The sequence below is a fragment of the Streptomyces sp. bgisy159 genome (assembly GCF_057707805.1).
This window is the reverse complement of the sequence record NZ_JBYIQX010000007.1, coordinates 112,629-223,591: the sequence shown is the minus strand read 5'-3', so window position 1 is coordinate 223,591 and position 110,963 is coordinate 112,629. Positions and strand designations below refer to the sequence as shown.

The following is a 110,963-nucleotide window of genomic DNA, read 5'->3' as shown; positions in this document are numbered from 1 at the left end:
GACGCCAGGATCCACCTGCTGGAACCGGTGGCCGAGGTGAGCGTGCTGGTCGGCGACGAGTACGTGGGCGCCGTGATGAGCGATCTGTCCGGCCGCCGCGGCCGGGTCCTGGGCACCGAGCAGACCAGCGGCGGGCGCACCGTGGTGCGCGCCGAGGTGCCCGAGATCGAGATCGGCCGCTACTCCCTCGACCTGCGCTCGCTGTCCCACGGCACCGCCCGCTTCGACCGCGCCTACGCCCGGCACGAACCGATGCCGCAGCAAGTGGCCGACAAGCTCCGCGAACAGGAGAAGAGCGGCTAGGCGTTGACACACGGCCGCACGGAAGCGACGCGTGCGGCAGGAGAGTTCCCGATCCGGCGGACGGCTTCGGCCGTCCGCCGACGCGTGTCGGTGCCGGCCGATACCCTGATGACCTGATCAACAGGTGTGCCGAGCACCGAAGTCGGGAAGGCCGCAGGAGCGAGCATGACGGCGTTGGGGGGCGGGAATGACCGTTGACGGCGGTTACGCGGACTTCTTCGGACCACAGGTCCCGCGGACGGGCGACGAGGGACAGACACCCACCTTCGCCCTGGCCTCGGCGGCCTACCGGGACAACCCGCTGGAGGACATCAAGAAGGCGGACAACGAGTGGCACCAGTCCGCCGTCAACACCGGCCGCCCATGGGCGAAGATCTTCCGCCCCAACCTCGGCGAGGCGTTCTCCCAGGCGGTCGTCGACCGCATGCTCGGCGTCGGCCGCAAACCCCTCATCCAGTCGTTCGGCACCCAGCCGCAGGTCGTGGTCGAGCACTGCCTCGCGGCCAACCGGATCCGCCGCGAACGGGACAAGAAGCTCACCGCCATCATGCTGCTGTGCGGCGTGCTCTTCCTGCCGGGTCTGCTGGTCTGGCTGCTGGTCTTCCAGATCCGGGCCACCCTGGGCAAGCTCGACAACAAGCGGTTCTCCGGCGCGGCCACCGCCCTCCTCGTCGGCGTGGGCGCGCTCGCCGTGCTGTTCCTGGTCCGGATGCCGTTCGCCGGCTTCTGGGGCTGGTACGCGCGCGGCGCGGTCGTCGCGCCCGTCGCGGGCTGGTTCCTCGCCCGCCGGGTCTGCGAGAGCACCGCGAAGGACCTGCGCGCCCGCTGGGACAGCCTGCTGTCCGGCAGCAGCATCGGCGCCAAGGTTCCCGAGGCCGTCCCCACCAGCCCCAACCAGACGGCCGCCGAGCAGCTGCGCCAGTCCCTGGCCCGGCTCAGCGCCGAACAGCAGTCCAACACCCTCTTCTACGCGGGTCCCAAGGGCATCCTCGGCATGGGCACCCGGTGGGGCGCCTGGCAGCTGGCGGAGGAACTGGTCCCGGCCGACCCGCAGCTCGGCATCCACGAGTTCCGCAGCTGGACCGTCGCCCGCGCCATCCACGACGAGCTGAAACTCCTGCCCCGCCAGCGCCTGAAGACCGGCGGCTTCCCCACCCCGACCGTGAAGGACTGGATCGTCACCGCGGTCGGCAGGGACGCCAAGGCCGTCTCCCGCCCCGAGGGACCGGACGTCGAGGCCTACCAGGTCAAGCCCAAGGCCATGGAGACGATCTGCAACGAGAAGCAGTTCGACAGCGGCGACCGGCACTACCTGGGCGTGCAGTGGTCCCTGTGGGACGGCCAGCTGATCATCACCATGATGGTCACCGTGACCGTCCTCAAGGAGACCCTGCGCATCGAGGTCACCGGCCACGCCCTCGGCCCGGTCAACGGCCTGTTCCTGAGCAAGCCCGAGGCACCGACCAAAGAGGTCGCCAAGACCGTGCGGTTCTGGGAGACCCGCAAGGTCAGCCTGCCGCTGGTCACCCCGGACGAGGTGGTGCGCCTCGCCGCGCGCGCCACGCTCAGCTGGTACCCGCCGCTGCTGAACTGGCTCGGCGGCTCGCTGGGCCTGCCCGAGCCGTTCGGCCTGCGCCACGCCTGGGCCGGGCAGCCCTGGGACAACCGCTTCATGAGCGACGACGTGCTGCGTGCCGCCACGCCGGTGCTGCGCCGGGTGCACCACGCCGCGCTCCGGGTGCTGGAGGAGCACCGCGTCGACATAGAGAAGTTCAGCTCACGGTCGTCCGCGCTGAGCGGGTCGGTCCAGGACGTCTCCCCGAAGAAGGCCGACCTGTACGACGCGTGACCCTCACACCGGCCAGGCGTCCGCCAGCATGGCGCGGGTGTCGGCGAGGAGCTGCGGCAGGACCTTGGTGTGGCCGACGACCGGCATGAAGTTGGTGTCGCCGCCCCAGCGCGGGACGACGTGCTGGTGCAGGTGGGCGGCGATGCCGGCGCCGGCCACCGTGCCCTGGTTCATGCCGATGTTGAACCCGTGCGCCCCGGACGCCGTGCGCAGCGCGGTCATCGCCTGCTTGGTCAGCTCCGCCAGCTCGGCGGTCTCCGGGCCGGTGAGGTCGGTGTAGTCGGCGACATGGCGGTAGGGCACGGTCATCAGGTGGCCGCCGTTGTACGGGTAGAGGTTCAGCACCGCGTACACGTGCTCTCCGCGGTGGATGATCAGCCCGTCCTCGTCGGACTTGGCCGGGATCGAGCAGAACGGGCAGCCGTCGTCGGCCCCGGGGCCGGTCGGCTTGTTCTCGCCCTGGATGTACGCCATCCGGTGGGGCGTCCACAGGCGCTGGAACGCGTCCCGCGTCCCGACTCCGATCTGCTGCTCCGGCTCACTCGTCATGCGTGCAGCATATGGCGTCCGGGTGACGGACACGGCGAGGCCCCCGATGCGGGTGACGGCATCGGGGGCCTCGGCCGTACGGTCCGGTCAGACCTGCGCCCGCTCCTCGACGGCCTGCGCGATCTTCGCGATGGCCTCGGCGAAGGGGATGCCGTTCTCCTGGGAGCCGTCGCGGTAGCGGAAGGACACGGTGTCGTGGCCCATGTCCTCGTCACCGGCGATGACCATGAAGGGCACCTTCTGCTTCTGGGCGTTCCTGATCTTCTTCTGCATCCGGTCGGAGGACGAGTCGACCTCGACCCGCAGCCCCTTCTCGCGCGCCGCCGCGGCCCACTTCCCCAGGTACTCGACGTGCGCGTCGCCGATCGGGATGCCGACCGCCTGGACCGGGGCCAGCCACGCCGGGAACGCCCCGGCGTAGTGCTCCAGCAGCACGCCGAAGAACCGCTCGATGGAGCCGAACAGCGCGCGGTGGATCATCACCGGCTGCTGCCGGGAGCCGTCGGCGGCCGTGTACTCCAGGCCGAACCGCTTGGGCTGGTTGAAGTCGACCTGGATGGTCGACATCTGCCAGGAGCGGCCGATGGCGTCCTTGACCTGGACGGAGATCTTGGGGCCGTAGTAGGCGGCGCCGCCCGGGTCGGGCACCAGCGGCAGGCCCTGCTTCTCGGCGGCCTGGCGGAGCGCCTCGGTGGCCTCCGTCCAGTCCTCGTCGGAGCCGATGAACTTGTCGGAGTCGTCCCGGGTGGACAGCTCCAGTTCGAACTCGGTCAGGCCGTAGTCCCGCAGCAGGTCGAGCACGAAGGTCAGCAGCTCGTCGAGCTCCTGCGGCATCTGCTCCTTGGTGCAGTAGATGTGCGCGTCGTCCTGGGTGAAGCCGCGCGAGCGGGTCAGGCCGTGCACGACACCCGACTTCTCGTACCGGTACACGGTGCCGAACTCGAAGAGGCGCATGGGCAGTTCGCGGTAGGAACGGCCGCGCGACTTGAAGATCAGGTTGTGCATCGGGCAGTTCATCGCCTTGAGGCGGTAGTTCTGCTCGTCGAACTCGATCGGCGGGAACATGCCCTCCGCGTAGTGCGGCAGGTGGCCGGAGATCTCGAACAGCCGCTCCTTGGAGAGGTGCGGGGTGTTCACGAACTCGTAGCCGGCGACCTCGTGGCGCTTGCGCGAGTAGGTCTCCATCTCCTTGCGGATCACGCCGCCCTTGGGGTGGAAGACCGCGAGGCCGGGGCCCAGCTCCTCCGGGAAGGAGAACAGGTCCAGCTCGGCGCCCAGCTTGCGGTGGTCGCGCTTCTCGGCCTCGATGAGGAAGTCGAGGTAGGCCTTGAGTTCGTCCTTGGACGGCCAGGCGGTGCCGTAGATGCGCTGGAGCTGCGGGTTCTTCTCACTGCCGCGCCAGTAGGCGGCGGCGGAGCGCATCAGCTTGAACGCCGGGATGGCCCGGGTGGACGGCAGGTGCGGGCCGCGGCACAGGTCCTTCCAGCACAGCTCGCCGGTCTTGGCGTCCAGGTTGTCGTAGATGGTCAGCTCGCCGCCGCCGACCTCGGCGTCCGCGCCCTCGGCGGCCTGCGCGGCGTTGCCCTTGAGGCCGATCAGCTCCAGCTTGTACGGCTCGGCCGCCAGCTCCTCGCGGGCGGCGTCGTCCGTGGTGACGCGGCGCGCGAACCGCTGGCCCCGCTTCTGGATCTCCTGCATCTTCTTCTCGATGCGCTTGAGGTCCTCGGGGGTGAACGGTTCGGCGACGTCGAAGTCGTAGTAGAAGCCGTCCCGGACGGGCGGGCCGATGCCCAGCTTGGCCTCGGGGAAGAGCTCCTGGACCGCCTGGGCCATCACGTGCGCGGTGGAGTGGCGCAGGATGCCCAGGCCGTCCTCGGAGGAGATCTCCACACCTTCGACCTCGTCGCCGTCGGCGACGGTGTAGGCCAGGTCCTTGAGTTCTCCGCCCACGCGTGCGGCGATGATCGAGCGCTCGCCGGTGAAGAGGTCGGCGGCCGTGGTGCCCGTCGTCACCGTGCGCTCTTCCCTCTCGGAATCGCGTTGGATGATCACACGGACGTCTGACACCGGTCTCTCCTGACTGCAGGTGGGGTGCGGCGCCATACCGGGAGCGCGCGCAGGAGGGAATCGTACCGACCCGCACCCACCGACCGCGAAATCAGTCCCCTCCGCAGGCCTCCCCGAAGGAGTCCAGGTTCTCCTGGAGGGACTTCATCAGGCGGTCCCGCTCGGCGTCGTCGACCTGTACGGGGACGACGCCACCGGCCCCGGTGAGCCTGCGGAAGCCGCCTCTGCTCTCCAGCCGGCCCTGGACGCGCACCGGCAGTCCGACCAGGTGGGCCTGGCCGGCGATGCGGTAGTCCTCCTCGTCGAGGGTGAGCCGGACGTGCGGGACCTCGGCCCCGGCGAGCACCCGCAGCCGTACGCCGCCCTCGCCGCGCGGCGCCGATCTGCGCATCCGGACGACCGTGCCGGTGATCCGCACGGCGACGGAGGGTTCGGCGTGCAGATAGCGGGCGCCCGCCTCGCGCAGGGCCGGCAGGTCCCCGGGCGAGAACTCCACGGGTCCGGCGTTCGCGGCGCAGTCGTCGGGGACTCCGGCGGCGGGCGCCCAGACGACGGCGACGCGGGCTCCCTCGGTGCCGCGGACGAGGGCGACGAGCGCCTCGGTGAGTTCGCGGCTGACGCCGGCCTGGACGGCACCGTCGAAGGCGTCCATGCCGCCGGTGGCGCGCCGGTAGTCGATGGCCTCACGGGTGGCGTGCAGGGCCTGGTGGAGGCGTACGGCCAGGGGGCGGACCGGTTCGACGGGCAGCAGCGCGGTGAGCCGGCGGCCGCCGGTGGCGGAGCCGACGAGGACGTGGCCGAGCGTCGCGGCGGCGGTACGGCGGTGCCGGGAGCCGTGGTAGCCGGCGCGGGCGTGGGTGGCGAGGGCGCCGGCCAGCAGGGTCTGGCGGGCGGCGGCGCGCAGCCGCTCCTCGGCGGTCCAGGGCGCGGCTCCGGCGGTCCAGGGCGCGGCTCCGGCGGGGCCGGTGGGTGCGTCGCGCCACCAGTGGATCTCGTCGCTGGGCACGGCGAGGGCGACGAGCACCTCGCGTGCGGAGGGGGTGGTGCTGCGGGCGAGGGCGTCGAGGGCTTCGCCGAGGAGGTCGTCGCTGTCGGGGAAGGCCCGGCTCTCGGGGACGAGCAGGCTGGTGGTGCCGGCGGCCGGTCCGGGCGGGGTCCAGCGTCCGTAGCGGCCGGGGGCGCCGCCACGCCGCTGCCAGCCGTGGCGGGCGAGCAGGGCGCCGAGGACGGCGGGGTCGACCTCGCCGGGCCGGGGGGCACGGTTCCAGGGTGGCTCGGCGGGGTGGGGCCGGGCCGGGCCGGGGCGTGGGGGGTGCGGGTGGTGGGTCATGGTCGTCCTCCCGTCCCGACGCGCGTCATGATCTCGCAGAGCGCCCGGTCGTCGAAGATGCGTGAGGTCGGGATACGCACGGTGGTGCGCCGCCGCCCGGTGACGGGGTGGCCGGCGAGGTTGGTCCAGTAGCAGCAGTGCCGCAGGTCGAGCCGGTCGTGACCGGCCCGCAGCCACTGGTCCTGGGAGCGCGGCACGATCATCACGACGAGGATCTTGTGCACGGAGACCGGGGTGCGGGCGAGCTTCGCCAGGTGGTCGTTGTCGAGGGTGAAGGCGAAGGTGCGGCCGGGCGGGTGGGCGGCGAGCTGGTAGGTCGCCTTGAGCTGGACCTTGATGGTCACCTCGTCGTCGACGGTGTGGCCGGGGGCGCTGTGGCTGACGTGCCAGTCGATGCCGTTGTCCGGGAACGGCTGGGACAGCGAGCATCCCGCCGCCGCGGCGACGGCGTGCAGGTAGGCGACCTGCAGGGTCTCCATGCAGGCGGTGGTGGCGAGTGTGCCGCGGCGGGGGCCCGGACGGTCGGGCAGCAGCCCGCCCCGCTCGGGCTGCGCTATCGCCATGTGGAACAGCCTTCCAAACCAGGTGAGATGCCCGGAACCGGGCCGGCGAGCCCCGCGTCGCATCGCTGAACTGCGGTGACTCGTACTCCTGTTGTGTCCGTCCGGCGTACGGCGCAAACGGGGCGGGTATCACCAGACCGGGCAGCGGGCGGTGCGTCAGCTGCCGTGGTTGAACGAGGGGTTGTGTTGGTATGGCGTGCTGGTACGAGGGCGCCTTGGCGGCGTTCGACACGGAGACGACTGGAGTGGACGTCGAGAGCGACCGGATCGTGTCGGCCGCGCTCGTCGTCCAGGACGCGGCCGGCGGCCGGCCGCGGGTGACCCGGTGGCTGGTGAACCCGGGTGTGCCGGTGCCCGAGGCGGCGACGGCGGTGCACGGGCTGACGGAGGATCACCTGCAGCGCAACGGCAGGTGGCCGGCCCCGGTGATGTACGAGATAGCCGAGCTGCTGGCCGAACAGGCCGCCGCGGGGCGGCCGTTGGTGGTGATGAACGCACCGTTCGACCTGACGTTGCTCGATCGCGAGCTGCGCCGGCACCGCGCGTCGCCGCTGGGCCGCTGGCTGGAGTCGTCGCCGCTGACAGTGCTGGACCCGCGAGTGCTGGACAAGCATCTGGACCGGTACCGCAAGGGACGGCGCACGCTGACGGACCTGTGCGAGCAGTACGGGGTGGCGTTGTCCGACGCGCACGACGCGGCGGCGGACGCGCTGGCCGCGCTGGAGGTGGTCCGCGCTCTGGGGCGCCGTTTCGCGGCCCGGCTGGAGCGGCTGTCGCCGGCGGAGCTGCACACCCTGCAGACGGGCTGGCACGCGGCGCAGGCGCGCGGGTTGCAGGCGTGGTTCGCGCGCAGCGGTCAGGAGGAGACGGTGGATCCGGCGTGGCCGGTGCGGCCGGAGCTGCCGGCGGCGGCGTGAGGGGCCGGGGAAACGAAAAGGCCGGCCCGCTGGTGCGGACCGGCTTTTCCCGGTGGGCGATACTGGGTTCGAACCAGTGACCTCTTCGGTGTGAACGAAGCGCTCTCCCACTGAGCTAATCGCCCGGGAACGAACTGAACGATACAGGTCCTGGCGGGGTTCGTTCAAACCGCTGGGCGGTGCCCGGTCAGCGGGCGGCGAGGTGGGCGGTCAGTCCGCGTCGGCCGGCCCGCATCATCAGCCGGTGGTTGGCGCGGAAGAGCGGCCGGCCGGGCACGGCGAGCCGCCTGAGCAGGGGCTTGTGCACGTCGACGACCTGCTCGTAGCGGGCGAGCGTGCCGGTGGCCCGAGGAGTGACGGTCCAGCGGGCCCAGCCGTCGATGTCGCCGCTCAGGGCGACCTCCAGCACTCCCGCGGCGGGGTCCCGGCGGGTCCGGCGGGCGGTGAAGGTGAGGTCGTAGGGCAGCAGGGAGCGGATGCGGAGGATGCCGGCGGTGTCGTCGAGGCGGCTGACCTCCCGCACCTGGGGCCACCACCGCGGGTAGTCCTCGGCCCGTTCCAGGGCGCTGTAGACGGTGGCGGCGGGGGCGGGCAGGGACCAGCGGCTGAGGAAGCGGTAGTGGGTCCAGTCCATGGGCAGAGTGTGCCCGCGCGCGGCGATCCGTGACGGGATCCGAGTAGGCGGTGAGTACGCGTACTCATGGCGGGCGCCGTGGCGCGGGCCACACTCCGAAGCATGACAACCTTTCCGCCCCCGGCCGAGGAGCTGCGGCTCCTCGATGCCGAGCTGCGGCAACTGGACGCGCGGCGCGGCCAGTTGCTGGCCCGACGCGCCCAGCTGGTCGCGGCTCTGTACGCGGTGGCCCCGCGGCCCCTGGCCGGGCCGGCACCGTCGGCGCCGCCGCGCCCCGAGGCGTCGGCACCCCGGGTGCAGAACGTGCTGCTGGTCCTCGGCGGCGTACTGCTGACGGTCGCCGCGGCGGCGTTCACCCTGCTCAGCTGGGGTGACCTGGGGATCGCCGGGCGGGCGACGGTGCTCGGTGCGGTGACGGCGGCGGTGCTGGCCGCGCCGCTGTTCCTGCTGCGCCGGGGGCTGCGTTCGACGGCGGAGTCGGTGGCCGGTCTGGGGCTGGCGCTGACGGTGCTGGACGCCTACGCGCTGCACGAGGCGGCGCTCGGCGGGACGGACGGCACGGCGTACGCGGCGGTCTCGGCGGCGGTGCTCGCGACGCTGTGGACGGGGTACGGGGCGGTGTCGGCCGACCTGCGGCTGCCGCGCCCGGCGGCCCTGACCGCCGCTCAGTTCCCGCTGCTGCTCGGGGCGTTGGCGGTGGACGCGGAGGCGTACGGGATCTCCGCCGTGCTGCTGGTGACAGCCGCGGCGGACGCCGTGGTGGCGGTGCGCGAGCGCTCCGGGTCCGCGGTGTCGTTCGGGGCACCGCGGATCGTGGCGGTGGCGGGCGCGGGCCTGCTGGGCGGCGGGGGTGCCCTGATCGCGCTCCGGCTGTCGTGGACGGCGGACGGTCCGGGGGCGGCTGCCGGTGCGGCGGCGCTGCTGGGCTTCGCGTCGATGGTCGCGGTGGGTGCCGCCCACCGCACGGCGCGCGGTTCGGAGCGGCTGAAGGGTGCGGCGGGTGCGCCGTCCTCCGCGGGGGCCGTCCCACCGGGGACCGTCCCACCGCGGGCCGTCCCGCCGGGGATGTCCGGCCCCTCCCCCGCGTTCCGTGTGGCCGCCGGTACGGCTCTGTCCGGCGGTCTCCTCCTGGTCGTGGCGCTGGGCGGGCTGCTGCGGGTGTCGCTGCCCGGAGGCTGGGCGGTGCCGGCACATCTGGTGTGCGCGGTCGCCCTGGCGGGTGGGGCCGCTCTGACGGGCGTGGCCCGGGTGTGGTTGCCGGAGGCGGTGCGGCGGGGGCTGGTGGGTGCCGGCGCGGCCGTGCAGGCGCTGTCGCTGCTGTGGGCGCTGCCGCTGGTCCTGGTGGTGGTGACAGGTCCGCTCGGGTGGGCGCAGCGGCCGTGGTCGGGCGGGCCGGGGGACGCGCGCGAGGCGGTGACGGTGCTCACGCCGTGGCCGCCGTACGCGCCGCAGGCGCTGGTCGTGCTGGTGGTCCTCGCGGGTGTCGCGGCGCTGTCGGCGCGCCGGGCGGGGGAACGGTCCTGGGCGTCGACCGGTGCGGTGGTGCTGGGCTGGACGGCGGTGCTCGGTCTCCCGGCGGTCCTGGCGCTCCCGTACCCGGCCGGCCTGGCGCTGCTCGGTGCGGCGACGGCGGCGCTGCTCGCCCTGGAGGGTCGTCTGCCGCATCCGCGGGCCGGTACGGTCCTGGCGCTGATCACCTCCGTCGACCTGGCGTTCCTGGCCCTGGCCGACCGTACGGCGACGTTGGCGGTGCTGTCCGCCCTGGCCGTGCTGTGCGCGGTGGCGTCGGGGTCGGTGCGCCGTTCCCCGCTCACCGCTCCGGCCGCCGTGGTGTACGCGACGGCCCTGGCCTGTGCCACGGGTGCCGCCGCGGGCTGGTCCGCGCCGCACACGGCCCTGCTGGTGCTGGCCGTACCGGCGGCGTGCGCGCCGCTCGCGGCGCGGGCCGGCGCAGTGACCGGGCTCGGGGTCGAGAGCGCGGGCGCCGCGGCCGGGGCCGTCGCGGTCGGTCTGGCGGTGACCGACGCGCCGGTGCTGGCGCTGGTCCTGTCGCTGCTCGGGGTGGTGGCGGCGGGGACGGCGGCCCGCCCGGACCGCCGTCAGGCCGGTTACGCGGCGGCCGTGCTGTTCCTGCTGGCGTCCTGGGTCCGGCTGGCGGCGTGGGACGTGGGCACGCCGGAGGCGTACACACTGCCGGTGACCGTGCCGGCGCTGCTGGTCGGCGTCCGGCGCAGGCGGCGGGAGCCGCGACTCGGGTCGTGGCCGGCGTACGGCCCCGGGCTGGCCGTCACGCTGGTGCCGAGCCTCGGAGCCGCCTGGACCGACGCGGGGTGGACCCGTCCCCTGCTGCTGGGTAGCGCGGCGCTGGCGGTCACCCTGCTCGGCGCCCGGCACCGGCTGCGTGCGCCGCTGGTGCTCGGCGGTGCGGTGCTGGTGCTGGACGCGCTGCACGAGCTGGCGCCCTATCTGGTCCAGGTCGCCGACGGGCTGCCCCGCTGGGTGCCGCCCGCCCTCGCCGGGCTGCTACTGCTCGCCGCCGGTGCGACGTACGAGCAGCGCATCCGGGACGTCCGGCGGGTGCGGGAGGCGCTGGGGAGGATGAACTGACGGGCTACGACGGCATCTTGTCGCCCAGCATCGCCAGGTTCTCGATGGCGGCGAGGCCGTAGAGGGCGGTGGCGTTGGTGCTGATCCAGGGCACCTCGCTGCCGCCCACGAGGGCGGTGGGGCCGTCGACCTTCACCGTCCTCCAGTCGTTGGACTCCTTGTAGTCCCAGGTGTCCCGGCTGTTGTAGAACTGCCGCCACGCGCGCTCGGCGAGCGTGGCGTCGCCGGTCTGCACGGCGGCGTACGCGTCGAGCCGCGAGTGGCCCTGGAACAGGAGCAGGGTGCCGAAGTTCTTGCCGTAGCGGGCGGCCTGCTCCGCCTTGCTCGCGTTGTAGTAGCGGCAGTAGTCGAGGTAGGCCTCCTTGAACTTCGGCATGTCGACCAGGTGGATCAGCTCGGCGCACAGCTCACCGAGGCCGAAGACGGCCGACAGGTGTGAGACGTTGACCTCGGGTGTCCCGGCGACGGCGAACCGGCCGGTGTCCAGGTCGTAGAGGCCGCTGCCCTGCACGAAGCCGTTGGGCTGGGCGGCGATGGTCTCCATGGTGGACAGCACGCGCGCCCTGGCCTTCTCCCACTTGGGGCCCTTGCGCTCCCACTCGGTGAGCCAGGCGGAGACCAGGCCGCTCCAGTCGGTGCCGAAGCCGATCGACAGGGCGTGCCGGTCGGGGGTGTAGGGCTCGGTGCGGATCTTGCGGATGGGATCGAGGACGAGGAAGGTCTCGTCGGAGTCGACGTTGGCGTGCATGAGGTCGCCGACGCGTTCGTCGGCGGTGAGGAAGTAGTAGTAGCGGCGGTAGGTGGTGTTGGCGATGCGCTGCTGCTTGGCGCTGTCGGCGTAGTGCTGCACGCCGTGCCGGGTGCCGAGGCCGGCCCACTTGCCGAGGTGGTAGACGTCGACCTCCCCGGTGTGCCGGGTCATGGCCTCGGCGAAGCGGAACAGGTCGGAGCGGCCGGAGCGCAGGTAGGCGAACCAGAGCCAGAGGTCGGGCGAGAGTTCGGAGTTGTCCCACGCGTAGCCGCCGACGTCGTAGCGCCACTGGTGCCGTGCCTCGTCGTACGAGTGCATGATGTCGCCGTAGTCCCAGAAGCCGTACCAGCGGCGCTGCTCCACCTGGTCCTTGTAGTAGGTGAAGAGGAAGTCGAGGTGGTCCTCGATCTTCGCCTTGGCGGGCGTGGAGCGGTCCGGCTCGGAGTAGAGGCCGGGGCCGAAGACCTGGGCCTTGATCAGCTGCCGGGGTGGTGCGGCGAGCTGGGGCAGCACCCGGACGGCCTCGGCCTGTTCGGCGAGCTTCTCGGGGGCGGGGGTGGACTCGTTGGCCCAGAAGAGGAGTTCGGAGGTGCGGGCGATGCCGTAGGGGGTGCCGAAGCCGGGCTCGTAGTCCTCGTAGGTGATGTTGAGCCCTTCGAGCTGCTCGGGGTAGGTGTCCTGGCCCATCCCGTCGTGGTAGAAGCGCAGGTCCATGGGCTGGGCCTCGGGCGACCAGAGCCAGAGGGTGACGTGGGCCTCGTCGGTCTGGGCGTCGCGGATGTCGAGCTGGGCGGGGAACTTCTCCCAGAAGTCCCTGAGACCGAAGGAGAGTCCGCCGCTCGCACCGCCGACGTAGCCGAAGCCGGAGGCGCGCCTGCCGCCGCCGGCGGCGATCCAGCCGTGGCCCTTCTTGGTGCGCTTGCGCACGGTGAAGCCGTCGGCGGACAGCTGGGACAGGGTGTAGTCGCCCCACTCGGGGATGTACTGCAGCCGGCTGGTGACCCGCTGGTCCCAGGTGGCCGGGTCGGGCAGTTTCTCGCCCTTGAACTGGGCGGCCTGGACGGCCGCGCCCGGGTCGCGGCGCAGGCCGGTGATGCCCTTGACGGCCTCGCGCAGCAGGCCGGTGCCCTCGCCGCCGATGCGGATGTGGCGGTCGTAGGCCTCGTCGCGCAGCGGGACGGTGAAGCGGACGCCGAGGCCTCGGACGAAGTCGCCACTGGCCTTGCCGGGCTCCTGCTTCCCGTCGTAGGTGATGGTGTGGACCATGCGGAAGGAGTCGGCGCCGGCGTAGAAGTACAGGCGGATGGAGAACGGCAGCCAGCTCCGGTTGCCCTTGCGGTGCTTGCCGTCGACGCGGACGACGGCGCGGACCGGGCCCTCCTGTTCCACGGTGACCTCGTCGATGGCGCCGTCGAAGCGCTCGGTCTTCACGGTGCCCTGATCGCCGTCCTCGATCTCGGGCTGGCGGACGAGGACGAGCCGGCCGTTCCTGGCGATCTCGGTGGAGCCGCGGGTGACGGACTTGACGATCCCGGCGCCGTTCTTGCCGATCCTGACGGTGATGACGCCGGTGGAGACGTCGATGGTGCCGCCCCGTTGGTCGACGGTGACCTCGTTGGCGGGGGCCGCGGGGGTGCCGGTGGTCAGGGTGAGCTTGCCGGAGCCGGAACTGACGGCGTGGGCGGACCACTTCAGGGAGCCGTCGGGCCAGTAGGCGATCGGCCAGGACTGCACGGGAACGGCCTTGCCGTCGGCGTCCGTGAGAGCGAAGGCCTGGTCCGGCTGGTGGGCGCCCATCGGCCAGGGCACGCCGAGCGTGGAGCCGGGGGCGGCGCCGAGGCCGCCGTCCTCCAGCCAGTCGAGGGTGACCGGGTCCTGGTCGGCGGATCCGGCGCTCGGCGCGGCCTGCGCGGGGTTGTTCCCCAGCGCCCAGCTGAACTGGGCGGCGGCGCCGGTGACCGCGGCGGCCTTGAGCAGGGACCTGCGGGGCATGGGAGTCATGGAAGGTCTGCCTTTCCTTTCCGTGCGGGAGGGGTGCGTGCGGGGCACGACCTGGAACTGCTGGTCAGGGGCATGACAGGGGAAGGCGCGGCGCGCGGGGCGCCGGCCCGGTCCGGTAAGGGGCGGCCGGTCAGCGGTGCCGGTACCGCTCCTCCACGGCGACGGCGGCCGCCGCGACTGCCCCCAGGACGGGGACCGCCAGCGGCGCGGCGAACCAGGTGGAGACGGCGACGACGGCCAGGCCGCCGACGATCAGGAAGGACCCGGCCGGGTCGAGGACGGTCCGGCGGCCCGCGTCCGCGAGCAGGGCACGCCAGCGGGCGTCCGGGGTCCAGACGGCGGCCGCACGCAACCCGGCCACCAGCGCGCCGATCAGCGCGACCACGCCGACCGCCCCGACCAGCGGACCGCCGGGCAGACCGGCCTCCACGGCCTGGACGTCCACCCGGACCGCGGCCAGCGCCGCCCAGCCGGCCGCCCCGACCAGCCAGCCGCCGCGCACGGCGGTCCGGAAGTCGGCGGCGAACTCCCGCCAACCGCCGTTCTGATGGCCGGTACGGCGGCGCAGGTGCCGGGCGCCGGCGGCGAAGGCGGCCGGGTAGGTCACCACGCCCAGCGAGGCGATGGCGATCCACACACCGGTCAGCAGTGCCTCGGCGAAGACGGCGAACCGCTCGGCGAACCGCTCGGCGAACGGTGACTCCTCGTGTGCTCTCACCCGGGCCCGGCCCATGCGGCGGCTCACCTCAGCCCTTCAGCCCGGAGGTGGCCATGCCGTCGATGAGATAGCGCTGGAAGGCCAGGAAGAAGGCGAGCACCGGCAGCAGGGCGACCAGCGACATGGCGATCATCCCGCCGTAGTTGGCCACGCCCTCCTGGTCCACGAACATCTTCAGCCCCAGGGAGACGGTGTACTTGTCGGGCTCGTTGAGGTAGATCAGCGGTCCCATGAAGTCGTTCCAGGCGTTGATGAAGGTGAAGATCGCGCTGGTGATCAGCGCCGGGCGGCACAGCGGCAGCACGATCGACCAGTAGATCCGCAGGTGCCCGCAGCCGTCGAGGCGGGCGGCCTCGTCGAGTTCCTTGGGCAGGTTGCGCATGAACTGCACCATCAGGAAGACGAAGAACGCCTCCGTGGCCAGGTACTTGCCGAGCAGCAGCGGGGTGTACGTGTTGATCAGGCCCATGTTGCGGAAGAGCACGTACTGCGGGATGAGCAGGACGTGGTACGGCAGCAACAGCGTGCCGATCATGAGCGTGAACAGCAGGTTGCGGCCCGCGAACCGGATCTTCGCGAAGGCGTAGGCCGTCAGGGAGCAGGAGATCAGGATCCCGGCCACCGAGCCGACCGCCAGGAAGATCGAGTTCAGGAAGAACGTGGAGATCGAGATGTCCGCGATGCCGTCGGCGAGGCTGGTGTAGTTGGTGGTGATCGGGTCGCTCGGGAAGAGGTCGAGGCTGCCGACGACGTCCTCGCTCTTCTTGAAGGACCCGCCGACGACCCAGATCACCGGGTAGAGGATCACGGCGAGGATCGCCAGCGACCCGAGGTGCCAGGCGAGGGAGCCGGACAGCTTCCGGCGCAGCCCGGCGGCCCGGGCGGGGGCAGGCGCCCTCCCGGTGGCCGGTGGGGGGACCCGCGGGTCCAGCGGGGTCGAGAGATCGGGGGAGCTCATCGGGCGCCCTCCTCGTAGTGGACCCAGCGCTTCTGGGACCAGAACAGCACCGCCGTCACCAGGGCGACCGCGACCAGGAGCATCCAGGCCATGGCGGAGGCCAGGCCCATCCGGCTGTTCTCGAAGCCCTGAACGTAGAGGTAGCAGGTATAGACCATCGAACCGTCGGCGGGACCGCAGGCGTTGCCTCCGGCACCGCCGCCGACGATGTACGCCGAGCTGAAGATCTGGAAGGAGTGGATGGTCTCCAGCAGGACGTTGAAGAACAGCACGGGGGAGATCATCGGCAGGGTGATGTTCCAGAACCGCCTCAGCCGGCCCGCCCCGTCGACCTCGGCCGCCTCGTACAGCTCGCGCGGGACCTGCTTGAGGCCGGCCAGGAAGATGACCATGGGGGCGCCGAACTGCCAGACGGTCAGTGCCACCAGGCTGTAGAGGATGAGGTCCGGGTCGCCGGTCCAGCCGCCGGCGTCGATGCCGAAGACCTGCTGCGCGCGGTCGACGACCGCGTCGTCTGAGAAGATCGCCTTCCAGACGATGGCGACCGAGACGCTCGCGCCGATCAGCGACGGCGCGTAGAAGGCAGCCCGGTAGAAGGCCTGTCCGCGCCGCTTCTGCGCCAGCAGCAGCGCCACGCCGAGCGCCAGCAGCAGCTTCAGCGGCGTCCCGACGGCGACGTACCACAGCGTCACCCGCACCGAGTGGCGCCAGCGCGGGTCCCCGAACATCTCGGAGAAGTTGTCCAGGCCGATCCACCGGGGGCTGTCGAACAGGTTGTAGTCGGTGAACGCGAAGTAGAGGGAGGCGACCATCGGGCCCGCTGTGAGCAGCAGGAAGCCGGCGATCCAGGGGGACATGAACAGATAGCCGGCCAGGGTCTCCCGACGGCCCCGCCGCTTGGCGTCGGCGGGGCGCGCGGACGTCACCGGACCGTGCCGCGGCTCGGAGCGCCGGGTCGGGCTCTCCGTGGCAGGGGCGTGCGTCACGGTGGATCCCATCAGTTGCCGAGAGCCGTCTTCGACTCGCTGAAGAACTGCTTGACGGCGTCGTCCACCGAGCGGCTGCCCAGCCCCACTTCCTCACCGATGCGCAGGAACGCGGCCTCGCAGATGTCCGCGCCGTTCGGGTGCGGGGTGATGGGCTCCAGGACACCGGCCTCGACCAGGGACTGCTCGTACTCGGCGATCGCCTTGTTCACCGGGTCGGTGGGCTGGAACGCGTCGTACTGGGCCTGGGTGGCGGGCACCCCGCGGTCGTACCCCATGATCCTGGCGACCTCGGGATCGTGGACCATGAAGCTGATGAACTGGGCGACCTCCTTGGGGTGTTTGGTGCGCTTGGAGGCGCTCAGCATCAGCGAGCCGAGGTACTGGCCGGTCTTCTTGCCGTCCGTGGTCGGGATGGGGGCCAGGCCGTACTCGCTCTTGCCCTCGGAGGTGTAGCGGACGGTGAAGTTGTCCCAGGTGAACTCGCCGCCGGCGAGGCCGGCCGCGACCGCCGACTTGGGCTTGATCTGGGCAACCTTCTTCTGGTCGGCGTACAGGCCCTGCTTGACGCCCGCCTCGGCCTTCGTCCACCAGTCCGTCAGATCCGGTTCGGCGAAGCCCAGTCCGTCCTCGGTGAAGAACGCCTTGCCGTTCTGGCGCAGGTAGAGGTCGTAGAGGTACATGATGTTGTACGGGCCGGTGTCGCCGGCGCGGCCCGACTTGTCGCGGATCTTCGCCATCGCCGCGTGGTAGTCGTCCCAGGTCCAGCCCTGCTCCGGGGTGACGCCGGCCCTGGTGTAGACGGGCTTGTCGATGACCAGGGCCATGGAGTTGGAGCCGACCGGGACACCGAGCAGCTTGCCGTCGATCTCGCCGAACTTCTCCAGACCCGCGCGGAAACCGTCCATGGAGAGGTTGCCCGCCTTCACCTGCTCACCGAGGTCCAGGAGCACATTCTTCGCGTCGTATTTGCGCAGGAATCCAATGGCATTCTGAAAGACGTCCGGCGGATTCCCCCCGGAGGCCTGGGTGTTGAACTTCTTCCAGAAATCCGTGTACGGCTGGAAGTCGGTCTTGACCTTGATCTTCGGGTACTTCTTCTCGAAGAGCGCGATGGTCTTGTTGATGCGCTGGGCACGGTCCTCCGCACCCCACCATGCGTAACGGATCGTCACCGTCCCGTCGGACGACGTGTCACCGTCCCCACCGCAGCCGGCCGTGGCGGCCAGCCCCAGCGTGGCCACGGACGCCCCGGCCGCCTTCAGGATCGTCCGCCTCTCAACACTCCTGCTGGTTCCCACGGTCGGGCCCCTCCCCGCAGCGTCCTCGCTGCATGAATCGTTTCAAGAAAGCGCTTGCTGGCACAAGGTACGTAGGGGTGGGGAGAGCGTCAATGATTCGGACAGGAATTTCTCGCGGGCCCGGGCGGCGAGGGGCGAGCGCCGGGGCGGCGGGGCCGGTCGACCGGGACGGAGAACGTGCAGGTGAGCGATGCGTGGTCGAAGTACCGAACGCGCTCGTCGAGTTGAGGCGCCGGCGGAAAACCGAGGAAGAGGGGGCGGCGCCGGGCAACGCGAGGGCTCGGGGCGCCGGTGAGGTCCCGGGGGGTCGGGAGGAGGTCCCCGGGGGGGCCGGGAGGAGGTCCCCGGGGGCGGAAGTGGACGGCGGAACTGCCAGGTGAGCGGCCGTTGTGGGCGAGGCATGACGCCGGGGTTTCCACGCTGACTCGGGCGGGACGGGGCGGCCCCTGGCCTGGGGAAGACGGGTGCGCTGCGGGCCGGAAGCACCGACGCATGGCGTTCCGCGCGGTCGGCCGCCCATGCGGCCCTCGTCCGCCCTCCCGGCGACCACAGCCCGCGATCGAGGGAGGCTCCGGCGGGCGCGGGTCCAAGGGATTTTCCGGCGCGCGTCCAAGCCGCCGGCGTCGCCTACGCCTACGGCGCCGAACGCGAGCCCCCACGCCCGAAGAGCGGGGAGAAACGCCGTCGGCCCGCCTGCCGAGGGGCAGACGGGCCGACGGTCCGGGTGGGCGATACTGGGTTCGAACCAGTGACCTCTTCGGTGTGAACGAAGCGCTCTCCCACTGAGCTAATCGCCCGGGCGCAGGAAGAACATTACCCCATGTCACGGGGTGCCTGTGACCAGGGGCGGGCGGGCGGGGCGTCCGCCGGGCTCACTGGTTCTCGATCTTCCACGGCATGACGAACCCGAACTTCCACACGTAGACGCCGGTGATCACGCCCACGATGACGAGGCCGAGCGCGGTCAGGATCAGGTTGCGGCGGCGCACCTTGGGGTCGAGGGCACGCTGGGCCGCCTCGGTCACCTTGCGTTTGGTCCAGCGCAGCACGAGCTGGGCCCAGACGAACTCGGTCGCCCAGATCGCCATGCCACCGAAGATCACGACCCACCCGGGTCCGGGCAGCGGCAGCATGATGACGCCGGCGCCCACCACCGCCAGGCCGACGACGAACACGCCGACCTGCCAGCTGAGGTGGAGCACCCGGCGCGCCTTGACGAACTCCGGCGCCCGGGAGCCGAGCCCCTCGGTCTCTTCCCGCTCCTCCGTCGCGCTGCCCGCCTTCACGTCGTCCACGGTCATGGCACCCTCGCCGAACCGGTCACTCCCCGTATTCATACGACCAAACCCTACCCGAGAGAAACTGCTCACCGGAATGGTCGTACCCGGAGAACGCACCCTCCGCCGGACGAGGTACGTAAAGACACGCAAAACACTCAGAGGGGTTTACAACGGCACCGTAGGTGGCATGTCGATTTCGCCGACGTGCGAATCCCCGAGCGCACACTGAGCGAAAGGCCCTGGCGCTTATGAACACCACGGTCAGCTGCGAGCTGCACCTGCGCCTCGTTGTGTCGAGCGAGTCCTCCCTGCCTGTCCCCGCAGGCCTGCGGTACGACACGGCCGACCCCTACGCCGTGCACGCCACCTTCCACACCGGAGCCGAGGAGACCGTCGAGTGGGTGTTCGCCCGCGACCTCCTCGCCGAGGGCCTGCACCGGCCCACCGGCACCGGCGACGTCCGCGTCTGGCCGTCGCGCAGTCACGGCCAGGGCGTCGTCTGCATCGCCCTGAGCTCCCCGGAGGGCGAGGCCCTGCTCGAAGCCCCGGCGCGGGCACTGGAGTCCTTCCTGAAGCGCACCGACGCCGCCGTGCCCCCCGGCACGGAGCACCGGCACTTCGATCTGGATCAGGAGTTGTCGCACATTCTGGCGGAGAGCTAGAGCACGGTCCCCAGCGCACCGCCCGGCACCGTCCACTCGGGGAGACGGTCCGCGGCGGTACGGCCCCCTACGCCAGTCGCCGACGCCGCACCACCGATCCGTACGATCGGTGGTGCGGCGTCGGCGTGTGCGGTCGCCGCGATCCGCGGCCGGGATCCGGTGGCTCCGCTCGCCGGTACGGCTACCATCGGCCAGCATCGGCGGGCACCCGCCCGTCCTCAGGCCAGGGAGCGAATCGTGTTGATCACCCACGACACCCGGTGTGCCCTCGATGCCGTGGTGGATCTGGTGAACACCGCACCGGAGGACGAGACGACCCCCGACGGGCTGGCGGACCTCGGCGCCCTCGCGGAGTTCGTGCGCGGTCATGCGATCAGTGATGTCGGTGTGCTGTCCGAGCTCGACCTCTCGGCGGTGCGCAAGATCCGCGGGCGGTTCGCCCGGATCTTCGCTGCCCCCGACGCCCGTACCGCTGCGGGGCTGATCAACGAGCTGGTCGCCGCGGCCGGAACCACTCCGAGGCTCACCGACCACGACGGCTACGACTGGCATGTGCACTACTTCGCGCCAGGTGCCTCCGTCGCGGACCATCTGGCGGCCGACTGCGGCATGGCGCTGGCGTTCTTCGTGGTGGCCGGGGAACAGGAGCGACTGCGCCGCTGCGAGGCGCCCGACTGCCGACGCGCCTTCGTCGACCTCTCCCGCAACCGTTCGCGCCGCTACTGCGACAGTCGTACCTGCGGTAACCGCCTCCATGTCGCCGCCTACCGGGCTCGGCGGAAAGAAGCGGCGGGCTGAGAGTCGCTCCCGACGGCGCGGCGCCGGGCGGGTGCGGCCCGTGCGGGCCGCCCGGGTGTCGACGCGGTCCCCCGGCGGGTGGCGCCGGGGGACCGCGGGTACGGCTCAGAGCAGCAGCAGGTCGTGCAGCGCGGCCATGAGCAGCAGACACCCGATCACCGCAAGGAAGATCATCAGCGGTGGCTGGGAGAGGGCGAAGAGGCATCCGCGCGGCTCGTCCTGCGGCGGCGCGGCCTCGCTCTGTTTCGTGTCCAGCATCTCGCGGTGATGATGGCGCAGCCGACCGCCCCGGCGCGATCAGCGCCCGGAGCGTGAACAGGAGGGCGCCGATTTGGCGATCTCCTTTTCACACGGTGATCACTTCCGTGCGCCCGCGCGCCCGTCTGTGTCGTTTCGCGCCGCGGGCGGCAGCGGGCGCCCGGCGCTCATATGCCGTGCTTCTTGAGGATGGCCTCGATGTCGCTGAAGTCGTCGGAGGCGTCCGAGCGGGGCGCGGCGGCGGGCTTGGCCGTCGGCCGGGCCGCGGAGCCCAGGGAGGGCGCCGAGGCCGCGGGCGCGACCGCCTCCGTCCGGCCGGCGCGGGCCGCTCTGCGCTCCTGGCGGGCGCCGCCGCCCCGGCGACGCTCCACCGCACGGGTGAGCGCGAACAGTCCCCACGCGACGCCGAGCACGCCGAATCCGGCCCACGCCGTCGGGCTGAAGGCGGTGTCGGCGACCCAGTCGACGACGCCGGTCATCACCAGCCCCAGCGGCACCAGCGCGTAGGCGGCGATGCGGGTGGCTGCGAGGAAACGCTTGCGGTAGGCCGTGACCGCCGCGATGCCCAGGCCGGCCGCGGCGACGGCGGAACAGACGGTCTCGGCAATCATCCGGTCCTCCAGAAACAGGAGACGTGGCGGGTCGGGCCGGGGAGGCCGGCCTCATCCGGTCCCTTCCATCGTGCACCTCACCGGGTCCCGCGGGCCATGTTCCCGGCGGACATCAGGGACATCTCCGGGTCGCCTCCTCCCCAGGTGCCGCTCGGGCGGTCGTCACCGGGGACGGCCGGACGCCGGTCGTCGTGGTCCGGATTGGGGAGCGGGAGGGCCGGCTGGGAGACTGGGGTCATGAACGACTCCTCCCCCGCCGCTCCCGCCTCGCCGCCCGTCGCCGCCGTCGACCCCGTCGTCCTCGACGTGTGGTGCGAACTGCAGTGCGCGGACTGCCGCAGCGCCCTCACCGATCTGCGTGCCCTGCGCGAGCGCTACGGGGACCGGCTGGAGCTGCGGCTGCGGCATTTCCCGCTGGAGAAGCACAAGTACGCCTTCGCCGCCGCGCAGGCCGCCGAGGAGGCCGCCGAGCAGGGGCGGGGCTGGGCGTACGTGGAGGCCGTACTGGACCGGGTCGAGGAACTGGACCGTCGGGGCGAGCCCTTCCTGGTCGAGGTGGCGGACGAACTCGGCCTGGACTCGGAGGAGTTCGACACCGCTCTGATCGACGGCCGGCACATCCTGATCGTGGACGCCGACCAGGCCGAGGGCAAGGCGATCGGCGTGACCGGCACTCCCACGTACGTCATCGGCGGGGAACGTCTCGACGGCGGCAAGAGCCAGTCGGGCCTGCGCGAGCGCGTCGAGGAGATCACCGACCGGCTGCTCGGCCAGGACGACGCCTGACAGTGAGGATGTGTGACGTGGTGACAATGTCGTCAGGTCTGCCCTCTGGCCTGACCGGCGTCCACTGAGCCGCCGAAAGCAGCCGCGGATCGACGCCGGCCTCCGCTACACGTACCCGGAGCCACCGCGGCGCCGTGCGCGCACCTCACTCCGGCGCCGTGCGCGGAGAAACCCGCCGCAGCGTCGGCCACGGCCTCACAGCAGCGCCTTGTACAGGGTGTACTGCCGGGTCTGGTAGCCGAGGGATTCGTAGAGCCGCTCGGCGGGGGTGTTGCCCGCGAAGACGTTGAGTCCGATGACCCGCCGTCCGGCGGCGATCGCCTGGGCCTCGGCCAGCAGCATGAGGGTGCGGCCGTGGCCCCGGCCGCGGTGGGCGGTGTCGGTCTTGACGTCGTAGACGTAGGCCTGGTCCTCGCGCGGGCCGACCCACAGGGTGCCGACCGGTGTGCCCGCGTGCTCCAGGACGCTGAGCCACACGTCCGGTGTGCGCGGGCCGTCCGGCAGCAGTGTCGCGTGGTCCCGCTCCGACTTGGCCCGGGCCTCGCTCTCGGGCACACCCCGGTCGACGAGGCTGCGGACGTACTCCTCCCGGCTCTCGGCCAGCCAGGGGCCGTACTCCGCCTCGGTCATCGATCGGGCCCGGCTGTCCGGGGGCAACGCGGGCGGGGTGTCGCCGAGCGCCTTGTCCATGAGGCGGTTGCGGACGACGTAGCCGAGGGCGTGGACCAGCCGCAGCGCCGCCCCGGCGGTGGCCGGGACCGTCGTCTCGATGCGCCGGCATCCCCAGCCGCGCGCCACCTCCTCCGCGGCGAGGGCGGCCACGGTGGCGCGGCCGCGCCGGCGGTCGGGCTCCTCGATCCGCAGGTCCACGATGCGGGCGACGGTGTCGCCGAGCAGGGGGTGGGTGTCGAGGTGGAGGGCACCGACGGGACGGCCGTTCACGCACACCTGGTAGTGGCGTGAACGCGTTCCGTCGGCGTTGCGCTGAAGCGGCTCGATCGGCCGCAGGGTCGTGGTCATCACGGGTGTTCTACCCGGTGGCGGAGCCGCAGTCAGCCCGTTTTCCCGGGCTGTTCCCCGGCTCCCGCCGTCGCCTCAGGGGTCGAGGTCGGCGCCGGCCCGCTCGTCGAAGGTCCGCATGGCCTTGGCGGTCACCGGCCCCGGCGCACCCGGGAGTTGGCGCTCGTCGACGCGGTGGACGGCCTGGACGTCGCGCAGGGTGGAGGTCAGGAAGACCTCCTCCGCCCGCTCCAGCACCTCCAGCGGCAGGTCGGTCTCCCTGGCGCCGGTCCACTCCACCGTCAGCGCGCGGGTGATGCCGGCGAGGCAGCCGGAGGCGAGCGGCGGGGTGTGGATCTCGCCGTCGAGCACCACGAAGACGTTCGACCCCGTGCCCTCGCACAGCTGCCCGACCGTGTTGCCGAACAGCGCCTCGGAGGCGTCTCGTTCGCGGGCGCGGGCGAGGGCGACCACGTTCTCGGCGTACGACGTGGTCTTCAGGCCGGCGAGCGCGCCGCGCTCGTTGCGGGTCCACGGGACGGTGATCGCGGCGGTGGAGTCGGGCCGGCGGGTGGTCGCGCCGAGGGCGACCACCAAGGTGGGGCCGTGCTCACCGCGGTCGGAGCCGAGGGGGCCGTGCCCGCCGGTGTAGGTGATGCGCAGCCGGCCGAGCGGCACCGGGTTGGCGTCCAGCACGGCGGCGCAGGCGCGGCGGACCTCGTCGAGGTCCGGGTCGGGCAGGCCGAGGCCGCGCGCCGAGCGGGTGAGCCGGTCGAGGTGGCGGCTGAGCGCGAAGGGCCTGCCGTCCACCGCCTTGACCGTCTCGAAGATGCCGTCGCCCACGGTCAGTCCGTGGTCGAAGACGGAGACACGGGCGGACTCGGTGTCCTGCAACCCGCCGTCGAGCCAGATCTTCACTTCTCCAGGTCCTCTCCGCTCACCTCGTACGCCCCCGACGCTACCGCGAGCAGCCGGGACGCCTTCAGTTCGGTCTCTCGCCACTCCCCCTCGGGGTCCGATCCCCAGGTGATACCGGCGCCGGTGCCGAAACGCAGGACGGCCGCGCCGTCGGCGGCGCGGTCGATCCAGAAGGTGCGGATACCGACGGCCAGCCCGCCGGTCCCGCGGTCCGCGTCGACCCAGCCGATGCCGCCGCAGTAGGGGCCGCGCGGCGCGGTCTCCAGGGCGTCGATGATCCGCAGCGCGCTGGACTTGGGCGCGCCGGTGACCGAGCCGGGCGGGAAGGCCGCGGCCAGCAGCTCGGGCCAGCCGGCCCCGGCGCGCAGCTCGCCGCGGACCGTGGACACCAGGTGGACCAGGCCGGGGTGCTTCTCCACCGCGCACAGGTCGGGGACCGTGACGCTGCCGGTGGCGCAGACGCGGCCCATGTCGTTGCGGACCAGGTCCACGATCATCACGTTCTCCGCGTAGTCCTTGTCCAGCAGGTCCGCCTCGGTGCGGCCGGTGCCCTTGATGGGGCCGGACTCGACGGTCCGGCCGTCGCGGCGCAGGAAGAGCTCGGGGGACGCGGTCGCGATCTCGACGCCGTGAGCGGGCAGGCGGATCGTTCCGGCGTACGGTGCCGGGTTGCCGCGGGCCAGCAGCGCGGTCAGGGCGTCCACGTCCGCGTCGGGGCCGACGGGCGCCGACAGCACCCGGCAGAGGTTGGCCTGGTAGACCTCGCCGGTCGCTATGTGTTCGCGGATGCGGCGCACGCCGGCGGTGTAGGCGGCGTGGTCGAGGGACGAGGTCCAGTCGCCGGCCGCCGGTCCCCGCCAGGCCCCGGGCACGGGCGCCGGCACGGGGGCGTGGCGCACGTCCGCGAAGCGGGCGCAGGTCAGCCGCCCCTCGTAGTCCGCGGCGACGGCCCAGAAGCCGGTGGAGTCCAGGGCGGCCGGGTCGCCGGTGACGTCGAGGAGGCCGGTGGCGACGCGGTCGCCGAAGCGGGCGAGAGGAGGCAGGTGGAGCACGCTGTCGAGTCTAGGACGGCCGTCCGGGGGCGGCCCCGGCACCGGCCGTGGGAGCGTGACCAGGTGCGGGACGGGGTGCGGCGCAGCACGCTGCACAAACGCGTTTTTGTGCTGGCCCGGGAATCCGCTAGAGTTCAACACGTCGCCGGGACGCGGAAGCGGACCGAAACGACAGGCGGACGTAGCTCAGTTGGTAGAGCGCAACCTTGCCAAGGTTGAGGTCGCGAGTTCGAGCCTCGTCGTCCGCTCGAAGGAAGTAGGGGTCTTCCCGATCCCTTACACTCCTGGTGGAGTGGCCGAGAGGCGAGGCAACGGCCTGCAAAGCCGTCTACACGGGTTCAAATCCCGTCTCCACCTCCAAGGACGATTAGCTCAGCGGGAGAGCGCTTCCCTGACACGGAAGAGGTCACTGGTTCAATCCCAGTATCGTCCACTGGGTCCTCGGATCCTGGATCTTCTCGAAGATCCCACCCGCGCGATTAGCTCAGCGGGAGAGCGCTTCCCTGACACGGAAGAGGTCACTGGTTCAATCCCAGTATCGCGCACGCTCTGTGACCCGTCGGTCACAGTGAGGACGATTAGCTCAGCGGGAGAGCGCTTCCCTGACACGGAAGAGGTCACTGGTTCAATCCCAGTATCGTCCACACTCCACGAAGCCCCCGGTCCGGTGACCGGGGGCTTCTTCGCGCTCCGGGGAGGTCAGCTGGAGAACAGCATGTGGCCGAAGCTCTTGTGACGCTTGTGACCGTAGTGACCGCCGTGGTGGCCGCCGTGCTGGGGAGCACCCCAGGCCGGTGCGGGCGGGGCCGCCGGGTACGCCTGCGGGGCGGCGGGCGGGGGCGGGGCCTGCTGGGCCCACTGGGACTCCAGACGGGTCAGCGTCTCCAGCTCGCCGTAGTCGAGGAAGATCCCCCGGCAGTTGCTGCACTGCTCGATCTGGACGCCGTTGCGGTTGTAGGTGTGCATCGGCGCATGGCACTTCGGACACTGCATGGTTCGGCTCAACTCCTCGCCGGTCGGTCCTGCTTCGCGTATCGCCAGGACAGACTCCGTCCGGCGGCGGCTGGTTGCAGCCTACGGGGTCGCGGGGACCGTGAGTGGCGGCGGGAGGCTTCCCATCCGGGCACAGGCGTCCACCAGGGACCGCTCGACCTCGTCGAGGGGTCGTCCGGCGGCCGCCGCCTTCGTCACGGCGCGAGCGGCGCTCTGGACGGTGAGGGCGCGGGCCGGGACGTCGAGGGCGGGCCACGGGTCGCCGTGCCCGCCGGGGGCGTCCGGGGGCACGGCGGGGCCGTCGGCGGCGCGGTAGGCGGTGAGGAAGCGGAGCCAGTCCTCGGGAGGGAGGAGACCGCAGGCGTACCAGGCGGCCGGGCGGGCGAGGTCCCAGGCGGGGACGCCGGTGCCGAGGTCGTCCACGTCGATCAGGCGCCAGGGGCCGTCGGGGGCGGGGTGGCGGACCAGCTGACCGAGGTGCAGGTCGCCGTGGCACAGGGCGGGGGCGCCCGGCGCGGGGGCCTCGGCACGGGCCCAGGCGGGGAGGGTGGTCCAGGCGGTGAGCACCGGTCCGGTGGCCGGATGGCGGAGCGCGGCGGCACGCAGCACCGCGACGGCGCGGGCGGCCTTCTCGGGGCCGCGCATCGGGGGGACGGTGCCCCAGGAGGCGACGGGGGTGCGGTGCAGGCGCGCGAGGAGGGTTCCGGCCGCTTCCCACGGGGCGGCCTCCGGGTCGTCCGGGTCCACCGGTGTGCCGTACGGCCAGGAGGTGACCAAGCGGCCGTGGAGCGGGGCCGGGGTGGGCCCGAGGGGCGGCAGGAGCAGTCCGGGTAGCCGCGCGGCGACGGCGAGACGGGCGGTGAGGTCAGCCGGGTCCGTGCCCGGGGCGTGCGCCTTGGCGACCGTGTCCCCGTGCCGGACGACGGTGGCGTCCGGGCGGTCGGTGAGGGTCGCGGAGCCGCACGCGCAGCTGCCGGCCGGGCGGGACGGGTGAGCGACGGTACGGGCGCGGGCGGTCAGGTCCGGGAGCAAGGGGGCGTTCGGCATGAGGCTCCCTGGGAGGGGCGGGGTTCTCGGAGAGGGTACGCGGCTGGGGGCGCCGGCCCGACGCCCGTGCGGGACGGCCGCGGCCGGGCCCCGGGCGTGGGAAGGACGGGGCGCGAGGCGGGCGGGGCAAGGTCCGGCACTGCTCGGGCCGCGGACGGGGGTGATGCGCGGCCCGGTCCGTCCGTTCGCCTGGGACGGGGCCGGTCTGGTCCGCTGCCGCGGGATGCCGCGGGGCGGGAGAGGCCGGGCGACCCGCTCCGGCTGCTCCCGTCGACCGAGGCGGGCATGCAGTCCGCTGCCGCGAGAGTGCCGCGAGGCGAGGAAGGCCGGGCGACCCGCTCCGGCTGCTGCCGTCGACCGAAGCGGGCATGCAGTCCGCCGCCGCGAGAGTGCCGCGCGGCAAGGAAGGCCGGGCGACCCGCTCCGGCTGCTGCCGTCGACCGGGGCGGGCATGCAGTCCGGTGCGGCGGAGGGTCGGTGTGCCGGAGGGTGGTGCAGTAGGCCGGGGCCGGGGTGGCGGGATGCCGGCCCGGGCACCGGCCGGCGTCAGGGCAGAGAGCAATGCCGGCGCAGCTCCCCAGCTGCGCCGGCATCTGTGCCGTCCGCCGCACCCCCGTCCCCACGGGGTTTCATGGGTGGATGTCCCCGCCCGGACCGCTCTTCCGGGCCTGGGGTCGCCGCTCAGCGCCCCAGCATCACGCCCACGGACGACGCCTGTGTGGCCACCGTCTCCCAGCCGTCGAAGACGACGAGGAGCAGGGCCGCCAGGGGAAGGGCCATCAGCGTCGCCACCAGCGGGTGGCGGCGGCCCTGGCGGCGGGGGCGGAACGCGGCGTCGTACGCCTCGACCGCCTCCTCGCGGACCGGCGTCCGCGGTGCCGTCCGGGCCATGGTCCCTCTCCTGACCGTCTCGGTTGTCGCTCTCGGTGTGGTGGGCAGCGGCGGGTGTCTGACCTCGGGGGACGAGTGCTGCACCCGCCGCTTGACCTCAAATCTAGGCTCGCGGGGGCCGGCGGGCGTCATGCCGTCGTACCGATTGCCGGGCCTCCCGGAGGATGAGCCGTGACCTGCGGTGTACTCCCCTGGTTGGAGACGCGGCCCCCGGTCTCGGGGTCTTCCCGGAGGGGGTGCCCGTCCTGCCCGGTTCCTCCGCCGTCGGCCGGGCGCGGGCAGGGTGCGTGCGGCGATGGCGGCGCGTGCGCCGCCGCGACGGCGCGGGGACCGTCGACGGGTGACATCGCTCACTTCCGGCGGGCTTGTGGCCCCCGCCGCCGCCGGTCGCCGGCCTGCCCCGCCGCGCGCCGCCCCGGGTGTCCGTGCCGCTTCCGCGGGGTTCACGGCCCGCTCCGGGCAGAGCCGCCGCTGATCTTCAACCTGCCTCGCGGGACCGGCGGTTGAGATCGTGCCCGGACCAAGGGCCGCCTGCGGTCAGGTGCCCTGACCGCTCCTCAGGTCCGGCGCCGGGGACGGACAATCGATCGGGGCGAGAGGGCGCGGCCTCTGCGCGCGAGCCGCCGTGGAAACGTAAGCTGTGCCACGTCACACGGACCGGGCAGCGGGGATGAACATGGCGATGATGCGCCTGAGGCGCGAGGACCCGCGCGTCGTCGGCTCGTTCAGGCTTCACCGACGGCTCGGCGCGGGCGGGATGGGAGTCGTCTATCTGGGCTCCGACAAGAAGGGCCAGCGCGTCGCACTGAAGGTGATCCGGCCCGATCTGGCGGAGGACCAGGAGTTCCGGTCGCGGTTCGCGCGCGAGGTGTCGGCCGCGCGCAGGATCCGGGGCGGCTGCACCGCCCGGCTGGTGGCCGCGGACCTGGACGCCGAACGGCCGTGGTTCGCCACCCAGTACGTTCCCGGGCCCTCGCTGCACGACAAGGTCGTCGACGAGGGCCCGCTGGGCGCGGCCGACGTCGCCGCGATCGGGGCCGCGCTGTCCGAGGGGCTGGTCGCCGTCCACGAGGCCGGTGTCGTGCACCGGGACCTGAAGCCGTCGAACATCCTGCTGTCCCCGAAGGGGCCCCGGATCATCGACTTCGGTATCGCGTGGGCGACGGGCGCCTCCACGCTCACGCACGTCGGGACCGCTGTCGGCTCCCCGGGCTTCCTCGCTCCCGAGCAGGTGCGCGGGGCGGCGGTCACCCCGGCCACCGACGTGTTCGCGCTGGGCGCCACACTCGCCTACGCCTCCATGGCCGACTCCCCCTTCGGGCACGGCAGTTCCGAGGTGATGCTGTACCGGGTGGTGCACGAGGAGCCGCAGCTGCACGGGGTGCCGGACGCACTCGGCCCCCTGGTGCGCGCCTGCCTGGCCAAGGATCCCGAGGAGCGGCCCAGCACGCTGGACCTGTCGCTGCGGCTGAAGGAGATCGCCGCCCGCGAGGCGCAGGGGCTCGGGGACTCCCGGCCGCCGGTGCCGCGCGCCGGTGAGGCCGAGCGGCCCACGGGACGGCTGACCGACACCGGCTACCCGCGGCACGGGCAGCGCAGACCGGCGGGCGGGCCGGGCACGCCGTTGCCGAGGGGCGGGGTTTCCTCCTCCCGCGGTTCGGGGGCGCCGGACCGGAACGGGGTGCCTTCGCGGGGCGGCGGCGGGCGTGGCTCGGTCCCGTCGTCCCGGGGCACCGGCCCCAGGCCCAGCCCGGCGGCCCGCAACACGCCCGCCGGTCGGGCCACGCCCACCGGCCGCAACACCCGGCCCGGTACGGGCGGTCGGCCCGCGCCCCGCGGTGGTGCCGACCGCAGGACTCCCCGGCCGACCGGGACCGGGCGGCGCCCCGCCAATCCCCGGCTGCTGCGTCAGCGGCTGTTCGTCTTCGTGGTCGTGACCTTGCTCGTCGCGCTCGGCATCGCCGTCGTCCAGGGCTGCCAAGGACCCGCGCGTGGGCTCGGCGGCCACTCCGGCGTCGTACGGCAGGAACGGCCGTCCGCGCCGGACGGCGGGGTGGTGGCCCTGACGGCCGGACAGGGCCACCGGTAGGCGCGGCCGGCCGCCACGTCGCAGGGTACTGGGCCTGCCGGGGCGGCCCGGTCGGTCCCGGCCGGAGAGCTGCGGTCGGCCCCAGGGGGTGGTGGTGGGCCCGGCCCGTGCCGTCGGGTCCGTCAGGTCGGCAGGCTCCGGCCGGGGGCCGGGCGGCCCGTGGCGACGGCGTAGAAGGCGACCGCCGCGGCGGCACCCACGTTCAGGGAGTCGACGCCGTGGGACATCGGGATGCGGACCCATTCGTCGGCGGCGACCAGGGCCTGGGTGGACAGGCCGTCACCCTCGGCGCCGAGCATCAGGGCGACCCGGTCCATCGTGTGCGGAGCCGCCTCGTCGAGGGACCGCGCCTTCTCGTCGGGGGTGAGGGCGAGCAGGGTGAACCCGGCCTCGCGGACCGACTCCAGCCCCTTGGGCCAGGTGTCGAGACGGGCGTAGGGGACGGAGAAGACCGCGCCCATCGAGACCTTCACGCTGCGCCGGTACAGCGGGTCGGCGCAGTCCGGGGAGAGCAGCACCGCATCCATGCCGAGGGCGGCGGCGGAGCGGAAGATCGCGCCGATGTTGGTGTGGTCGTTGACCGACTCCATGACGACGACCCGGCGGGCGGAGCCGAGGAGTTCGGCGGCCGTGGGCAGGGGTTTGCGCTGCATGGAGGCGAGGGCACCGCGGTGGACGTGGTACCCGGTGACGCGTTCGGCGAGGTCCGGGCTGACCGCGTAGACGGGGGCGGGGAGTTCGTCGATGACGTCGCGCATGACGTCGACCCACTTGGCTGACAGCAGCATCGAACGCATCTCGTACCCGGCGTCCTTGGCGCGTCTGATGACCTTCTCGCCCTCCGCGATGAACAGGCCTTCCGCCGGCTCGCGTCTGCGGCGCAGCTCGACGTCGGTCAGACCGGTGTAGTCGCGCAGGCGCGGGTCGTCGGGGTCGTCAACGGTGATGAGATCGGCCACAGGGTGATACTGCCTTGTCCTGGGTGCGGTGCCAACGGCCCGGCACGCGTTCTGTTACCAGCGGTTACGTCGAGGTCGTGCGGCGGTCATGCGGCCCGGTCCGGCCCCACGCCGACGACCGCGCCGATGACGATCACCGCCGGGGGTTTCACGTCCTGGGCGACGACCGTCTCGGCGACCGTGGCCAGGGTCGCGTCCACGCGGCGCTGGGCGGCCGTGGTGCCCTCCTGGACCAGCGCGACCGGGGTGTCCGGGGACTTCCCGTGGGCGACCAGCGTCGCGGCGATCTTCCCTATCTTGTCGACGCCCATGAGGACCACCAGGGTGCCGGTGAGGCGGGCCAGGGCGGCCCAGTCGACCAGAGAGCGCTCGTCGTCGGGGGCCACATGGCCGCTGACCACGGTGAACTCGTGGGCCACCCCGCGGTGGGTGACCGGGATGCCGGCCGCGCCGGGCACGGAGATCGAGCTGGAGATGCCGGGCACCACCGTGCAGGGGATGCCGGCCTCGGCGAGGGCCTGCAACTCCTCCATGCCCCGGCCGAAGACGTACGGGTCGCCGCCCTTGAGGCGGACCACCGACTTGCCCTGCTGGGCGTGCTCGATCAGCGCGTTGTTGATGGCCTCCTGGGCCATGTAGCGGCCGTACGGGATCTTCGCCGCGTCGATCACCTCGACGTGCGGCGGCAGTTCGGCCAGCAGGTCGCGCGGGCCGAGACGGTCGGCGATGACGACGTCCGCCTCGGCGAGCAGGCGGCGTCCGCGCACCGTGATCAGGTCCGGGTCGCCGGGACCGCCGCCGACCAGGGCGACGCCCGGGGTGCGGGTGCGGTGGTGGGGGGCGACCAGGGTTCCGTCGCGCAGGCCCTCGACGACCGCGTCACGGACCGCCGCGGTGTGGCGGGGGTCGCGGCCGCGGGCGTGCGTGGTGAGCACGGCGACCGTGACGCCCTCGCTGTGTCCGGTGGCCGGGGTCCAGGCGGTGGCCGCGTCGGCGTCGTCGGAGCGGACGCACCACACGCGGTGCCGTTCCGCCTCGGCGGAGGCCGTGGTGTTGGCCTCCGGGTCGCTGGTGGCGATCAGCGCGTACCAGGCGCCGGCGAGGTCGCCCTCGGCGTACCGGCGCCGCTCCCAGGTGATCTCCCCGGCGTCCGCCATCGCCTCCACGGACGGGGTGGCCTCGGGCGAGACGAGCACCACGTCGGCGCCCGCCGCGATCAGGGCCGGCAGCCGGCGCTGGGCGACCTGGCCGCCGCCGAGCACGACGACCCTGCGTCCGGTGAGGCGGAGGCCTACGGGGTAGGCGGGGTGTTCGGCCATGGGGCGCGACTCCTCGTGCAGCTGAGGGACGGGGGCGCGCTGCACCTTCGGAGCGGCCCTGACGTGCGGATTTTAGCTGTGGACAGGGCGGACGGCACGGGTGGTCCGGAAGCTGGGCACCGGACCACCCGGGCGCGGGTGCCTACTTCTCGGTGACGCCCGCCGAGTCGAACGTCGCCACCTCGTGCATCGCCCTGGCGGTGCTCTGCACCAGCGGCAGGGCGAGCAGCGCGCCCGTGCCCTCGCCGAGGCGCAGGTCGAGGTCGACGAGCGGGCGCAGGCCCAGCTTGTTGAGGGCGGCCACATGGCCGGGCTCGGCGCTGCGGTGGCCGGCGATGCACGCGGCGAGGACCTCGGGGGCGATGGCCCGGGCCACCAGGGCGGCGGCGCCGGCGCTGACCCCGTCCAGGATCACCGGGGTGCGCAGGGAGGCGCCGCCCAGCAGCAGGCCGACCATCGCGGCGTGTTCGAGACCGCCGATCGCCGATAGGACACCGATCGGGTCGGCCGGGTCCGGCTGGTGGAGCTCCAGCGCCCGGCGCACCACCTCGGTCTTGCGGGCGAGCGTCTCGTCGTTGATGCCGGTGCCGCGGCCGGTGACCTCGGAGGGGTCGGCGCCGGTGTAGACGGAGATCAGGGCGGCCGAGGCGGTGGTGTTGGCGATGCCCATCTCGCCGGTGAGCAGCGCCTTGTTGCCGGCCGCGACGAGGTCGCGGGCCGTCTCGATGCCCACTTCGATGGCCTGCCGGCACTCCTCGCGGGTCATCGCGGGGCCGGTGGTCATGTCGGACGTCCCGGCGCGCACCTTGCGCGGCAGCAGGCCGGGGGTGGCGGGCAGGTCGGCGGCGACACCGACGTCCACGATGCAGACCTCGGCCCCCACCTGGTGGGCGAAGGCGTTGCAGACCGCTCCTCCGCCGAGGAAGTTGGCCACCATCTGGGCGGTGACCTCCTGCGGCCAGGGGGTGACGCCCTGGGCGTGCACACCGTGGTCGCCGGCGAAGATCGCGACGGCGGCGGGCTCCGGGATCGGCGGCGGGCACTGCCTCGACAGGCCGGACAGCTGGGCGGAGATGATCTCCAGCATGCCGAGCGCGCCGGCCGGCTTGGTCATGCGCTTCTGCCGCTCCCAGGCCTCGCCGAGCGCCTTGGCGTCCAGCGGGCGGATCTGGGCCACGGTCTCGGCGAGCAGGTCGTGCGGTTCCTCGCCGGGCAGGGCGCGGCGGCCGTACGTCTCCTCGTGGACGACCCAGGACAGCGGGCGGCGCTTGGACCAGCCCGCCTGCAGCAGCTCGGGCTCGTCCGGGAACTCGTCGACGTACCCGACGCACAGGTAGGCGATGACCTCCAGGTGCTCGGGCAGGCCGAGGCAGCGGACCATCTCCCGCTCGTCGAAGAAGCTGACCCAGCCGACGCCGAGCCCCTCGGCGCGGGCCGCGAGCCACAGGTTCTCCACCGCGAGGGCGGCGGAGTACGGGGCCATCTGCGGCTGGGTGTGGCGGCCGAGAGTGTGGCGGCCGCCCCGGGTGGGATCGGCGGTGACGACGATGTTCACCGGGGTGTCGAGGATGGCCTCGATCTTCAGTTCCTTGAACTGCTTGGCCCGGCCCTTGGGCAGCGACTTGGCGTACGCCTCGCGCTGGCGCATCGCCAGTTCGTGCATGGTGCGGCGGGTGTCGGCGGACCGGATGACGACGAAGTCCCACGGCTGGGAGTGGCCGACGGACGGTGCCGTGTGGGCCGCTTCGAGAACCCTGAGCAGCACCTCGTGGGGGATCGGGTCGCTGCGGAAGCCGTTGCGGATGTCCCGCCGCTCGCGCATGACCTTCAGTACGGCGGCGCGCTCGGCCTCGTCGTAGGCGGGTGCGGCGGGGCCGGTGGACTCCCGGACTTCTTCCACGGCGGCCCTGCTCTCTTCCTCCTGGTCCGCGGCCCTGGTCTCCAGGTCGTCCGGACTCTGTGCGATCTCGGGGTCGGGCTCCGCTTCCGGGGTCGCCGGGGCGGAGGCCGCTTCGCCGCCGCGGGGGGCGGGGACCGGGGCGGTGGCCGCGTGCGGCGCCTGCGGGACGTCCGTGAGACCGGCCACCGGCCCGGGCGTCGCCGGGGCGAGGTGCGGGGTGGTGGGCACCGTGCCCTCGACGGGGACGAACCGGCCGAGCGACTGGTCCGGGTGGCCGTCCGCCGGTCCCCCGGACACCGCAACGCCCTGGGGCGCGCCGTCGGCGGGCAGGTACACGGGGCCCGTCGGAGGCTGGGCGGGCGGCTCGCCGGCGTCGGCGGGAGCGGTGGGCGCCGCCGGGTGGGGTACGGGGACCGCCTGATGTGCTGGGGCCGCGTGCCGCCCCTGGGGGTGCTGCGGCTCGGCGGCCGTCCGCGGCGGGGCGGCGGGTGCCGGGGCGGACACGGTGTCCGGGGTGGGGGGCGCCGGGTCCGTGGTCCGGTCGGCAGCCGGCTCCGCCACGTCCACCGCTGCCGGGTGCGGCTGCGGAGGGGCGGCGTCCGGCAGGGGGTCGGTGGCTACGACGGTGTCGTCGGCCGGCGCGGACGCGACCACGCCGGGTTCCGCGGCGTCGGCCGCGGGCGGGTCGGCGGCGTCGCCGGGCCGGGGGGCGCCGGGCGCGGTTCCCTGGTCGGCGGGGGCACCCTCGGGGTGCCGGGCGTTCTGCGTGTCCCCGGGGGACTGCATGGCCTGGGGGCTCTGGCCGGCGTTCGCGGTCGATGCGGTCGACGCGGTGGGCGGCGCCGTTGCGTCCGTGGGGCCGGTGGCGGTGGGCGCGGTGGCCTCGGCGGTCGGAACGGCAGCGGTCGGAACGGCAGCGGTGGCTTCCGGCGCGCCGGTCACCTCGGCCTGACCGGTGTCAGCGGCCCCGCTCGCGGTGTCGGCGCCGGCGGTGGCGTCGGGAGCGCCCGGGGCTTCGGCCCGGACAGCATCGGCGGCAGCCGCGGCCCCGGCTGCGCCGACGGCGGCTTCCGGTGCGCCGGCCGGCTCGGCCTGGGCGGCGTCGGCCATCGCTCCTCCCTCAGCGGCGGGAACGGCAGCGGGGGCGGACACGGGTACGTCGGTCCCGCCTGCCGGGACACCCTCCCCGGCCACCGGGGCTTCGGGGTGGGCGGGAGCGGCAGGCGCGTCAGCGGGCTCGGCTGCGGTGGCGGGCCGAGCGCCGGCATCGTCGGGGGCGCCGGAAACGGCTGGTGCGACTCCCGGCGTGCCGGCCACCTCGCCCTCGGCGGTTCCGGCGGCGGGGGCTTCGGGCTCGGCAGCCGCCGCGGGGGGTGGCTCGACGGCCGCGTCGGACGGCACGGAGGCAGGCGGGGTGGCCGCCGCCGGGTCGGTGGCGTGGGCGTCGGCGGTCACCGGCGCGGCGGGCGCCGCCTCGGATGTCGCGGTCTCGGGGACCGGCGCGGCCTCGGATGCCGCAGCCGCGGGGACCGGCGCCGCCTCGGGTGTCGCTGCGCCAGGGGCCTGCGCGGCCCCGGTCAGCTGGGCCCCGGCCGCTTCGGCAGCGGTGTCCCCGGGTGCGGAAGCCGCGTCAGCCTCGGGCGCCGGCGACCCGTCGGGGCCCGCGTCACGCGGAGCCTGTGCGTCCTCGGCGGGCACTGCCTGCACGGCAGCGGCCTCCTCGCCGCCCTGGGTGGCCGGTTCACCGCCGGGCGTGGCCGCCCCGGCGACCGCCTGCGGGGGCTCGACAGCGTCCGCCGCAGCGGCCTGCGCCATCGGCGCGTCACCGGCCGGCGCGCCCTCCGTCGCCGCCTCCTGGGCGTCACCGGCCGGCGCGAGTGCCGAGCCGGCCTGTCCGTCCGGCGTGCCAGGCTGTCCGTCCGGCGAGCCGTCAGCCGTCATCGACTCGGTGACCTGAGCGCTCTGCGCGCCCTGAGCGTCCTGAACCGTCGGGGCGGCCTGCGAGTCCTGTCCCGCCCCCGGCGCATCCGCCTGCGGAGCCTCGGTCGAAAGGCCGTCGGCGCCCTGCGCGTTCTCGGCCGCGACCACCCCGGCGGCCCGGTCCGAGTCCCCGGTCTCAGCCTGGGGAGCTTGGTCGGCGAGCGCCTGGTCGGCGGCGGCCGACCGCTCGGCGGGGGCCGGGTCCGCGGCAGGAGGCCGCTCGGCGACAGCGGCCGGTGCGCCCTCGGCGGGAACCGCGGCGTCCGTCGCGACCGCCCCGGGCTGGGCAGTGCCCGCACCGCCCCGTTCCTGACCCTGCTCGCCCGGCGAGGCCGCGTCGGCCTGGCCGGGAACGTCTGTCGGTTCCGGTGCGGTACCCGCCGCCCCGGCCGGTCCGCTCGGCTGCGCGGTCTCGGCGACCGGCCGGCCGGGAGCGCCGGCGGCGGGGACGCCCGGCTCCGGCGCCTGCTCCCCGGCCTGCGCGGGCCCCTCTGCCGGAACGGCGGCGGTACCGGACTCCGGCACCCCGTCCGCGACCTGTCCGGCCGGCTCACCCGGCACGGCGACGGTGGCCGTCGGCACGTCCCCGGCCTGAGCCGGCTCCTCGCCCGGCACGGCGGCGGCCCCGGACGGCGGCGCGCCTTCCGCGCTCCGCCCGCCTCCCTGAGCCGGCGCCTCCTCGGCGCCGGTCCCGGGCTCCTCGCCCACGGTCTCGGCGGCCTCCGCGGTTCCCTCGGCCGGAGGAGCGGTGGCGGTCGTCGGGGGAACCTCACCCCGGGGAGCGGTCGCGGCGACGGCCTCGGTGGCGACACGGGCCACCAGGGCCTGGGCGGCGCCGGCCGGCTCGGGGCGCGGTGCGCCCGGGTCAACCGTTTCGGCAGCCGTCCCCACGGGAGCGGCCTGTCCCGGAGCGACCGCCCCGGGAACCGCCGTGGCCTGGGGGCCCCAGGGCGCGCCGCCGGGGACGTCGAGGTACTCGGTACCGGCCGCCGGACTGCCCGGCTGGCGTACCGGCACGTCGGCGGGGCCGCGGTCGGCGAGGGAGCGCACGGGGCTCGCGGAGGCGTTGGGGATCGGCGGGCCGAGGTGCCGCGGGCGGCGCGGCGTGGTCGGCGGGATCGGCACGGTCGGGGCCGTGGGCGGGGTGGCGGAGGCCGGTCCGGGCAGCCGGACGGCGCTGAGGTCGACGGAGCCGCTGTCGCGCCCGGACATCTCGTGCGGGCCGGGCTCGTGGACGGGCCGGTGCACGGCCTCGACGACCGGCTCGGGGGCCGGCGGTGGCACCTCGTTGCCCCAGGCGCCGCCGGAGCCGGGCAACAGCAGGTCCTCGTCCTCGGAGGTGGTCTCGGAGAGGTAGGCGTACGCACCGGGCGCCTGGACACCCGGCTGCTCCACCGCGCCTGCGTTCTCCGGCAGCCCCTCGCCCGGAACCTGGCCGGTGTCGGTCATGCGTACCCCTCGCCCATCGGTTAGTGCTTCTACGACCAGCTCGCCCGGAACGGCGCACCGACCGCCCCGTAGTGAAGAACGAGCGTCCGTGCCCAGCGGCACGAACGACCCGCCGTAAAAGACGACAAAGCCATTCAGTGGCATTGTCGCGGCCGTTCCGCCGTCGCGACAGCATGATCCGCGACGCTCCGCTGTGGACTGCGCCACGTTGCGCGTCCTCCGGTTCTGCCGTACCACACACCCCCCAAAACAGATGTGTTTTCCGGACATTGACCGACGAGGTGCCGGGTGCCCGAAAGCGGTACGACGATCGGCCAGCCTACCGCGCGCGATACGACAACAGGATCACGGGGCGCGATCCGGCAGAACCCCGCTGAGCAGGAACGCGACGCTCCGCTCCGTCTCCGTCCAGGCCCGCGTGTCGAGTTCGACGGACTGCAGCAGGGCGCACTCCACGCGGTAGCCGCGCTCGTCCAGATCGCGGCCGACGCGTTCGGCGGCGTCGCGGGACATGGCGTGGGTGACGATGCGCTGCGGGCGGCGGTCGGCGACCGCGGAGACGACGGCCGCTCCGCCACCGCCGACCCGGACGACATCCGGTTCGGGCAGGTTCTCCAGCACGTGCGGGGCGGTGCCGTGGACGACCTGGAGCTGCACGCCGAGGTGGCGGGCGGCGGCGTCGGTGCGGGAGCAGGCTGCCGGGTCACGGTCGACGGCGAGCACGGCGGCGCCGGCCCGCGCGGCCTCGGCGGCGAACGCGCCGCTGCCGCAGCCGATGTCCCAGACGAGGTCGCCGACGCGTGGGCCGAGGCGGGCGAGTTGGGCGGCGCGCAGCCGCTCGGTCTCGCCCTCGCCGAGGCCACCGCCGTAGGTGTGGTCGGGCAGGGTCCAGCCGCGCGGTCCGGCGGCCGGGTCGCGGCCGGCGATCCACTCGCCGCCGTCGCGGGAGGTGACGGGGCCGCCGATGACGATGACGACGTTGGGGTCGCGCCAGGTGTGGTCGGCGGCCTTGTCGGAGGTGACGACGCTGACCTGTTCGCGGGTGGTGCCGAGTTCCTCGCAGACGACGAAGGTGCGGTGGACGCCTTCGAGCAGCAGTCCGAGTTCGGCGGGGCCGGCGCCCGGGGAGGTGAGGACGGCCACCTTGGGGTGGGCGCGGCACACGTTCACCGCGCGGCGCAGCGTGCGGCGGTGGGCGACGACCACCTGGGCGTCGTCCCAGGGCATCCCGGCGCGGGCGAACGCGGCGGCCACCGAGGACACGGCGGGGACGACCTCGACCTCCAGGCCGAACTCGGGGGCGCGCAGAGTCCGTACGACGCCGAAGAAGCCGGGGTCGCCGTCGGCGAGGACGACGGCGGTGCCGCGGTGGGCGGCGACGCGCCGGGCGGCGAGGGCGACACTGCCGAGCCGGATGCGTTCGGCGGCGGCGGGCACCTCGGGCAGTGCCAGGTGGTGGGCGGCACCGGCCACCAGGGTGGCGGCGCCGAGGGCGGAGCGTGCCGCGGCGGTCAGCGGTGAGCCGTCCCAGCCGATCACCGTGACGCGGTCGGCCATCGTCGTCAGTCTCCAGGGATGTCGCGCGGGTCGTCGGGGCGGGCTTGGTGAGGGTACCCCGGCCGGGCGGGCGGGGCGCGGCGGCCCGGGACCTGACCCGAAGGTCAGTTCCAGTCGGTGTAGGAGGCGTACCCGCCGCTCTCGGCGAGCTGCTCGGCCGTGCCCTCCAGGTCCTCCGGGAGCAGGCTCCACACGATGTAGTCGGTGCGCACCTCGCTCCAGGTGCCGTTCTCGGCTCTGACCCGGGCTATGCAGGCGTTGCGCAGCACGCCCTCGCTGATGCAGCCGATCTTCTGGGCGACCTGCTGGGAGGCGGTGTTGTCGGCCGCGGTGCGCAGCTCGATCCGTTCGAGCTTCTGGTCGGTGAACAGCCACTGAGCGGTGGCGAGGGCGGCTTCGCAGGCGTAGCCCTCGCCGCGGGCCCAGGGGGCGACGATGTACGACAGCTCGGTGGAGCGGACGTGCCAGTCGGTGCGGCCCAGTTGGATGAGCCCGACCAGACGCTGGGTCAGGAACTCGGTGACGGCGAGGTGCAGGCCGCGGCCGGCGGTGCGTTCGGTGGGCGCCCGGTCGGTGATCCAGTCGCGGGCCGTTTCCTCGGTGAACGGCTGGGGCGCGCCGGTCCAGGCACCGACCTGTTCGTCGTTCATCATCGCGGCCAGCGCGGGCACGTCGTCCTCGTCGAGGGGACGCAGCACCAACCGCTCCGTGCTGATGGAGATGGTGGGGAAGGTGCTCGTCATGCGCCGCTCCGTAACCTTCGGAAAGCCTTCAGGGCCTGCTGAACTGCCCAGCATGCAGCATGAAAGCACTGAACCGCACCACGGGGTCCGCCCGTTGTGAACGAGCGGACCCCAGGTGGGGTGACACCGGGTCAGAAGGCCGCGACGACCGCACCGTCGTACTTGTCCTGGATGAACTTCTTCACCTCGGGGGAGGTGAGGAGTTCGGCCAGCTTCCGGACGGCCTCGTCGTTCTCGTGGCCCTTCTTGACGGCGAGGAAGTTGCCGTAGGGGTTGCCCTCGGGGGACTCGGCGGCGAGGGCGTTCCTCGCGGGGCTGAGGTCGGCCTCCAGGGCGTAGTTGCCGTTGATCACCGCGGCGTCGACGTCGCCGAGCGAGCGCGGCAGCAGGGCCGCCTCCAGTTCCTCGAACTTCAGGCCCTTGGGGTTGGCGGTGACGTCCTTGGGGGTGGCGGCGTAGCCGACGCCGGACTTCAGCCGGATCAGGCCGCGCGCCTCCAGCAGTTTCAGCGCCCGGGCCTCGTTGGTGGTGTCGTTCGGCAGGGCGACCGTGGCGCCCTGTTCGAGGTCCGTGAGCTTCTTGAGCGTCTTGGAGTAGACGCCGAGCGGCTCCAGGTGCACGGTGGCGCCGGGCACGGCCACGATGTCGGTGCCGTTCTTCTGGTTGAAGTCGTCCAGGTAGGGCTGGTGCTGGAAGTAGTTGGCGTCCACCTCGCCCTGCTGCACGGCGGTGTTGGGGGTGACGTAGTCGGTGAACTCCTTCACCTCCAGCTCGAGGCCCGCCTTCTTCGCCAGGTTGTCCTTGACGTAGGTGAGGATCTCGCCCTGGGGGGTGGGGGTGGCGGCGACGGTCAGCGTGTCGTCGGCGGCGGCGTCGGAGCCGGAGCCGCAGGCGGTGAGCCCGAAGGTGAGGGCTCCGGCGAGGACGGCGGTGGTGATCTTGGCGGTGTTACGCACGAAAAGTGCCTTTCCTTGGGTGGTGCGGCCCCGTCGTGGGTGGACGGGGAGTTCTGGGGGGCGGCCTTGCCGGGGTGGGCTCAGACGGCCTTGCCGGGTGCGGGCTCGGCCGGCTCGCCCGGCGTGGCGGCCTTGAGCGGGAGGTGGCCCGGTGCGGGCCGGAAACCGCCGCCGCGCCGGTGCAGGGAGCGGGCCGCGTAGTCGCCGGCGAACTGGATGGCGGAGATGGCGACGGCGAGGATCGCGACGGTGATCCACATCAGGCCGGTCTCGAAGCGCTGGTAGCCGTAGCGGATGGCGATGTCGCCGAGGCCGCCGGCGCCGACCGTGCCGGCCATCGCCGAGTAGCCGATGAGCGCGACGACCGTGGTCGTGGTGGCGGAGACGAGGGAGGGCAGGGCCTCGGGAACGAGGACCTTGCGCACCACCGTCCAGGTGTTGCCGCCCATCGACTGCACCGCCTCGACCAGCCCGCCGTCCACTTCGCGGACGGCCGTCTCGACCAGCCGGGCGAAGAACGGGACGGCCCCCACGGCCAGCGGGACGATCGCGGCGTCCCGGCCGATGGTGGTACCGGTGACCCAGCGGGTGAAGGACATCAGTGCGACCATCAGGATGATGAACGGCAGGGAGCGGGCGACGTTCACGATCTGCCCGGTCACCTTGTTGGCGACGGCGTTCTGCAGCAGTCCGCCCTTGTCGGTGAGGACCAGCAGGATGCCGAGCGGGAGGCCGCCGACGACGGCGACGAGCGTGGCCCAGCCGACCATGTAGAGGGTGTCCCCGCACGCCTCGCCGAGCAGGGGCTGCATCTCGGACCAGGTCACAGTCGGGCGCCTTCCGTCAGCGGGGCCGCCTCACGGCCGGGGATGTCGATCTGCAGGCCCTGCTCGCGCAGGAAGCCGATGGGGACGACGTTGTCCTCGTAGCGGCCGGGCAGCGCGAGGCGCATCCGGCCTATCTGGAGGCCGCCGACGGTGTCGACGGCGGCTCCGAGGATCGATATGTCGATGTTGTAGGTGCGCGAGAGCCGGGAGACGACCGGCTGGGTCGCCGCCTCGCCGTGGAAGGTGACGTCCACGACGGTGCGGTCGGCGCCGGTGGCCTCGCCGCCGACGGGGAAGAGCGCCGAGGCGAGCCGTGAGCCGGGGGTGGCGAGCAGTTCGCCGACCGTCCCGGACTCGACGACGCGGCCCTTCTCCATCAGCGCGGCCGAGTCGCAGACCGATTTCACGACGTCCATCTCGTGGGTGATGAGCAGGACGGTGAGACCGAGCTGCCGATTCAGGTCGCGCAGCAGCTGGAGGATCTGGCGGGTGGTGTCCGGGTCGAGGGCGCTGGTGGCCTCGTCGGACAGGAGCACCTCGGGGTCGCCGGCGAGGGCCCGGGCGATACCGACGCGCTGCTTCTGGCCGCCGGACAACTGGGCCGGGTAGGCCCGGGCCTTGTCGGCGAGGCCGACCAGGTCGAGGAGCTCCAGCGCCTTGGCGGAACGTTCCCTCCTCGACTTGCCGAGGATTTCCAGGGGGAGTTCGACGTTGTCCTGCACGGTTCGCGAGGACAGCAGGTTGAAGTGCTGGAAGACCATGCCGATCCGGCTGCGCGCCCGCCGCAGTTCCCTGCCGGCCCGCGGGCCGCGCCCGGCCAGGGCGGTGAGGTCCTGGCCGGCGACGGTGACCGTGCCGGAGGTGGGGCGTTCGAGCAGGTTCACGCAGCGGATCAGCGAGGACTTGCCGGCGCCGGACTGGCCGATGACGCCGTACACCTCGCCCTTCCGGACGTGCAGGTCGACGCCGTCGAGGGCGACGACCTCGGGGCCGCGGCCGCGGTGAGCCCGGTAGATCTTGGTCAGGCCCGATGTGGTGATCACTGGGTTTCCGTCACTGTCGAGTGCGCGGGCGTGGGTGTGCCCGGGCGCACGGGTGCATACGGTCGGGACGCGACACGTTTCCCCGGCGTGCCGAACCGGGGGGAGAGTGTGCGGGGCGGACGGGCCGTACGGCTCAGGGCGTACGGGAGCGCCGCGGCGCTCGCTTCGGGGCGCGAGCTGGGATGGTGCGGGGGCCCTCTAGAAGGCGCGCATTCGGCACGGGGGACACAGACAACGAGCACCGGGCGGCATGGTCGCCCCGGTCGCGCAGATGCGGTGGCTCGTCGTGGTCATGCGAGCAGTAAAGCAGACGTACGGTCCTGACCCGGCACGCGTTGTCCGCATACTGGACGGTCATGGACAGGGGCAGGGTGGGACGCAGAGCGCGATTGCGACGTCCGCGCCCAGTGCCGACAAGGCCGACAAGCGGTCGGCCGGCGGGGCGGGACCGTCTCGCGGACGACGCCGGACTGTGGCCGACGCCACGGCGACCGGCCCGGGCGCGGGGTGTCCGCCGCGCCGTAATAGGGTCGCTGCATGTTCGATGCCCTGACGCTGGTGACCGGTGTCGCCGCGCTGATCCTCGCCGCGTGGTGCGGCTGGGCGGCCTACCGCGACCAGCCGACGAAGGACTGGCACTTCGCCGGGATGGCCGTGGTCTCGGTGCTGGCGCTGGTGCAGCTGGTGGCCGGGATCGTGCTGCTGGCGCGGGGCGAGAAGCCGGGGCAGGGCACGACGATCTTCGTGGCGTACCTGCTGGGCGCCGTGGCGTGCGTGCCGGCGGCCGGCTTCATGTCGCTGGCCGAGCGGACGCGGTGGGGGTCGGTGACGGTCGCCGCGTCCGGAGTGGTGCTGGCCGTGCTGGAGGTCCGCCTCTATGACATCTGGGGAGGCTGAGGTGACGGCGACGCGGGAGCGGCCGGCGCGGCGACGGCTGATCAGCGGGCCGGGGATGCTGCTGGTGTGGCTCTACGGGGTGATGGTCGTCGGAGCCGTGTCGCGCTCGGTGTACCAGATCGCCACCGAGTTCGACCGGGCGCCGCTCGCGTACTCGCTGTCGGCGGTGGCGGGTGTGGTGTACGGGTTCATCACCTACACCTTGGTGCGCGGCGGGGAGACGGCACGCCGGGTGGCCTCGCTGTGCTGTGCGGCCGAGCTGGCCGGGGTGCTGATCGTCGGTACGTGGACCGTCGTGGATCCGTCGGCGTTCCCCGACGCGACCGTGTGGTCGAAGTACGGCATGGGGTACGTGTTCATCCCGGTGCTGCTGCCGGTCTCCGCCCTGTACTGGCTGCGCAGGGCGCGGGAGCGGCAGGGGGCCTGAAGCGACCTGCGGGGGCGCCGGTGCCGCGCGTCGTGGTCGCCCGCACGGCGTCCCGCGCCCCCGGTGAGAGCTCGTCAGGCCGTCGCCGCGAAAGCCCCCGCCTGCTTCTCCAGGACGATCATCCGTACGCCGTCGGCGCCCTCGGCCGTGCCGACGGTCTCGTACCCCACGCGGCGGTAGAGACGGAGGTTGCCCTCGCTGCGGTGGCCGGTGTGGAGGCGGAACTTCTTGGCGCCGCGCTCCTCGACGAGGGCCGACTCGGCGGCGCGCAGCAGGCGGGCGCCGATGCCGTGGCCCTGGAGGCGGGGGTGGACGCAGAGCTTGCCGATGGCGGCGGCACCGTCCTCGGTGACCTTGCCGCGGACCGAGCCGACCACCTCGTCGCCCAGCCGGGCCACGAAGACGCAGTCGGTGGCGAGTTCCTCGCGGACCGAGTCCAGGGTCTGGACGAGCGGGTCGATGCGGTAGTTGCCGTACAGCGCGGCCTCGCTCTGGAAGCACAGGTACTGCAGCCTGAAGATCTGCTCGGCGTCCCGGTCGGTCGCTGCCGAGATGGTCACGCTCATGCCCATGTGTGCATGCCTCCCGCTCACCTGATCACCTGTTGTACCTCACTCCTATCCCCGCGCTCCGCCCGCCGCAACCTCCGGTGTGAGCAGACGACGCAGACATCCCAGACATCTGGAACGTTCCGGCCCCAGAGAGCCCTGTGAGATACCCAACTCCCCCGCGATCTCCCGGTAGGTGAGGTCTCTCGGCGAGAGCAGTGCCTCGATCAGCCGGGGGCAGCGGCCGGGCAGCCGGCGCACCGCCTCGCGCAGGGCACGGCGGCCGGCGGCCGAGAGAACCAGGTGCTCGGGGTCGCGCCCGCGGTCGTCGGCCGGGTCGATGGCGCTCGGGTGTTCGCGGCGGGCCGTACGGCGGGTGCGGCGGGACTCGGCGCGCACGGTCCGGCGCAGCCAGCGGGGGAGGTCCAGCGGCGGCCCGTCGACGGCGAGCCGTTCCAGGAAGCGGAGCCAGACCGCCTGTTCCAGATCGCCGGGCTCGGTCCCCGTCGCGTGGGCCTCGGCGCCGGCCTCGGCGGCGAGCAGGGGGGTGAGGTCGGCCAGCAGGGCGTGGGCAGGTGCGGTGGGGGGTGGGGTGGGAGTCACACCGGGCACGACGCCGGCGCCCGGGCCGCGGGTTGCCCGGGCGGGCCGGCGTCACCCCAATGGGGGGCGTCAGGCGCGCCGGTGCTCCTCGCGGGCCAGCAGGCCGGTGTCGGGCTGGTCGGTGAAGACGCCGTCGATGCCGGTGGCGAAGTAGGTGCGGTAGGCGCCGAAGACATCGCCGTAGGCGTCCGGGGCGGTGCCCTCGCGGAAGTCCGCGGGCAGGAACGGGTTCTCGTTGCGCATCGTCCAGGGGTGCAGGACCAGGCCGACCGCGTGGGCGTCCCGCACCAGGGTGGTCGGCTCGGTGAGGCGGCCGTCCGCGTCCTTGGGGATGACCAGGTCGAGCGTGGGGCCGATGCCCTGGGCGTAGGAGGCGATCTCGCGCAGGCCCCTGCGGGTGACCAGGTCGGCGACGGTGCGCGGGTCGCCCGCCTCGACGAAGTCCCAGGGGCGGGAGGCGGGGCCGGACAGCAGCACCACGAGCGGGTTGTCGACCAGCCTGTTCAGGCGCTGGATGCTGCTGGGTTCGAAGGACTGCACGATGACCGGGGAGTCACGCCGGTCCTTGCGGTGCCTGCGCAGCAGCTTGGCGACCCGCTCCTCCAGGCCGAGGCCGAGCCGGCGGAAGTAGGTGGGGTGCTTGGTCTCGGGGTAGATCCAGACCTGCCTGCCGCGCTTGCGGGTCTGCTCGTCCTGCCACCTGAGGACCTCCTCGAAGGTGGGGATCTCCCAGCGGCCGTCGTAGAGGGTGTTGTGGGGGCGGTTGGCCGGGATGCGCTCGACCGCGCGCAGCGTCTTGAGCTCGGCGAGCGTGAAGTCCTCGGTGAACCAGCCGGTGACGGAGGTCCCGTCGAGTGTCTTCGTCGTCCTGCGGTCGGCGAACTCGGGATGGTCGGCCACGTCCGTGGTGCCGCCGATCTCCGGTTCGTGACGGCAGACGAGGTGCCCGTCCCTGGTGGGCACCAGGTCGCCCGCCTCGACGATGTCGGCGCCCAGGTCGAGAGCCAGTTCATAGGAGCCGAAGGTGTGTTCGGGACGGTACCCGCTGGCGCCGCGATGGCCGATGATCGTCGGTACCGGAAGGTTCTTCATCCCTCCGCCGTGCCGGGCCCCGGCCGCCCGCGCCGTCCCGGGCAGTCCGAGGACCGCTCCCCCGGTGCCGAGGACGGCCGCGCCCAGCAGGGCCCGCCGTCCGGTCCTGGCCGCTGCCTGCTCGTTCGACTCCTGTGCTGCCATGGGGCCTCCTGCCGTCGGCTCGGGTCGGTGCGCGCCGATCGTAGGGGCGTGGACATGACGCAAGGGAAGCGCCGGGTGGAACGGACGGGTGACGGTGCGTGTCGTTCCAGCCATGTGACGGACCGTGTGACGTGGCGTTTCCTCGACGGTGGTGAAGGCAAGACCGCGTCAATAGTTCGTAAGGCCTCGGTGAACCCCCGGGTACCCGATGTGCGTCACCCCGGGCACCGCGAGTATCGTCCTCACCTGCACAGAGTCATACCGCAATCCCTTGACGTCGGAGGACCCGTTGTCCCGCTTCGCGCTCATCAAGGCAGTGCTCGGACCGGTCATGCGCCTGATGTTCCGCCCACGGGTCGAGGGCGTGGAGAACATTCCCGGCGACGGGCCGGTCATCCTGGCCGGCAACCACCTGACGTTCATCGACTCGATGATCCTGCCCCTGGTCTGCGACCGTCAGGTGTTCTTCATCGGCAAGGACGAGTACGTCACCGGCAAGGGCCTCAAGGGCCGTCTGATGGCCTGGTTCTTCACCGGGGTCGGCATGATCCCCGTCGACCGCGACGGCGGCAAGGGCGGCGTCGCCGCGCTGATGACCGGGCGGCGGATCCTGGACGAGGGCAAGGTGTTCGGCATCTACCCCGAGGGGACGCGCTCGCCCGACGGGCGGCTGTACCGGGGGCGCACCGGGATCGCGCGGCTGACGCTGATGACCGGTGCGCCGGTGGTCCCCTTCGCGATGATCGGGACGGACCGCATCCAGCCGGGCGGGGCCGGGATCCCGCGGCCGTGCCGGGTGACCGTTCGCTTCGGTGAGGCGCTGGAGTTCTCCCGGTACGAGGGGATGGACCGGGACCGCTACGTGCTGCGGGCGGTGACCGACTCGGTGATGACCGAGGTCATGCGGCTGTCCGGGCAGGAGTACGTGGACATGTACGCGACCAAGGCGAAGGCGGCCTAAGGAGCCGTTGCCGGGGCGGCACCAGTGGCGCCGCCCCGCTTCGCTACGGCCGGCTCTCCAGCCGGGCGTCTCGCAGCATGAACCACGCCGCCACCGACGCCGCCAGCAGGACCGTCGCGCCCGCGGCGGCCGCTGTCGTCAAGCCGTCGACGAAGGAGTCGCGGGCCGACGACAGCAGCGCCCGGGCCGTGTCCGGCGGCAGGGCCCGCGCCGTCTCCACCGCGTTGCCGAGGGACTCGTGGGCCTCCGCCGGGGTGCCTGCGGGAGCCGGGAAGCCGCGGTAGACGCCGGTCACGATGGAGCCGAGGACCGCGATGCCGAGGGCCGCGCCGAGTTCGTACGCCGTCTCGGAGACGGCGGAGGCGGCGCCGGCCTTCTCCTTCGAGACCGTGGACAGGATGACGTCGGCGGTCACCGTGAAGGAGAACCCGGCGCCGACGCCGACCACCAGCAGGGCCGCGCCGAGCAGGGGATAGCCGGTCGAGGCGTCCACGGTGGCCAGCGCGGCCAGCGCCAGGCCGACCGCCGCGAGGCCGCCGGAGACCACCGAGCGCACCGAGAACCGGCGAGCCGCGCGGCCGGCCACCAGGCCCGCCGCCACGGCGCCGACGGCCGCCGGGAGCTCGGCCAGGCCCGCCTCGAACGGAGGCCTGCCCTGTACGAGTTGCAGGTACTGGGAGAGGAAGAACACCAGCCCGGACAGGCCCAGGATGGTCAGCAGGTCGGCGAGGACCGCGCCGCTGAAGCCGCGGTCGGTGAACAGCCGCATGTCCAGCAGGGGGTCGGGCAGGGTCAGCTGGCGGCGCACGAAGGCGTACAGCGCGCCCGCGCCCAGCAGGCCCGCGGCCAGGGTGGGCCAGGTGACGCCGTGCGCGGCCGCCTCCTTGACGGCGTACACCAGGCCGATCATGCCGACCAGCGACAGCAGGACACTGGCCGGGTCCCAGGGGCCGGGGTGCGGGTCGCGGGACTCGGGCAGCAGCCGGATGCCGACCACGACGAGGACCGCCATCACGGGCAGGTTGACGAGGAAGACCGAGCCCCACCAGAAGTGCTCCAGCAGGAACCCGCCCGCGATCGGGCCGACCGCCGTGCCCGCGGAGGCCGTGGCGCCCCAGATGCCCACGGCCAGACTGCGTTCGCGCGGGTCGTGGAAGAGGTTGCGGATCAGCGCGAGGGTGGCCGGCATCAGGGTCGCGCCGGCGACTCCGAGCAGCGCACGGGCCGCGATCATCGCCTCGGGGGTGGTGGCGTAGGCGTTCAGCACGGACATCGCGCCGAACGCGGTGGCGCCGCCCAGCAGGATCCGCTTGCGGCCGATGCGGTCGCCGAGACTGCCCATGGAGACCAGCAGACCGGCGATGACGAAGGAGTAGACGTCGCCGATCCACAGCAGCTGCGTGCCGGAGGGCTTCAGGTCCTCACTGATGTACGGGGTGGCCAGGCCGAGGACGGTGGCGTCCACGGCCACCAGCAGCACGGCGAGGACGAGGACGCAGAGCGCGAGCCAGCGGCCCGGGCGCCCCTCCGTCTCCGCCGTGACCGCCGGCCGCAGGGTGCTGGTCATGATTCCTCTCTTCGCAGTGCGCCGCCGAGCAGCAGCTCGGTGGTCATGTGGTGGAAGTCCTTGGGGGCGCCCTTGCCGCTCTGCACGACCCAGGCGCCGGAGGCGAGCAGTCCGAACAGCGCCTCGGTGAGCCACGCCGGCGTCAGGTCGATGCGGAACTCGCCGTCCAGCTGGCCGCGCCGGAACAGGGCGGAGATCCGGTCGTCCATCCGGGACCAGCCCGCGTCGACCTCCTCCCCCTCGAACAGCTGGTTCTCGGTGTAGAGGAAGGCGAGCAGCCCGGCGGCGGGCTCCAGTGCGCGGACCAGGCGCCGTACCGCGTCGGCCGCGGGGCCGTCGTCGATGCGGGCCGCGTCCAGGGCGGCCTCGCACTCGGCGATGCCGAGCGACTCCAGCGCCCGGACGAGCGCGTCCCGCCCGGCGAAGTGCCGGTGCAGGGTGGCCCGGCTGATCCCGGCGGCCTTGGCGACCTCGTCCATGGTCGCGGTGGATCTCCGGGTCAGCAGGGCGGCGGCGCTGCGGAGCACCTGGTCACGATCGACAGCCATGAGACAACCATAACCCATGTGAGACAGTCACGTCTCACAATAGGCGTGCGTGGCTCAGGCTGGGTGGGATGGACGTCCGGTCTTCGGGCGGGACCCGGGGCAGGTGCCGTCAGTGCCAGGGCAGGTACCCGCGCCGCTCCCAGTAGGCGCCGGGCTCCTCCACCAGGGCGGCGAGCCGGGACGCCTGGTCCTCGTCGAGGTCGACGGCCGGGGCGTGCAGGTTCGAGGCGAGCTGGAGCGTGGTGGCGGCGCCGGAGAGGACGACCCCGGCCCACGGCCGGCGCAGGATCACCGCGAGGGCGACCGCGTCGCAGCCCAGGCCGGTCTCCCGCGCCACCGCCTTCAGCGCGTCGGGCGCGTTCGGCTCGGCGAGCCGCCCGTTGGCCATGCCCTCCTTGACGATCACCGTGAGCCCGGCGTCGTACGCTTCGGCGAGCGCGGGGCCGGCCGAGGTCTCCAGGGCGTTGTAGGTCGACTGGACGGTACGGAAGAGGGGTTCGCCGTCGACCGTGACGGCGAGCGCGGCGCGGACGGCGGCGGCCTGGTCGGGGCCACTGGTGGAGAAGCCGACGGTGAGGCCCTCGGCGGCGGCCTCGGCGAGCCGGGCGTGGAGTTCCTTGTCCGTGAGCGCGGGGCTGTCGGGGGTCACGGAGTGGATCTGGTAGAGGTCGAGGCGGTCGCCGAGCAGGGCCCGGCTCTCGGCGCGCTGCCGCTCGTACGTCGCGAGGCCGTGGTCCTTCACCTCGTGCACCTCGGCCTCGGTGGACCAGTCGGCGGTGTAGGAGTAGCCCCACTTGCTGCCGATGACGACGTCGTCGACGTCGGGGCGGGCGCGCAGCCAGTCGGCGAGGAACTCCTCGGAACGGCCGTAGGAGCGGGCGACGTCGAAGTAGCGCACGCCCTGCGCGTAGGCGGCGTCGAGGAGTTCGTGGGTGCGCTCGCGCAGCGCGTCGACGGTGCGGTCCTCGGGCAGGTCGCGGTCCCGGCCCAGATTGATGTAGCCCGGGCGGCCGACGGCGGCCAGCCCCAGGCCGATGTGGCAGGTGGGGGTCGTCGCAGAGGCCAGGCGGGCGAAGGGCATCGCGGGCTCCGTTCGGTCGGTTCCTTGACGCTGCCCGACCAACGTAACCCGCGATGCCCTCACCTCACTTCCTGGCGGTCGCCCACTCGTGCTGGGCCGCGACGTCCGCCTTCACCTCGGCCAGCTGGACGGCGACCGCGCTGGGCGCCGTACCGCCGCGTCCGTCACGGGAGGCCAGGGCGCCGGGGACGTCGAGGACCGTGCGGACCTCGGGGGTGAGGTGGGAGGAGATCTTCGCGAACTGCTCGTCGGTCAGGTCGCCCAGCTCCTTGCCCTCGGCCTCGGCGACCTTCACGCACTCCCCGGCCACCTCGTGCGCCACCCGGAACGGCACGCCCTGCCTGACCAGCCACTCGGCGATGTCGGTGGCCAGCGAGAAGCCGGCCGGCGCCAGTTCCTCCATGCGCTCGCGGTGCACGGTGAGGGTGGCCATCATGCCGGTGAAGGCGGGCAGCAGGACCTCCAGCTGGTCGCAGGAGTCGAACACCGGCTCCTTGTCCTCCTGAAGGTCGCGGTTGTACGCGAGCGGGAGGGCCTTGAGGGTGGCGAGCAGGCCGGTCAGATTGCCGATGAGCCGGCCGCTCTTGCCGCGCGCCAGCTCCGCGATGTCCGGGTTCTTCTTCTGCGGCATGATCGACGAGCCGGTGGAGAAGGCATCGTGCAGGGTCACGAAGGAGAACTCCTTCGTGTTCCAGATGATGATCTCCTCGGCGATCCGGGAGAGGTCGACCCCGATCATCGCGGTGATGAAGGCGAATTCGGCGACGAAGTCGCGCGAGGCCGTGCCGTCGATGGAGTTGGCCGCCGAGCCGTGCTCGAAACCGAGGTCCTGGGCGACCGCCTCCGGGTCCAGGCCCAGGGAGGAGCCGGCGAGCGCGCCCGAGCCGTAGGGCGAGACCGCCGTACGCGCGTCCCACTGGCGCAGCCGCTCGGCGTCCCGGGACAGCGACTGGACGTGCGCGAGGACGTGGTGGGCGAAGAGCACCGGCTGGGCGTGCTGAAGGTGGGTGCGGCCGGGCATCGCCACGTCCGGGTGAGCCTCGGCCAGGCCGATCAGCGCGTCCTGGAGGTCGGCGATCAGACCGCCGATGATCCGGGCGTGGTCGCGCAGGTACATCCGGAAGAGGGTGGCCACCTGGTCGTTGCGGGACCGGCCGGCCCGGAGCTTGCCGCCCAGGTCGGGGCCGAGCCGCTCCAGCAGGCCGCGTTCCAGGGCGGTGTGCACGTCCTCGTCGGCGACGGTGCCGACGAAGGAGCCGTCCGCCACGTCGGCTTCGAGCCGGTCCAGCCCGGCGGTCATCCGGGCCAGCTCGTCCTCGGTGAGCAGCCCCGCCCGGTGCAGCACGCGCGCGTGGGCACGCGAACCGGCGATGTCGTAGGGCGCGAGCCGCCAGTCGAAGTGGACGGACGCGGACAGCTTGGCCAGGGCCTCGGCGGGACCGTCGGCGAAACGGCCGCCCCAGAGCCGGACGTCTCCGCTGTTGCTGCTCACTTGCGCTGCTCCTCGGTGTGTCGACGGACGAACCGCACTTCTGCATGATTATGCAGAGCACTGCATGATTCGTCAATTCCTGCCGGATCCCGCGCCTCTTTGAACGCGGGAAACCGCTTGCTCGTACCTCTCGCCGAACGCAGGCGCCGCGATTCGACCGACGAACCCTCCGACCCGTAGTGAGGCATCCGCATGTCCAGGGCTCTTCCGAAGTACAACAAGCGTCGCGTGGCGTTCATCGGCGGCGCCGCCGCCGTGGTGCTCTCCGGCGCCGTCATCGCCGGTTCCGCCCTCGCCGGGGAGACGTCCGAGAAGAAGGACACCACCGCCGCCCGGACCCTCGCGTCGCCGGGGACGATCAGCTGCCCGGACGTGGCCTCGCGGCTGCCGGACGTGCCGGCCTCCGCACGGGCCGAGGTGGACCGCAACCTCGCCCTTCTCCAGAAGCAGATCCAGGAGGCCAACACGCGCCTGGTCAACACCGTCGGACAGGGCGGCCCCAACTTCGTCGACAACGCCATCCTCGGCCCGCTGCAGGGCAAGCGCGCGTCCACCATCGAGCGGATCGCCATCTCCATCGGGCGCACGGCTGCCAAGCCGCAGGGGCTCGAATCGCTCGCCGGGTGTGTGCTGAACGCCGGGGGCGGGGCGGGGAACGCCGGGGACGGAGCGGGGAACGCCGAGAACAACGGAAACGCGGGCGACAACAACGCCGGCGACATGGGGAACGCGGGGAACAACGGCAACGGCAACGGGAACGCCGGCGGCGGTGCCGGGAACGCGGCCGTCGGCACCATCACCTGCCCGGACGTGGCCTCCCGGCTGCCCGACGTGCCGGCCTCCGCGCAGGCCGAGGTGGACCGCAACCTCGCCCTCCTCCAGAAGCAGATCCAGGAGGCCAACACGCGCCTGGTCAACACCGTCGGACAGGGCGGCCCCAACTTCGTCGACAACGCCATCCTCGGCCCGCTGCAGAGCAAGCGCGTCGCGACGATCAACCGCATCGCCACGGCCATCGGCCGCACGGCGGACCGCCCGCAGGGCCTCGACGCCCTGGCCGGCTGCGCCCTGAACAAGTGATCTGACCGACCCGAGGCCGCCCCGGTGCGTCATACCGCCGGGGCGGCGCTCCGGGGCCGGGCACCGGTGCCCGGGGGCCCGCGTCCGGGGTCCGCGCCCGAGCGAGGGGGGCAAACTCCTTAGACAGATGAAAGATCTTGCCGGATACTCGTCGCTCATGGGAAAGACCCACGAACGCATCGACGGCAGGCTCCGGTCCTTCATCGAGTCGCAGCCGGTCTTCTTCACCGCGACCGCGCCCCTGTCCGGCGACGGCACGGTCAACCTCTCCCCCAAGGGCCTCAAGGGCTCCTTCGCGGTGCTCGACGAGCACACCGTGGCCTATCTGGACTTCGCGGGATCGAACGCGGAGACCGTCGCCCACCTCCGCGAGAACGGGCGGATCACACTGATGTGGTGCGCCTTCCAGGGGCCGCCGAACATCGTGCGGGTGCACGGGCGCGGTGAGCCGGTCTTCCGCGACGACCCCCGCTTCCCCGGGCTCCTCGCCCGCTTCCCGGACATCGACCCCCGCCCGCACGGGCTGCGCGCGATCATCGTCGTCCGCGCCGAACTCGTCCGCGACACCTGCGGCTACGCGGTGCCCTTCATGACCTACGACGCCGACCGCGACCTGCACCGACGGCGCTTCGAACGGGAGGACGACGCCTCGCTCGACGCCTACTTCGGCACGAAGGAGCACATCGCCGTCAGCATGGACGGACTGCCCGGCCTGCCGCTGCCGCTGCCCCCGTCGGTGACCTGAAGCCCGGCCCCCGGCTCCCCGGTCAGGACGCCGACGTGGCCCGGAGCCGTACGGTGAACGTCGTCGACCCCGGCTCGCTGTCCAGCCGCACGCTCCCGTCGTGGGCCGCGACCACCGCCGACACGATCGACAGGCCCAGGCCCGCTCCTCCGCCGGAGGCGTCCACGCGGCGGCGATCGGCACGGGTGAAGCGTTCGAAGACGGTGGGCCGGATCTCGGCGGGGACGCCCGGCCCGTCGTCGTGCACGGTGAGGACCGCCTCCGCGTCCGCCACCCGCAGGGCCACCGTCACCTTGGTGCCCCGGGGCGTGTGCAGACGCGCGTTGGCCAGCAGGTTGGCCACCACCTGGTGCAGACGGTGGGCGTCGCCCTCGACGGTCACCGGCTCCTCGGGCAGCTCCAGTTCCCAGCGGTGGCCGGGACCGGCGGCGCGCGCGTCCGTGACGGCGTCCAGCACCAGGCGGGTCAGATCCACCGGGCGGCGCTCCAGCGGCCGGCCGGCGTCCAGCCGGGCCAGCAGCAGCATCTCGTCGACCATCTCCCCCATCCGGGCCGACTCCGCCGCGATCCGCTCCAGCGCCCGCGTCACCTCCGGGGTCACCGGTCCCGGATGGAGCAGCGCCAGCTCGGCGTGGCCGCGCACCGAGGCCACCGGGGTGCGCAGCTCGTGGCTGGCGTCGGCGGCGAACCGGCGCAGCCGCTCCTCGCTCGCGTGGCGCTTGGTCAGCGCGCCCTCCACATGCCCCAGCATCCGGTTGAAGGCGGCCGCCAGGCGGCCCACCTCGGTGCGCGGATCGGCGTCCGGCACCCGCGGCGGCAGGGCCACCTCGCCGCTGGCCAGCGGCAGTTCGCTGACCCGGGTGGCGGTCGCCGCGACCCGGCTGAGCGGGCGCAGCGACCAGCGCACCCACAGTGCCCCGGCCACGCCGGTGGCGGTGAGCACGATGCCGAAGACGACGCCGGACACCAGCATCAGCCGGTGTCCGGCGGCTTCCACCGGCTCCAGCGGCAACCCGGTGATCATGACATCGCCGTCGAGTCCCCGGACCGCCCTGACCCGGTACTCGTCGAGGCCGGAGAGGCGGATCGTGTGGCCGTGCCCGTCGACGGGCACGGCGGCGAGCCTGCGCTCGTCCCCGGGGGTGAGGCCGGCGTCGAGGTCCGCCGCAGCGTCGCCCGAGCGGATCACCGCCGCGTGCGTCACCTCGCCGTCCACCAGCCGGGCGCCGAAGGTGCCGGTGGCCTGGTGCCGGGTGTCGCCGAGTTCGTCGCCGTCGTGGTCGTCGCGGCCGTCCGGCACTCCGCCGCGCTCCAGGCTCGCGGGGAAGCGGGGGCCGGCCTCGGCGAGCTGCTGGTCGACCCGGCCGGTCAGGAAGCGCTCCAGCTCGACCACGGCCGCCACCCCCACCGCGGCGCTGCCGACGGCCAGCAGCACCACCAGTCCGACGGTCAGCCGGGTCCGCAGCGTGCGCGGCCAGGACGGTGACCAGGACCACCGCGGGGCCCTCACCGCGTCGCCGGCTTCAGCACGTACCCCGCCCCGCGCACGGTGTGGATCAGCGGCTCGCGGCCGGCGTCCACCTTCTTGCGCAGGTAGGAGATGTACAGCTCCACCACGTGGGCGCGGCCGCCGAAGTCGTAGGACCACACCCGGTCGAGGATCTGCGCCTTGCTCAGCACCCGGCGCGGATTGCGCATCAGGAAACGCAGCAGCTCGAACTCGGTCGGTGACAGTTCGATCAGCTCGCCTCCCCGGGTCACCTCGCGGGCCTCCTCGTCCATGACCAGGTCGCCGACGGTCAGCCGGGGTCCCTCCTCGGCCTGGCGGGCCATCCCGGCGCGGCGCAGCAGGCCGCGCAGCCGGGCGACGACCTCCTCCAGGCTGAACGGCTTGGTGACGTAGTCGTCGCCGCCCGCGGTGATCCCGGCGATCCGGTCCTCGACCGCGTCCCGGGCGGTGAGGAACAGCACGCACACGTCCGGACGCACGCCGTGCAGCGCGCGCAGGACGGCGAAGCCGTCGGTGTCGGGGAGCATCACGTCCAGGACGACGGCGTCGGGCAGCAGCTCGCGGGCGGCGGTCAGCGCGCAGGCGCCGTCGCCGGCGGTGCGGACCTGCCAGCCCTCGTAGCGCAGCGCCCCGGAGAGCACCTCGGCGAGGTCGGGGTCGTCGTCGACGACGAGGACGCGCAGCGGGGTGCCGTCGGGGCGGGTCAGGGCGGGGCGCCCGGAGCGAGTGGTGTTCATGGCTGCCTCCAGCATCGCCCCTGGCGGGACCGGTGTGCCTCTGCGGCGGCTCTGAGTTTCCTCTGAGTCCGCCGCGCGGGGTCCCGTTGAGAGGTCCTTCAAAGGTTGGGCCCGCACAGTGGGCGCGACAGGCGAAAGGACCCGATCCATGAGCACCCTCCAGCCGCCGCGCACGGCACCCCCCGTGGCACCGCCCGCCCGGCCCTCCCCCGCCGGACCGCTCCTGGCCGCCCTGTGGGCGGGGGCGGCCGCCGTCGTCGCCCTGTGGTGGCACGACACCGGCTCCGTGGTCGGCGCGGCCGGCTGGCTGACCGGCGCCGGGCGGATCGCGGGCCTGCTGAGCGGGTACGCCTGCGCGGTGCTCGTCGGCCTGATGGCACGGGTGCCGCTGCTGGAGCGGCGGATCGGCTCCGACCGGGTGGCGCGCTGGCACGCGATGGCCGGCCGCTACACGATCTGCCTGCTGGTGGCGCACGTGGTGCTGATCCTCGCCGGGTACGCCGCCCAGGACGGCCAGTCACTGCTGCGCGAGACGCTGACCGTGGTCACGGACTACCCGGAGATGCTGCGGACCACCCTCGGCACGGTGATCCTCCTCGCGGTCGGTGTGACGTCGATGCGTGCCGTGCGCCGCCGTACCAGCCACGAGTTCTGGTACTACGTGCATCTGCTGACCTACGCGGCCGTGTTCCTGGCGTTCAGCCACCAGCTCGTCCTGGGGAACGACTTCAACGGACACCCGGTGGCCACCGCCGCCTGGTACGCGCTGTACCTGGGGGTGGCCGGTCTGGTCCTGTGGTTCCGGGTGCTGGTGCCCGTACGGCTGAACCTGCGCCACCGGCTGCGGGTGGAGTCGGTGCAGCCGGAGGCGCCCGGTGTGTACTCGGTCGTGGTGCGCGGGCGGCGGCTGGGCGAGCTGGACGCGCGGGCCGGGCAGTTCTTCCGGTGGCGGTTCCTGACCCGGGAGCTGGCCTGGACCTCGTCGCCGTACTCGCTGTCGGCGCCGCCCCGCGGGGACCTGATGCGGATCACGGTGAAGGCGCTGGGCACGCACAGCGCGGGCGTGGCCCTGCTGCGTCCCGGCACCCGCGTGTGGGCGGAGGGACCGTACGGCGCGCTGACCGCCGACCGGCGGACCTCGCCCCGGTCGCTGCTGATCGCGGCCGGCGTCGGCATCACCCCGCTGCGCGCGCTGTTCGAGACGCTGCCGGGCGAGGTCACCCTGCTGTACCGGGCGCACGGCGCGGAGGACCTGGCGCTGGGCGGGGAACTGGAGGCCGTGGCGGCCTGGCGCGGGGCGCGGGTGCTGTACGCCCTCAACGGCCCGCACGGCGAGCGTCCCCGGCTGGACGCCGAGTCGCTGCGGTCGGCCGTGCCCGGTCTGCACGCGCACGACGTCTACCTGTGCGGCCCGCCCGGCTTCGCCCGGGACGTGTACGCGGCGCTGCGCGCCGCCGGGGTTCCGGACCGCCGTATCCACCACGAGTCGTTCGAGCTGTGAGGTCCGTGACGTGCACGCGCTGAAGAAGACCCGTCCGCTGCGCCGGATCGTGCTGGCGGGTGCCGCCACCGTCTCCGGGTTCGTCCTGCTGCTGTCGCTGAAGCCGCACACCGCGCCCGAGGCGGCGGCGCCCCCGCCGTCCGCCGCGTCGAGCGCGCCGAGCGCGTCGGGCGGCTCCAGCGGCACGAGCGGGGTCGACACGACGGTCACCGGCGACTCCGTGGACACCCGCTGGGGCCCTGTCCAGGTCCGGATCACCGTACGGGACGGGAAGATCACGGACGTGACGGCCGTGGAGTACCCGCAGGACAACCCGCGCGACGAACAGATCAACGCCTATGCCCTGCCGCGGCTGCGCAGCGAGGCGCTGGCGGCCCAGAGCGCGGAGATCGACACCGTCTCGGGGGCGACGTACACCAGTGACGGTTACCGGGAGTCACTCCAGTCCGCGCTCGACTCGGCCGGACTCTGAACGGGCGGCGCGGCACTGAACACTCGGCCGTCGTGGCACGTATCTGTGGGCCAAGGGTCAAGTCCCCACGGAGGAACCGTGACCACCACGATCGCAGGCGGGCGTGCCGCCCGCCGCCAGACGATGCGCCGCATCCGTCCGCGCCGCTCCCCGGCCGTCCCGCTGCTCGTCGCCGTTTGGGCGGGCGCGGCGGGAGTGCTGGGGCTGTGGTGGGCCAACACGCCGGCCGTCGCCGACGACACCGGCTGGATCCTCAACGCCGGCCGGATCACCGGACTGCTGGCCGGCTACCTGATGGCGCTGGTGGTGCTGCAGATGGCCCGGGTGCCCGCGCTGGAGCGCCGGGTGGGCTCCGACCGGGTGGCGCGCTGGCACGCGATGAGCGGCCGTTACACGCTCAGCCTGGTGGTGGCGCACGTCTTCCTCACCATGTGGGGGTACGCGCTGCAGGCCGGCAAGTCGCTGGGCGACATCGTCGGGCAGACCGTCGACTCCGTCAACCAGCTGCCGGACATGGGCAAGGCCGCCATCGGCACGGGCCTGCTGTTCGTCATCGGGCTGGTGTCCGTCGGCGGGGTGCGGCGCCGGCTGCCGTACGACACCTGGTACCACGTCCACCTGCTGACCTACGCGGCGGTGTTCCTGACGTTCTGGCACCAGATCACCACCGGCAACGACTTCGCCGTCGAACCGGCGGCGAAGACCGCCTGGTACGCGCTGTACGGCACGGTCACCGCCCTGGTGGTCTGGTACCGGATCCTCACCCCGCTCCGGCTGAACCTGCGCCACCGCATGAGGGTGGAGGCGGTCATCGAGGAGACGCCGGGCATCGTGTCGGTGCTCATCGGCGGACACAGACTGCACCGGATGGGTGCGGAGGCCGGGCAGTTCTTCCGGTGGCGGTTCCTGGCGCCGGGGATGCGGTTCAGCTCCCACCCGTACTCGCTGTCGGCCGCCCCGCGCCCCGACCTGCTGCGGATCACGGTCAAGGCGATCGGCGACCACAGCGCGGCGCTGCGCGGGCTGACGCCGGGAACCCGGGTGTGGGCCGAGGGCCCGTACGGCGCCCTGACGGCGTCCCGGCGCAGCCGGGGCAAGGTGCTGCTGGTGGCCGGCGGGGTGGGCATCACCCCGATGCGGGCCCTGTTCGAGACGCTGCCCGGCGCGGCCGGCGACATCACGCTGCTGTACCGGGCCAACAGCACCCAGGACCTGGCGCTGTGGGACGAGCTGGCGCGGATCGCCGACGAGCGCGGGGCGCGGCTGATGTACGCGGTGAACAGCCCGGACGGTGAGCGGCCCGACATCTCGGCCGACTCGCTGCGGCGCAAGATCCCCGACATCGAGGAGCACGACGTCTTCATGTGCGGCCCGACCGGGTTCGCCCGGGCGGTGTACGAGGCGCTGCGCGGCGCCGGGGTGCCGGCCCGCCGTATCCACCACGAGTCCTTCGAGATGTGAGCGGTCGTCGGGACCCTGCGGGCCTCGCGAGATCAGGAGCTTGGAACAGATGAGGAAGAGCCACCCCGTCCGGCGTGTCGTGCTCGCCACCGCGGCGACCGTGTCCGGCATCGTGCTGCTGCTGTCGATGAAGCCGGCGTCGGACCCGGCCGCCGCCTCGGCGGCGGGCTCGCCGCCCGGCTCGTCGGCGGTGAACCAGGAGTCCGCCCAGGGCGGGGCGGGAGCCCCGGCGGCCGGCACCGTCATGGGGGACGCGGCGCAGACCCAGTACGGGGCCGTGCAGGTCCGGCTGACCGTGAGCAACGGCAGGATCACGCAGGCGGAGGCGGTGCAGGCGCCCAAGGGCGGGCGCAGCGACCAGATCACCGCGGACGCGGTGCCGAAGCTCAACCAGGCGGCGGTCGCGGCGCAGAGCGCGCAGATCGACATGGTGTCCGGGGCGACGTACACCAGCACCGGCTACCGGCAGTCGTTGCAGTCGGCGATCGACAAGGCGAACGCCGGGGGCGGCGGGGCCGCCGAGGGGTCCGGGAAGGGGGCCGGGGAGTCCGGCGCCGCGCAGGCCTCCGGGACGTTCACCGGGTCGGTGGCGCAGACGCAGTACGGGCCGGTGCAGGTGCGGATCACCGTCAGCGCCGGGAAGATCACCGCCGCCGAGGCGGTGCAGGCGCCCAAGGGCGGGCGCAGCGACCAGATCACCGCGGACGCGGTGCCGAAGCTCAACCAGGCGGCGGTCGCGGCGCAGAGCGCGCAGATCGACACGGTGTCCGGGGCGACGTACACCAGCACCGGGTACCAGCAGTCACTGCAGTCCGCGCTGGACCAGGCCGGTGGCTGAGACGACTCCCGCCGCGGTGCGGCACGCGGAGGAGGTCATGGGGACGGTCTTCTCCTTCGACGTCCGCGGCGGGGAACCCGGTGCGGTCCGGTCGGCGCTGGAAACGGCGGTGGCCGGGCTGCACCGGATCGACGAGGTGTTCAGCACCTACCGTGAGGACAGCGACGTCTCGCGGCTGGCTCGCGGGGAGCTGACCGTCGGCGAGTGCGACCCGATGGTCGCCGAGGTGCTGGAGCTGGGCGGCCGGGCCCAGTCGCTGAGCGAGGGCTGGTTCAGCATGCGCTACGAGGGGCGGCTGGACCCGACCGGAATCGTCAAGGGGTGGGCCGTGGAGCGGGTGGCGCGCGGCCTGGCGGAGGTGCGCGGGGTGAGCGGGGTCAGCGTGAACGGCGGCGGGGACGTGCAGTTGCTGGGCGCGCCGGCGCCGGAGCGGCCCTGGCGGGTCGGGGTCTCGGATCCGCTGCGGCCGGGCGGCCTGGCCGCGGTGGTGTCGGCGGCCGGGGTCGGCGAGCTGGCCGTGGCGACCTCGGGGACGGCGGAGCGGGGCGCGCACATCGTGGATCCGCGCACCGCCCGGTCGGCGGTGACGGACCTGGTCGCCGTGACGGTCGTCGCCCCTCGGCTGACGTGGGCGGACTGCTGGGCCACCGCCGCCTTCGCGATGGGCTCCCGGGCCGGGCTGGCCTGGCTGGAGACCCTTCCCGACGTCGAGGCCCTCCTCATCACGGCCGGCGACGAGGTCCGCTGCACGGGTGGCCTGGCGGCCCGCCTGGGCTGACCGGGCGCGCCGGGCACGGGAAACCACGCGCCCGGCGGGCCGCCCGTCCGGCCCCTACGAAGTCCGCGGCCCGCCCCGCAACGCCCGCCCCGGGCGCACTCTCAGGGGCGCGGGGAACTGCGCGACACACCACCGCACCCCCACCCCCGAAACGCCACCCCGGCCCGCCCCTCAGTGACCGTTCTGCGCCAGCCGCAGCAGGTGGTCGGCGAGGGCCTGCCCGCCGCTGGGCTCCCTGCTGATCAGCAGCAGGGTGTCGTCGCCGGCGATCGTCCCGAGGATGTCGTGCAGTTCGGCCTGGTCGATGGCCGACGCCAGGAACTGGGCCGCACCGGGTGGCGTCCGGAGCACGACGAGGTTGGCCGAGGCCTCCGCGGAGATCAGCAGTTCCGAGGAGAGCCGCCGCATCCGCTCCTCCTTGGCCGACTCCCCCAGCGGCGCGCGCGGGGTGCGGAAGCCGCCCTCGCTGGGCACCGCGTAGATGAGGTCCCCGTCGGTGTTGCGGATCTTCACGGCGTTGAGCTCGTCGAGGTCCCGGGAGAGCGTCGCCTGTGTGACGCTCAGCCCGTCGTCGGCGAGCAGCTTCGCCAGCTGGCTCTGCGAGCGCACCGGCTGCCGGTTGAGGATGTCCACGATCCGCCGGTGCCGTGCGGTGCGGGTCTGCGGCACGGCGGGCCCGGCCCCGTGCTGATCGTGGTCCTGCGCCTGGCTCATGGTCGTCTCATTCTCCGGCTCGTCGGTCCCCACCCACTGCGTCGAGGATGCCGGGCAGGGCCCGCACCAGCGCCTCCACGTCGTCATCGCCGAGATTCAGCGGCGGCATCAGCCGAATGACGTCGGGGGCGGGCGCGTTCACCAGGAACCCGGCTTCCTGAGCCGCCTGCTGCGCCTGGGGCGCGAGGGGCTCGGTGAGCACGATACCCAGGAGCAGGCCCGCGCCCCGGACATGGTCGATCAACGGGTGGTTCAGCGACTCGACACCGTCCCGCAACCGCTCGCCCTGCCGCTTGACGTTCTCCAGCAGCCCGTCGGCGGCGATGGTGTCGAGCACGGCCAGCCCGGCCGCGCAGGCGACGGGGTTGCCGCCGAACGTCGTTCCGTGCTGGCCCGGCCCCAGCAGGTCGGCCGCGCGCCCGAAGGCGACCGTCGCGCCGAGCGGCAGGCCGCCGCCGAGCTGCTTGGCCAGGGTGACCACGTCGGGCAGCACCCCTTCGTGGGCCTGGTAGGCGAACCAGTGCCCGGTGCGGCCGACGCCGGTCTGCACCTCGTCGAGCACGAGCAGCGCGCCGGTGGCCGCGGTGATCGCCCGGGCCGCCTTCAGATAGCCGGGCGGGGGGACCACGACCCCGTTCTCCCCCTGGATCGGCTCGATGATCACCAGGGCGGTGTCCTCGGTGACGGCGGCGGCCAGCGCCTGGGCGTCGCCGTACGGGACGTGGGTGACCTCGCCGGGCAGCGGCAGGAACGGCTCCCGCTTGCCGGGCTGGCCGGTGAGCGCGAGGGCGCCCATGGTCCGGCCGTGGAAGCCGCCGTCGGTGGCTACGACGTGGGTCCGGCCGGTCAGCCGGCCCATCTTGAAGACGGCCTCGTTGGCCTCGGCGCCGGAGTTGCAGAAGAACACCCGGCCGTCGCGGCCGAACAGCTCCAGCAGCCGCTCGGCGAGCGCGACCGTCGGCTCGGCCAGGAACAGGTTGGAGATGTGGCCGAGGGAGCCGATCTGCCGGCTCACCGCCTCCACGATCGCCGGGTGGGCGTGGCCGAGCGCGTTGGTGGCGATGCCGCCGACGAAGTCCAGGTACTCCCGGCCGTCGGCGTCCCACACCTTCACCCCGGCGCCGCGCGCCAGGGCCAGGCGGGGGGTGCCGTAGTTGTTCATGAGCGCGCCCTGCCAGCGCGTGGTCAGCTCCTCGTTGGTCACGACTCCCCCTCGGTGTCCGCGTCGGGCACGACCATCGTGCCGATGCCCTCGTCGGTGAAGATCTCCAGCAGGATCGAGTGCTGGACCCGGCCGTCGATGACGCGCGCGGTGTTCACCCCGCCCCGGACGGCGTGCAGACAGCCCTCCATCTTCGGGACCATGCCGGAGGACAGCTCCGGCAGCAGCTTCTCCAGCTGGGACGCGGTGAGGCGGCTGATCACCTCGTCGGAGTTCGGCCAGTCCTCGTAGAGGCCCTCGACGTCGGTGAGGACCATGAGGGTCTCGGCGCCCAGTGCCGCAGCGAGTGCCGCAGCCGCCGTATCAGCATTGACGTTGTAGACATGCCCGTCGTCCTTGCTGCGGGCGATCGAGGAGACGACCGGGATGCGGCCGTCGGCGAGCAGCGCCTCGATCGCGCCGGTGTCGATGTCGGTGATCTCGCCGACCCGCCCGATGTCCACCGGCTCGCCGTCGATCTCGGGCTGGTGCTTGGTGGCGGTGATGGTGTGCGCGTCCTCACCGGTGAGGCCGACGGCGAGGGGGCCGTGCCGGTTGAGCAGCCCGACCAGTTCGCGCTGGACCTGGCCGGCCAGCACCATCCGTACGACGTCCATGGCGTCCTCGGTGGTGACGCGCAGGCCGGCCTTGAACTCGCTGACGATGCCGTGCCGGTCGAGGGCGGCGCTGATCTGCGGGCCGCCGCCGTGCACGACGACGGGTTTGAGGCCGGCGTGGTGCAGGAAGACGACGTCCTGGGCGAAGGCGGCCTTCAGGTCCTCGTCGACCATGGCGTTGCCGCCGAACTTGATGACGACGGTCTTGCCGTTGTGCCGCACCAGCCAGGGCAGTGCCTCGATGAGGATCTGGGCCTTGGGCAGGGCGGTGTGCTTGCGCGCGGGTGTGTTGGTCATGACGAGTAGGCGCTGTTCTCGTGGACGTAGTCGGCGGTGAGGTCGTTGGTCCAGATCGTGGCGGTCTCGGCGCCGGCCGCGAGGTCGGCGACGATGTGCACCTCGCGGTAGCGCATGTCGACCTTCTCGCGGTCCTCGCCGACCGAGCCGTTCTTGCAGACCCAGACACCGTTGATGGCGACGTTGAGCCGGTCGGGCTCGAAGGCGGCCGTCGTCGTGCCGATGGCGGAGAGCACCCGGCCCCAGTTGGGGTCCTCGCCGTGGAGGGCGCACTTCAGGAGGTTGTTGCGGGCGATGGAGCGGCCCACCTCGACGGCGTCGGCCTCGGTGGCCGCGTTGACGACCTCGACCTTGATGTCCTTGCTCGCGCCCTCGGCGTCGCGGATCAGCTGCCGGCCGAGGTCGTCGCAGACCTGGCGGACGGCCTCCGCGAACTCCGCGGGGTCCGGGGCGGTGCCGGAGGAGCCGGAGGAGAGCAGCAGCACCGTGTCGTTGGTGGACATGCAGCCGTCGGAGTCGACGCGGTCGAAGGTGACGCGGGTGGCGGCCCGCAGGGCCGAGTCCAGCGTCTCCTGGTCGACGTCCGCGTCGGTGGTGAGGACGACGAGCATGGTGGCGAGGCCGGGGGCGAGCATGCCGGCGCCCTTGGCCATCCCGCCGACGGTCCAGCCGTCGCGGGCCGCGACGGAGGTCTTGTGGACGCTGTCGGTGGTCTTGATGGCGATGGCGGCCTTCTCGCCGCCGTGCTCGGACAACTGGGCGGCGGCGGTCTCGATGCCGGGCAGCAGCTTGTCCATGGGGAGCAGGACGCCGATGAGGCCGGTGGAGCAGACGGCGACCTCGATGGCGCCGCGGCCCAGGACCTCGGCCACCTTCTCGGCGGTGGCGTGGGTGTCCTGGAAGCCCTTCGGGCCCGTGCAGGCGTTGGCTCCGCCGGAGTTGAGGACGACGGCGGACACCTGACCGCTCTGCACGACCCGCTCGGACCACAGCACCGGAGCGGCCTTGACGCGGTTGGCGGTGAAGACGCCCGCGGCGGCGCGGCGGGGCCCGTGGTTGACCACGAGGGCCAGGTCCGGGTTGCCGTTCTCCTTGATCCCGGCGGCGATGCCCGCCGCCGTGAATCCCTTGGCTGCCGTCACGCTCACGGCGCAACTCCGATCGTAGTCAGTCCGGTGGTCTCGTCGAGTCCCAGGGCGAGGTTCATGCTCTGGACGGCACCGCCCGCGGTGCCTTTGGTGAGGTTGTCGAGGGCGCTGATCGCGATGATCCGGCCGGCCGCCGCGTCGTACGCGACCTGGATCTGGACGGCGTTCGAGCCGTACACGGACGCGGTGGCGGGCCACTGCCCCTCGGGGAGCAGGCCGACGAACGGCTCGTCGGCGTAGGCCTTGTCGTAGGCGGCGCGGACCGCCTGAGCCGTCACCCCGTCGACGGCCTTCGCGCTGCACGTGGCGAGGATGCCGCGGGGCATCGGCGCGAGGGTCGGTGTGAAGGAGACGGAGACCCGCTCGCCGGCCGCCCCGCTGAGGTTCTGGATCATCTCGGGGGTGTGCCGGTGGCCGCCGCCGACGCCGTACGGCGTCATGGAGCCCATGACCTCGCTGCCCAGCAGGTGGGCCTTCGGGGCCTTGCCCGCGCCGGAGGTGCCGGAGGCGGCGACGATCACCGCCTCCGGCTCGGCGAGGCCCGCCGCGTACGCCGGGAAGAGGGCGAGGGTCGCGGCGGTGGGGTAGCAACCGGGCACCGCGACGCGCTTGGACCCCTCCAGCGCGGCGCGGGCGCCCGGAAGTTCGGGGAGGCCGTAGGGCCAGGTGCCGGCGTGCGGGGAGCCGTAGAAGGCCTCCCAGTCGGCGGCGTCCCTCAGACGGAAGTCGGCGCCCATGTCGATCACGAGGACATCGGGGCCGAGCTGTTCGGCGACGGCGGCGGACTGGCCGTGCGGCAGCGCCAGGAAGACGACGTCGTGCCCGGCGAGCGTCTCGGCGGTGGTCTCGCTCAGCACCCGGTCGGCCAGCGGCCACAGGTGCGGCTGGAGCGCGCCCAGCCGCTGCCCGGCGTTGGAGTTCCCGGTCAGGGCGCCGATCTCGACCTCGGGGTGGGCCAGCAGCAGCCGCAGAACCTCGCCGCCCGCGTATCCGCTCGCTCCGGCCACTGCCGCACGTACTGCCATGGACTCCTCCTCCTGGATGGCATGACTATACGTTTCGCTGCACGTTTATGCAATTGGGTGAGTGCCGGGCGCACCCGCTCACCCCGGTCCGCGCCACGCTGCGCCGGATCGCGCCCACGGTGACCCTGGACGAGCGCTCCAAGGGGCTGCCGCCGTGCGGCGAAGGGGGACCGCCTCGACCGGAGGACCCCCGGCTCGGGTGGCTGCGCCGCGACGGCCGCTGACGTTCCCCCCGCGAGCGCACTCCAGGCTCTAGGGTCGTGTTCATGACCGACCGAGAGCCCGACACGAGCGGGAGCACCACGCGCGCGGAGCGCTTCGCCCGGGGACTGGACGTGCTGCGGAGCGTCGACGGCGAGGCCGGGGAGCGGGTCGTGGACTCGCTCGCCGACATCAGCCCGGAGCTGGCCCACCAGATCGTCGCCTGGGGGTTCGGCGAGATCTACGCGCGGCCCGGCCTCGTGCCGCGCGACCGCCAGCTGGTGACGCTGGGCGCGCTCACCGCGCTCGGCGGCTGCGAGGCCCAGTTGGAGGTGCACGTCAACGCCGCGCTGAACGTGGGTCTCACGCCCGGACAGATCGTCGAGGCGCTGCTGCACTCCGCCGGGTACTGCGGGTTCCCGCGGGCGCTCAACGCGACGCTGGTGGCGAAGAAGGTCTTCGCCGAGCGCGGGCTGCTGCCGGTCGGGCAGCAGCCCGCGGACGGGACACCGGGTTCGCCCGCCTGATCCGGGTCCGCGTGAGCGCTACCTCTGTCTGATCCGCAGGAACGTCACCGAGTTCGCCGGGAAGGTGTACGTGAACCTCGCGGACACCCCGTCGAGGGTCGAGGTCACCGGCGTGACCGGGGTGTCCGTCTCGGTGTTGACCGCGTCGGCGGCGGCCGCCAGCGTGGTCACCCGGGCCCGGGAGCGGACCTTGACGTCGCCGAGGTCGATGGCGGTGCGGGCCCGGGCGTCCTGGGCGTTGACGACCTTGACGATCAGCTCACCGGTGTGCCGGTCCTCGGTGACGACCTGGCGGAAGGGCTCGGCCTTCTGGTCGTCGGTGAAGCTGCCCCACTCCTGGCCGTCGAGGTAGAGGGTCACCTGGCGGCCCCGCACCTTGACGTCGAGGTCGTAGGCGCGCCCGGTCTCGACGGATCCGGCCTTGGTGATCAGCGTGGACTTGGCGCCGTCCGCGGCCTGTTCGACGGCGGACCGCGTGTTGTTCCAGCCGCCGAGGTTCCACCAGTAGTAGTTGCCGGTGTCCTTGACTCCGAAGGCGACGAGGAAGCCTTCCTTGCCGGACTTCTTGGTGGCCTTCACGTGCAGGTCGTAGTCGTGCCAGCTCGGGTCGCCGGCCTGGACGAGGGTGTTCTCGGCCGCCTCGTCGGTCTGGACGTACTGGCCGTCCCGGATGCTCCAGCTGCCGCCGCCGGTGTGGGTCCAGCGGGAGGCGTCGCCGGAGAAGTCGTCGTCGAAGAGGGGGGCGCCGTCGGCGGCGGTGACCTTCACGTCGTCGTACGCCGCGCTGGTGGCCCAGGTGGACAGGCCGATGGCGCCGGTGATCGGGCCGCCGGCGGCGGGTGTGCCGCTGGCCCGCGAGGGGACCACGCGGTCGCCGGTGTTGGTCATGAACAGCTTCTGGACCTCGTAGTTGGCCGAGTTCCAGGAGGCGTGGTTGTTGAACCAGACCATGTCGGGACGCCACTGCACGTAGTCCTCGTTGGCGAACAGCGGTGCGTAGGAGGCCAGCCGGACGACGTCCGCGTTGCGCTCCAGGCCGGTCATGAAGGCCGCCTCGGCGAGGCCGTTGCGCCAGGCGTTGCCCTGGGAGGCGTACTCGCCGAGGAACACCTTGGGGCCCTGGCGGTCGTAGGAGTCGTAGCGGTCGTTGTTCCGCAGGAACCACTGCGGGCTGTTGTAGTAGTGCTCGTCGACCAGGGCGACGTCCGCGTCGCGGTTGAGCTTCCAGGCGGTGTCGAAGATCGCGCCGGTGTCGTCCGGGCCGGAGTTGGAGATGACGGTGATCTCCGGGTACTCGGCCTCGATGGCGGCCCGGAACTTCTGGAAGCGCGCGAAGAACTCCTCGGGCAGGTTCTCCTCGTTGCCGACCTCGATGTGGGTGAGGTGGAACGGCTCGGGGTGGCCCATCCGGGCGCGGACCTTGCCCCAGGTGGAGGTGGCCGGGCCGTTGGCGAACTCGACGAGGTCGAGGGTGTCCTGGATGTGCCGCCGGAGCAGCGCCTCGTCGTCGACGGCGCGGTTCTGTCCGCAGCCGGTCACCAGCGCGGGGACGACGGGCAGCGGCATGGCTCCGACGTCCTCGGCCAGGCGGAAGTACTCGTAGTAGCCGAGCCCGTAACTCTGGTTGTAGCCCCAGAAGTTGGCGTTGGTGGCGCGTTCCTCGACCGGGCCGACGGTGTCCTTCCACTGGTAGGAGCGGGCGCGCTGCCAGCCGCCGGCCTCGCTGTAGTCCTGCATGGAGCCGGTGTTGACCAGGCAGCCGCCGGGGAAGCGGACGAAGCCGGGCCTGAGGGCCTCGATCTTCTCGGCGAGGTCCTTGCGCAGTCCGTTGGGCTCGCCGCGGTAGGTGTCCCGGGGGAAAAGGGACACCATGTCGAGGGCGACCGGGGCGGTGGAGGCGACGGTGAGCCGGCCGTAGCTGCTGGTGCGGCCGGCCGTGAAGGTGGCCCTGTACTGTGCCCAGCCGCCCTCGACCGCGACCCGGCGGGCGGTGGCCAGCGGGCCGGGGGCGTCGGTGAGGGAGACGGTGAGGGTGGTGCCGCTCTCGGCGCGGGCCCACACCGAGAAGTCGTACCTCTTGCCCTTCTCGACCCGGACGCCGGTGTTGTAGCCGCTGTTGGTCACCGACGAACCGGCGTCCAGGGAGAGGTAGGCGCGGTTGCGGTCGTTGAGCCGGCCGGAGTCGTCGCGCACCTGAGCCGTGCCGTCGACGGACCAGGAGGTCAGCGGGGTGTAGGAGCGGTTGTCGACGGCGGAGTACTCGAAGGACCGGTTCTGCACGAGTTCGGCGTACAGGCCGCCGTCCGCGGCCCGGTTGATGTCCTCGAAGAACACGCCGTACATGGTGTCGGCGATGGACGCGCCCCGGGCGGCCGGGTCGACGGTGATCGTGTAGTCGGTGACGGCGGCGGCCTGGGCGGGGGCGGGCAGCGCGGCCGAGGCGGCGAGCAGGGCGGTGACGCTGAGACCGAGTCTCCAGCGGGTGCGTGACATGTGGGCTCCGCGGCTCTCTGTACACAGATGTTCGGGATATCGGACACTGGTCAGCACTTCGAACGAAAGATAGGCAAGAGGTGACAGGGCGTCAATGGTTCACACAACGATCAAGGGGCGGGCGGAGCCGCGGCGGCCGCCCCCGCAGGCTTGCGTCACCCGTCGAAGCGCAGGTTCCAGCGCCCGCCCAGCCCGGTCACCGTGGTCGTGGAGAGGGGGCGGATGTCGATGTTCCAGTACGTCGCCGGCGGGGCCTTGAGCGCGTAGACCAGCGCCGCGCGGATCACCGACGGCTCCGCCACCGCCACGATCCGGCCGCCGTCGCCCACCGGCCGCGTGTCGAGCCAGGCCCCCACCCGCACGATGAACGCGGTCAGCGACTCGCCGCCGTGCGGTGTCGAGCGCGGATCGGCCAGCCAGGCGTCCACCGCCTCCGGCTCACGGGCCATCGCCTCGCCCAGGGTGAAGCCGCGCCAGCGACCCATGTCGCAGTCCCGCAGCGCGAGCTGCACCAGCGGTGCGTAGCCGAGCGCGTCCCCGGTGGCCCGGCTGCGCGGCGTCGGCGAGCAGTAGCGCAGGTCGGCCGCGGCCAGCGGGACCAGCCCGCCCGCGGCGCGCTGCACCTCGCCCCAGCCTGCCTGGTCCAGCGGCTGGTCGTCCTCGAAGCGCTCCGCCATCAGGGGCGTGCTGCGCGCGGCGGCGACGAACGTGACCCGAAGTGACATGCGTGGATGGTGAGCCGCGAAACTACGCAGGTCAAGAGGTGTTACCTCGGAGTTATCGAGAGTTCCCCGGCAGGTGTTCCGGGCAGGCGGAGCGTCAGCCGGAGCCCAGCGCCATCCAGTGCTCGGGCCGCTGAAGCGGCGCGAAGCCGAGCTTCTCGTACACGCCGTGCGCGTCATGGGTGGCGAGCATGATCCGGCGCAGCCCGTACGGCGCCAGCCGGTCCCGCACGGCGGCCACCAGGGCGGTGCCGAGTCCCTTGCCGCGCACCGCCGGGTCGACGTACACGTCGCACAGCCAGGCGAAGGTCGCCCGGTCCGTCACCACGCGGGCGTAGGCGACCTGCTCCCCGGAGGCGGTGTCGTAGACGCCGAAGTTCAGCGACCCCTCGATCGCCCGGTCCTGCTTCTCGCGGGGGCGCCCGAGGGCCCAGTAGGCGTCGGTGGACAGCCAGCGGTGGACGCGCTCGGCGTCGATGCGGGCGGGGTCGGCGGAGATCTCGTAGCCGTCGGTCATGACGGGAACCTCTCAGGTCGGGGCCGTGGTGTCGAACGGATTGATCGGTGCCGCGGCCGCAGGTCAGGGCAGAACCTCGTCGCAGGCGGCCCGCAGCCGCCGCACGCCCTCGCTGATCTCGCTCTCCCCCGCGACCGCCGCGAAACTCAGGCGCACATGGGGAGCCGGGGGTTCGGCGCTGAAGTACGGGCGGCCGGGGGTGAGGGCGACCCCCGCGCGCAGGGCGGCCGCGGTGAACGCGCCCTCGTCGGTGCCGTCCGGGAGACGCAGCCACAGGTGGTAGCCGCCGGACGGCACGTGCGCGAGGCCGAGCTCCGGCAGCCGCAGCCGCAGGGCGGCGGTCATGGCGTCGCGGCGTGCCTTCAGCTCCGCGGCGACGGTGCGCAGATGCCGCGGCCAGGCGGGCGAGCCGACCAGTTCCAGGGTGGCCTCCTGCAGCGGCCGCGGCACGAAGAACATGTCGACGACCTGGATGGCCCGCAGCCGCTCCAGGACCGGTCCGCGCGCGGCCAGCGCGCAGACCCGGAAGCTCGGCGAGGTGGCCTTGGTCAGCGAGGCGATGTGCACGACGACGCCGTCGGGGTCCTCGGCGGCGAGCGGGCGGGGCAGGGGCCCGGCGTCCTCGTGGGCGAGCCGCCGCACGAAGTCGTCCTCCACGACGAAGGCGCCGGCCTCCCGGGCGATGCGCAGCACCTCGGCGCGCCGCTCGGGGGCGAGGACGGCTCCGGTGGGGTTCTGGAAGAGCGGCTGGCAGACGAGGACGCGGGCACCGCTCGCGCGGAACGCGTCGGCCAGCAGGTGCGGCTTGACGCCGTCGGGGTCGACCGGGACGGGGACGGGGCGCAGGCCGGCCGAGCGGGCGATGGCGAGCATGCCGGGGTAGGTGGGCGACTCCACGAGCACGGGCGCGCCGGGCGGGGCGAGCGCGCGCAGCGCGGTGGTCAGGGCGGCCTGGCCGCCGGCGCTCACCAGTACCTCGGCGGCGCTCACGCCCCCGCCGAGCTGGCGGGCGAACCAGTCCCGCAGCTCCGGCAGCCCCTCCAGCGGCGGCCGCCCCCAGGCGCCGGGGCGGCGTCCGGCCCGGGCCAGCGCCGCGGCCATGGCGCGCTCGGGCTGCAGCGAGGGGTGCAGATAGCCGCCGTTGAACTCGATCACCCCGGGCGGCGGCGCGGCCAGCGACACGGTGACCCCGGCGGCCTCCACGGAGCGCGGTACGAGATCGCCGGCGCCGCCGGCGCTCAGCGCGACCTCCTGCCAGGAGGTGTCGCCCTCGGGCACGGCCCGCGGCCGGGGCCGGGCACGGAAGGCGCCGGCGCCCGGCCGGGTCACCACCAGCCCCTCGGCGGCCAGCTGGGCCAGCGCCCGGGAGACGGTGACGGGGCTGACCCGGAAGCGGTCGACGAGCGCCCGGCTCGACGGGAGCTTTCCACCGGGAGAGTAGCGGTCCAGCTCTCTTCGCAGCTGATTCGCCAGTTCGTCCACGCTGCTACGCTCTTGCATGAAGACACAGAGTAGCGCTACCGCCTCACCTCGGATAGCGGTCGGCGGTCCGGTCCGGGCGCGGTCGGCCGGCACCCTGCAGGCGGGGCTCGGCGTCGTCGCCTTCTCGCTGACCTTCCCGGCCACCGCCTGGGGGCTGGAGGGCTTCGGGCCCTGGTCCCTGGTCGCCGTGCGCAGCGTGCTGGCCGCGGTCATCGCGGGCGGCTGCCTGCTGGCACTGCGGATACCGCCGCCCGCACGGCGGCACTGGCCGGGGCTGGCGGTGGTCGGCGCCGGCGTCGTGCTGGGTTTCCCGCTGCTGACCACGCTGGCGCTGCGGACGTCGACCACCGCGCACGCCGCCGTCGTGGTCGGGCTGCTGCCGCTGACCACCGCGGCGGTCTCCGCGCTGCGCATGGGCACCCGGCCCTCGCGCACCTTCTGGCTGGCGGCGCTGGCCGGCGCGGGCGCGGTCGGGGTGTTCACCGTGCGGCAGAGCGGCGGCGCCCTGACCACCGCCGACCTGTACCTGTTCGGCGCGCTGCTGGTGTGCGCGGCCGGGTACACCGAGGGCGGCCGGCTGGCCCGGGTGCTGCCGGGCTGGCAGGTGATCGGCTGGGCGCTGGTGCTGTGCCTGCCGCTGACCCTGCCCGCCGCGGCACTCGCCCTCGCCCACGAGCCGGTCCGGCTGACCGCGCACAGTGTGGCGGGGCTGCTGTGGGTGGCGGCGGGCTCGCAGTTCCTGGGGCTGGTGGTCTGGTACCGGGGCATGGCGGCGATCGGCGTCCCGAAGGCCAGTCAGTTGCAGTTGGCGCAGCCCCTGCTCACACTGGTGTGGTCGGTGCTCCTGCTCGGCGAGCACCTGACGGCGGCCGCCCCGTTGACGGCCGCGGCGGTGCTGGTCTGCATCGCGGTCACCCAGCGGGCACGCGGCTGAACGGGCCGGACGGCCCGCGGCCGGGCCGAGCGGGCCCGCTTCCCGGCGGACCACCGCACCGTAGACTCGAAATGCCACGGAGCCGCTCCCGCACACATCGTGAGGAGGCCGACAGATGCGCGCATCGGTGGGCGACCACCTTGTCCAGCACGGCAGGGTGGTGGGCCAGCACGATCAGGTCTCGGAGGTCGTCGAGGTGATGGGCGAGCAGGGCAACCCGCCCTACCGCGTCCGCTTCCCCGACGGGCACGAGGCCGTCATGTCACCGGGCCCGGACTGCGAGGTCCGGCACCGCGACCAGCAACGGATGCAGAGGTAGTTCAGCGCGGGGGCTTCGCCGGCCGCGTGTAGTGGTCGGCGATCACCCGCGCCAGGGCCCCGGCCCGGTCGGTCCGCACCTCCCGGGCCGCGAAGAAGACATGGCCGCGCGCCTCGGGGTACTTCTTGGCGAGCGTCAGGTGCCGGGACAGCTCGGCCGGATCCCGCCAGGCGGCGGGCTGCGCCGGGTCACCCGCCTTGTACAGCGCCTCCCCCAGGTAGAGCCGGGTGCGGCTGCCCCGCGCGACCTCCGCCCACCAGGGCACCAGCTTGGCGTAGTCGGCGGCGGCCAGGCCGATGTTCCAGTACAGCTGGGGGCAGACGTAGTCCAGCCAGCCCTCGCGGACCCACTTGCGGCTGTCGGCGTAGACGTCGTCGTACGACTGCAGCGCCCGGGTGTCCGAGCCGCGCGGGTCGGTGGCCGCGTTGCGCCACACGCCGAAGGGGCTGATCCCGAACTGGGTGGCCGGCCGGATCGCCTTGATGCGCCCGGCGGTCTCCACGATCAGCTGGTCCACGTTGGCGCGCCGCCAGGCCGCCCGCCCGGAGTGGCCGCCGCCGTAGCGGTCGTAGGCGTCACCGTCGTCGAAGGTCTGGCCCGCCACCGGGTACGGGTAGAAGTAGTCGTCGAAGTGGACGGCGTCGAGCGGGTACTTGCGCACGGCGTCGAGGATGGCGTCCTGGACGAAGGCGCGGACCTCCGGCAGCCCCGGGTTGTAGTAGAGCTTGCCGGCGTACCGCACCACCCACTGCGGATACCGGCGGGCGGGATGGGAGGCGGCCAGGCGGGTGGGGTCGGCGTGCTGGGCGATCCGGTAGGGGTTGAACCAGGCGTGCAGCTCCAGCCCGCGGGCGTGCGCCTCCGTGACGGCCGTGCCCAGCGGGTCCCAGCCCGGGGCCCTGCCCTGGGTGCCGGTCAGCACCTCGGACCAGGGTTCGTACGGGGAGGGCCACAGGGCGTCGGCGGTCGGCCGGACCTGGAGGATCACGGTGTTCAGCCGTCGGCGTACCGCGAGGTCCAGCCAGGAGAGCAGTTCGGCGCGCTGTTCGGCGGCGGTCAGCCCGGCCCGGGAGGGGAAGTCCCGGTTGGCGACGCTCGCCACCCACATGCCCCGCATCTCGGCCGGTTCCGCACGCGGATGGCCGGTGCCAACCGGCGCGGCCGCGGGTGCGGCCGCCGCCGAGCCCGTCGTCGTGACCGCGGTCAGGGCCGCGAGCGCGAAGGCCCGTCGGGTCAGTCGTCCCATGGCTTGTCCCGAGAACTCAGTGGATCCGCCCGGTCACGGATCGCGTCCGCGCCCCAGCATGCCGCCACCCTGCTGATCGATCATCGATACTTACTAGTAACGTGCACGATCGGAGCAGGCGTGCCGCGACCCGGAGGGCCTGCGCCGCACAGCCGGGACGAAGACAGGCGAAGGGAACGATGTGACGGGCACCCCAGCGGGAGACATCGCACGCGTCGGCGTGGTGGGCTGCGGGCAGATGGGGGCGGGCATCGCCGAGGTGTGCGCCCGCGCCGGACTCGACGTCAGGGTCGCCGAGACCACCGGCGAGGCCCTGGAGATCGGCCGCACCCGGCTGTTCAACTCCCTGGCCAAGGCCGCCGAGCGCGGCAAGATCACCGAGGAGGAGCGGGACGCCACCCAGGAGCGGCTCAGCTTCACCACCGACCTCGGGGAGTTCGCCGACCGCGATCTGGTGATCGAGGCGGTCGTGGAGAACGAGCAGGTCAAGACCGAGATCTTCCAGGTCCTCGACCAGGTGGTGACCCGTCCGGACGCCATCCTCGCCTCCAACACCTCCTCCATCCCCCTGGTGAAACTCGCGGTCGCCACCTCTCGGCCCGACCAGGTCGTCGGCGTCCACTTCTTCAACCCGGCCCCGGTGCAGAAGCTCGTCGAGCTGATCCCCGCGCTGACCACCTCCGAGGGCACGCTCGGCCGGGCGCAGCTGTTCGCCGAGAAGATGCTGGGCAAGCACGCCATCCGCGCCCAGGACCGCTCCGGCTTCGTGGTGAACGCGCTGCTGATCCCCTACCTGCTCTCCGCCATCCGGATGTTCGAGACCGGCATCGCCAGCCGGGAGGACATCGACAACGGCATGGAGCTGGGCTGCGCTCACCCCATGGGCCCGCTGAAGCTGTCCGACCTGATCGGGCTGGACACCGTGGCGTCGGTCGCGCAGTCGATGTACGACGAGTTCAAGGAGCCGCTGTACGCCGCTCCCCCGCTGCTGCAGCGCATGGTCGACGCGGGCCGGCTGGGCCGCAAGACCGGCGCCGGCTTCTACACGTACTGACCACGGACCGTGGCCACCGAGGGCCCGGCGCTCTTCCGAGCGCCGGGCCCTCGGCATTCACACACCGTGTGCGCGAGGGACCCGCATATGCCCCGCGCACACGCTCCCCCCGCGCCCACCAGGCGAGTTGACTCTTCATGCGCATGCAAGGGATGTGAATCCACGTGAGTCGACCACGGAAAGGAGCGGAGACGTGACCGCCGAGTCCGAACATCCCGTGACCACCGAGGAACTCGCAGAGTTACGCCGCCGGCTCGACGTGGCGTACGCCCGCGTCGAGGGGGGCTTCGCCCTGCTGACCCATCGCACCAAGGAGACCGCCAGGGAGCTGGACCAGCTGAGCACCCGCGTCATCACCCTGGAGCACCGCCGCTGGCCGCTGCCGTCGCTCGCGGCGGTCACCGGGATCGGCGCCCTCGTCGTCGCGGTCTGGCAGGCGCTCGGTCGTTAGCCGAGCCGCTGGTGGTGCAGGAGCAGTAACGCGGCCGCCATGTTGGCGGCCGGGACCTCCCCGCGGGCGATCATGTCGGGCACGAGTTTGAGCGGGACCCACTCGCGCCGGTCCGACTCGAAGGCGTCCACGGGGTGCCCCAGGTACTCGCCCTCGTCCGACCAGTAGACGTGGTGCCGGGCGTCGGTCAGGCCGTTGGACGGCTCCACGGTCATCAGGTGGTGCAGGGGCCCCGGCCGCCAGCCGGTCTCCTCCTCCAGCTCCCGCGCCGCCGCTGCGCGTATCTCCTCACCGTCCTCGACGACACCGGCCGCGAGTTCCCACCCCCAGCTGTCGGTGATGAAGCGGTGCCGCCACAGCAGCAGCACCTCGTTGGCCGGGTTGACCACCGTGGCGACGGCGACCGGCCGCAGCCGGATCAGGAAGTGGTCCAGATGGCGGCCGTCGGGGAGTTCGACATCCGCGAGGTTGACGCTGAACCAGCGGTTCTCATACACCGTTTGTTCGTTCTGTTTCGTCCACTGCACGGTTCTGCCACCTTCCGTTGGGTAAGGGGCAATATCGCAGCAGGGACACGGAACGGGTCAGGACCCACGGCGGCCCGGAGCCGGGCCCACGGCACGTCTACAGCGGTACCCGCAGTGCTCCGTCGATCAGTTCGGCGGCTTCCGCGGTGCCGGCGCCGCCGCTGCGCACCAGGTGTTCACGCACCGCCCGGAGTCTGTCGCGCAGCCGCTGCGACTCCATCCCCCGGGCCTGCTCGGCCATCTGCACCGCGATGGCCACGGCCTTGTCGGCGTTGCCCTGCCGCAGTTCGATCGTGCTCAGCATGGCCAGCCGGTGCACCCGGCCCCGGTCGTGCGCCGGGTTGTCCACGGCGGCCGCCGCGTGCTCGGCCGCCGCGTTCAGATCACCGAGACTCAGCAGGGCCTCCGCCACCTGCACGTTCACCAGGCCCGGCTGCACGTACCCGGTCTCGTCGGGCTCACCGCCGGGCCTGATGCGCTCGGCGGCGGCCTCCGCGCGCCGGATGCAGGACAGCGCGCTGCCGCCGTCGCCGAGGTGGGCGTACGCCTTGGCCTGCATCGCGTACAGGTCGGAGACCAGTGCGGGGGTGATGTGGTGGCCGGCGGCGCGCAGCGCGGCCTCCGCGAAGGCGACGGCCTGCCGGTACTCCCGCATGAACAGCGACTGGTTGACCAGCAGCGCGATGACGTACGCGCCCAGCCCCCGGTCCCCGCTGGCCTTCGCGAGGCGCAGCGCCTGGTGGAAGTAGCGCTGGGCGAGCCCGTGCGCGTCCGAGTCGTAGGCGCAGATACCGGCGACCGCCACCAGGCCCCCGGTCGCGCGGTGCAGTTGGCGTCCGGTGGCGTCGGTGTACCCGCCGCGCAGCAGGGGCGCCGCCTCGGCGTTGAGGAACCCGACGATCCGGGAGCGGGTCGCCACGCCGCCCGCCTTGCGGTACATCTGCTCGTAGTGGGTGCGGGCCGCACGCAGCATGTGGATGTCGGCCGGCGTGACCCGGTGCCGGCCGCCGCGCGAGACGTCCACGTCCTCGGGCGGGTTCTCCCACTCCCACACCGGCATCACGGCCGGTGTCCCGGTGACCGCCGGGGCGCCCAGGAGGTGGGGGCGCTGCTGCTCGTCGGAGCGCCACAGGGCGGTGGCCCGCTCCACGAAGCCGGAGAGCGAACCGGCGTGCGGGGCGGCCGGCTCACCCGGGACGCCGAGGCCGATGTCGTCCAGGGTCACCGACCGGTGCAGCCGGACCGCGAGCACCTCGCAGATCAGGTCGGGCACCTGGCCGCGCGGCCGCTGGCCCTTCAACCAGCGGGCGACCGCCGTGTGTTCGTAGCGCAGGGAGAGTCCGCGGGCGCGTCCCGCCTGGTTGACGTGGGCGGCGAGACCGGCGTGCGAGATGCCCGCCTCGTCCAGGATCGCGTCGAGCAGAGTGTTGGGCTGCATGGGTGCCCCCCGGTCGCCTCGGTGGTCGTCAGCGTAGTGGCTCCGCGTTCACACGGGGTGTGAACCAAGTGCCCGAATCCGCAGGGTGCGCGCACTGTCGCGGAGCGTTTCGAGTCGGTTGACTGAAATGCCGGGTCGCCGGCTCCCCCTCGTTGTTACGGCGACCCGGTTCACCGCTGGGCGACCCGGTTCACCGCTGGGCGACGCGTCATCCGGTGCGGTGCGCCGCGGCCCGTCCGGCGCTCGCCGGCGCCCGCGAAGTCGGGTGCGGGGAACGGTCGTTGCGCAGGGCGAGCAGCGCCATGTCGTCCTGCGGCCGGCCCGCCGTGTGCCGGACGAGCGCGGAGACGACGGTGCGGGGGACGAGGTGGGTCGGGTGACGGGCCACCCGGCGCAAGGCCGCCGGCAGCGAGAAGTAGCGGCCCCTGGCATCCCTGGCGTCCTCCACGCCGTCCGTGTAGAGGACCAGGGACTCGCCAGGGAGCAGCGGTCCGCAGGAGGTGGCCGCCAGGTCGGGCGGGAGGGGGAAGAGGCCCAGCGGTGGCAGCGGGTCCGTCCGGCACCCGGGCTCGACCCGGTCGCCGCTGATCAGATACGGCCAGGGGTGACCGCAGTTGAGGGCGCGGACCTCGCCGTCCCGGGCGATCTCCAGGAGCAGCAGCGTGACGAACTCCTCCGCGACCGGGTGGTCCGGGTCGCGTCCGCTCACCGCCGGGTGCTCCTCCCGGGCCCGCTGGCGCAGATGCCGGGCCAGGGTGCGGTCGAGTCTGCGCAGCACTCCGGCGAGGTCGGGCTCGTCGTGGGCGGCCTCGCGGAAACCGCCTAGCAGGGCGCCGACGGTGGCCGGCGCGGCCAGTCCGTGCCCGCGGACGTCGCCCATCACCACCCGTACGCCGTGCTCCCCGGCGATCACGTCGTAGAGGTCGCCGCCCACGCCGGCGCCGCGGTCGGCGGAGAGCTGGGCGGCGGCGACGTCCAGCCCGTCGACGCGGGGCGGCAACGGTCGCAGCAGCACGCTCTGCGCGGCTCCGGCGACCCGCCGGACCTGCCGCAGCTCCCGTATCAGGGCCCGCCGCACGTGACAGACCAGCCCGGTGCCGACGGCGAAGAACACGGCGCTGCTGACCAGCCGGGCGCCCAGCGAGGTCTGCTGGGCGAGCGGGCAGACGATCTTGTAGGCGATCGCGACGGCGCCCCAGACCATGGGCAACCCCGACGCGAGGACTCGCCGCAGCGGCCGCCTGATGCCGAACATGTCGATGGCCCCCCATCCAGGCCCGGACAGCACAGACAGACCGGCCCCGAAGGACCGGTCCGATTGTGTCGAGTCCATGACCCAGGCGGGCCATACCGCCCGAGTTCATCACCCGGATGAGTGAAGTGACCGCTCAGGGGTGGGGGGCCGTACCGGCAGCCCCCCACCGCGGCGGCGGGACGGCTAGCCGCGCAGAACGGCCCCCGTGCGCTCGCCCGCGAGGGCGACCGCCGCGTCCCGGGCCGCCGACGCCTCGTCGACGGTCAGGGTCCGGTCACCGGCGCGGAACCGCAAGGCGTAGGCCAGCGACTTCTTCCCGTCCCCCAGCTGGTCCTCGTTCTCGTAGACGTCGAACAGCCGGATGGACTCCAGCAGCGCGCCGGCGCCTTCCCGCAGCGCCGCCTCGACCTCGACGGCCGGCACCGGGCGGTCCACCACGAGGGCGACGTCCTGGGTGGCGACGGGGAACGTGGAGATGCCCGGCGCCTGGGGGGTGTCGTCTCCGACCCGCTCCAGCACGTCGAGGTTCAGCTCCATCGCGCAGGTGCGGGCGGGCAGTCCCAGCGCCTTCAGCACCCGCGGGTGCAGCTCGCCCGCGTGCCCCACGACCGTCTCCGTGCCGTCGGCGACGACCGTGAACTCGGCGCACCGGCCCGGGTGCCAGGGCCCGTACGCGCCCTTGCGGACGGTGAGCTCGGCACCGGCCTCACGCGCGACCAGACGCCCCGCCTCGACGGCGTCGGCCCAGTCGGCCGGGCGGCCCGCGCCCCACCAGCCGGCCTGCTCGCGGGCGCCCGCGAGGACGACGGCGGCATGGCGCGGCTGCTCGGGCAGCTCGCCGTTCAGCCCGGCGATCTCCTCGTCGGTGGGCCGCCGGTCCACGGGCAGGGCGACGGCGCGCCGCTGCTCCCCGCGCGGGTGGAAGACCAGCCCCGTCTCGAACAGCGCCAGGTCGTGCGAGCCCCGGCCGTCGTTGCGCCGCAGCGCGCCCAGCAGGCCCGGCAGCAGCGTCGTACGGAGCGCGGGCTCCTCGTCGTTCAGCGGGTTGGTGAGCCTGACGACCCGGCGGGTGGGGTCGTCGGACGCCAGGCCGAGCTGGTCGAAGACCTGCTCGCCGATGAACGGGTAGTTCGGGGCCTCGACGTACCCGGCGCCGGCCAGCGCCCGGCCGACGCGGCGGTGCAGCCGCTGGCGGTGGGTCAGACCCCGGCCGGACGGCGGCTTGGGCAGCGTGGAGGGCAGGTTCTCGTAGCCCTCCAGGCGGATGACCTCTTCGGCCAGGTCGTTCTGCTCCAGCAGGTCGGGCCGCCAGGACGGGACGGTGACGATCAGCTCGTCCTGCCCGTAGACGTCGCAGCCGATCTCCTGGAGGCGGCGCACGACGGTCTCACGACCGTACTCGACGCCCGCGACCTGGTCCGGGTGGTTCGCCGGGACGGTGATGGTGTGCGGCGCGGAGGGGGCGACGACCTCGGTGACGCCGGCCTCGGCCGTGCCGCCGGCGAGCAGCACCAGCAGGTCCACGGTCCGCTGCGCGGCGGCCGCGGCGGCGGCCGGGTCGACGCCCCGCTCGAAGCGGCGCGACGCCTCGGACGACAGCTTGTGCCGGCGGGCGGTACGGGCGATGGAGACGGCGTCGAAGTGGGCGGCCTCGATGACGACCTCGGTCGTGGCGTTCTCCACGTCCTCGTGATCGGCGATCTCGGTGTCGGCGCCGCCCATGACACCGGCGAGGCCGATGGGGCCGCGCTCGTCGGTGATGACCAGGTCCTCGGCGTCGAGGGTGCGCGCCACGCCGTCGAGGGTGGTGAGCTTCTCGCCCGGCTCGGCCCGGCGGACCCCGATGGCGCCCCGGACCAGGCCGCGGTCGTAGGCGTGCAGGGGCTGGCCCAGCTCCATCATCACGTAGTTGGTGACGTCCACGGCGAGCGAGATCGGGCGCATGCCGACCTTCTGCAGCCGGCGCCGCAGCCAGATCGGGGAGCGTGCCTCGGGGCTGAGGCCGGTCACCGTGCGGGCGGTGAAGCGGTCGCAGCCGGCCGGGTCGGAGACCTGGACCGGGTAGCCGAACGCGTTCGGGCCCGGTACGTCGAGCAGCGCCGGGTCACGCAGCGGCAGGCCGTAGGCGATGGCGGTCTCGCGGGCGACGCCGCGGATGGACAGGCAGTCGCCGCGGTTGGCGGTGACGGCGATGTCGAGGACCTCGTCGACCAGTTCCAGCAGCTCGACGGCGTCCCGGCCGACCTCGGTCTCCGGCGGCAGCACGATGATGCCCTTGGTGCCGTCGTCGCCCATGCCCAGCTCGTCGCTGGAGCAGATCATGCCGTGGGAGGTCTTGCCGTAGGTCTTGCGCGCGGAGATGGAGAAGCCGCCCGGCAGGGTGGCGCCGGGCAGGACCACGACGACCTTGTCGCCGACGGCGAAGTTGCGGGCTCCGCAGACGATCTCCTGGGGCTCACCGTTGCCGTTGGCGTGGCCGACGTCGACGGTGCAGAAGCGGATCGGCTTCTTGAAGCCCTCCAGCTCCTCGATGGTCAGCACCTGGCCGACGACCAGGGGGCCCTTGAGGTCGGCACCGAGGTGTTCGACGCTCTCGACCTCCAGGCCGGCCGAAATCAGCTTGGCCTGTACGTCACGGCCGGTCTCGGTCGCCGGCAGGTCGACGTACTCCCGCAGCCAAGAAAGCGGGACCCGCATCAGATCTCCATCCCGAACGGCCGGGTGAACCGGACGTCACCCTCGACCATGTCTCGCATGTCCTCGACGTTGTGGCGGAACATCAGCATCCGCTCGATGCCGAACCCGAAGGCGAAGCCGCTGTACTTCTCCGGGTCGACACCGCAGGCGGTGAGCACCCGCGGGTTGACCATGCCGCAGCCGCCCAGCTCGATCCAGCCTTCGCTGGAGCAGGTGCGGCAGGGCCGGTCGGGGTTGCCGACGGACTCGCCGCGGCACACGTAGCACACCATGTCCATCTCGGCGGACGGCTCGGTGAACGGGAAGAAGTTCGGCCGCAGCCGGGTCTTCATGCCCTCGCCGAACAGCGACTGGACCATGTGGTCCAGGGTGCCCTTGAGGTCGGCCATGGTCAGGCCCTCGTCCACGGCCAGCAGCTCGACCTGGTGGAAGACCGGGGTGTGCGTGGCGTCCAGCTCGTCGGTGCGGTAGACCCGGCCAGGACAGATCACGTAGACCGGCAGCTCGCGGTCGAGCAGCGAGCGGATCTGGACGGGCGAGGTGTGGGTGCGCAGCACCACGCCGGACTCGGTGCCGCCCTCCGGGCCGGCCACGAAGAAGGTGTCGTGCTCACCGCGGGCCGGGTGGTCGGGGCCGATGTTGAGCGCGTCGAAGTTGAACCACTCGGCCTCGACCTCGGGGCCCTCGGCGACCTCGTAGCCCATGGCCACGAAGATGTCCTCGATGCGCTCGGAGAGCGTGGTCAGCGGGTGGCGGGCGCCGGCCGGTACGCGGTCGTACGGCAGCGTGACGTCCACGTCCTCCTCGACCAGTACGCGGGCGTCCCGCTCGGCCTCCAGCTCGGCCTGGCGGACGCCGAGGGCCTTGTTCACGGCGCCGCGTGCCTGGCCGACCAGCTTGCCCGCGGCCGCCTTGGCGTGCGGGGGCAGGGCGCCGATCTCGCGGTTGGCGAGGGCCAGCGGGGAGGTGCCGCCGGTGTGGGCGACCTTGGCCTCCTGGAGCGCGTCGAGGGAGTCCGCGGCGGCGAAGGCGGCGAGCGCCTCGTCCCGCATGCGCTCGATCTCTTCCGGTTTCAACGCCTCGACCTCGACAGGGTCGTACGACTTATTGGGTGCCGACATCTCTTCCCGTGCTTCCGATTGGCTGGCGGATGGTCCCCGTCACCGGCTCATGGACAGTGCGTCCTGGTCTTCGGGACACAAAGGTGCCAAAGGCCGAGTCTAACGGGGTGGAGGTGGGGGAACGGCCCGCGGCCCGTCAGGCGAGATACGCCGGGGCGGCCACGGGCAGCGTAAATCGGAACTCCGCGCCGCCGCCGGGGGCACGGCCGACGGTGATGGTGCCGCCGTGGGCCTCGACGATGCCCTTGACGATGTACAGCCCGAGGCCGGTGCCGCCGCGCTTGCTGCCCCGCCAGAAGCGGGTGAAGACGCGGTTCATGGACTCCTCCGGGATGCCGGTGCCCTCGTCGCTCACGGTGACCGATGTGCCGGTGTCCTCTCCCTCTCGGGGGGAGGCGGCGGGCGTGATCTCAATGGTGACGGTTCCCTCACCGTGCCGCACGGCATTTTCGAGGAGGTTGCTGAGCACCTGGTCGATCTTGTCGGGGTCGGCCCACAGGGCGGGCAGCGGCTGCTCGATGCGGAGCAGGAAGCGGTCGGCGGGCTGGCCGGCGGCCACGTAGGCCTGGATGTGGCGGCTGACGGCGGCGCCCATGTCGACGGGCTGCCGGCGCACCTCCAGCCGCCCGGAGTCGATGCGTGAGATGTCGAGCAGCTCGGCGATGAGGCGGGTGACGCGGTCGGCGTCGGCGTCGACGGTCTCCAGCATCAGCCGCTTCTGGTCGTCGGTGAAGCGGGCCCACTTGGCGAGCAGGGTGGCGGTGAAGCCCTTGACGGAGGTCAGCGGGGAGCGCAGTTCGTGGGCCACGGTGGCTATCAGCTCGGCGTGGGAGCGCTCGGTGCGGCGGCGGGCCTCGGTGTCGCGCAGGGAGACGACGACGCGCCGGACGGGGCCGGTGGGCCGCGTGCGCACGTAGCGGGCGCAGACCAGGACCTCCCGCCCGCCCGGCAGCAGCAGGTTCCGCTCGGGCTGCCTAACCCGGGTCGCCAGTCCTCCGTACGGGTCGGTCAGCTGCCACCAGCGCCGGCCCTCCAGGTCCTCCAGGGGCAGGGCCTTCTCCAGGGGCTGACCGAGGGCGTCGGCGGAGGGGGTCGCGGTGATGCGCTCGGCGGCGGTGTTGAAGCAGACGACCCGGCCGCGTTCGTCGGCGACGACGAGACCGTCGGGCAGGTCGTCGGGGTCGAGGTCCGGCGCGCCCGGTGCACCGGGCGGTCGAGCCACCGGTGGGCGCCGCACGTCCCGGGCCTGCGGCGTGCCGCTCGTGCCCCCACTCATCCCCGTACCCCACCTCTCAGACGAGGGCCCCCGAGCTGGTCACCCTACTAGCTGGGGCCTGTTGTGAAAGTCCCTTCGCCCGTCGGGCGGTCAGTTCCCGGGGGCGGTTCGGCACCCGCCGGGGGCGCGCTGGGCGCGTGCCGACGCGTAGAGACATACGGCCGCGGCGGTCGCGAGGTTCAGGCTCTCGGCCTTGCCGTGGAGGGGGACGCGGACGACGGCGTCGGTGAGGGCGCGGGTGTCCTGCGGGAGTCCCCAGGCCTCGTTGCCGAAGACCCAGGCGGTCGGCCCGCCCATGGTGCCCCGGTCCAGCTCCTCGTCGAGGTCGCGGTCGCCGGCCCCGTCGGCGGCGAGGATCCGCACCCCGGCGTCCCGCAGGCCCGTCACGGCCCGTTCGACGGGCACGCCGACGGCGACGGGCAGGTGGAACAGCGAGCCGACGGAGGCACGCACGGCCTTGGGGTTGTAGAGGTCGACGGAGGCGTCGGTGAGGACGACGGCCTCGGCGCCGGCGGCGTCGGCGCAGCGCAGCACGGTGCCGGCGTTCCCGGGGTCCCGGACGTGCGCGAGTACGGCGACCAGCTTCGGCCGGCTCGCGAGGATGTCCTCGAACGGCGTGTCGAGGAACCGGCAGACCCCGACCAGGCCCTGCGGGGTGACGGTGGTCGAGATGTCCTCGATGACCTGCTCGGAGGCCAGGTGGACCCGGGCGCCGGCGGTGCGGGCGTCACCGACGATGTCGGCGTGGCGCTCGGCCGCGTCGAGGGTGGCGAACAGTTCGACGAGGGTGTCGCCGTGGGCGGCCGCCTCCCGCACGGCCTGCGGGCCCTCTGCGAGGAACAGCCGTTCCTTCCCCCGGAAGTTCCGCTTGGCGAGCCGCCGGGCGGCCACGACCCGGGTGGAGCGGGGGGAGATGAGCTCGGGGGAGACGGGGGGCATCCTCTTACCTTCGAACGTGCGCGGCTGGTGCAACAGCAGGACCCGCAAGCCGGAGGCCTGCGGGTCCTGCGGGTGGGCGTCGGCTAGCGCCGGCGTGGTGTCACGCGGCCTTCGGCGCGTTCACGTCCGCCGGCAGCGCCTTCTGCGCGGCCTCGACCAGCGCGGCGAACGCGCCCGCGTCGTTGACGGCCAGCTCGGCCAGGATCTTGCGGTCGACCTCGATGTTCGCGGCCTTCAGACCCTGGATGAAGCGGTTGTAGGTCATGCCGTTGGCGCGGGCAGCGGCGTTGATGCGCTGGATCCACAGCTGGCGGAAGTCACCCTTGCGCTTCTTGCGGTCGTTGTAGTTGTAGACCAGCGAGTGGGTGACCTGCTCCTTGGCCTTGCGGTACAGGCGCGAACGCTGACCGCGGTAGCCGGAGGCCTGCTCGAGGATCGCCCGGCGCTTCTTGTGGGCGTTGACTGCCCGCTTGACGCGTGCCACTTGTTAACTCCTTGTAGCGGGGCCGTGGGGCTGCTCACACGGCCCGGAAACGATTGGGTCCCGGTCAGAGATCAGGCGCGGGGTGCGCGCCCGACGTCACTTGCCGAGAAGCTTCTTGATCTTCTTGGCGTCGCCCGGGGCCATCTCGGCGTTGCCGGTGAGGCGACGCGTCAGACGGGACGACTTGTGCTCGAGCAGGTGGCGCTTGCCGGCGCGCTCACGGAGCACCTTGCCGGAGCCGGTGACCTTGAAGCGCTTGCTGGCACCGCTGTGCGACTTGTTCTTCGGCATAGCGCCGTTCTCTCCTCGTCGGTGGCGCTCCGGTGCCCGGTCGCGAAACCGGGCACGATGGAGCGTCGCTCTTGTATCGGTTATGTCCGCAGGGCCTCGCGGCCCACGGGATCACGCCTCGGCGGAAGCCTCGGCAGACGCCTCGGCGTTCACGGCGTCCGCGTCCGCGGCGTTCTGCGAGCGGCCGGGGTTGGCCTTCGCTTCCGCCTTGCGGGCCTCCTGCGCCTGGCGGGCCTCGGCCATCGCCTCGGTCTTCTTCTTGTGCGGACCGAGAACCATGATCATGTTTCGGCCGTCCTGCTTCGGGTTCGACTCGACGAAACCGAGGTCCTGGACGTCCTCCGCGAGACGCTGCAGCAGTCGGTAGCCCAGCTCGGGGCGGGACTGCTCACGGCCACGGAACATGATCGTGATCTTGACCTTGTCGCCCTGCTTGAGGAACCGGACGACGTGACCCTTCTTGGTGTCATAGTCGTGCGGGTCGATCTTCGGCCGGAGCTTCATCTCCTTGATGACCGTGTGCGCCTGGTTCTTGCGCGCCTCACGGGCCTTCATGGCCGACTCGTACTTGAACTTCCCGTAGTCCATGAGCTTGCAGACCGGCGGGCGGGCGTTCGCCGCGACCTCGACCAGGTCCAGGTCGTACTCCTGCGCAAGCTCCAGTGCCTTGGCCAGCGGGACGATGCCCACCTGCTCGCCACTGGGACCGACAAGTCGCACCTCGGGAACGCGAATCCGGTCGTTGATGCGGGGCTCGGCGCTGATGGATCCTCCTCGGTAGCACCCCGCGACTCTCTGGCTTGAGGGCCGCGATACGTGTGTGTTCGTTAGACCTAACCGCGCCGAAGCACAAAAAATGCCCCGGACGATCACAGGCGGGGCTCCAATGCTTCCGGAGCACCGCCGCGATGATCGCGGGGCGCTGTTCGGGCGACTCCATCGTCCGTACGGAACGATGGCGGCCGCCTGACCGGTGACCCGCCGTCCCGGGGGACGGTCGGGTGGGAGATCGGAGCCTCCACTTGTGGGCCGTACGCGCCGGTGGTGCTGGGGGCGAGTTCGGCCGGTCGTCACACAAGGTTAGCAGCTGCCCGGGGGTGGTGCGAACCGCCGGCCTCCGGGGCCTATCGTGTGGGGCATGAGTGAGACCCCTCCTGAATCCGCCGCGTCCGCCGCACCCGCCGCGGAAGCCGCGGATGCCGACTTCGACGCCATGGCCCGCGACATCGCCGAGGTCCCGGCGGTCGAGGTGATCGTGACGGTCGCCGTCAACCTGATGAGCGCGGCGGCCGTGAAGCTCGGTCTGACCGAGGAGGGCGACAAGTACAAGGACCTCGACGAGGCCCGCAAGCTGGTGACCGCGCTGGCCGGGCTGCTGGACGCCTCCACGACCGAGATCAGCTCCTTCCACGCGGCGCCGCTGCGCGACGGCCTGAAGTCGCTGCAGCTGGCGTTCCGCGAGGCGTCGGTCGTCCCGGACGAGCCGGGGCAGGGGCCGGGCGAGAAGTACACCGGCCCGGTCTACGGCTGACCCGCTCCTTCCACGACGGGCCCGGTCCTTCAACGAGCGGCCCGGTCCTTCCACGACCTGCTTGGTCTGTCAACGACCGGCCTGGTCCTTCACGTACAGGGGCTCGCCCGGGGGCGTGGTCCCGGCCGGCAGCAGTGCCAGGTCGAGGCCGCGCAGCAGGCGGGCCCTCAGCGTGTCGTCGTCGGCCAGCCGCCGGGCGACGGCACGGGCGGCCTCGGCGGGAGCGGCGGCGGGGTCCAGGACCAGGGCGAGGGTGCCGTCGGCCTGTCCGGGGCCCAGGTGGGCGCGGATCACGGCAGGCTCGGCGGCCACGGCGGCCCGTACGGCCTCGATGACGGCCGGGTCGGTGAGCGGGTCGGTGGTGGTGCGGCCCTCCGCAAGCGCCAGCAGTGCCGGCCCGGTCAGCTCGAACGGCACCGGTCCCGCCATGTCGAGCAGCAGGGTGTCCGCCCGCTCGTGCGCGGCCGCCTGGAGCGCCTGGTGCAGGGGAACGGCGACGGGGCGGGCCTCCGGGTCCCACCGGGCGAGGGAGTCGGTGGAGGCGAAGGCGGGCAGGGCGGTGCGGTTCCCCGCCCTCAGCGTGGGCACGGCCATGTCGCTGGTCTTCTCCCGGCGCAGCCCGTTCTCGTCCTCCTCGACCTCCCCGAGCACGGCGACGACGGGAACGAGCAGCCGGGCGCCCCGGAGCGCCTCCAGGACGGGTCCCACGGCCGTGCGGTCCTCGGCCCAGGCGGCGAGCGCGGCGGCCAGCCGGGGGTCGGCCGAGCCGTCGTCGTCGGAGTAGCCGGGGTCGGGAATGTTCTTGTTCGCCACGGTCCCCGACCCTATCGGGGGGTTGCTGCCGCGTTTGTGCGGGGCGGGAAACACGGCGTTCACCACTGTCACAGGTTTCCGGGCATTCTCTGACGTGGATCTCATCTTCCTCTGACGGCGGGCACAGCCGACGCCACCAGGATCGCGGTCATGCCGTCATCCCGAGCCCGCCGGCGCCGCCGGACCCGCCCGTCCCGGCGCCGTGCCGCCCTGCTGTGGACCGCCCTCGCCGTGGTCGCCGTCGTCGGGGTGAGCGCCGCGGGCACCGTGTACCGGACGGCGCGGGCCCGTTCGGGTCCGGCCTCCGTATCGTCGGCGTCGGCGTCGGCGTCGGCGTCGGCGAACGAGGAGACCGGGGTGGTGTCGGTGACGGAGCCGGTGGAGACGGAGCCGGCGGAGGCGAAGACGGCGGCCGACGCCGATGCCCTGCTGGCGGCGGCCATGGCGTCGGTGACGGTGCCGGACGACGCCGCGGTGTCCGTGGCGGTGCTCGACCCGGCGAGCGGCGGGCGCGCGGTGTACGGCGCGGACGCCTACGACACGGCGAGCATCGTCAAGGTGGACATCCTGGCGGCGCTGCTGCTGCGCGCCCAGGACGCCGGTCGGCGCCTGACCGCGCAGGAGCGGGCCCAGGCCGCCGCGATGATCGAGAACAGCGACAACGACTCCGCGACGGCGTTGTGGGACGCGATCGGGCGGGCGGAGGGGCTGGACGCGGCGAACGAGCGGTTCGGGCTCACGGAGACCTCCGGCGCGCAGGGCGCGCTGTGGGGGCTGACACAGACGACGGCGGCCGACCAGCTGGTGCTGCTGGAGCAGGTATTCGGCGAGGACTCGCGGCTGAGCGAGGCGTCCCGGGCGTACGTCCGGGAGCTGATGGGGCGGATCGCCGCCGGTCAGCGGTGGGGGGTCTCGGTCGTCGCGGACGGGTCCGGGTGGGCCCTGAAGAACGGCTGGCTGCCGCGCAGCACGACCGGGTTGTGGGACGTCAACAGCATCGGGCGGGTGACGGTCGGCGGCCACGACTACCTGGTGGCGGCGCTGTCGCGGGGCAACGCGACACAGGCGGCGGGCGTCGCACTGGTGGAGGCGGCGGCGCGGGCGGCGGTGTCGGTGTTCACCGGGACCGCCTCGTTCACCGGGGCCGCCTCGCCCTCCCCGTCCGCCGCGGCGACCGGGTCAGTCCCGCGGTAGCCGGCTGAAGCCGGACTGCCGGGTGTGGACGGTGACCTCGGCGCCGCCGAGGTAGGCGGCCTTCTGGCGGAGCTGGTCCAGGGCGGTCCGGCCCGGGTCGCCGTAGACGTCGATGGTCCGCAGCCGCACCAGCGTGGCGAACGCGCGGAACCGCTGCTCCCCGATCCGCAGGTGCAGGTCCAGCGACGCCGGGTCGGGATGGACGGCCACCGTGGTCATCGTCGTCCCGGCCTCGTCGAGGTAGAAGTGGTAGGCGATCAGCTGGGGTTCGTGTTCCTCGGCGAAGTCGGCGAGGTCGAGCATGCCGGTCCGTACCGCCTCGGCCTTCCCTTCGAGGACGTCCGAGCGGTCGACGTAGAAGAGTGGTTCGCTCACGGGGTCCGACGGTAGTGCCGGGTGTCCGGGACGGCCGGGCGGCGCGCGGGCCGGGTCCGTCAGGGGGTGGTGCCGTCCTCCCGACGGCCGCGCCAGAGGACGACGCCCGCCACCAGCAGGACGCCGCCCGCGCCGCCGGCCAGGGGCCCGGCCCAGTCCGTGCCCGTGTCGGAGGCGGGGCTGTCGGGGCCGGGGCCGAAGTACTGCCGACCGTAGGACCGGGCCCGCAGGCTCGCGGGTTCCAGGGCGGCGGCGGCCCGCAGGGCGGCGGCCGGGTCGACGAAGCCGTAGCCGCGCGAGTCGTCGCGACCGCCGGCCGGGGCGTCGCGGGCGGTGTCCTCCAGGAGCCGTTTGATCTGGGCGGGGGTCAGGCCGGGGTGGGCGGCCTTGACCAGGGCGACCGCGCCGGAGACGAACGCGGCGGCGGCGCTGGTGCCCCAGCCCTCGTAGTACTTGTGGTCCGGGTCCGCTATCACGACGTCGTCGCCGGGGGCGCTGACCGTGGCGTACCAGCGGCGGGTGGAGAAGGCGGCGCGGGTGCCGTAGCGGTCGACGGCGGTGACGGCGATGACGCCCGGGTAGGCCGCCGGGTAGGAGATGTGGTCGCCCTTCTCGCCGCCGTTGCCGGCGGAGGCGACGACGACGGAGCCCTTGGCGAGGGCGTACTGGACGGCCTCGTCCTCGGCGGGTTCCGGGTGGGCGGAGGCGGAGTCGTCGCCGAGGGAGAGGTTGATGACGTCGGCGCCCTGGTCGGCGGCCCAGCGGATGCCCTCGGCGAGGGCGTTGCCGCGGGTGTCGCGGGCGCGGGCCCGGGCCGGGTCGCCGTCCTCGAGGATCACCCGGACGGGAAGGATCTTCGCCTCGGGGGCGACGCCCAGGACGCCGTCGCCGCCCGCGTAGCCGTGTCCGTGGCCGGCGATGATGCCGGCCATCGCGGTGCCGTGCCGGGCCCAGGCGCGGTCACCCTCCCGGGCGCCGAAGCCGACCATGTCGCGGCCGGGCAGGACGTTGCCGTCGAGGTCGGGGTGGTCGGCCTCGACGCCGGTGTCCAGGACGGCGACGGTGACGCCCTTGCCCTTGGTGGTCTGCCATGCCTGGGCGGTGTGCATGGCTTCGAGGGCCCACTGCCGCGCGCGGATGGCGTCGGCGTGCGCGGTGGCGGGCGGTACGAGGGCCAGGGCCGCGGCCAGCAGGCAGCTGACGGCGCCGGCCCGGCGCGCGGTGCGGCCGCGGCTCATGAGGGCTGCTCCGAGGGGGAGACGGCGGCTCTGCGCAGGCCGCGTTCGACGCGGTCGGCGAGGCCCTGGGCCTCGTGGCCGAGGCCGGCCTGGGCGGTGGCCGTGGTGGCGCCGGCCCGGGTCGCCTCGGCGGCGGGCTGCGGGCTGTCGACGGTGCGGCCGTCGGCCCAGCCCGACACGGCGTAGACCACCACGGGGGCGTCGGTGAGCACCGAGATCGTCCAGGAGGCGCGCTGGGCGTCGCCGAAGGCGGCGGCGACGGTGTCCTCGGCGGCGTAGGGGCGGGGCATCAGGTCGGCGCGGCGGGCGAGGCCCTCCTTGCCGAACCGGGTGTCCAGAGCGCGCATGGCGGCGGCGTCGGCGGTGGTGAACAGCAGGCCCACGGTGGTGACGTGGCTCTGCGTGGCGTCGGTGTAGGTGGCGCGCAGGAGGCGTTCGCAGCCGACGGGGGCGAGGACCTGGCTCAGCAACGGGTCGAAGGCGTCGGCGCAGTCGCCGTCCGGGGCGACGGCGATCCGGGTCCAGGTGCGGTCGGAGCCGCCGGGGCCGGCGCCCTGTCCGTCCACGGTCGGCGGGAACAGCTGGTCGACGGGCAGGTTGTGCCACAGTCCGCCGGCTGTCGCGTAGGCGCCGGCGTCGCCGGCCGAGGCGTCGCCGACCAGCCAACTGCCCGTGACGGCCCCGCCGATGAGTCCGAGGCCGAGCACGACGCAGGCCGCGGCCGCGACGACCCGCCTGCGGGCGCCGCGGAGCCCCCGGCCGCCCTCACCGAATCCCTCGGGCTGCCCGAACGTCACCACGGTCGGGCCGGCGCCGGGCACCGCGGGGGCGCTCCAGGACAGCGCGGGGTCGGGGGCGGGGGTGTGCGCGATGTCGGTGGGGCCGGCCGTCCCGGGGGCGGGCGCCGGTCCGGCACCGGTGTACGCGGACCGGGGTGCGGGGGCGGGACCGGCGCGGTCGGTGTCCGGGCGGTACGGGCGGTCGCTGCCGCGGGTGGGCGCCGTGGCGGGAGGAGGCGGGGCCGGGTGCGGCGGCGCACCGAAGTCGGGGTGGCGTATCGGCGCGGTGGGCGACCAGGCGGGCTCGCTGTCCGGGGCCGCGGGGGCGGACGCCGGTCCGGCCGGGCCGGAGGGCGGGCGCGGGGTGAGCAGTCCGCGGCGCGAGAACGGCGTCCACGCGGCTCCGGCGGCCGGGGCGTGCGTACGGTCCGGGGATCTCCCGGCGGCCCCCGGGCCACCGCGTCCCTCATCACCGCCGCGATCGCCGACCGGTCCGGCCTCAGCGACGCCAGGCCGCCCGACCGTTCCCCGAGCGCTCCGGTCGGGGGCGGGGGACGCGGTCGGGGCCGGGGAGTGGCTGGGGGACGCGGTGCGGGTGGGCTGATGACCGGAGGAGGCCGCACCGGCCGAGGAGCGGGCCGACGACCCGGTACCGGTGGACCGACGACCGGAGGACGCCGTACCAGCCGAGGCTCCCGTACCGGTGGACTGACGACCGGAAGGCGCGGCACCGGCCGGGGAGTGCCCCAAGGACCCGGTACCGGCCGACTGAGAACCGGAAGACGCCGCACCGCCCGGGGTGTGCCCGGAGGACCCGGTGCCGTCCGAGGAACGGCCGGAAGACGCGGTGCCGGTCGGCTGGTGGCCGGAAGGCGCGCCGTCGGAGGCAGGGCGGCCCGAAGCCGGGTCCGGGGCGGAAGGGCGGCCCGAGGGGCCGTCGGTCACGCGAGCGGGGCCCGGGTTCCTTCCGGGGAACCGGGGCCCGTCCGGGGCCGTGTCACGCGCCTCGGGCCCGCCCGGACCGGTTTCGTCGGTCGGGGGACGGCCCTGTGCCGCATCGCCGGCCCGGGGGGCGGCCTGGACCGGGGAGCGGCGCGGGGAGGTGTCGGCGGCGCCGGTGGTCCGGGGACTCCCGTCGGCCCCGGGGGTCCGGGACCGGCCGGTGGGCGGCGGGGTGTCCGGGAAGCGGGCCGATGCGGCAGGCGGGGGCGGCGGTGTGGCCGGTCGGCGCGGCGCGGGGAACGGCGGCCGGGAGCCGGCCTGCCCGGGCGCGGCCGGGGGCGAGGCAGGGCGCGGGGGCGCCGGAGCGCCGCCCGGAGAGCGGCCGTCGGGCGCGGGCCGTGCGGGCGTCGAACCGGTCGGCGCGGTCCAGGAGGCGGGCGCCTCCCCCTGCGTGCCGGGGCGCGGGTTCCCGCCTGGCCGGAGGCGGCCCGCCGACCTCGAGTCGCCGGTGCCCCGGGGCGCGTCCCCGCTCGTGGTGGGGCGGGAGGCGTCACCGGTCGCCGCGGTGCCGGAGGCGTCCGGCCGGGGGCTCGGCGCGGCTTCGGCCGGGGCGCCCGGCGGGGGTGTGGCGGGGCGGGGCGGTACGGCGGGGCGGGGCGGGGTGTCCGGACGCGGGGGGATCGAGGCGCGGCGTGCTTCCGTGCTCATGCACCCCCCGTTTCTCGTCCCCGGGACGTTTCTGCTGTCCGCCCGGGCCCTGTCCGTCGCAGACCGACCCTGACCGTGCCGAACGCGAGCCGGGAGCGCCGTTCGGCGACCGGCCCGTCCTGGCACGCATACCCGTACGCGCGGACCGGCATCCCGGCGCGGATATCCGGCCGAAGCCGCCGTCCGTGCGTGCGTCCGCGTCACTCTACGGCTTGTTCCTGGTCGAGCGGGAACCAGTCCGCAGCCTCGGGGCATCTGCCCGGAACGTCCCCCTACCCTGCGGTAATCGCGTCTGGCAGGCTGCCGTCATGACTGCGCGCGCCGCCGACCGGGCCCGTTACGACCGGGCCACCGCCCCTCTCGACGCCCCTCTCGCGATCGTGGACCTGGAGGCCTTCGACGCCAACGCGGACGACCTCGTCCGTCGTGCGGGGGGCAAGCCGATCCGGGTCGCCAGCAAGTCCGTGCGCTGCCGCACGCTGCTGGAACGCGTCCTCGCCAAGGACGGTTTCGCGGGGATCATGTCGTTCACCCTCGCCGAGTCGCTGTGGCTGGCCCGTTCCGGATTCGACGACATCCTGCTGGCGTATCCGTCGGCGGACCGCGCCGGCTTCGCCGAACTGGCCGCCGACCCCAAGCTCGCGTCGGCCGTCACCGTGATGGTGGACGACGTGGCGCAGCTGGACCTGATCGACGCCGCGCGCGGCGACGGACGCGAAGTCGTCCGGGTCTGCCTGGAGTTGGACACCGCGCTGCAGCTGTTCGGCGGCCGGATGCGGGTCGGCGCCCGCCGCTCCCCCCTGCACTCCCCCGCCGAAGTCGCCGAGCTGGCCCGTACGGTGAGCAGGCGTCAGGGGTTCCGGGTGGTCGGGATCATGGCGTACGAGGGGCATGTGGCGGGGGTGGGGGACAAGCTCGCCGGGCGGCCCCTGCGGTCGCGCGCGATCCGGCTGATGCAGGCCGCCGCACGCCGGGAACTCGCCGAGCGCCGGGCCGCGGTGGTGCGCGCGGTGCGGGCCGTGGTACCGGATCTGGAGTACGTCAACGGCGGCGGCACCGGCAGCGTGCAGAGTACGGCCGCCGAGGACGCGGTGACCGAGATCGCGGCCGGCTCGGGGCTGTACGTGCCCCGGCTGTTCGACAACTACACCTCGTTCAGCGGGCGTCCGGCGGCGCTGTTCGCCCTGCCGGTGGTACGGCGGCCGGGCGTCGGCGTGGTGACGGTGCTGGGCGGCGGGTACCCGGCCTCGGGTGCGCCGGGGCGGGACCGGCTGCCGGTGCCGTATCTGCCGGAGGGGCTGCGCTACGACCCGCAGGAGGGGCCCGGCGAGGTGCAGACCCCGCTGCTGGGCTCGCCGGCCGACGATCTGCTGGTCGGTGACAAGGTGTGGTTCCGGCACGCGAAGGCCGGGGAGTTGTGCGAGCGGTTCGAGCGGCTGCATCTGGTCGAGGGCGACCGGGTGACGGCGACCGTGCCGACGTACCGGGGCGAGGGGCACACGTTCCTGTGACCCGCCCCGTGCCTCACCGCGGTTGTCGCTGGATGCCGCTGCCGACGCCGCCGCCGCGGGCCGCGTCGCCGACCGGGCGGATGCCCCGGGTGATGCGGTCCGTGTCGGCGAACGGCGACCCGTCGGCGCCGGCGTCGAAGACGCGGCCGGCCGCGGCCGCCGCTCCCGCCGCGGGCCGCGAGGCCGCCCGGCTGCGGGCCGTCCAGCCGGTACCGTCCCGCCAGCGCTCCGGACCGGGGGCTCGCGGGTGGCGGTACCAGCCGGGCGGCGGTGTCATGCTCGTCCCTGCACTGGAGAGGGCGGCTACAGGGGGGTGACGTACGCCCCGGAGATCCCCCCGTCGACGAGGAAGTCGGTCGCGTTGACGAAGGAGGAGTCGTCGCTGGCGAGGAAGGCGACGGCGGCGGCGATCTCCTCCGCCTCGGCGAACCGGCCGACGGGGATGTGGACGAGGCGGCGGGCGGCCCGCTCGGGGTCCTTGGCGAACAGCTCCCGCAGCAGAGGCGTGTTGACCGGGCCCGGGCACAGGGCGTTGACCCGGATGCCCTCGCGGGCGAACTGCACGCCCAGTTCCCGGGACATGGCGAGCACGCCGCCCTTGGACGCCGTGTACGAGATCTGGGACGTCGCCGCGCCCATCCGCGCCACGAAGGACGCGGTGTTGATGATGGAGCCCCTGCCCTGGCGCCGCATGTAGGGGATCGCGGCCTTGCAGCACAGGTACACGGACGTCAGGTTGACCTCCTGGACCCGCTTCCAGGCCTCCAGGCCGGTCTCCAGGATGGAGTCGTCGTCGGGCGGTGAGATCCCGGCGTTGTTGAAGGCGACGTCGACGCTGCCGTAGGTGTCGTACGCCGTCCTGAACAGCGCCTCGACCTGCTCGGGGTCGGTGACGTCGACCTTCGCGAAGGTGCCGCCGGCCTCCTCGGCGGCGGCCTTTCCGCGGGCTTCGTCGACGTCGCCGCAGACGACGTGGGCGCCCTCGGCGGCGAGGCGGCGCGCGGCGGCGAGGCCGATGCCGCTGCCGGCTCCGGTGATGACGGCGGTCCGGCCGACCAGACGACGGCAGACGGTCTCTTCGCTCGATGCGGGCGATTCGGTCACTGTGCGGGGCCCTCCGTGCTGATGAAGACGTTCTTGGTCTCGGTGAAGGCGGTGAGCGCGTCCGGGCCCAGCTCGCGGCCGAGGCCGGACTGCTTGAAGCCGCCGAACGGGGTCCAGTAGCGGACGCTGGAGTGGGAGTTGACGGACAGGTTGCCGACTCGGACGGCCCGCGAGACGCGCAGGGCGCGCCCCAGGTCGCGGGTCCACAGGGAGCCGGCGAGGCCGTACGGCGTGTCGTCGGCGAGGCGGATGGCGTCCGCCTCGTCGGTGAACGGGAGCAGGACGGCCACGGGGCCGAAGATCTCCTCGCGGGCGGCGTCGGAGTCGGGTCGCTCCGCCGTGAGCACGGTTGGCGGGAACCAGAAGCCGGGTCCGTCGGGCGCGGTGCCGCGCAGCGCCGGGGCGCCGTCGGGCACGAAGGACCGTACGCGGTCCAGCTGCTGCCGGGAGATGAGCGGGCCCATCCGGGTCTTCTCGTCGGCCGGGTCACCGACCACCACGGCGGACAGCGCGTCGGCGAGCAGCTCGGCGACCTCGTCGTAGACCGTCTCCTGGACGAGGATGCGGGTGCGGGCGCAGCAGTCCTGGCCGGCGTTGTCGAGGAAGGAGAAGGGGTCGACGGCCGCCTCCAGGTCGGCGTCGGCGAAGACGATGTTGGGGCTCTTGCCGCCGAGTTCGAGAGTGACGGGTTTGACCTGGCGGGCGCAGCGCTCCATGACCTCGCGGCCGGTGCGGGTGGAGCCGGTGAAGACGATCTTCGCCACGCCGGGGTGGTCGACGAGTGCGCGGCCCGTGATGTGGCCGTGGCCGGGCAGGACCTGGAAGAGCCCTTCGGGCAGCCCCGCCTCCAGGGCCAGTTCGGCCAGGCGCAGGGCGGTCAGCGGGGTGGTCTCGGCGGGCTTGAGGACGACGGCGTTGCCGGCGGCCAGGGCCGGGAAGGAACCCCAGGCCGCGATGGGCATCGGGAAGTTCCAGGGGGCGACCACCCCGACCACGCCGAGGGGTTCCTGGAAGGTGACGTCCCAGCCGCCGGGGACGGGGATCTGCTTGCCGAGGAGGCGTTCGGCGCCGCCGGCCGCGTAGAGCAGCAGGTCGCGGGCGTTGCCCGCCTCCCAGCGGGCGTTGCCGAGGAGGTGGCCGGCCTCGCGGACCTCCAGCGCGGCCAGTTCCTCGACGTGGGCGTCGACGGTGTCGGCGTACCGGCGCAGCAGGCGGGCCCGGTCGGCGGGGGCCGTGGCGGCCCAGGCGCGCTGGGCGGCGGTCGCGCGGGCGACGGCGCGGTCCACGTCGGCCGCGTCGGCGGCGGGGACGGTGGCGACGACCTCCTCGGTGGCCGGATCGAGGACGGTCAGCTCGTGCGGGTCGGACGAGGCGTGCGGCTCGGACAAGGGGTGGCCTTTCACATGCGTTCGAAGGAGCGGCGCAGCTCCCAGTCGGTGACCGCGGCGTCGAAGGCGTCGAGCTCGACCCGGGCCATGTTGCGGTAGTGGTCGACCACCTCGTCGCCGAAGGCGGCCCTGGCGACGGGGCTGTTCTCCCAGAGTTCGGCCGCCTCGCGCAGGGTGGTCGGGACGTGGGCGTACTCGGCGGTGTAGGCGTTGCCGGAGCAGGGGTCCGGCAGCTCCAGCTTCCGCTCGACGCCGTACAGGCCGGCCGCGACCAGCCCCGCGACGGCGAGGTGCGGGTTGACGTCGCCGCCGGGCAGCCGGTTCTCGAACCGGGTGGAGCGGCCGTGGCCGACGACGCGCAGCGCGCAGGTGCGGTTGTCGTGGCCCCAGGCCACGGCGGTGGGAGCGAAGGAGCCCGGCTGGAATCGCTTGTAGCTGTTGATGTTCGGGGCGTAGAGCAGCGCGAAGTCGCGCAGGGCGGCGAGCTGGCCGGCGAGGAAGTGCCGCATGACGTCCGACATCCCGTCGGGGCCGTCCCCGGCCATCACGTTGGTGCCGTCGGCGTCCGCCAGGGAGAGGTGGATGTGGCAGGAGTTGCCCTCGCGCTCGTTGTACTTGGCCATGAAGGTCAGCGAGACGCCCTCCTGGGCGGCGATCTCCTTGGCGCCGGTCTTGTAGATGGCGTGCTGGTCGCAGGTGACCAGGGCCTCGTCGTAGCGGAACGCGATCTCGTGCTGGCCGGGGTTGCACTCCCCCTTGGCGGACTCCACGGTGAGGCCGGCGCCGGCCATGTCGTTGCGCAGGCGGCGCAGCAGGGGCTCGATGCGGCCGGTGCCGAGGATGGAGTAGTCGATGTTGTACTGGTTGGCCGGGGTCAGGCCCCGGTAGCCGGCGTCCCAGGCCTGCTCGTAGGTGTCCTTGAAGACGATGAACTCCAGCTCGGTGCCGACCTGTGCGGTGAGGCCGAGTGCGGCGAGGCGCTCCAGCTGGCGGCGCAGGATCTGGCGGGGCGCGGCGGCGACCGGGGTGCCGTCGGCCCAGGCGAGGTCGGCGATCAGCAGCGCGGTGCCGGGGTGCCAGGGCAGGCGGCGCAGGGTGGCGGTGTCGGGGTGCATGGCGAAGTCGCCGTAGCCGCGCTCCCATGAGGACATCCGGTAGCCGTCGACGGTGTTCATGTCGGCGTCGACGGCGAGCAGGTAGTTGCAGCCCTCGGTGCCGTGCCGGAGGACCTCGTCGAGGAAGAAGCGGGCGGCGAACCGCTTGCCCTGGAGCCGCCCTTGCATGTCGGGGAAGGCGAGGACGACAGTGTCGATCTCACCGCCGGCGACGAGGGTGTGCAGTTCCTCGACGGTCAGCGGGGCTGTGCGGTCTGCCACGGGTAAGCCTCCTCGGGCTTCGTCGGTCAGCCGGGAGCCATAAGGTATTGCCCAGGACCATTGATTGGGAAGGGGGGTCGGCGACATGTCGCGGGCCGACACGGGGCACGGGATGCTCCAGGGCGGGGACCGGCTGACGTCGGTGCTGCGTCCGGTGCGGGCCGGCAACGGCTTCGAGGAGGCGCTGGAGCAGATCCTCCAGGTGCTCCGGCTCGGCCTGGTGCCGGACGGCGGACGGCTGCCGGCCGAGCGGGAGCTGGCCGACCGGCTGGGGGTCAGCCGGGTGACGCTGCGCGAGGTGCTGAAGGTGCTGCAGGACCAGGGGCTGGTGGAGTCGCGGCGCGGACGCTACGGCGGGACGTTCGTCCTGCCGCGCACCGACGCCCCCGGCGAGGAGGAGCTGCGCCGCCGCCTGCGGGACGTGGACGTGGAGGACACCCTGCGCTTCCGCGAGGTGCTGGAGGTGGGCGCGGCCGGGCTGTGCGCCACGCACGGCCTGGCCGGGGAGGGGGCGGACCGGCTGCGCGAGGCGCTGGCCCGCACCCACGACGCCCCGCTGGCCGAGTACCGCCGCCGCGACACCCTGTTCCACCTCACCCTGGCCGAGCTGTCCGGCTCGGCCACGCTCACCGCCCAGTACGCGGCCGTCCGGGCGACGGTGAACGACCTGCTGGACTGCATCCCGCTGCTGGTGCGCAACCTGGAGCACTCGCAGCGCCAGCACGCCGCGCTGGTCGAGGCCGTGATCGAGGGCAACGCCGAGCAGGCCCGGGAGATCACGCGCGAGCACTGCGAGGGCACGGCGGCGCTGCTGAGGGGGTTCCTCGGGTGAACCCGGGCGCGCGCGGATTTACGGACGCTTAACGCAGGGGTATTGCTTTCCCGGGACGGACCCCGCAAAGGTATGGCTCCATTCCATTGAGCTCTGTCCGCCGCCCCGTGGGGAGTCGTGCCCATGTCCATGGATTCCACCCGAACGCCCACCGCCCCTGAGCCGGACGACTATCTGGAGCGCAGATCGCTGCGCCGGGGCAGCGCCGGCTGGGTGCTGCTGACCGGCCTCGGCGTCGCCTACGTCGTCTCCGGCGACTACTCGGGCTGGAACTTCGGCCTGGCGGAGGGCGGCTTCGGCGGTCTGGCCGTCGCCATGGTGCTGATGGGCACCATGTACGCGTGCATGGTGTTCGCCCTCGCCGAACTGTCCTCGATCCTGCCCACGGCAGGCGGCGGATACGGCTTCGCCCGCCGTGCGCTCGGCCCCTGGGGCGGCTTCCTGACCGGCACGGCGATCCTCATCGAGTACGTTCTGGCACCGGCCGCCATCGTCATCTTCATCGGGGACTACGTCGAGTCGCTGGGCCTGTTCGGGCTGGAGTCCGGCTGGCCGGTGTACCTGGTCTGCTTCGCGGTCTTCCTCGGCATCCACCTGTGGGGCGTGGGCGAGGCGCTGCGGTTCAGCTTCGTCGTCACCGGCATCGCGGTCGTGGCCCTGGTGGTGTTCGCGGCGGCGGCGCTGCCGGACTTCAGCTTCGCCGCCCTGGACGACATCCCGGTGGACACGTCGGCCGCGGGCGCCGGTTCCTGGCTGCCGTTCGGCGTGCTCGGCATCTGGGCGGCGTTCCCGTTCGGCATGTGGTTCTTCCTGGGCGTGGAGGGGGTGCCGCTGGCCGCCGAGGAGACGCGGAACCCGGCCCGCACCCTGCCCAAGGCGATCCGCTGGTCGATGGGCGTCCTGGTGGTGCTGGCCGTGGTGACCTTCTTCGCGGCGGCCGGGGCGCGCGGCTCGGCGGCGATCCAGGAGGCGGGGAACCCGCTGGTCGAGGCCCTCCAGCCGAACGGCGAGGCCACCGCGCTGAGCCGGATCGTCAACTACGCGGGGCTGGCCGGACTGGTGGCGTCCTTCTTCTCGCTGATCTACGCCGGCTCGCGCCAGCTGTTCGCGCTGTCCCGCGCGGGCTACCTGCCCCGCTTCCTCTCCCTGACCAGCCGCCGCAAGGCCCCCTACCTGGGTCTGCTGGTACCGGGCACGATCGGCTTCCTGCTGGCCGCGGTCACCGGCGACGGGGCGCGCATGCTGAACGTCGCGGTCTTCGGCGCCACCATCTCCTACGCCCTGATGTCGCTCTCCCACATCGTGCTGCGCCGCCGCGAGCCGGGGCTGGCGCGGCCGTACCGCACGCCGGGCGGGGTGCTGACCTCCTCGGTGGCGCTGGTCCTGGCGTGCGCGGCGCTGGTGGCGACGTTCCTGGTGGACGTGACGGCGGCGGTGATCGCCCTGTCGGTGTACGGGGTCGCCGTCGCCTACTTCGGTCTCTACAGCCGCAAGCGGCTGGTGGCGAAGGCGCCGGAGGAGGAGTTCGCCGCACTGGCGGCGGCCGAGGCAGAGTTGGCACGGGACTGAGACCGCCGGGACCGCCGACCGTGAGGGAGCAGCAGTGAACAGACCGCTGATCGGCGTCAGCACCTACCTGGAGGCGGGCGCGCGCTGGGGCGTGTGGGAGCTGGAGGCGGCACTGCTGCCGGCCGGCTACCCCCGGCTCGTGCAACGGGCGGGCGGCCTCGCGGCGATGCTGCCGCCGGACGCGCCGGAGCACGCGGCGGCGGCGGTGGCCCGGCTGGACGCGGTGGTGATCGCCGGCGGCCCGGACGTGGACCCGGTGCGCTACGGCGCCGAGCGCGACCCGCGCACCGGACCGCCGGCGCGGGCCCGTGACACGTGGGAGCTGGCGCTGATCGAGGCGGCGCTGGCCGCCCGGGTGCCGCTGCTGGGCGTCTGCCGGGGGATGCAGCTGCTGAACGTCGCCCTCGGCGGCACCCTCACGCAGCACGTCGACGGGCACGCCGAGGCCCCGGGGGCCTTCGGCCGGCACCCGGTCAAGCCGGTGCCGGGCACCCGCTACGCCGGTATCGCCCCCGAGGAGACCTCCGTACCGACCTACCACCACCAGGCGGTGGACCGGCTGGGGGCGGGACTGGTCGTCTCGGCGTACGCCGAGGACGGCACGGTGGAGGCGGTGGAACTGCCTCCACCCGGCTGGGTGCTCGGCGTCCAGTGGCATCCGGAGATGGGCCGGGACTTGCGGGTGATGCGGGCCCTGGTGGCCGCGGCGACCCGCTGAGCCCCGACCGGCCGGGGCGGCGCCCTGCGGCCGGGGACCTGCGTGCGGACCGAGACGGGCAGGGCGCCGAGGCCGCTGCCGACGCCACGGACCACCACGCGGGCGGCGGCGAACCTGAGTCCGGCACCACGGGTGACCACGAGCCCGGGCCGCCCACCCGCCGCAGACCGGCACAGGTGGCAACAAGCCCCGGCCACCCCGCCAGCCGCCACCGGCACACGTCGCAGCGAGCCCCGGCCACCCCACCAGCCGCGGACCGGCACAGGTGGCAGCGACCCCGGACCGGCACAGCGGCCGGGACCACGGGCGGCAGGCAGTCCGGTCGCTCATCCCGGCCACGGACCGGGGCGGGGCTTGCCGCCCACAGAGCCCGGGGGCGGCCGCCGGAGGCCGCCGGCTGATGGACCGGCCGAGAGCGGCAGCGGGGCGGCAGCGGCGCGGGACGGCTGACCGGGCCACCGACCGGCAGCGAGCTGCGGTCGCCCCGACGGCCCTCGGGTCGGCGGGGGACATCGGCGGGGCAGCCGCGGGGCCGAGCACCGATGCGACCGGCGGGCCGCCTCGCCCGCCGCCGGGTCAGCCGCGGGTCAGGCTCAGCAGTTCCCGGGCCGGGCCCGCCGGGCGGTGGCCGGTGGGCCAGACGGCGCGCAGGGCGCGGGCCAGGGAGACGTCGTCGAGCGGGACGCTGACCAGGCGGCGCATGCCCAGCTCCTCGCCGACGGCGAGTTCGCTGAGGACCGCCGGGCCCGCGCCGCTGACCGCCGCCGCCTTCACCGCCGTCGTGGAGGACAGCTCGATCAGCGGCCGGGCCAGCCCGCCGAGCGCCATGTCCAGGACCTGCCGGGTCCCGGAGCCCTTCTCCCGCAGGATCAGCGGGGTGGCCGCCAGTTCCTCGGCGGCCAGCGGGCGCCGCCGCCGCGTCCACGGGTGTCCGGGCGCGGCGACGACGATCAGACGGTCGTGACCGATCACCGCCGAGTCCAGCCCGGAGGGCACCGTCAGCCCCTCCACGAACCCCAGATCGGCCTCCCCGGCGAGCAGTCGCTCCGCCACCGCCGCCGAGTTCCCGGCCAGCAGCGACACCGCCGTGTCGGGCCGCTGGGCCCGCAGCGCGAGCAGCCACCCCGGCAGCAGGTACTCCGCGATCGTCATGCTCGCCGCGACCCGCAGCCGGGAGTCCCGCCGGTCCCGCAGCGCCTGCGCGCCCACGTCGAACGCCTCCGCCGCCTCGACGATCCGCCGCGCCCAGTCCGTCACCAGCGCGCCCGCGTCGGTCAGCCGCGACCCGCGCGGCGACCGGTCCACGAGCGCCACACCCAGCTGGCGCTCCATGGAGCGGATCCGGCTGCTCGCCGCCGGCTGGGTGATCCCCAGCTCCCGGGCGGCCGCTCCGAGACTGCCCAGCCGGGCCACCGTCAGCAGCAGTTCCAGGGCGCCCAGATCCGGTACCCGATGGGCCAGCGAACCACCGGCCGGACGCCCCTCGCCTGCTGTCTCCCCACCGCTCATAAGGTCAGTTTATGCCCGGTTGGCGGCATACTCCCCGGTCGCGACGGCACGGGCGCCGGTGCGCGCGCCGCTCAGCACCGAGCCGCTCGCAGGGCGGCACCGAGCACCGCGGGAGCCTCGGCCAGCGACGGCCCGTACCACGTCAGGTGCCGTCCGCTGACCAGCGCGCAGGGCAGCCCCGGGAACGCCTCGGGGCCGTCGTCGGCGGCGAACCGGTAAGGCTCGTCGGGCAGCACCACCAGGTCGGGCCGTCGGGCGCTCAGCTCCTCCGCCGAGACCCGCGGGTACCGCTCCTCGTGACGGGCGTAGCAGTGGTCCACACCCAGGCGCGCGAGCACATCGCCCGCGAACGTGTCGCGGCCCAGCACCATCCAGGGGCGGCGCCAGACCGGCACGACGGCGGTGCGGCGGTGGCCGGGGCCCGGCACGGACGGCTTGGTCCAGGCGTCCTCGGCCTCGTCCAGCCAGCGCGGCCGACGGCGCGCACCGCACGCCGAGACCACCCGGTCCAGTTCCCGGAACGCCTGGGGCACGTCCCGCACCTCGGTGACCAGCACCTCCAGTCCGGCCGCGCGCAGGGCGGCCAGGTCCGGCGCGCGGTTCTCCTCCTCGTTGGCGATGACCAGATCGGGCCAGAGGGCGGCGACCCGGTCGAGATCGGGGTTCTTGGTGCCACCCACCCGGGGGACGTCGAGGCCCGCCGGGTGGCTGCACCAGTCCGTGGCGCCGACGAGCGCGCCGGGGACACTCGCGGCCACGGCCTCGGTGAGGGACGGCACGAGAGAGACGACGCGCGGCGGCACGGGGGTGCGCGGGGCGTCGTGTGCGGCGCGGGAGGGCCGGGGCTGCACGGGCTGCGGACCGTTCACCGCTTGCGGTCCCGCACCGCCTCGATGTGCTCCGCCACCGCCACGACGACCAGCCGGGTGTCCGGCCCCGTGGCCCGCCAGCGGTGCCGCACCCCGCCGGTCAGGTACAGGGTGTCGCCGCGGCCGAGCCGGTACACCCGGCCCTCGGCCTCGATCTCGACGGCGCCGTCGGCGACATACATCAACTGGTCGTTGCGGTAGCGCAGTTCGCGGCCCGCGTCATGGTCGCCGGTGAACTCGGTCGCCTGCATCTGGTGGTGTCCGCGCACCAGCGCCCGGGAGTGCGGGTCGGGCCCCGGCTCGGGGGCCTCGGCCGACACCACGTCCACGCTGCACGCCGGGTCGGCGGCGGCGAGCAGCTCGACGGCCGTGGTGCGCAGCGCGTCGGCGACCTTCTCCAGGGAGCTCTGGCTGGGCCGTGCCCGGTCGTTCTCGATCTGGCTCAGGAACGGGACCGACAGGCCGCTGCGCTCGGCCACGACGGCGAGGGTGAGTTCGAGGGCCCGACGGCGGCGGCGCACGGCCGCGCCCACCCGCAGGGGCTGTTCTTTGTGGTCGCCCATCGCTCCGGCTCCCTCCTTCGCTCGTCGGTCCCTTTCTGATGAGTTCTCTGCACCCTACGCATGTTCGGCAAACCGTTTCATGTGCCCGTCACATCGAGGACACGGCGGGCGGCCTTCGAGTGGACGGTTCACGCCAGTCGATCAGCCTGGCGGAGCGGCCGGGTCCGGGCAGGTTCGCACGGGCCGCTCCTAGGGTTCAATGCTCCGACGGCCACCGGTGTTCCGGCCAGGGCCGGGCGGGGCGGTCCGGGGGCCGGGCGGCTCCCCGGTTCGGGTGACGGCTTGGCTCTGCGTGGTTGGCCGGATCCCGCCCGTGCGCGGGTCCCCCGCTCGCGCGCCGGGGCGCACGCTCCGAAGCGGGCCGCACCGCCGAAGCCGGGCACGGGTCGCTGTCGGTGGTGTGCGGCATGATGCGCACGTGACCGGACGACTGATGCTGCTCGACACCGCCTCCCTGTACTTCCGCGCCTACTTCGGCGTCCCCGACTCCGTGAGGGCACCGGACGGCACTCCGGTGAACGCGGTGCGCGGGCTGCTGGAGTTCATTGACCGACTGGTCCGCGACCACCGGCCCGACGCACTGGTGGCCTGCATGGACGCCGACTGGCGCCCGGAGTGGCGGGTCGCGCTGATCCCCTCCTACAAGGCGCACCGGGTCGCCGAGGAGCACCAGACGGGCCCGGACGAGGAGGAGGTGCCGGACACCCTGTCGCCGCAGGTTCCGGTCATCGAGGCGGTCCTCGACGCGCTCGGCATCGCCCGGGTGGGCGTCGCGGGGTACGAGGCGGACGACGTGATCGGCACGTTCACGGCGCGGGCGGAGGGCCCGGTGGACATCGTCACCGGCGACCGCGATCTGTACCAGCTGGTGGACGACGTGCGCGGGGTGCGGGTCCTGTATCCGCTCAAGGGTGTCGGCACGCTGCAGCTGACCGACGAGGCGGTACTGCGGGAGAAGTATGGCGTCGACGGCCGCGGGTACGCGGATCTGGCGCTGCTGCGGGGCGACCCGAGCGACGGCCTGCCCGGGGTGCCGGGGATCGGCGAGAAGACGGCGGCCAAGCTGCTGGCCGAGTTCGGCGACCTGGACGGGATCATGGCAGCCGTCGACGACCCGGCGGCCAGGCTGACCCCGTCGCAGCGCAGGCGGCTCGCCGAGGCGCGGCCGTACGTGGAGGTCGCGCCGAAGGTCGTGCGGGTCGCCGACGACGTGCCGCTGCCGGCGGTGGACACGGCGCTGCCGCGTGCACCGCGCGACCCGGCGGCGGTGGCGGAGCTGGGGAACCGCTGGGGCCTGGGCGGCTCTCTGCGGCGACTGCTCGCCACGCTGGGCGCCTGAGCGGCCCCGGGGGCGTCACGTCGATGTTCTCGTGTGCCACAAACAGGGAAGTGCTAGCTTAGGCAAGCCTAAGCTTCAGGTCGACTGGGAGGCCGTCATGGCAGAACGCCCCGCACGCACGTCGCGGAAGCCGCACTCCGCGCAGGTCGTGCGCACCGAGCGGCTCACTCCGCACATGCAGCGTGTGGTGCTCGGCGGCGAGGGACTCGCCGGGTTCTCGGCCGGCACCTGCACCGACCACTACGTGAAGCTGCTGTTCGCTCCCGAGGGCGTGACCTACCCGGAGCCCTTCGACCTGGAGCGCGTGCGGGCGGAGTTCCCCCGTGAGCAGTGGCCGGTGACACGCACCTACACCGTGCGGTCCTGGGATCCCGAGCACCGCGAGCTGGCCCTGGACTTCGTGATCCACGGCGACGAGGGCCTGGCCGGCCCCTGGGCGATGCGCGCCCGGCCGGGCGACACCGTCCGCTTCATGGGCCCGGGTGGCGCCTACGCCCCCGACCAGGACGCCGACTGGCACCTGCTGGCCGGTGACGAGAGCGCCCTGCCGGCCATCGCGGCCGCGCTGGAGGCCCTGCCGGCCGGCGCGGTGGCGCACGCCTTCGTTGAGGTCTCCGGCCCGGAGGAGGAACTGAAGATCGACTCCGACACGGAGGTCGTCTGGCTGCACCGCGGCGACCGGCCGGTCGGCCGACCGCTCGTCGAGGCCGTGCGGGCGCTGCCCTTCCCCGAGGGCCGGGTGCACGCGTTCGTGCACGGTGAGGCCCACTGCGTGAAGGAGCTGCGCCATCTGCTGCGGGTCGAGCGCGGCATCCCGCGCGAGGACCTGTCCATCTCGGGCTACTGGCGGCTCGGCCACAACGAGGACGGCTGGCAGGCGTCGAAGCGGGAGTGGAACGCGCGCATCGAGGCGGAGCAGGAGACCACCGAGCCGGCGGCCTCCTGATCCCTTCCTCCGAACGGGGCGCGGTCGGCCGGTCGGTCGCCGTCGCCCCGGGCGTGCGGGCGCATGTCGTTCGGGCCGTCGGCGTGCAGGAGAGCACCGCGCTTGGTGCCCACCACCAGGAAGCCGGTCTTGGCAGCCATCCGGCAGGACGCCACGTTCGCCGTGGCGTGGGTCTGTTCCAGGCGGTGGAAACCGATCTCCTCCAGCGCCCAACGGGTCAGCACGGTGGTGGGCCGTACGGCGACGCCCCGGCCGCGGGCCCGGCCACCGTCCAGTGGGCGCCCTCGGCGAATCCGCTGCCGAGCAGGAGGCCGCACAGCGCGGCCCGGCCGAGGAGCAGACCGGTGTCCGCGTCGACGACGGCCCACCGCGCGGTCCGCTCCCGCGCCCACTCGGCCCGCCCGTCGCCGATCCGGTCGGCGGCCTCCGCCGCGGAGCCGGCGGCCCGCGCGTGCCACCGACGCGTCAGCGGGTCCTGGAACGCGGCGTGCACCGCGGGGCGCGTCCGCCGCCCGCCGGGGGCCGCCACCGGGCGGCGGACGGCCCCACCGGTTCTCCGGCGCCGTACCCTGGGTCCACGATGAGACGCCGTACGCCGCCCCCGCCCGCCCCGCTCCCCCAGCGCGACGGGGTCGACCCGGTGCGGGTGCGGCTGCCGGCGGCGGGCCCGTGGGCCACCGTGCGGGAACACCTGGTGGAGCGCCTGTCCGGGGCGGGCGACGGCATCGTGGACGGGATGTTCGCGGCGGGCGGGATCGTCGGCGCCGACGGGCGGCCGGTCGCTGCGGACGCCGCGTACGTCCCCGGGCTCTACGTGTGGTTCCACCGGGAGCTGCCCGCCGAGGTTCCGGTGCCCTTCCCGGTGCGGGTCGTGTACCGCGACGCCCACCTGGTCGTCGCCGACAAGCCCCACTTCCTGGCCACCACCCCGCGCGGCAGCCACGTCACAGAGACCGTGCTCGCCCGGCTCCGCCGCGAGCTCGGCATCCCCGCGCTGGGCGCCGCCCACCGGCTGGACCGGCTCACGGCCGGGCTGGTGCTGTTCACGGTGCGGCCCGAGGAACGGGGCGCGTACCAGGCGCTGTTCCAGGACCGGCGGGTCCGCAAGACCTACGAGGCCGTCGCCCCCTACCGTCCCGGGACGGCCCTGCCGCGCACGGTGCGCAGCCGGATCGTGAAGGAGCGCGGCGTGCTCACCGCGCGGGAGGTGCCGGGCGAGCCCAACGCGGTCAGCCGCGTCGAGCTGCTGGAGCACCGGCCGGACGGGCTCGCCCGCTACCGGCTGACGCCCGAGACCGGCCAGACCCACCAGCTCCGCGTCCATATGACCGCCCTGGGCCTCCCCATCCTCGGGGACCCCCTCTATCCGGCGGTCGCCGCGCCGGCCCGGCCGGGAGACTTCAGCCGCCCCCTCCAGCTCCTCGCCCGGGAGCTGGAGTTCACCGACCCCGTCACCGGGGTACGGCACCGGCTGCGCAGCGAGCGGGAGTTGGCGGCCTGGACGGCGTACCCGACATGGGCGGCGGAGGAACGGCCGGACGGGCCGCAGCTGTCGTAGCCCCGGTCCGCCCCGTACCCGACCGCCCGATCCGACCGCCCCGTAGCAGGCCGGTGAGCGCGTCAGTATCCCCGCCACCACGACAGGAAGCGCTGCCAGGCGCTCGGGCGGCGGGCCGCCGCCGACGCCGATGCCCCCGTCGCCGTCGGCTCGCTCGGCCGCGGCTCCCCTGCGGCCGGGGCCGACTCCGTTCCGCCCGCGGCGACCGGTCCGCCCGCGGCCACGGGTCCGCCGGCGGCATAAGGCGTGCCCACGGTGACGGACCCGCCCGCGGGACCGGGCTCGCTGGTGGGACCGGACTCGCTGGTGGGAGCCGGCTGCTCCAGCCGGAGGAACACCTCGGGGCGCTGCGGCGGCACCACGTCCAGGCCCATGGTGTCCAGGGACTCCTTCGGCGGCTTGGGGTCGAAGCGCACCGGCAGGGCCACGAGGTGGCGGGAGGCGATGGACGCGGTCCAGCGCAGGTCCTCCTCGCGGCAGGCGAGCTGGGCGTCCGGCAACCGGGTCAGCAGCGCGTCGACGCCCACGTCGGCGATGGCCCGGCCGACGTCCTGGCCGGGACACTCGTGCGGTCCGCCGCCGAAGGCGAGGTGTGAGCGGTTGCCCTGCATGCTGGCGGAGAGGTCGGGCCGGATCCGCGGGTCCACGTTGCCCGGCGCCGGCGCGAACAGCAGTCCGTCGCCCTTGCGGATGCGCCGGCCCCCCAGCTCCGTCTCCTGCTTGGCGAAGTAGGCGAGGATCGTACTGAACGGCGGCTCGTCCCACAGGGACTGTTCGACCGCCTCCGGCACCGTCATCTGACCGCCGTTGAGCCGGGCGTAGAAACGCGGGTCGACGATGACCCGGCGCAACACGTTGGCCAGCAGGTTGACCGTGGCCTCGTAGGCGGCGAAGAGGACGAGCCGCAGGTGTTCGCGGACCTCGTCGTCGGTCAGCCCGGCCGGGTGGGTGATGAGGTGGCTGGTGAAGTCGTCGGCGGGCTGGGCGCGGCGGCGGATGGTCAGCCGGTCCAGCGCGTCCATGACGTACCCATGGCTGGCGATGGCGGTCTCGGTGCCCTTGAGGGCGTCCCGGGCCGCGTGCACCATGCGGTCGCTGTACTCCTCGGGCATGCCGAGGACCTCGCACATCACGGCCATCGGCAGGTGCTCGGCGAACTGGCCGACCAGATCGGCGCGGCCCTGCCCGCAGAAGCGGTTGACCAGTTCGTGCGTGGACCGGTAGATGTGCCGCCGCACGCTGCGGTGGTCGATGGTGGCCATGGCGGACTTGACCGCCCCGCGCAGGCGCTTGTGCTCGTCGCCCTCGGCGTGGGAGCAGATCGGCTGCCAGGCGATGTGCGGCATCAGCGGGTGGTCGGGCTTGACCCGGCCCTCCAGCAGCGGGGTCCAGATGCGGCTGTCCCGGGTGAAGTGCGAGGCGGTTCGGACCATGTGCAGGTTCTCCGCGTGGCCGAGGACCACCCAGATCGGCACGTCGTCGTGGAGCAGCGCGGGGGCCACCGCCCCGTGCTCCGCCCGGAGTTGCTCGTACAGCTCGGCCAGGTCCTCCGCGCCGGGCCCGTACAGCCGGGCCAGTCCGTCCGGGCCGCGGTGGGCGGGACAGCCGGGAGGCGGGTCGAGGGTGAGGTCTTCCGTACCGGTCGTGGAGTGGTGTTCAGACGTCACGGGGGTCGCTTTCGAAACGATGGTGGGTCCGGGGGCGGGCGGGTGAACGGCCGTGCGGGCGGTCGACGTTCAGGTGAGGCTGCCGCTGAGGGTCAGCTTGGACAGGAACCGCATCAGCGTCAGGAGGACGTCGCGGCTGGAGGCGCGGCGGCGGGCGTCGCACTCCACGATCGGGATCTCGGGGGGCAGGTCGAGCGCCGTGCGCAGGGTGTCCAGCGCGTACTTCGGGCCGTCGGGGAAGGAGTTGACGGCGACCACGAAGGGCACCCCGCGCTCCTCCAGCCGGCCCATGACCTCGAAGCTGACCTCCAGGCGCCTGGTGTCG

The 110,963-nt window shown here is 73.5% G+C and carries 105 protein-coding genes and 7 tRNA genes (2 of these 112 cut by a window edge); 38 read left to right on the top strand and 74 right to left on the bottom strand.

The genetic code is table 11. From position 1 onward, the window contains the following. Together AC3ET3_RS10435 and AC3ET3_RS10430 are read left to right on the top strand one after the other, a co-directional pair. Positions 1-303, top strand: partial view of an elongation factor G-like protein EF-G2 gene (locus AC3ET3_RS10435; RefSeq protein ID WP_432134430.1) — the 3' end only. It extends 1,893 nt beyond the left edge of the window; only the last 303 of its 2,196 coding nucleotides appear in the window; its start codon lies off the left edge, out of view; it ends in the stop codon at positions 301-303. A gap of 187 nt (positions 304-490) precedes the next feature. Then, on the top strand, positions 491-2,152 hold the full coding sequence (locus AC3ET3_RS10430) for a hypothetical protein (RefSeq protein WP_432134431.1): 1,662 nt from the start codon (positions 491-493) through the stop codon (positions 2,150-2,152). Between the two features lie 3 nt (positions 2,153-2,155). On the opposite strand, the gene AC3ET3_RS10425 is transcribed toward AC3ET3_RS10430, so the two are convergent. The 4 genes from AC3ET3_RS10425 to AC3ET3_RS10410 all read right to left on the bottom strand — a co-directional run bounded on the left by AC3ET3_RS10425 (position 2,156) and on the right by AC3ET3_RS10410 (position 6,661). Continuing rightward, positions 2,156-2,701, bottom strand: a complete 546-nt coding sequence (locus AC3ET3_RS10425; RefSeq protein ID WP_432134432.1) for an HIT family protein — start codon at positions 2,699-2,701, stop codon at positions 2,156-2,158. 87 nt (positions 2,702-2,788) lie between these two features. Further along, complete coding sequence (thrS, locus tag AC3ET3_RS10420) at positions 2,789-4,768, bottom strand: threonine--tRNA ligase (RefSeq protein WP_432134433.1); 1,980 nt, start codon at positions 4,766-4,768, stop codon at positions 2,789-2,791. Positions 4,769-4,859: 91 nt separating this feature from the next. Continuing rightward, positions 4,860-6,098: a hypothetical protein gene (locus tag AC3ET3_RS10415; RefSeq protein WP_432158850.1), complete on the bottom strand. Its 1,239-nt coding sequence runs from the start codon at positions 6,096-6,098 to the stop codon at positions 4,860-4,862. Then, positions 6,095-6,661 (bottom strand): DUF4365 domain-containing protein, encoded by a 567-nt coding sequence (locus AC3ET3_RS10410; RefSeq protein ID WP_432134435.1) that lies wholly within the window; start codon positions 6,659-6,661, stop codon positions 6,095-6,097. Before AC3ET3_RS10410 ends, AC3ET3_RS10415 begins: the two co-directional genes overlap by 4 nt. 191 nt (positions 6,662-6,852) lie before the next feature. Between AC3ET3_RS10410 and AC3ET3_RS10405 the strand changes: the two genes are divergently transcribed. Continuing rightward, complete coding sequence (locus tag AC3ET3_RS10405; RefSeq protein ID WP_432134436.1) at positions 6,853-7,578, top strand: 3'-5' exonuclease; 726 nt, start codon at positions 6,853-6,855, stop codon at positions 7,576-7,578. A 53-nt stretch (positions 7,579-7,631) separates the two neighbouring features. Here the strand turns inward: AC3ET3_RS10405 and AC3ET3_RS10400 are convergent. Then, positions 7,632-7,703: transfer RNA gene (locus AC3ET3_RS10400), tRNA-Val, on the bottom strand. Between the two features lie 62 nt (positions 7,704-7,765). Further along, entirely contained in the window at positions 7,766-8,212 is a 447-nt protein-coding gene (locus AC3ET3_RS10395; RefSeq protein ID WP_432134437.1) for an SRPBCC family protein, read from the bottom strand. A 102-nt stretch (positions 8,213-8,314) separates the two neighbouring features. Between AC3ET3_RS10395 and AC3ET3_RS10390 the strand changes: the two genes are divergently transcribed. Continuing rightward, entirely contained in the window at positions 8,315-10,819 is a 2,505-nt protein-coding gene (locus tag AC3ET3_RS10390) for an SCO7613 C-terminal domain-containing membrane protein (RefSeq protein ID WP_435612005.1), read from the top strand. A gap of 4 nt (positions 10,820-10,823) precedes the next feature. On the opposite strand, the gene AC3ET3_RS10385 is transcribed toward AC3ET3_RS10390, so the two are convergent. The 7 genes from AC3ET3_RS10385 to AC3ET3_RS10355 form a co-directional block, all read right to left on the bottom strand. Further along, positions 10,824-13,571, bottom strand: coding sequence for an exo-rhamnogalacturonan lyase family protein (locus AC3ET3_RS10385; protein WP_435612004.1), 2,748 nt, complete (start codon positions 13,569-13,571; stop codon positions 10,824-10,826). Positions 13,572-13,701: 130 nt separating this feature from the next. Next, positions 13,702-14,304 (bottom strand): hypothetical protein, encoded by a 603-nt coding sequence (locus tag AC3ET3_RS10380; RefSeq protein WP_432134440.1) that lies wholly within the window; start codon positions 14,302-14,304, stop codon positions 13,702-13,704. A 13-nt stretch (positions 14,305-14,317) separates the two neighbouring features. Next, a complete protein-coding gene (locus AC3ET3_RS10375) occupies positions 14,318-15,247 on the bottom strand; it encodes a carbohydrate ABC transporter permease (protein WP_432134441.1) in 930 nt (309 codons plus the stop codon). Beyond that, positions 15,244-16,245 carry a carbohydrate ABC transporter permease gene (locus AC3ET3_RS10370; RefSeq protein WP_432158852.1) on the bottom strand — a complete coding sequence of 334 codons (1,002 nt, stop codon included), beginning with the start codon at positions 16,243-16,245 and terminating at the stop codon, positions 15,244-15,246. Before AC3ET3_RS10370 ends, AC3ET3_RS10375 begins: the two co-directional genes overlap by 4 nt. Then, positions 16,245-17,534: an ABC transporter substrate-binding protein gene (locus tag AC3ET3_RS10365; RefSeq protein WP_432134443.1), complete on the bottom strand. Its 1,290-nt coding sequence runs from the start codon at positions 17,532-17,534 to the stop codon at positions 16,245-16,247. The genes AC3ET3_RS10370 and AC3ET3_RS10365 overlap by 1 nt, the downstream gene beginning before the upstream one ends. A 725-nt stretch (positions 17,535-18,259) precedes the next feature. Further along, positions 18,260-18,331, bottom strand: a tRNA-Val gene (locus AC3ET3_RS10360). Positions 18,332-18,406: 75 nt separating this feature from the next. Continuing rightward, a complete protein-coding gene (locus tag AC3ET3_RS10355; RefSeq protein WP_432134444.1) occupies positions 18,407-18,871 on the bottom strand; it encodes a TIGR02611 family protein in 465 nt (154 codons plus the stop codon). A gap of 191 nt (positions 18,872-19,062) precedes the next feature. Between AC3ET3_RS10355 and AC3ET3_RS10350 the strand changes: the two genes are divergently transcribed. Together AC3ET3_RS10350 and AC3ET3_RS10345 are read left to right on the top strand one after the other, a co-directional pair. Further along, a complete protein-coding gene (locus tag AC3ET3_RS10350) occupies positions 19,063-19,476 on the top strand; it encodes an SsgA family sporulation/cell division regulator (protein ID WP_004002642.1) in 414 nt (137 codons plus the stop codon). Between the two features lie 237 nt (positions 19,477-19,713). After that, a complete protein-coding gene (locus AC3ET3_RS10345) occupies positions 19,714-20,274 on the top strand; it encodes a CGNR zinc finger domain-containing protein (RefSeq protein ID WP_432134445.1) in 561 nt (186 codons plus the stop codon). Between the two features lie 105 nt (positions 20,275-20,379). Here the strand turns inward: AC3ET3_RS10345 and AC3ET3_RS10340 are convergent, their stop codons facing one another. From AC3ET3_RS10340 to AC3ET3_RS10330, 3 genes are all read right to left on the bottom strand, one after another. After that, the gene (locus tag AC3ET3_RS10340) at positions 20,380-20,532 is read right to left on the bottom strand and encodes a hypothetical protein (RefSeq protein ID WP_432134446.1); all 153 of its coding nucleotides are present in this window, start codon (positions 20,530-20,532) and stop codon (positions 20,380-20,382) included. A gap of 167 nt (positions 20,533-20,699) precedes the next feature. Then, positions 20,700-21,143 (bottom strand): hypothetical protein, encoded by a 444-nt coding sequence (locus AC3ET3_RS10335; RefSeq protein WP_432134447.1) that lies wholly within the window; start codon positions 21,141-21,143, stop codon positions 20,700-20,702. Positions 21,144-21,220: 77 nt separating this feature from the next. Next, positions 21,221-21,382, bottom strand: a complete 162-nt coding sequence (locus AC3ET3_RS10330; RefSeq protein WP_432134448.1) for a hypothetical protein — start codon at positions 21,380-21,382, stop codon at positions 21,221-21,223. On the opposite strand from AC3ET3_RS10330, the gene AC3ET3_RS10325 reads away from it, so the two are divergent. After that, positions 21,381-21,929: a DsbA family protein gene (locus AC3ET3_RS10325; RefSeq protein WP_432134449.1), complete on the top strand. Its 549-nt coding sequence runs from the start codon at positions 21,381-21,383 to the stop codon at positions 21,927-21,929. The genes AC3ET3_RS10330 and AC3ET3_RS10325 overlap by 2 nt on opposite strands. A 195-nt stretch (positions 21,930-22,124) precedes the next feature. On the opposite strand, the gene AC3ET3_RS10320 is transcribed toward AC3ET3_RS10325, so the two are convergent. The 3 genes from AC3ET3_RS10320 to AC3ET3_RS10310 form a co-directional block, all read right to left on the bottom strand. Then, positions 22,125-22,949 carry a GNAT family N-acetyltransferase gene (locus AC3ET3_RS10320; RefSeq protein WP_435612003.1) on the bottom strand — a complete coding sequence of 275 codons (825 nt, stop codon included), beginning with the start codon at positions 22,947-22,949 and terminating at the stop codon, positions 22,125-22,127. A gap of 75 nt (positions 22,950-23,024) precedes the next feature. Further along, a complete protein-coding gene (locus AC3ET3_RS10315) occupies positions 23,025-23,846 on the bottom strand; it encodes an aminotransferase class IV (RefSeq protein WP_432134451.1) in 822 nt (273 codons plus the stop codon). Continuing rightward, positions 23,843-24,898: a chorismate-binding protein gene (locus AC3ET3_RS10310; protein ID WP_435612002.1), complete on the bottom strand. Its 1,056-nt coding sequence runs from the start codon at positions 24,896-24,898 to the stop codon at positions 23,843-23,845. The genes AC3ET3_RS10315 and AC3ET3_RS10310 overlap by 4 nt, the downstream gene beginning before the upstream one ends. Before the next feature lie 175 nt (positions 24,899-25,073). Between AC3ET3_RS10310 and AC3ET3_RS10305 the strand changes: the two genes are divergently transcribed. The 5 genes from AC3ET3_RS10305 (at position 25,074) to AC3ET3_RS10285 (ending at position 25,542) form a co-directional block, all read left to right on the top strand. Beyond that, positions 25,074-25,146 (top strand) — tRNA-Gly (locus AC3ET3_RS10305). A gap of 38 nt (positions 25,147-25,184) precedes the next feature. Further along, positions 25,185-25,258: transfer RNA gene (locus AC3ET3_RS10300), tRNA-Cys, on the top strand. 1 nt (position 25,259) lies between these two features. Beyond that, positions 25,260-25,331: transfer RNA gene (locus tag AC3ET3_RS10295), tRNA-Val, on the top strand. A gap of 40 nt (positions 25,332-25,371) precedes the next feature. Beyond that, positions 25,372-25,443, top strand: a tRNA-Val gene (locus tag AC3ET3_RS10290). Positions 25,444-25,470: 27 nt separating this feature from the next. After that, a tRNA-Val gene (locus tag AC3ET3_RS10285) sits at positions 25,471-25,542 on the top strand. A gap of 55 nt (positions 25,543-25,597) precedes the next feature. Here the strand turns inward: AC3ET3_RS10285 and AC3ET3_RS10280 are convergent. The 3 genes from AC3ET3_RS10280 to AC3ET3_RS10270 form a co-directional block, all read right to left on the bottom strand. Continuing rightward, positions 25,598-25,891, bottom strand: coding sequence for a TFIIB-type zinc ribbon-containing protein (locus tag AC3ET3_RS10280; protein WP_432134453.1), 294 nt, complete (start codon positions 25,889-25,891; stop codon positions 25,598-25,600). Between the two features lie 81 nt (positions 25,892-25,972). Beyond that, positions 25,973-26,938, bottom strand: coding sequence for a phosphotransferase (locus tag AC3ET3_RS10275; RefSeq protein ID WP_435612001.1), 966 nt, complete (start codon positions 26,936-26,938; stop codon positions 25,973-25,975). A gap of 681 nt (positions 26,939-27,619) precedes the next feature. Beyond that, positions 27,620-27,829, bottom strand: coding sequence for a hypothetical protein (locus AC3ET3_RS10270; RefSeq protein ID WP_432134455.1), 210 nt, complete (start codon positions 27,827-27,829; stop codon positions 27,620-27,622). A gap of 670 nt (positions 27,830-28,499) precedes the next feature. On the opposite strand from AC3ET3_RS10270, the gene AC3ET3_RS10265 reads away from it, so the two are divergent. Next, the gene (locus AC3ET3_RS10265; RefSeq protein ID WP_435612008.1) at positions 28,500-29,918 is read left to right on the top strand and encodes a serine/threonine-protein kinase; all 1,419 of its coding nucleotides are present in this window, start codon (positions 28,500-28,502) and stop codon (positions 29,916-29,918) included. A 122-nt stretch (positions 29,919-30,040) separates the two neighbouring features. Here AC3ET3_RS10265 and AC3ET3_RS10260 read toward each other — a convergent pair whose 3' ends face one another. From AC3ET3_RS10260 to AC3ET3_RS10225, 8 genes are all read right to left on the bottom strand, one after another. Beyond that, a complete protein-coding gene (locus AC3ET3_RS10260; RefSeq protein ID WP_432134456.1) occupies positions 30,041-30,877 on the bottom strand; it encodes a TrmH family RNA methyltransferase in 837 nt (278 codons plus the stop codon). 86 nt (positions 30,878-30,963) lie between these two features. Then, a complete protein-coding gene (cobA, locus tag AC3ET3_RS10255; protein WP_432155723.1) occupies positions 30,964-32,196 on the bottom strand; it encodes a uroporphyrinogen-III C-methyltransferase in 1,233 nt (410 codons plus the stop codon). A 142-nt stretch (positions 32,197-32,338) separates the two neighbouring features. After that, complete coding sequence (gene cobT / locus AC3ET3_RS10250; protein WP_435612000.1) at positions 32,339-37,525, bottom strand: nicotinate-nucleotide--dimethylbenzimidazole phosphoribosyltransferase; 5,187 nt, start codon at positions 37,523-37,525, stop codon at positions 32,339-32,341. Between the two features lie 345 nt (positions 37,526-37,870). Then, positions 37,871-39,082 carry a precorrin-6y C5,15-methyltransferase (decarboxylating) subunit CbiE gene (gene cbiE, locus AC3ET3_RS10245; protein ID WP_435611999.1) on the bottom strand — a complete coding sequence of 404 codons (1,212 nt, stop codon included), beginning with the start codon at positions 39,080-39,082 and terminating at the stop codon, positions 37,871-37,873. Between the two features lie 104 nt (positions 39,083-39,186). Next, positions 39,187-39,825 carry a GNAT family N-acetyltransferase gene (locus AC3ET3_RS10240; protein WP_432134460.1) on the bottom strand — a complete coding sequence of 213 codons (639 nt, stop codon included), beginning with the start codon at positions 39,823-39,825 and terminating at the stop codon, positions 39,187-39,189. A 131-nt stretch (positions 39,826-39,956) separates the two neighbouring features. Next, positions 39,957-40,781, bottom strand: a complete 825-nt coding sequence (locus tag AC3ET3_RS10235) for a MetQ/NlpA family ABC transporter substrate-binding protein (protein ID WP_432134461.1) — start codon at positions 40,779-40,781, stop codon at positions 39,957-39,959. 80 nt (positions 40,782-40,861) lie between these two features. Beyond that, positions 40,862-41,608 carry a methionine ABC transporter permease gene (locus AC3ET3_RS10230; protein ID WP_432134462.1) on the bottom strand — a complete coding sequence of 249 codons (747 nt, stop codon included), beginning with the start codon at positions 41,606-41,608 and terminating at the stop codon, positions 40,862-40,864. Then, positions 41,605-42,651: a methionine ABC transporter ATP-binding protein gene (locus AC3ET3_RS10225; RefSeq protein WP_435611998.1), complete on the bottom strand. Its 1,047-nt coding sequence runs from the start codon at positions 42,649-42,651 to the stop codon at positions 41,605-41,607. Before AC3ET3_RS10225 ends, AC3ET3_RS10230 begins: the two co-directional genes overlap by 4 nt. A 537-nt stretch (positions 42,652-43,188) precedes the next feature. On the opposite strand from AC3ET3_RS10225, the gene AC3ET3_RS10220 reads away from it, so the two are divergent. Both AC3ET3_RS10220 and AC3ET3_RS10215 read left to right on the top strand, forming a co-directional pair. After that, complete coding sequence (locus AC3ET3_RS10220) at positions 43,189-43,548, top strand: hypothetical protein (RefSeq protein WP_432134464.1); 360 nt, start codon at positions 43,189-43,191, stop codon at positions 43,546-43,548. Position 43,549: 1 nt separating this feature from the next. Then, positions 43,550-43,975: a hypothetical protein gene (locus AC3ET3_RS10215; RefSeq protein WP_432134465.1), complete on the top strand. Its 426-nt coding sequence runs from the start codon at positions 43,550-43,552 to the stop codon at positions 43,973-43,975. Positions 43,976-44,049: 74 nt separating this feature from the next. On the opposite strand, the gene AC3ET3_RS10210 is transcribed toward AC3ET3_RS10215, so the two are convergent. From AC3ET3_RS10210 to AC3ET3_RS10200, 3 genes are all read right to left on the bottom strand, one after another. Next, positions 44,050-44,547, bottom strand: a complete 498-nt coding sequence (locus AC3ET3_RS10210; protein ID WP_432134466.1) for a GNAT family N-acetyltransferase — start codon at positions 44,545-44,547, stop codon at positions 44,050-44,052. A 45-nt stretch (positions 44,548-44,592) separates the two neighbouring features. Continuing rightward, on the bottom strand, positions 44,593-45,126 hold the full coding sequence (locus tag AC3ET3_RS10205) for an RNA polymerase sigma factor (RefSeq protein ID WP_432155717.1): 534 nt from the start codon (positions 45,124-45,126) through the stop codon (positions 44,593-44,595). 69 nt (positions 45,127-45,195) lie between these two features. After that, positions 45,196-46,362 carry a glycerophosphodiester phosphodiesterase gene (locus AC3ET3_RS10200; protein ID WP_432134468.1) on the bottom strand — a complete coding sequence of 389 codons (1,167 nt, stop codon included), beginning with the start codon at positions 46,360-46,362 and terminating at the stop codon, positions 45,196-45,198. A gap of 289 nt (positions 46,363-46,651) precedes the next feature. Between AC3ET3_RS10200 and AC3ET3_RS10195 the strand changes: the two genes are divergently transcribed. Then, the gene (locus AC3ET3_RS10195; protein WP_432134629.1) at positions 46,652-47,323 is read left to right on the top strand and encodes a lysophospholipid acyltransferase family protein; all 672 of its coding nucleotides are present in this window, start codon (positions 46,652-46,654) and stop codon (positions 47,321-47,323) included. A gap of 43 nt (positions 47,324-47,366) precedes the next feature. Here the strand turns inward: AC3ET3_RS10195 and AC3ET3_RS10190 are convergent, their stop codons facing one another. The 4 genes from AC3ET3_RS10190 to argH form a co-directional block, all read right to left on the bottom strand. Continuing rightward, entirely contained in the window at positions 47,367-48,890 is a 1,524-nt protein-coding gene (locus AC3ET3_RS10190) for an MFS transporter (protein WP_432134469.1), read from the bottom strand. Then, entirely contained in the window at positions 48,887-49,438 is a 552-nt protein-coding gene (locus AC3ET3_RS10185) for a TetR/AcrR family transcriptional regulator (protein WP_432134470.1), read from the bottom strand. The genes AC3ET3_RS10190 and AC3ET3_RS10185 overlap by 4 nt, the downstream gene beginning before the upstream one ends. Positions 49,439-49,547: 109 nt before the next feature. Next, positions 49,548-50,519 (bottom strand): aldo/keto reductase, encoded by a 972-nt coding sequence (locus AC3ET3_RS10180; RefSeq protein WP_432134471.1) that lies wholly within the window; start codon positions 50,517-50,519, stop codon positions 49,548-49,550. Positions 50,520-50,583: 64 nt separating this feature from the next. After that, positions 50,584-52,011 carry an argininosuccinate lyase gene (gene argH, locus AC3ET3_RS10175; RefSeq protein WP_432134472.1) on the bottom strand — a complete coding sequence of 476 codons (1,428 nt, stop codon included), beginning with the start codon at positions 52,009-52,011 and terminating at the stop codon, positions 50,584-50,586. Positions 52,012-52,203: 192 nt separating this feature from the next. Here argH and AC3ET3_RS10170 point away from each other — a divergent pair, with 192 nt between their 5' ends. After that, positions 52,204-53,091 carry a hypothetical protein gene (locus AC3ET3_RS10170; RefSeq protein ID WP_432134473.1) on the top strand — a complete coding sequence of 296 codons (888 nt, stop codon included), beginning with the start codon at positions 52,204-52,206 and terminating at the stop codon, positions 53,089-53,091. Between the two features lie 157 nt (positions 53,092-53,248). Continuing rightward, a complete protein-coding gene (locus AC3ET3_RS10165; RefSeq protein WP_432134474.1) occupies positions 53,249-53,836 on the top strand; it encodes a pyridoxamine 5'-phosphate oxidase family protein in 588 nt (195 codons plus the stop codon). A 22-nt stretch (positions 53,837-53,858) separates the two neighbouring features. On the opposite strand, the gene AC3ET3_RS10160 is transcribed toward AC3ET3_RS10165, so the two are convergent. Both AC3ET3_RS10160 and AC3ET3_RS10155 read right to left on the bottom strand, forming a co-directional pair. Then, on the bottom strand, positions 53,859-55,346 hold the full coding sequence (locus AC3ET3_RS10160) for a sensor histidine kinase (protein WP_435611997.1): 1,488 nt from the start codon (positions 55,344-55,346) through the stop codon (positions 53,859-53,861). Further along, positions 55,343-56,083 (bottom strand): response regulator transcription factor, encoded by a 741-nt coding sequence (locus tag AC3ET3_RS10155; RefSeq protein ID WP_432155713.1) that lies wholly within the window; start codon positions 56,081-56,083, stop codon positions 55,343-55,345. Before AC3ET3_RS10155 ends, AC3ET3_RS10160 begins: the two co-directional genes overlap by 4 nt. 148 nt (positions 56,084-56,231) lie before the next feature. Between AC3ET3_RS10155 and AC3ET3_RS10150 the strand changes: the two genes are divergently transcribed. From AC3ET3_RS10150 to AC3ET3_RS10130, 5 genes are all read left to right on the top strand, one after another. After that, positions 56,232-57,584 carry a ferredoxin reductase family protein gene (locus AC3ET3_RS10150; protein WP_435611996.1) on the top strand — a complete coding sequence of 451 codons (1,353 nt, stop codon included), beginning with the start codon at positions 56,232-56,234 and terminating at the stop codon, positions 57,582-57,584. 10 nt (positions 57,585-57,594) lie between these two features. After that, positions 57,595-58,056, top strand: coding sequence for an FMN-binding protein (locus AC3ET3_RS10145; RefSeq protein ID WP_432155711.1), 462 nt, complete (start codon positions 57,595-57,597; stop codon positions 58,054-58,056). 78 nt (positions 58,057-58,134) lie between these two features. After that, positions 58,135-59,517, top strand: coding sequence for a ferredoxin reductase family protein (locus AC3ET3_RS10140; RefSeq protein WP_432155710.1), 1,383 nt, complete (start codon positions 58,135-58,137; stop codon positions 59,515-59,517). 49 nt (positions 59,518-59,566) lie between these two features. Further along, positions 59,567-60,355: an FMN-binding protein gene (locus AC3ET3_RS10135; RefSeq protein WP_435611995.1), complete on the top strand. Its 789-nt coding sequence runs from the start codon at positions 59,567-59,569 to the stop codon at positions 60,353-60,355. A gap of 37 nt (positions 60,356-60,392) precedes the next feature. Next, entirely contained in the window at positions 60,393-61,133 is a 741-nt protein-coding gene (locus AC3ET3_RS10130) for an FAD:protein FMN transferase (RefSeq protein WP_432134630.1), read from the top strand. Between the two features lie 171 nt (positions 61,134-61,304). Here AC3ET3_RS10130 and AC3ET3_RS10125 read toward each other — a convergent pair whose 3' ends face one another. Genes AC3ET3_RS10125 through argC form a run of 5 tightly spaced genes read right to left on the bottom strand, consistent with a single transcriptional unit; the run spans position 61,305 to position 66,135 of the window. Then, positions 61,305-61,847, bottom strand: a complete 543-nt coding sequence (locus AC3ET3_RS10125; protein WP_432134481.1) for an arginine repressor — start codon at positions 61,845-61,847, stop codon at positions 61,305-61,307. Between the two features lie 7 nt (positions 61,848-61,854). Beyond that, a complete protein-coding gene (locus AC3ET3_RS10120) occupies positions 61,855-63,051 on the bottom strand; it encodes an acetylornithine transaminase (protein WP_435611994.1) in 1,197 nt (398 codons plus the stop codon). Then, positions 63,048-63,962 carry an acetylglutamate kinase gene (gene argB, locus AC3ET3_RS10115; protein WP_432134483.1) on the bottom strand — a complete coding sequence of 305 codons (915 nt, stop codon included), beginning with the start codon at positions 63,960-63,962 and terminating at the stop codon, positions 63,048-63,050. The genes AC3ET3_RS10120 and argB overlap by 4 nt, the downstream gene beginning before the upstream one ends. Next, positions 63,959-65,110: a bifunctional glutamate N-acetyltransferase/amino-acid acetyltransferase ArgJ gene (gene argJ, locus AC3ET3_RS10110; protein ID WP_432134484.1), complete on the bottom strand. Its 1,152-nt coding sequence runs from the start codon at positions 65,108-65,110 to the stop codon at positions 63,959-63,961. Before argJ ends, argB begins: the two co-directional genes overlap by 4 nt. After that, a complete protein-coding gene (gene argC, locus AC3ET3_RS10105; RefSeq protein WP_432155707.1) occupies positions 65,107-66,135 on the bottom strand; it encodes an N-acetyl-gamma-glutamyl-phosphate reductase in 1,029 nt (342 codons plus the stop codon). Before argC ends, argJ begins: the two co-directional genes overlap by 4 nt. A 47-nt stretch (positions 66,136-66,182) precedes the next feature. Between argC and AC3ET3_RS10100 the strand changes: the two genes are divergently transcribed. Both AC3ET3_RS10100 and AC3ET3_RS10095 read left to right on the top strand, forming a co-directional pair. Beyond that, positions 66,183-66,359, top strand: a complete 177-nt coding sequence (locus tag AC3ET3_RS10100) for a hypothetical protein (RefSeq protein WP_435611993.1) — start codon at positions 66,183-66,185, stop codon at positions 66,357-66,359. 42 nt (positions 66,360-66,401) lie between these two features. Then, positions 66,402-66,863 (top strand): carboxymuconolactone decarboxylase family protein, encoded by a 462-nt coding sequence (locus tag AC3ET3_RS10095; protein ID WP_432134487.1) that lies wholly within the window; start codon positions 66,402-66,404, stop codon positions 66,861-66,863. An 18-nt stretch (positions 66,864-66,881) separates the two neighbouring features. Here AC3ET3_RS10095 and AC3ET3_RS10090 read toward each other — a convergent pair whose 3' ends face one another. From AC3ET3_RS10090 to AC3ET3_RS10075, 4 genes are all read right to left on the bottom strand, one after another. Then, a complete protein-coding gene (locus AC3ET3_RS10090; RefSeq protein ID WP_435611992.1) occupies positions 66,882-69,356 on the bottom strand; it encodes an alpha-L-arabinofuranosidase C-terminal domain-containing protein in 2,475 nt (824 codons plus the stop codon). A gap of 155 nt (positions 69,357-69,511) precedes the next feature. Then, on the bottom strand, positions 69,512-70,081 hold the full coding sequence (locus AC3ET3_RS10085; RefSeq protein ID WP_432134489.1) for a histidine phosphatase family protein: 570 nt from the start codon (positions 70,079-70,081) through the stop codon (positions 69,512-69,514). Between the two features lie 94 nt (positions 70,082-70,175). Beyond that, on the bottom strand, positions 70,176-70,595 hold the full coding sequence (locus tag AC3ET3_RS10080; RefSeq protein ID WP_432134490.1) for a GNAT family N-acetyltransferase: 420 nt from the start codon (positions 70,593-70,595) through the stop codon (positions 70,176-70,178). A gap of 63 nt (positions 70,596-70,658) precedes the next feature. Then, complete coding sequence (locus AC3ET3_RS10075) at positions 70,659-72,095, bottom strand: aminotransferase-like domain-containing protein (RefSeq protein ID WP_432134491.1); 1,437 nt, start codon at positions 72,093-72,095, stop codon at positions 70,659-70,661. Between AC3ET3_RS10075 and AC3ET3_RS10070 the strand changes: the two genes are divergently transcribed. Together AC3ET3_RS10070 and AC3ET3_RS10065 are read left to right on the top strand one after the other, a co-directional pair. Next, positions 72,094-73,011, top strand: coding sequence for a DMT family transporter (locus tag AC3ET3_RS10070; RefSeq protein WP_432134492.1), 918 nt, complete (start codon positions 72,094-72,096; stop codon positions 73,009-73,011). The two genes, AC3ET3_RS10075 and AC3ET3_RS10070, sit on opposite strands and share 2 nt — an antisense overlap. Before the next feature lie 115 nt (positions 73,012-73,126). Further along, a complete protein-coding gene (locus AC3ET3_RS10065) occupies positions 73,127-73,330 on the top strand; it encodes a DUF1918 domain-containing protein (RefSeq protein ID WP_432134493.1) in 204 nt (67 codons plus the stop codon). A 1-nt stretch (position 73,331) separates the two neighbouring features. Here AC3ET3_RS10065 and AC3ET3_RS10060 read toward each other — a convergent pair whose 3' ends face one another. After that, positions 73,332-74,576: a glycoside hydrolase family 10-like protein gene (locus tag AC3ET3_RS10060; protein WP_435611991.1), complete on the bottom strand. Its 1,245-nt coding sequence runs from the start codon at positions 74,574-74,576 to the stop codon at positions 73,332-73,334. A 181-nt stretch (positions 74,577-74,757) separates the two neighbouring features. On the opposite strand from AC3ET3_RS10060, the gene AC3ET3_RS10055 reads away from it, so the two are divergent. Then, entirely contained in the window at positions 74,758-75,630 is an 873-nt protein-coding gene (locus tag AC3ET3_RS10055) for a 3-hydroxybutyryl-CoA dehydrogenase (protein WP_432134495.1), read from the top strand. 193 nt (positions 75,631-75,823) lie between these two features. Further along, positions 75,824-76,081: a hypothetical protein gene (locus tag AC3ET3_RS10050; RefSeq protein WP_432134496.1), complete on the top strand. Its 258-nt coding sequence runs from the start codon at positions 75,824-75,826 to the stop codon at positions 76,079-76,081. Here the strand turns inward: AC3ET3_RS10050 and AC3ET3_RS10045 are convergent. The 10 genes from AC3ET3_RS10045 to infC form a co-directional block, all read right to left on the bottom strand. Further along, a complete protein-coding gene (locus AC3ET3_RS10045) occupies positions 76,078-76,608 on the bottom strand; it encodes an NUDIX hydrolase (protein WP_432134497.1) in 531 nt (176 codons plus the stop codon). The two genes, AC3ET3_RS10050 and AC3ET3_RS10045, sit on opposite strands and share 4 nt — an antisense overlap. A 97-nt stretch (positions 76,609-76,705) precedes the next feature. Further along, positions 76,706-78,046: an NsdA family TPR-like regulatory protein gene (locus AC3ET3_RS10040; RefSeq protein WP_435611990.1), complete on the bottom strand. Its 1,341-nt coding sequence runs from the start codon at positions 78,044-78,046 to the stop codon at positions 76,706-76,708. A gap of 208 nt (positions 78,047-78,254) precedes the next feature. Further along, positions 78,255-79,301, bottom strand: a complete 1,047-nt coding sequence (locus tag AC3ET3_RS10035) for a PP2C family protein-serine/threonine phosphatase (protein WP_435611989.1) — start codon at positions 79,299-79,301, stop codon at positions 78,255-78,257. Positions 79,302-79,484: 183 nt separating this feature from the next. Then, complete coding sequence (gene pheT / locus AC3ET3_RS10030; RefSeq protein WP_432134500.1) at positions 79,485-81,998, bottom strand: phenylalanine--tRNA ligase subunit beta; 2,514 nt, start codon at positions 81,996-81,998, stop codon at positions 79,485-79,487. Then, on the bottom strand, positions 81,998-83,119 hold the full coding sequence (pheS, locus tag AC3ET3_RS10025; RefSeq protein WP_432134501.1) for a phenylalanine--tRNA ligase subunit alpha: 1,122 nt from the start codon (positions 83,117-83,119) through the stop codon (positions 81,998-82,000). Before pheS ends, pheT begins: the two co-directional genes overlap by 1 nt. A 136-nt stretch (positions 83,120-83,255) precedes the next feature. Next, entirely contained in the window at positions 83,256-84,395 is a 1,140-nt protein-coding gene (locus AC3ET3_RS10020) for a sensor histidine kinase (RefSeq protein ID WP_432134502.1), read from the bottom strand. A gap of 90 nt (positions 84,396-84,485) precedes the next feature. After that, complete coding sequence (locus tag AC3ET3_RS10015; RefSeq protein ID WP_432134503.1) at positions 84,486-85,334, bottom strand: TrmH family RNA methyltransferase; 849 nt, start codon at positions 85,332-85,334, stop codon at positions 84,486-84,488. 100 nt (positions 85,335-85,434) lie between these two features. Continuing rightward, the gene (gene rplT, locus AC3ET3_RS10010; RefSeq protein WP_432134504.1) at positions 85,435-85,818 is read right to left on the bottom strand and encodes a 50S ribosomal protein L20; all 384 of its coding nucleotides are present in this window, start codon (positions 85,816-85,818) and stop codon (positions 85,435-85,437) included. 96 nt (positions 85,819-85,914) lie between these two features. Next, complete coding sequence (gene rpmI / locus AC3ET3_RS10005; protein WP_007829094.1) at positions 85,915-86,109, bottom strand: 50S ribosomal protein L35; 195 nt, start codon at positions 86,107-86,109, stop codon at positions 85,915-85,917. Between the two features lie 111 nt (positions 86,110-86,220). Continuing rightward, complete coding sequence (gene infC, locus AC3ET3_RS10000; RefSeq protein WP_432134631.1) at positions 86,221-86,874, bottom strand: translation initiation factor IF-3; 654 nt, start codon at positions 86,872-86,874, stop codon at positions 86,221-86,223. 373 nt (positions 86,875-87,247) lie between these two features. Between infC and AC3ET3_RS09995 the strand changes: the two genes are divergently transcribed. Beyond that, positions 87,248-87,640 carry a DUF1844 domain-containing protein gene (locus AC3ET3_RS09995; protein WP_432134505.1) on the top strand — a complete coding sequence of 131 codons (393 nt, stop codon included), beginning with the start codon at positions 87,248-87,250 and terminating at the stop codon, positions 87,638-87,640. A gap of 69 nt (positions 87,641-87,709) precedes the next feature. Here the strand turns inward: AC3ET3_RS09995 and AC3ET3_RS09990 are convergent, their stop codons facing one another. Further along, complete coding sequence (locus tag AC3ET3_RS09990; protein WP_435611988.1) at positions 87,710-88,453, bottom strand: SseB family protein; 744 nt, start codon at positions 88,451-88,453, stop codon at positions 87,710-87,712. Positions 88,454-88,603: 150 nt separating this feature from the next. Between AC3ET3_RS09990 and AC3ET3_RS09985 the strand changes: the two genes are divergently transcribed. After that, positions 88,604-89,647 carry a serine hydrolase gene (locus AC3ET3_RS09985; protein ID WP_435611987.1) on the top strand — a complete coding sequence of 348 codons (1,044 nt, stop codon included), beginning with the start codon at positions 88,604-88,606 and terminating at the stop codon, positions 89,645-89,647. Here the strand turns inward: AC3ET3_RS09985 and AC3ET3_RS09980 are convergent. From AC3ET3_RS09980 to AC3ET3_RS09970, 3 genes are read right to left on the bottom strand one after another with little or no spacing between them, the layout of a single operon-like run. Then, a complete protein-coding gene (locus tag AC3ET3_RS09980; protein WP_432134508.1) occupies positions 89,633-90,022 on the bottom strand; it encodes a hypothetical protein in 390 nt (129 codons plus the stop codon). The two genes, AC3ET3_RS09985 and AC3ET3_RS09980, sit on opposite strands and share 15 nt — an antisense overlap. A 59-nt stretch (positions 90,023-90,081) precedes the next feature. After that, positions 90,082-91,260 (bottom strand): type VII secretion-associated serine protease mycosin, encoded by a 1,179-nt coding sequence (gene mycP, locus AC3ET3_RS09975; protein WP_432155700.1) that lies wholly within the window; start codon positions 91,258-91,260, stop codon positions 90,082-90,084. Next, on the bottom strand, positions 91,257-92,081 hold the full coding sequence (locus tag AC3ET3_RS09970; RefSeq protein WP_432134510.1) for a hypothetical protein: 825 nt from the start codon (positions 92,079-92,081) through the stop codon (positions 91,257-91,259). The genes mycP and AC3ET3_RS09970 overlap by 4 nt, the downstream gene beginning before the upstream one ends. Before the next feature lie 1,916 nt (positions 92,082-93,997). Between AC3ET3_RS09970 and AC3ET3_RS09965 the strand changes: the two genes are divergently transcribed. Next, positions 93,998-95,200, top strand: coding sequence for an amino acid deaminase/aldolase (locus tag AC3ET3_RS09965; protein WP_432134511.1), 1,203 nt, complete (start codon positions 93,998-94,000; stop codon positions 95,198-95,200). 13 nt (positions 95,201-95,213) lie between these two features. On the opposite strand, the gene AC3ET3_RS09960 is transcribed toward AC3ET3_RS09965, so the two are convergent. The 4 genes from AC3ET3_RS09960 to AC3ET3_RS09945 are packed head-to-tail and all read right to left on the bottom strand — an operon-like array spanning position 95,214 to position 99,068. Next, positions 95,214-95,477, bottom strand: a complete 264-nt coding sequence (locus AC3ET3_RS09960; RefSeq protein WP_432134512.1) for a DUF2510 domain-containing protein — start codon at positions 95,475-95,477, stop codon at positions 95,214-95,216. Positions 95,478-95,503: 26 nt separating this feature from the next. After that, positions 95,504-96,304, bottom strand: coding sequence for a 3-oxoacyl-ACP reductase (locus tag AC3ET3_RS09955; RefSeq protein ID WP_432134513.1), 801 nt, complete (start codon positions 96,302-96,304; stop codon positions 95,504-95,506). Beyond that, the gene (locus AC3ET3_RS09950; protein ID WP_435611986.1) at positions 96,301-97,692 is read right to left on the bottom strand and encodes an aldehyde dehydrogenase family protein; all 1,392 of its coding nucleotides are present in this window, start codon (positions 97,690-97,692) and stop codon (positions 96,301-96,303) included. The genes AC3ET3_RS09955 and AC3ET3_RS09950 overlap by 4 nt, the downstream gene beginning before the upstream one ends. An 11-nt stretch (positions 97,693-97,703) precedes the next feature. Continuing rightward, positions 97,704-99,068, bottom strand: a complete 1,365-nt coding sequence (locus AC3ET3_RS09945) for a glutamine synthetase family protein (protein WP_432134515.1) — start codon at positions 99,066-99,068, stop codon at positions 97,704-97,706. Positions 99,069-99,153: 85 nt separating this feature from the next. On the opposite strand from AC3ET3_RS09945, the gene AC3ET3_RS09940 reads away from it, so the two are divergent. The 3 genes from AC3ET3_RS09940 to AC3ET3_RS09930 all read left to right on the top strand — a co-directional run bounded on the left by AC3ET3_RS09940 (position 99,154) and on the right by AC3ET3_RS09930 (position 102,187). Further along, positions 99,154-99,900, top strand: a complete 747-nt coding sequence (locus tag AC3ET3_RS09940; RefSeq protein WP_432134516.1) for a FadR/GntR family transcriptional regulator — start codon at positions 99,154-99,156, stop codon at positions 99,898-99,900. A gap of 123 nt (positions 99,901-100,023) precedes the next feature. Next, positions 100,024-101,469, top strand: coding sequence for an ethanolamine permease (gene eat, locus AC3ET3_RS09935; RefSeq protein WP_435611985.1), 1,446 nt, complete (start codon positions 100,024-100,026; stop codon positions 101,467-101,469). A 34-nt stretch (positions 101,470-101,503) separates the two neighbouring features. Next, entirely contained in the window at positions 101,504-102,187 is a 684-nt protein-coding gene (locus AC3ET3_RS09930) for a gamma-glutamyl-gamma-aminobutyrate hydrolase family protein (protein ID WP_435611984.1), read from the top strand. A 576-nt stretch (positions 102,188-102,763) separates the two neighbouring features. Here the strand turns inward: AC3ET3_RS09930 and AC3ET3_RS09925 are convergent. From AC3ET3_RS09925 to AC3ET3_RS09915, 3 genes are all read right to left on the bottom strand, one after another. Further along, positions 102,764-103,696 carry a LysR family transcriptional regulator gene (locus tag AC3ET3_RS09925; protein ID WP_432134519.1) on the bottom strand — a complete coding sequence of 311 codons (933 nt, stop codon included), beginning with the start codon at positions 103,694-103,696 and terminating at the stop codon, positions 102,764-102,766. 71 nt (positions 103,697-103,767) lie between these two features. After that, positions 103,768-104,499, bottom strand: coding sequence for a helical backbone metal receptor (locus AC3ET3_RS09920; RefSeq protein WP_432134632.1), 732 nt, complete (start codon positions 104,497-104,499; stop codon positions 103,768-103,770). A gap of 62 nt (positions 104,500-104,561) precedes the next feature. After that, on the bottom strand, positions 104,562-105,128 hold the full coding sequence (locus tag AC3ET3_RS09915; protein WP_432134520.1) for a helix-turn-helix domain-containing protein: 567 nt from the start codon (positions 105,126-105,128) through the stop codon (positions 104,562-104,564). A 418-nt stretch (positions 105,129-105,546) separates the two neighbouring features. On the opposite strand from AC3ET3_RS09915, the gene AC3ET3_RS09910 reads away from it, so the two are divergent. Continuing rightward, a complete protein-coding gene (locus AC3ET3_RS09910) occupies positions 105,547-106,467 on the top strand; it encodes a 5'-3' exonuclease (protein WP_432134521.1) in 921 nt (306 codons plus the stop codon). 97 nt (positions 106,468-106,564) lie between these two features. Further along, positions 106,565-107,413, top strand: coding sequence for a siderophore-interacting protein (locus AC3ET3_RS09905; protein ID WP_432134522.1), 849 nt, complete (start codon positions 106,565-106,567; stop codon positions 107,411-107,413). On the opposite strand, the gene AC3ET3_RS09900 is transcribed toward AC3ET3_RS09905, so the two are convergent. Both AC3ET3_RS09900 and AC3ET3_RS09895 read right to left on the bottom strand, forming a co-directional pair. Continuing rightward, positions 107,308-107,637, bottom strand: coding sequence for a GNAT family N-acetyltransferase (locus tag AC3ET3_RS09900; RefSeq protein WP_435611983.1), 330 nt, complete (start codon positions 107,635-107,637; stop codon positions 107,308-107,310). The genes AC3ET3_RS09905 and AC3ET3_RS09900 overlap by 106 nt on opposite strands. Beyond that, positions 107,631-107,906 (bottom strand): GNAT family N-acetyltransferase, encoded by a 276-nt coding sequence (locus AC3ET3_RS09895; RefSeq protein ID WP_432134523.1) that lies wholly within the window; start codon positions 107,904-107,906, stop codon positions 107,631-107,633. The genes AC3ET3_RS09900 and AC3ET3_RS09895 overlap by 7 nt, the downstream gene beginning before the upstream one ends. An 87-nt stretch (positions 107,907-107,993) precedes the next feature. Between AC3ET3_RS09895 and AC3ET3_RS09890 the strand changes: the two genes are divergently transcribed. Beyond that, a complete protein-coding gene (locus tag AC3ET3_RS09890; RefSeq protein ID WP_432134524.1) occupies positions 107,994-108,971 on the top strand; it encodes a pseudouridine synthase in 978 nt (325 codons plus the stop codon). 62 nt (positions 108,972-109,033) lie between these two features. On the opposite strand, the gene AC3ET3_RS09885 is transcribed toward AC3ET3_RS09890, so the two are convergent. Together AC3ET3_RS09885 and AC3ET3_RS09880 are read right to left on the bottom strand one after the other, a co-directional pair. Beyond that, entirely contained in the window at positions 109,034-110,638 is a 1,605-nt protein-coding gene (locus tag AC3ET3_RS09885; protein WP_435611982.1) for a cytochrome P450, read from the bottom strand. 69 nt (positions 110,639-110,707) lie between these two features. Next, positions 110,708-110,963, bottom strand: the 3' portion of a protein-coding gene (locus AC3ET3_RS09880) for a GTP-binding protein (RefSeq protein ID WP_432134526.1). The gene runs 365 nt beyond the window's last position; 256 of the gene's 621 nt are visible here — the last part of the coding sequence; the start codon falls outside the window, past its right edge — the gene reads right to left on this strand; it ends in the stop codon at positions 110,708-110,710.

Excerpts from the sequence above, each read along its gene's own strand:
- AC3ET3_RS10430 (WP_432134431.1), top strand. The coding sequence starts at position 491 with ATGACCGTTGACGGCGGTTACGCGGACTTCTTCGGACCACAGGTCCCG.
- AC3ET3_RS10425 (WP_432134432.1), bottom strand. The coding sequence starts at position 2,701 with ATGACGAGTGAGCCGGAGCAGCAGATCGGAGTCGGGACGCGGGACGCG.
- AC3ET3_RS10415 (WP_432158850.1), bottom strand. The coding sequence starts at position 6,098 with ATGACCCACCACCCGCACCCCCCACGCCCCGGCCCGGCCCGGCCCCAC.
- AC3ET3_RS10410 (WP_432134435.1), bottom strand. The coding sequence starts at position 6,661 with ATGGCGATAGCGCAGCCCGAGCGGGGCGGGCTGCTGCCCGACCGTCCG.
- AC3ET3_RS10405 (WP_432134436.1), top strand. The coding sequence starts at position 6,853 with ATGGCGTGCTGGTACGAGGGCGCCTTGGCGGCGTTCGACACGGAGACG.
- AC3ET3_RS10395 (WP_432134437.1), bottom strand. The coding sequence starts at position 8,212 with ATGGACTGGACCCACTACCGCTTCCTCAGCCGCTGGTCCCTGCCCGCC.
- AC3ET3_RS10390 (WP_435612005.1), top strand. The coding sequence starts at position 8,315 with ATGACAACCTTTCCGCCCCCGGCCGAGGAGCTGCGGCTCCTCGATGCC.
- AC3ET3_RS10385 (WP_435612004.1), bottom strand. The coding sequence starts at position 13,571 with ATGACTCCCATGCCCCGCAGGTCCCTGCTCAAGGCCGCCGCGGTCACC.
- AC3ET3_RS10380 (WP_432134440.1), bottom strand. The coding sequence starts at position 14,304 with ATGGGCCGGGCCCGGGTGAGAGCACACGAGGAGTCACCGTTCGCCGAG.
- AC3ET3_RS10375 (WP_432134441.1), bottom strand. The coding sequence starts at position 15,247 with ATGAGCTCCCCCGATCTCTCGACCCCGCTGGACCCGCGGGTCCCCCCA.
- AC3ET3_RS10370 (WP_432158852.1), bottom strand. The coding sequence starts at position 16,245 with ATGGGATCCACCGTGACGCACGCCCCTGCCACGGAGAGCCCGACCCGG.
- AC3ET3_RS10355 (WP_432134444.1), bottom strand. The coding sequence starts at position 18,871 with ATGAATACGGGGAGTGACCGGTTCGGCGAGGGTGCCATGACCGTGGAC.
- AC3ET3_RS10350 (WP_004002642.1), top strand. The coding sequence starts at position 19,063 with ATGAACACCACGGTCAGCTGCGAGCTGCACCTGCGCCTCGTTGTGTCG.
- AC3ET3_RS10340 (WP_432134446.1), bottom strand. The coding sequence starts at position 20,532 with ATGCTGGACACGAAACAGAGCGAGGCCGCGCCGCCGCAGGACGAGCCG.
- AC3ET3_RS10335 (WP_432134447.1), bottom strand. The coding sequence starts at position 21,143 with ATGATTGCCGAGACCGTCTGTTCCGCCGTCGCCGCGGCCGGCCTGGGC.
- AC3ET3_RS10325 (WP_432134449.1), top strand. The coding sequence starts at position 21,381 with ATGAACGACTCCTCCCCCGCCGCTCCCGCCTCGCCGCCCGTCGCCGCC.
- AC3ET3_RS10330 (WP_432134448.1), bottom strand. The coding sequence starts at position 21,382 with ATGACCCCAGTCTCCCAGCCGGCCCTCCCGCTCCCCAATCCGGACCAC.
- AC3ET3_RS10320 (WP_435612003.1), bottom strand. The coding sequence starts at position 22,949 with ATGACCACGACCCTGCGGCCGATCGAGCCGCTTCAGCGCAACGCCGAC.
- AC3ET3_RS10280 (WP_432134453.1), bottom strand. The coding sequence starts at position 25,891 with ATGCAGTGTCCGAAGTGCCATGCGCCGATGCACACCTACAACCGCAAC.
- AC3ET3_RS10275 (WP_435612001.1), bottom strand. The coding sequence starts at position 26,938 with ATGCCGAACGCCCCCTTGCTCCCGGACCTGACCGCCCGCGCCCGTACC.
- AC3ET3_RS10270 (WP_432134455.1), bottom strand. The coding sequence starts at position 27,829 with ATGGCCCGGACGGCACCGCGGACGCCGGTCCGCGAGGAGGCGGTCGAG.
- AC3ET3_RS10265 (WP_435612008.1), top strand. The coding sequence starts at position 28,500 with ATGAACATGGCGATGATGCGCCTGAGGCGCGAGGACCCGCGCGTCGTC.
- cobA (WP_432155723.1), bottom strand. The coding sequence starts at position 32,196 with ATGGCCGAACACCCCGCCTACCCCGTAGGCCTCCGCCTCACCGGACGC.
- cobT (WP_435612000.1), bottom strand. The coding sequence starts at position 37,525 with ATGACCGACACCGGCCAGGTTCCGGGCGAGGGGCTGCCGGAGAACGCA.
- cbiE (WP_435611999.1), bottom strand. The coding sequence starts at position 39,082 with ATGGCCGACCGCGTCACGGTGATCGGCTGGGACGGCTCACCGCTGACC.
- AC3ET3_RS10240 (WP_432134460.1), bottom strand. The coding sequence starts at position 39,825 with ATGACGAGCACCTTCCCCACCATCTCCATCAGCACGGAGCGGTTGGTG.
- AC3ET3_RS10220 (WP_432134464.1), top strand. The coding sequence starts at position 43,189 with ATGTTCGATGCCCTGACGCTGGTGACCGGTGTCGCCGCGCTGATCCTC.
- AC3ET3_RS10210 (WP_432134466.1), bottom strand. The coding sequence starts at position 44,547 with ATGGGCATGAGCGTGACCATCTCGGCAGCGACCGACCGGGACGCCGAG.
- AC3ET3_RS10200 (WP_432134468.1), bottom strand. The coding sequence starts at position 46,362 with ATGGCAGCACAGGAGTCGAACGAGCAGGCAGCGGCCAGGACCGGACGG.
- AC3ET3_RS10190 (WP_432134469.1), bottom strand. The coding sequence starts at position 48,890 with ATGACCAGCACCCTGCGGCCGGCGGTCACGGCGGAGACGGAGGGGCGC.
- AC3ET3_RS10185 (WP_432134470.1), bottom strand. The coding sequence starts at position 49,438 with ATGGCTGTCGATCGTGACCAGGTGCTCCGCAGCGCCGCCGCCCTGCTG.
- AC3ET3_RS10180 (WP_432134471.1), bottom strand. The coding sequence starts at position 50,519 with ATGCCCTTCGCCCGCCTGGCCTCTGCGACGACCCCCACCTGCCACATC.
- AC3ET3_RS10170 (WP_432134473.1), top strand. The coding sequence starts at position 52,204 with ATGTCCAGGGCTCTTCCGAAGTACAACAAGCGTCGCGTGGCGTTCATC.
- AC3ET3_RS10165 (WP_432134474.1), top strand. The coding sequence starts at position 53,249 with ATGGGAAAGACCCACGAACGCATCGACGGCAGGCTCCGGTCCTTCATC.
- AC3ET3_RS10155 (WP_432155713.1), bottom strand. The coding sequence starts at position 56,083 with ATGAACACCACTCGCTCCGGGCGCCCCGCCCTGACCCGCCCCGACGGC.
- AC3ET3_RS10150 (WP_435611996.1), top strand. The coding sequence starts at position 56,232 with ATGAGCACCCTCCAGCCGCCGCGCACGGCACCCCCCGTGGCACCGCCC.
- AC3ET3_RS10135 (WP_435611995.1), top strand. The coding sequence starts at position 59,567 with ATGAGGAAGAGCCACCCCGTCCGGCGTGTCGTGCTCGCCACCGCGGCG.
- AC3ET3_RS10130 (WP_432134630.1), top strand. The coding sequence starts at position 60,393 with ATGGGGACGGTCTTCTCCTTCGACGTCCGCGGCGGGGAACCCGGTGCG.
- AC3ET3_RS10125 (WP_432134481.1), bottom strand. The coding sequence starts at position 61,847 with ATGAGCCAGGCGCAGGACCACGATCAGCACGGGGCCGGGCCCGCCGTG.
- argB (WP_432134483.1), bottom strand. The coding sequence starts at position 63,962 with ATGACCAACACACCCGCGCGCAAGCACACCGCCCTGCCCAAGGCCCAG.
- argC (WP_432155707.1), bottom strand. The coding sequence starts at position 66,135 with ATGGCAGTACGTGCGGCAGTGGCCGGAGCGAGCGGATACGCGGGCGGC.
- AC3ET3_RS10100 (WP_435611993.1), top strand. The coding sequence starts at position 66,183 with ATGCAATTGGGTGAGTGCCGGGCGCACCCGCTCACCCCGGTCCGCGCC.
- AC3ET3_RS10095 (WP_432134487.1), top strand. The coding sequence starts at position 66,402 with ATGACCGACCGAGAGCCCGACACGAGCGGGAGCACCACGCGCGCGGAG.
- AC3ET3_RS10090 (WP_435611992.1), bottom strand. The coding sequence starts at position 69,356 with ATGTCACGCACCCGCTGGAGACTCGGTCTCAGCGTCACCGCCCTGCTC.
- AC3ET3_RS10085 (WP_432134489.1), bottom strand. The coding sequence starts at position 70,081 with ATGTCACTTCGGGTCACGTTCGTCGCCGCCGCGCGCAGCACGCCCCTG.
- AC3ET3_RS10080 (WP_432134490.1), bottom strand. The coding sequence starts at position 70,595 with ATGACCGACGGCTACGAGATCTCCGCCGACCCCGCCCGCATCGACGCC.
- AC3ET3_RS10070 (WP_432134492.1), top strand. The coding sequence starts at position 72,094 with ATGAAGACACAGAGTAGCGCTACCGCCTCACCTCGGATAGCGGTCGGC.
- AC3ET3_RS10075 (WP_432134491.1), bottom strand. The coding sequence starts at position 72,095 with ATGCAAGAGCGTAGCAGCGTGGACGAACTGGCGAATCAGCTGCGAAGA.
- AC3ET3_RS10065 (WP_432134493.1), top strand. The coding sequence starts at position 73,127 with ATGCGCGCATCGGTGGGCGACCACCTTGTCCAGCACGGCAGGGTGGTG.
- AC3ET3_RS10060 (WP_435611991.1), bottom strand. The coding sequence starts at position 74,576 with ATGGGACGACTGACCCGACGGGCCTTCGCGCTCGCGGCCCTGACCGCG.
- AC3ET3_RS10040 (WP_435611990.1), bottom strand. The coding sequence starts at position 78,046 with ATGCAGCCCAACACTCTGCTCGACGCGATCCTGGACGAGGCGGGCATC.
- AC3ET3_RS10035 (WP_435611989.1), bottom strand. The coding sequence starts at position 79,301 with ATGTTCGGCATCAGGCGGCCGCTGCGGCGAGTCCTCGCGTCGGGGTTG.
- pheT (WP_432134500.1), bottom strand. The coding sequence starts at position 81,998 with ATGCGGGTCCCGCTTTCTTGGCTGCGGGAGTACGTCGACCTGCCGGCG.
- pheS (WP_432134501.1), bottom strand. The coding sequence starts at position 83,119 with ATGTCGGCACCCAATAAGTCGTACGACCCTGTCGAGGTCGAGGCGTTG.
- AC3ET3_RS10020 (WP_432134502.1), bottom strand. The coding sequence starts at position 84,395 with ATGAGTGGGGGCACGAGCGGCACGCCGCAGGCCCGGGACGTGCGGCGC.
- AC3ET3_RS10015 (WP_432134503.1), bottom strand. The coding sequence starts at position 85,334 with ATGCCCCCCGTCTCCCCCGAGCTCATCTCCCCCCGCTCCACCCGGGTC.
- rpmI (WP_007829094.1), bottom strand. The coding sequence starts at position 86,109 with ATGCCGAAGAACAAGTCGCACAGCGGTGCCAGCAAGCGCTTCAAGGTC.
- AC3ET3_RS09995 (WP_432134505.1), top strand. The coding sequence starts at position 87,248 with ATGAGTGAGACCCCTCCTGAATCCGCCGCGTCCGCCGCACCCGCCGCG.
- AC3ET3_RS09985 (WP_435611987.1), top strand. The coding sequence starts at position 88,604 with ATGCCGTCATCCCGAGCCCGCCGGCGCCGCCGGACCCGCCCGTCCCGG.
- mycP (WP_432155700.1), bottom strand. The coding sequence starts at position 91,260 with ATGAGCCGCGGCCGCACCGCGCGCCGGGCCGGCGCCGTCAGCTGCCTG.
- AC3ET3_RS09965 (WP_432134511.1), top strand. The coding sequence starts at position 93,998 with ATGACTGCGCGCGCCGCCGACCGGGCCCGTTACGACCGGGCCACCGCC.
- AC3ET3_RS09960 (WP_432134512.1), bottom strand. The coding sequence starts at position 95,477 with ATGACACCGCCGCCCGGCTGGTACCGCCACCCGCGAGCCCCCGGTCCG.
- AC3ET3_RS09940 (WP_432134516.1), top strand. The coding sequence starts at position 99,154 with ATGTCGCGGGCCGACACGGGGCACGGGATGCTCCAGGGCGGGGACCGG.
- eat (WP_435611985.1), top strand. The coding sequence starts at position 100,024 with ATGTCCATGGATTCCACCCGAACGCCCACCGCCCCTGAGCCGGACGAC.
- AC3ET3_RS09925 (WP_432134519.1), bottom strand. The coding sequence starts at position 103,696 with ATGAGCGGTGGGGAGACAGCAGGCGAGGGGCGTCCGGCCGGTGGTTCG.
- AC3ET3_RS09915 (WP_432134520.1), bottom strand. The coding sequence starts at position 105,128 with ATGGGCGACCACAAAGAACAGCCCCTGCGGGTGGGCGCGGCCGTGCGC.
- AC3ET3_RS09905 (WP_432134522.1), top strand. The coding sequence starts at position 106,565 with ATGGCAGAACGCCCCGCACGCACGTCGCGGAAGCCGCACTCCGCGCAG.
- AC3ET3_RS09890 (WP_432134524.1), top strand. The coding sequence starts at position 107,994 with ATGAGACGCCGTACGCCGCCCCCGCCCGCCCCGCTCCCCCAGCGCGAC.